This window comes from Arthrobacter flavus, from assembly GCF_039526005.1.
Classification (GTDB): domain Bacteria; phylum Actinomycetota; class Actinomycetes; order Actinomycetales; family Micrococcaceae; genus Arthrobacter_D; species Arthrobacter_D flavus.
On sequence record NZ_BAAAIJ010000032.1, the window covers coordinates 179533 to 269479 of the forward strand.

77 protein-coding genes are annotated in these 89947 nt (G+C 66.1%); 48 read left to right on the forward strand and 29 right to left on the reverse strand.

Features of this window, described 5'->3' with window-relative positions; all coding sequences use genetic code 11:
• Positions 1–5: 5 nt before the first annotated feature.
• The 3 genes from ABD059_RS08425 to ABD059_RS08435 form a co-directional block, all read right to left on the reverse strand.
• The gene (locus tag ABD059_RS08425) at positions 6–281 is read right to left on the reverse strand and encodes a hypothetical protein (protein WP_343878964.1); all 276 of its coding nucleotides are present in this window, start codon (positions 279–281) and stop codon (positions 6–8) included.
• Between the two features lie 148 nt (positions 282–429).
• On the reverse strand, positions 430–2166 hold the full coding sequence (locus ABD059_RS08430) for a phospho-sugar mutase (protein WP_343878966.1): 1737 nt from the start codon (positions 2164–2166) through the stop codon (positions 430–432).
• Between the two features lie 26 nt (positions 2167–2192).
• Complete coding sequence (locus tag ABD059_RS08435; protein ID WP_343879208.1) at positions 2193–2996, reverse strand: purine-nucleoside phosphorylase; 804 nt, start codon at positions 2994–2996, stop codon at positions 2193–2195.
• Between the two features lie 127 nt (positions 2997–3123).
• Here ABD059_RS08435 and ABD059_RS08440 point away from each other — a divergent pair, with 127 nt between their 5' ends.
• The 4 genes from ABD059_RS08440 to ABD059_RS08455 all read left to right on the forward strand — a co-directional run bounded on the left by ABD059_RS08440 (position 3124) and on the right by ABD059_RS08455 (position 8074).
• Entirely contained in the window at positions 3124–4524 is a 1401-nt protein-coding gene (locus ABD059_RS08440) for an NAD(P)H-quinone dehydrogenase (RefSeq protein WP_343878968.1), read from the forward strand.
• Between the two features lie 178 nt (positions 4525–4702).
• Complete coding sequence (locus tag ABD059_RS08445) at positions 4703–6115, forward strand: MFS transporter (protein WP_343878970.1); 1413 nt, start codon at positions 4703–4705, stop codon at positions 6113–6115.
• A 127-nt stretch (positions 6116–6242) separates the two neighbouring features.
• Entirely contained in the window at positions 6243–7493 is a 1251-nt protein-coding gene (locus tag ABD059_RS08450; RefSeq protein ID WP_343878972.1) for a serine/threonine-protein kinase, read from the forward strand.
• Entirely contained in the window at positions 7490–8074 is a 585-nt protein-coding gene (locus ABD059_RS08455) for a hypothetical protein (RefSeq protein ID WP_343878974.1), read from the forward strand. The genes ABD059_RS08450 and ABD059_RS08455 overlap by 4 nt, the downstream gene beginning before the upstream one ends.
• A gap of 15 nt (positions 8075–8089) precedes the next feature.
• Here the strand turns inward: ABD059_RS08455 and ABD059_RS08460 are convergent, their stop codons facing one another.
• The 3 genes from ABD059_RS08460 to ABD059_RS08470 form a co-directional block, all read right to left on the reverse strand.
• The gene (locus ABD059_RS08460; protein WP_343878976.1) at positions 8090–9886 is read right to left on the reverse strand and encodes an acetyl/propionyl/methylcrotonyl-CoA carboxylase subunit alpha; all 1797 of its coding nucleotides are present in this window, start codon (positions 9884–9886) and stop codon (positions 8090–8092) included.
• 136 nt (positions 9887–10022) lie between these two features.
• A complete protein-coding gene (locus ABD059_RS08465; protein WP_343878978.1) occupies positions 10023–10649 on the reverse strand; it encodes a Maf family protein in 627 nt (208 codons plus the stop codon).
• Positions 10650–10701: 52 nt separating this feature from the next.
• Complete coding sequence (locus ABD059_RS08470) at positions 10702–12420, reverse strand: DUF885 domain-containing protein (protein WP_343878980.1); 1719 nt, start codon at positions 12418–12420, stop codon at positions 10702–10704.
• Positions 12421–12574: 154 nt separating this feature from the next.
• On the opposite strand from ABD059_RS08470, the gene ABD059_RS08475 reads away from it, so the two are divergent.
• Positions 12575–13834 (forward strand): serpin family protein, encoded by a 1260-nt coding sequence (locus tag ABD059_RS08475; RefSeq protein ID WP_343878983.1) that lies wholly within the window; start codon positions 12575–12577, stop codon positions 13832–13834.
• Between the two features lie 17 nt (positions 13835–13851).
• On the opposite strand, the gene ABD059_RS08480 is transcribed toward ABD059_RS08475, so the two are convergent.
• From ABD059_RS08480 to ABD059_RS08490, 3 genes are all read right to left on the reverse strand, one after another.
• Entirely contained in the window at positions 13852–15942 is a 2091-nt protein-coding gene (locus tag ABD059_RS08480; RefSeq protein WP_343878985.1) for an acyltransferase family protein, read from the reverse strand.
• 107 nt (positions 15943–16049) lie between these two features.
• Entirely contained in the window at positions 16050–16298 is a 249-nt protein-coding gene (locus tag ABD059_RS08485) for an acyl-CoA carboxylase subunit epsilon (RefSeq protein ID WP_343878987.1), read from the reverse strand.
• Positions 16295–17914, reverse strand: a complete 1620-nt coding sequence (locus ABD059_RS08490; RefSeq protein WP_343878989.1) for an acyl-CoA carboxylase subunit beta — start codon at positions 17912–17914, stop codon at positions 16295–16297. Before ABD059_RS08490 ends, ABD059_RS08485 begins: the two co-directional genes overlap by 4 nt.
• Positions 17915–18124: 210 nt before the next feature.
• On the opposite strand from ABD059_RS08490, the gene ABD059_RS08495 reads away from it, so the two are divergent.
• On the forward strand, positions 18125–18985 hold the full coding sequence (locus tag ABD059_RS08495; RefSeq protein WP_343878991.1) for an SDR family oxidoreductase: 861 nt from the start codon (positions 18125–18127) through the stop codon (positions 18983–18985).
• Here the strand turns inward: ABD059_RS08495 and ABD059_RS08500 are convergent.
• Positions 18982–19914 (reverse strand): DUF559 domain-containing protein, encoded by a 933-nt coding sequence (locus ABD059_RS08500; protein WP_343878993.1) that lies wholly within the window; start codon positions 19912–19914, stop codon positions 18982–18984. The two genes, ABD059_RS08495 and ABD059_RS08500, sit on opposite strands and share 4 nt — an antisense overlap.
• Before the next feature lie 292 nt (positions 19915–20206).
• On the opposite strand from ABD059_RS08500, the gene ABD059_RS08505 reads away from it, so the two are divergent.
• From ABD059_RS08505 to ABD059_RS08560, 12 genes are all read left to right on the forward strand, one after another.
• Positions 20207–21088, forward strand: coding sequence for a biotin--[acetyl-CoA-carboxylase] ligase (locus tag ABD059_RS08505; RefSeq protein WP_343878995.1), 882 nt, complete (start codon positions 20207–20209; stop codon positions 21086–21088).
• A gap of 19 nt (positions 21089–21107) precedes the next feature.
• Positions 21108–21668 (forward strand): PH domain-containing protein, encoded by a 561-nt coding sequence (locus ABD059_RS08510; RefSeq protein ID WP_343878997.1) that lies wholly within the window; start codon positions 21108–21110, stop codon positions 21666–21668.
• Positions 21669–21703: 35 nt separating this feature from the next.
• A complete protein-coding gene (locus ABD059_RS08515) occupies positions 21704–22885 on the forward strand; it encodes an adenylate/guanylate cyclase domain-containing protein (protein WP_377959632.1) in 1182 nt (393 codons plus the stop codon).
• A 176-nt stretch (positions 22886–23061) separates the two neighbouring features.
• A complete protein-coding gene (locus ABD059_RS08520; RefSeq protein WP_343878999.1) occupies positions 23062–29211 on the forward strand; it encodes an Ig-like domain-containing protein in 6150 nt (2049 codons plus the stop codon).
• Positions 29212–29272: 61 nt separating this feature from the next.
• A complete protein-coding gene (locus tag ABD059_RS08525; protein ID WP_343879001.1) occupies positions 29273–30244 on the forward strand; it encodes an AAA family ATPase in 972 nt (323 codons plus the stop codon).
• A 15-nt stretch (positions 30245–30259) separates the two neighbouring features.
• Complete coding sequence (locus tag ABD059_RS08530; RefSeq protein WP_343879003.1) at positions 30260–31552, forward strand: DUF58 domain-containing protein; 1293 nt, start codon at positions 30260–30262, stop codon at positions 31550–31552.
• Complete coding sequence (locus ABD059_RS08535; protein WP_343879005.1) at positions 31549–33948, forward strand: transglutaminase TgpA family protein; 2400 nt, start codon at positions 31549–31551, stop codon at positions 33946–33948. The genes ABD059_RS08530 and ABD059_RS08535 overlap by 4 nt, the downstream gene beginning before the upstream one ends.
• A 45-nt stretch (positions 33949–33993) precedes the next feature.
• Positions 33994–34884 carry a PP2C family protein-serine/threonine phosphatase gene (locus ABD059_RS08540; protein ID WP_343879007.1) on the forward strand — a complete coding sequence of 297 codons (891 nt, stop codon included), beginning with the start codon at positions 33994–33996 and terminating at the stop codon, positions 34882–34884.
• Positions 34885–34886: 2 nt separating this feature from the next.
• A complete protein-coding gene (locus tag ABD059_RS08545) occupies positions 34887–36278 on the forward strand; it encodes an FHA domain-containing protein (RefSeq protein ID WP_343879009.1) in 1392 nt (463 codons plus the stop codon).
• Positions 36275–37831: a serine/threonine-protein kinase gene (locus ABD059_RS08550; protein WP_343879011.1), complete on the forward strand. Its 1557-nt coding sequence runs from the start codon at positions 36275–36277 to the stop codon at positions 37829–37831. Before ABD059_RS08545 ends, ABD059_RS08550 begins: the two co-directional genes overlap by 4 nt.
• Positions 37832–37900: 69 nt before the next feature.
• Positions 37901–38605 (forward strand): hypothetical protein, encoded by a 705-nt coding sequence (locus ABD059_RS08555; protein ID WP_343879013.1) that lies wholly within the window; start codon positions 37901–37903, stop codon positions 38603–38605.
• Between the two features lie 43 nt (positions 38606–38648).
• Positions 38649–39728 carry an RDD family protein gene (locus tag ABD059_RS08560; RefSeq protein ID WP_343879015.1) on the forward strand — a complete coding sequence of 360 codons (1080 nt, stop codon included), beginning with the start codon at positions 38649–38651 and terminating at the stop codon, positions 39726–39728.
• A 51-nt stretch (positions 39729–39779) separates the two neighbouring features.
• Here ABD059_RS08560 and ABD059_RS08565 read toward each other — a convergent pair whose 3' ends face one another.
• Complete coding sequence (locus ABD059_RS08565; protein WP_343879017.1) at positions 39780–40613, reverse strand: LysE family translocator; 834 nt, start codon at positions 40611–40613, stop codon at positions 39780–39782.
• A gap of 48 nt (positions 40614–40661) precedes the next feature.
• Here ABD059_RS08565 and ABD059_RS08570 point away from each other — a divergent pair, with 48 nt between their 5' ends.
• Complete coding sequence (locus tag ABD059_RS08570; protein ID WP_343879019.1) at positions 40662–41567, forward strand: LysR family transcriptional regulator; 906 nt, start codon at positions 40662–40664, stop codon at positions 41565–41567.
• A 63-nt stretch (positions 41568–41630) separates the two neighbouring features.
• Complete coding sequence (locus tag ABD059_RS08575; protein ID WP_343879021.1) at positions 41631–43172, forward strand: AAA family ATPase; 1542 nt, start codon at positions 41631–41633, stop codon at positions 43170–43172.
• Here the strand turns inward: ABD059_RS08575 and eccCa are convergent.
• Genes eccCa through ABD059_RS08595 form a run of 4 tightly spaced genes read right to left on the reverse strand, consistent with a single transcriptional unit; the run spans position 43169 to position 49887 of the window.
• Positions 43169–47218 carry a type VII secretion protein EccCa gene (gene eccCa / locus ABD059_RS08580; protein WP_343879023.1) on the reverse strand — a complete coding sequence of 1350 codons (4050 nt, stop codon included), beginning with the start codon at positions 47216–47218 and terminating at the stop codon, positions 43169–43171. The genes ABD059_RS08575 and eccCa overlap by 4 nt on opposite strands.
• Positions 47215–48219 (reverse strand): CpaE/TadZ family protein, encoded by a 1005-nt coding sequence (locus ABD059_RS08585; RefSeq protein WP_343879025.1) that lies wholly within the window; start codon positions 48217–48219, stop codon positions 47215–47217. Before ABD059_RS08585 ends, eccCa begins: the two co-directional genes overlap by 4 nt.
• 43 nt (positions 48220–48262) lie before the next feature.
• Positions 48263–49591, reverse strand: a complete 1329-nt coding sequence (gene eccD, locus ABD059_RS08590) for a type VII secretion integral membrane protein EccD (protein ID WP_343879027.1) — start codon at positions 49589–49591, stop codon at positions 48263–48265.
• A gap of 5 nt (positions 49592–49596) precedes the next feature.
• Positions 49597–49887 (reverse strand): hypothetical protein, encoded by a 291-nt coding sequence (locus ABD059_RS08595; RefSeq protein WP_343879028.1) that lies wholly within the window; start codon positions 49885–49887, stop codon positions 49597–49599.
• 218 nt (positions 49888–50105) lie between these two features.
• Between ABD059_RS08595 and ABD059_RS08600 the strand changes: the two genes are divergently transcribed.
• From ABD059_RS08600 to ABD059_RS08630, 7 genes are all read left to right on the forward strand, one after another.
• The gene (locus ABD059_RS08600; protein WP_343879030.1) at positions 50106–50438 is read left to right on the forward strand and encodes a hypothetical protein; all 333 of its coding nucleotides are present in this window, start codon (positions 50106–50108) and stop codon (positions 50436–50438) included.
• A 59-nt stretch (positions 50439–50497) separates the two neighbouring features.
• A complete protein-coding gene (locus tag ABD059_RS08605; RefSeq protein ID WP_343879032.1) occupies positions 50498–50803 on the forward strand; it encodes a pore-forming ESAT-6 family protein in 306 nt (101 codons plus the stop codon).
• A gap of 74 nt (positions 50804–50877) precedes the next feature.
• Positions 50878–51390, forward strand: coding sequence for a hypothetical protein (locus ABD059_RS08610; RefSeq protein WP_343879034.1), 513 nt, complete (start codon positions 50878–50880; stop codon positions 51388–51390).
• 66 nt (positions 51391–51456) lie between these two features.
• Positions 51457–52344, forward strand: a complete 888-nt coding sequence (locus tag ABD059_RS08615) for a hypothetical protein (protein ID WP_343879036.1) — start codon at positions 51457–51459, stop codon at positions 52342–52344.
• Positions 52345–52387: 43 nt separating this feature from the next.
• The gene (ligA, locus tag ABD059_RS08620) at positions 52388–54568 is read left to right on the forward strand and encodes an NAD-dependent DNA ligase LigA (RefSeq protein WP_343879038.1); all 2181 of its coding nucleotides are present in this window, start codon (positions 52388–52390) and stop codon (positions 54566–54568) included.
• Positions 54565–55416: an inositol monophosphatase family protein gene (locus ABD059_RS08625; RefSeq protein ID WP_343879040.1), complete on the forward strand. Its 852-nt coding sequence runs from the start codon at positions 54565–54567 to the stop codon at positions 55414–55416. Before ligA ends, ABD059_RS08625 begins: the two co-directional genes overlap by 4 nt.
• Positions 55413–55865 (forward strand): DUF2087 domain-containing protein, encoded by a 453-nt coding sequence (locus ABD059_RS08630; RefSeq protein WP_343879042.1) that lies wholly within the window; start codon positions 55413–55415, stop codon positions 55863–55865. The genes ABD059_RS08625 and ABD059_RS08630 overlap by 4 nt, the downstream gene beginning before the upstream one ends.
• A 21-nt stretch (positions 55866–55886) precedes the next feature.
• Here the strand turns inward: ABD059_RS08630 and ABD059_RS08635 are convergent, their stop codons facing one another.
• From ABD059_RS08635 to ABD059_RS08645, 3 genes are all read right to left on the reverse strand, one after another.
• Positions 55887–56723, reverse strand: a complete 837-nt coding sequence (locus ABD059_RS08635; protein WP_343879044.1) for a formate/nitrite transporter family protein — start codon at positions 56721–56723, stop codon at positions 55887–55889.
• A gap of 104 nt (positions 56724–56827) precedes the next feature.
• Positions 56828–57220, reverse strand: a complete 393-nt coding sequence (locus tag ABD059_RS08640; protein ID WP_343879046.1) for a VOC family protein — start codon at positions 57218–57220, stop codon at positions 56828–56830.
• Positions 57189–57512 (reverse strand): ArsR/SmtB family transcription factor, encoded by a 324-nt coding sequence (locus ABD059_RS08645; protein WP_343879048.1) that lies wholly within the window; start codon positions 57510–57512, stop codon positions 57189–57191. Before ABD059_RS08645 ends, ABD059_RS08640 begins: the two co-directional genes overlap by 32 nt.
• Before the next feature lie 67 nt (positions 57513–57579).
• Here ABD059_RS08645 and ABD059_RS08650 point away from each other — a divergent pair, with 67 nt between their 5' ends.
• Positions 57580–58257 (forward strand): ABC transporter ATP-binding protein, encoded by a 678-nt coding sequence (locus ABD059_RS08650; RefSeq protein WP_377959640.1) that lies wholly within the window; start codon positions 57580–57582, stop codon positions 58255–58257.
• Complete coding sequence (locus ABD059_RS08655) at positions 58244–59815, forward strand: DUF6297 family protein (RefSeq protein WP_343879052.1); 1572 nt, start codon at positions 58244–58246, stop codon at positions 59813–59815. Before ABD059_RS08650 ends, ABD059_RS08655 begins: the two co-directional genes overlap by 14 nt.
• 10 nt (positions 59816–59825) lie before the next feature.
• Here ABD059_RS08655 and ABD059_RS08660 read toward each other — a convergent pair whose 3' ends face one another.
• Positions 59826–60050: a hypothetical protein gene (locus tag ABD059_RS08660; protein WP_343879054.1), complete on the reverse strand. Its 225-nt coding sequence runs from the start codon at positions 60048–60050 to the stop codon at positions 59826–59828.
• A gap of 135 nt (positions 60051–60185) precedes the next feature.
• On the opposite strand from ABD059_RS08660, the gene ABD059_RS08665 reads away from it, so the two are divergent.
• On the forward strand, positions 60186–60890 hold the full coding sequence (locus ABD059_RS08665) for a GNAT family N-acetyltransferase (protein ID WP_343879056.1): 705 nt from the start codon (positions 60186–60188) through the stop codon (positions 60888–60890).
• Positions 60891–60957: 67 nt separating this feature from the next.
• Entirely contained in the window at positions 60958–61473 is a 516-nt protein-coding gene (locus ABD059_RS08670; protein ID WP_343879058.1) for a GNAT family N-acetyltransferase, read from the forward strand.
• A 61-nt stretch (positions 61474–61534) separates the two neighbouring features.
• Here the strand turns inward: ABD059_RS08670 and ABD059_RS08675 are convergent, their stop codons facing one another.
• The 6 genes from ABD059_RS08675 to ABD059_RS08700 form a co-directional block, all read right to left on the reverse strand.
• Complete coding sequence (locus tag ABD059_RS08675) at positions 61535–62512, reverse strand: zinc-binding dehydrogenase (protein WP_343879061.1); 978 nt, start codon at positions 62510–62512, stop codon at positions 61535–61537.
• Positions 62513–62613: 101 nt separating this feature from the next.
• On the reverse strand, positions 62614–63249 hold the full coding sequence (locus tag ABD059_RS08680; RefSeq protein ID WP_343879063.1) for a hypothetical protein: 636 nt from the start codon (positions 63247–63249) through the stop codon (positions 62614–62616).
• Positions 63246–65141 carry an alpha/beta hydrolase family protein gene (locus ABD059_RS08685; RefSeq protein ID WP_343879065.1) on the reverse strand — a complete coding sequence of 632 codons (1896 nt, stop codon included), beginning with the start codon at positions 65139–65141 and terminating at the stop codon, positions 63246–63248. Before ABD059_RS08685 ends, ABD059_RS08680 begins: the two co-directional genes overlap by 4 nt.
• Positions 65141–65557, reverse strand: coding sequence for a hypothetical protein (locus ABD059_RS08690; RefSeq protein ID WP_343879067.1), 417 nt, complete (start codon positions 65555–65557; stop codon positions 65141–65143). Before ABD059_RS08690 ends, ABD059_RS08685 begins: the two co-directional genes overlap by 1 nt.
• A 102-nt stretch (positions 65558–65659) precedes the next feature.
• A complete protein-coding gene (locus ABD059_RS08695; RefSeq protein ID WP_343879069.1) occupies positions 65660–66004 on the reverse strand; it encodes a transcriptional regulator in 345 nt (114 codons plus the stop codon).
• Positions 65994–66455, reverse strand: a complete 462-nt coding sequence (locus ABD059_RS08700; protein WP_343879071.1) for a hypothetical protein — start codon at positions 66453–66455, stop codon at positions 65994–65996. Before ABD059_RS08700 ends, ABD059_RS08695 begins: the two co-directional genes overlap by 11 nt.
• A 297-nt stretch (positions 66456–66752) precedes the next feature.
• Here ABD059_RS08700 and ABD059_RS08705 point away from each other — a divergent pair, with 297 nt between their 5' ends.
• From ABD059_RS08705 to ABD059_RS08755, 11 genes are all read left to right on the forward strand, one after another.
• Complete coding sequence (locus tag ABD059_RS08705) at positions 66753–68369, forward strand: HNH endonuclease (RefSeq protein WP_343879073.1); 1617 nt, start codon at positions 66753–66755, stop codon at positions 68367–68369.
• Positions 68370–68381: 12 nt separating this feature from the next.
• Positions 68382–68969, forward strand: coding sequence for a DUF1349 domain-containing protein (locus ABD059_RS08710; RefSeq protein ID WP_343879075.1), 588 nt, complete (start codon positions 68382–68384; stop codon positions 68967–68969).
• Between the two features lie 80 nt (positions 68970–69049).
• Entirely contained in the window at positions 69050–69346 is a 297-nt protein-coding gene (gene gatC, locus ABD059_RS08715) for an Asp-tRNA(Asn)/Glu-tRNA(Gln) amidotransferase subunit GatC (protein WP_171586331.1), read from the forward strand.
• 3 nt (positions 69347–69349) lie between these two features.
• Positions 69350–70921, forward strand: a complete 1572-nt coding sequence (gene gatA / locus ABD059_RS08720) for an Asp-tRNA(Asn)/Glu-tRNA(Gln) amidotransferase subunit GatA (protein ID WP_343879077.1) — start codon at positions 69350–69352, stop codon at positions 70919–70921.
• Positions 70922–70926: 5 nt separating this feature from the next.
• Complete coding sequence (gatB, locus tag ABD059_RS08725; RefSeq protein ID WP_343879079.1) at positions 70927–72435, forward strand: Asp-tRNA(Asn)/Glu-tRNA(Gln) amidotransferase subunit GatB; 1509 nt, start codon at positions 70927–70929, stop codon at positions 72433–72435.
• A gap of 123 nt (positions 72436–72558) precedes the next feature.
• Positions 72559–73314 (forward strand): hypothetical protein, encoded by a 756-nt coding sequence (locus ABD059_RS08730; protein ID WP_343879081.1) that lies wholly within the window; start codon positions 72559–72561, stop codon positions 73312–73314.
• Between the two features lie 132 nt (positions 73315–73446).
• A complete protein-coding gene (gene tdh, locus ABD059_RS08735) occupies positions 73447–74490 on the forward strand; it encodes an L-threonine 3-dehydrogenase (protein WP_343879083.1) in 1044 nt (347 codons plus the stop codon).
• 8 nt (positions 74491–74498) lie between these two features.
• A complete protein-coding gene (locus tag ABD059_RS08740; protein ID WP_343879085.1) occupies positions 74499–75701 on the forward strand; it encodes a glycine C-acetyltransferase in 1203 nt (400 codons plus the stop codon).
• Positions 75702–75736: 35 nt separating this feature from the next.
• A complete protein-coding gene (locus ABD059_RS08745; RefSeq protein ID WP_343879087.1) occupies positions 75737–76810 on the forward strand; it encodes an NAD(P)/FAD-dependent oxidoreductase in 1074 nt (357 codons plus the stop codon).
• Positions 76811–76897: 87 nt separating this feature from the next.
• Positions 76898–77380: a cation:proton antiporter regulatory subunit gene (locus ABD059_RS08750; RefSeq protein WP_343879089.1), complete on the forward strand. Its 483-nt coding sequence runs from the start codon at positions 76898–76900 to the stop codon at positions 77378–77380.
• Positions 77340–78575: a cation:proton antiporter gene (locus ABD059_RS08755; protein WP_343879091.1), complete on the forward strand. Its 1236-nt coding sequence runs from the start codon at positions 77340–77342 to the stop codon at positions 78573–78575. The genes ABD059_RS08750 and ABD059_RS08755 overlap by 41 nt, the downstream gene beginning before the upstream one ends.
• Here the strand turns inward: ABD059_RS08755 and ABD059_RS08760 are convergent.
• Both ABD059_RS08760 and hutH read right to left on the reverse strand, forming a co-directional pair.
• Positions 78572–79396, reverse strand: coding sequence for a siderophore-interacting protein (locus ABD059_RS08760; protein WP_343879093.1), 825 nt, complete (start codon positions 79394–79396; stop codon positions 78572–78574). The genes ABD059_RS08755 and ABD059_RS08760 overlap by 4 nt on opposite strands.
• 127 nt (positions 79397–79523) lie before the next feature.
• Entirely contained in the window at positions 79524–81101 is a 1578-nt protein-coding gene (hutH, locus tag ABD059_RS08765; RefSeq protein ID WP_343879095.1) for a histidine ammonia-lyase, read from the reverse strand.
• Between the two features lie 110 nt (positions 81102–81211).
• On the opposite strand from hutH, the gene ABD059_RS08770 reads away from it, so the two are divergent.
• The 6 genes from ABD059_RS08770 (at position 81212) to ABD059_RS08795 (ending at position 87951) form a co-directional block, all read left to right on the forward strand.
• The gene (locus ABD059_RS08770; RefSeq protein ID WP_343879097.1) at positions 81212–81907 is read left to right on the forward strand and encodes an IclR family transcriptional regulator; all 696 of its coding nucleotides are present in this window, start codon (positions 81212–81214) and stop codon (positions 81905–81907) included.
• Positions 81904–83598: a urocanate hydratase gene (gene hutU / locus ABD059_RS08775; RefSeq protein WP_343879099.1), complete on the forward strand. Its 1695-nt coding sequence runs from the start codon at positions 81904–81906 to the stop codon at positions 83596–83598. Before ABD059_RS08770 ends, hutU begins: the two co-directional genes overlap by 4 nt.
• A 74-nt stretch (positions 83599–83672) precedes the next feature.
• On the forward strand, positions 83673–84899 hold the full coding sequence (locus ABD059_RS08780; RefSeq protein WP_343879101.1) for an allantoate amidohydrolase: 1227 nt from the start codon (positions 83673–83675) through the stop codon (positions 84897–84899).
• Entirely contained in the window at positions 84896–86260 is a 1365-nt protein-coding gene (locus ABD059_RS08785; protein WP_343879103.1) for a formimidoylglutamate deiminase, read from the forward strand. Before ABD059_RS08780 ends, ABD059_RS08785 begins: the two co-directional genes overlap by 4 nt.
• Positions 86257–87462 carry an amidohydrolase family protein gene (locus ABD059_RS08790; protein ID WP_343879105.1) on the forward strand — a complete coding sequence of 402 codons (1206 nt, stop codon included), beginning with the start codon at positions 86257–86259 and terminating at the stop codon, positions 87460–87462. The genes ABD059_RS08785 and ABD059_RS08790 overlap by 4 nt, the downstream gene beginning before the upstream one ends.
• A gap of 117 nt (positions 87463–87579) precedes the next feature.
• Entirely contained in the window at positions 87580–87951 is a 372-nt protein-coding gene (locus tag ABD059_RS08795) for a glyoxalase superfamily protein (protein WP_343879212.1), read from the forward strand.
• 65 nt (positions 87952–88016) lie between these two features.
• On the opposite strand, the gene ABD059_RS08800 is transcribed toward ABD059_RS08795, so the two are convergent.
• Together ABD059_RS08800 and ABD059_RS08805 are read right to left on the reverse strand one after the other, a co-directional pair.
• The gene (locus ABD059_RS08800; RefSeq protein ID WP_343879107.1) at positions 88017–88931 is read right to left on the reverse strand and encodes a carbohydrate ABC transporter permease; all 915 of its coding nucleotides are present in this window, start codon (positions 88929–88931) and stop codon (positions 88017–88019) included.
• 2 nt (positions 88932–88933) lie between these two features.
• Positions 88934–89869: a carbohydrate ABC transporter permease gene (locus ABD059_RS08805; protein WP_343879109.1), complete on the reverse strand. Its 936-nt coding sequence runs from the start codon at positions 89867–89869 to the stop codon at positions 88934–88936.
• Positions 89870–89947 lie beyond the last annotated feature (78 nt).

An 89947-nucleotide genomic window follows, 5' to 3' on the forward strand; every position in this document is an offset into this window, starting at 1 on the left:
GCCTGCTAGGCCTTGCGGTCGCCTTTGGCGAGGGCGGGGCCGGTATCGGAGCGTCCGAGGATCGACTGGGGGATCCAGAAGGCCAGGAAGAACAGCGTCAGGCAGACGGCGAAGGCCCACACATTGCTTTCATCGAAGAAGGCCAGGGAACCGACGGCGCCGAGGAACAACACCATCATGACGGCGAACGTCACGAGGTTGTTGACCAGGTGGCCCTCACCGGAGTGGGTGGGCTGCTTGCGCGGAGCGGTCCGCTCGGAGGAAGTAGTGGTGTGTGACATGGAGTCTCCTCGAGATTGTGCAAAACGATACTGACTCAACCATAACTGGATTCAGCGCTCAGGGCGGCAGTGGCACCCGGTCAGGGACCCGATCGTGACCGTTCACCACGGTGCAGAGCAACCAGTCGCACGAGGGTGTTCCCGAAGGTCAGAGCCCCAGGGACTCCTCCACATCGCGCAGGACGGCGTCCAGCCGGGCGCGGGCGGTCACCTTCGCCTCGTCGAGCTCGGCGGCCGACTCCACCGGTTCGATGACCTCCAGGTAGCACTTCAGCTTCGGCTCGGTGCCGCTGGGCCGGATGATCACCCGGGTGTCGTCCCGGGTCAGGTACAGCAGCCCATCGGTCGGTGGAAGCCCGGCGTGGCCGGTGAGGAGGTCCTGCACGACGTCGACTGCCGAGTCCGCGAAGGCCTGCGGGGGGTTCTCCCGCAACCGGTTCATCATGGCGTCCAACAGGCCAAGGCTGCCGACCCGGACCGAGAGCTGGTCGCTGGCGTGCAGCCCATGCAGCAGCGCCAGGTCATCGAGCAGGTCAAACAGGGTGCGCCCCTCGGCCTTGGTGGCCGCGGCCAGCTCGGCCAGGAGCAGCGCCGCGGAAATTCCGTCCTTGTCCCGGACCAGGTCGGGTGCCACGCAGTAGCCCAGTGCCTCCTCGTAGCCGTAGGCGAGCGACGGGACCCGGGAAATCCACTTGAATCCGGTCAGGGTTTCGGTGTGGGGGATCCCGGCGGTTGCGGCGACGCGGGAGAGTAGTCGCGAGGACACAATCGAGTTGGCGAAGACGGTCCCCGCCGGGTGCGGGCCGGCGCCTTGCGCGCGGCGCACGGCAAGGTGTTGCCCCAGCAGGGCCCCCGTCTCATCGCCGCGAAGCATCCGCCACTCACCGGTCGCCGGATCTTTGGCTGCCACCGCAACCCGATCGGCGTCCGGGTCGTTGGCGAGCACCAGATCGGCGTCGTGAGCTATCGCGGCAGCGACGGCCAGATCCAGCGCGCCGGGCTCCTCCGGGTTGGGGAAGTCAACGGTGGGGAAGTCCGGGTCCGGGTCTGCCTGCTCGGCGACCACGTGGACGGTCCCGAAACCGGCGGCGGCCAGCACGTCCTGTGCGGTGGTGCCGCCTACCCCGTGCAGCGGGGTGAGCACGATCGACAGGTCCCGGTCCGGGAAACGTTCCCGGTCCGCCAATGCAACCACCGATGTGACATAGTCCTTCGCAATGCTTTCCGGCAGGACATTCCAGCCCCCGGCCGCCAGTGGGATGCCGTCGAGCTGGCCAACCGCTGCGATGCGGGCGGCGATCTCGGTGTCCTGCGGGGCCACGATCTGCGCCCCGCGACCGGCGTCATCGACGGCGCGGCCTCCCAGGTACACCTTGTACCCGTTGTCCTGGGGCGGGTTATGGCTTGCCGTCACCATCACCCCCACCTCACACTCGAGGGCGCGGACCGCATAAGCGAGGACCGGCGTCGGCAGTTCGGTGGGCATCAGGAAGGTCTGGATGCCCGCGGCGGTGAAGATGGCGGCTGTCTCCTCGGCGAAGATCCGCGAGTTGTGGCGGGCATCGAAGCCGACGACGGCGCGCGGCACATATGCTCCCTCGGCGCTGCCGGTCACATGGGCGGCCAGACCAGCGGCGGCGCGGCGAACCACCACCCGGTTCATCCGGTTCGGTCCGGCGCCCAGGGCGGCCCGGAGGCCCGCAGTGCCGAAGAGCAGCGGCCCGCTGAAACGGTCCTGCAGGTCCTGGGTCGCGGCGGTACGGGTGTCGTCGTCGGCCGCCTGCGCGAGCAACGCCTCCAGCTCCGCGGCGGTGTGCGGATCCGGATCCTCAGCCGCCCAGGTGCGTGCGGCTGCGAGAAGTGATTCGTGGTCGGCGTGCGTCATAGCGTGTTCTTACCTTCGGTCAACTTCTAGAGCCGGCTGATGATGTCAGCCAGCAGGCGTGAGATGCGGGGTCCGGCGGCCGTCCCGGATTCGATCACTTCGGCATGGCTCAGCGGTGTGGCGCTGATGCCCGCGGCCAGGTTGGTGACCAGGGAAATCCCGAACACCTCCATGCCGGCATGCCGGGCGGCGATGGCCTCCAGTGCCGTCGACATGCCCACCAGGTCGGCGCCGATCGTCCTGGCATACCGCACCTCGGCGGGCGTCTCATAATGCGGTCCGGTGAACTGTGCGTAGACGCCCTCGTCGAGCGACGGGTCAACGTCGCGGGCGATCGTCCGGATCCGTGACGAATACAAGTCGGTCAGGTCGACGAAGGTGGCGCCTTCAAGGGGGGAGGTGGCGGTGAGGTTGAGGTGATCGCTGATCAGAACGGGCGTCCCCGGGGTCCACTTCTCCTGCAACCCGCCGCACCCGTTGGTCAGCACCATGATCTTCGCTCCGGCAGCGGCGGCGGTGCGCACCCCGTGCACAACGGCCCGAACACCCTTGCCCTCGTAATAGTGGGTCCGGGAACCGACCACCAGGGCGCGCTTGCCCGACGTCGTCAGGACTGACCGTACGGTTCCCACGTGGCCCTCGACGGCGGGGGCAGAGAAGCCGGGGATGTCCGAGGCCTCGAGGGTGTGGGTGGTCTCGCCGATCAGGTTGGCAGATTCACCCCACCCCGAGCCCAGCACCAGGGCAATATCGTGGCTGGCGACGCCCGTCTGCGCGGCGATGTACTCGGCGGCGGCGCGGGCCAGGTCGAAAGGGTCGGTCGGCGTCATTGACGTGGGGTTCTCGATCACTGATCAAACTTACCCTCAGTTCCCCGCCCGCGGCCACCGCCTGAGGCGTGCGCGGACCGCCTTAACCGTTTGAGAGCGCGGCAGGGATAGGACAGAATGGTCAGTTGTGACCAGCCAACTAGATTTCAGTGCCCTTCGAATTGCCATCCTGGGCGGCGGGCCCGGCGGATACGAGGCGGCGATGGTCGCCGCCTCTCTTGGTGCCAGCGTCACGATCGTCGAACGACACGGGCTCGGTGGTGCAGCAGTACTGACCGACGTCGTGCCGTCCAAGACACTCATCGCTACAGCAGACATCATGGCCCGGGTGGCCTCAGCGCATGAACTGGGGGTGCGCTTCGAGAACACCGAGGCGGCGTACGCGGATCTCGGCCAGGTCAACGCGCGGCTCCTGAAACTTGCGGCCGAACAGTCCGCCGATATCACCCGAGCACTCGAGCGGGTAGGGGTGAAGATCCTCATCGGCGACGGAAAGCTACTGGACAACCACCGGCTTGAGGTCACCTCCGGCGGTGAGACCACAGTGGTCGAAGCCGACGCCATCCTCCTGTCCGTCGGAGCGCATCCCCGTGAACTGCCCACAGCTCAGCCGGACGGCGAACGTATCTTCAACTGGACCCAGGTCTACACCCTCACCGAGGTGCCTGAGCATCTCATTGTGGTTGGCTCGGGGGTCACGGGAGCCGAGTTTGCCTCAGCCTACGACGGCCTGGGATCGAAGGTCACCCTGATCTCCAGCCGGGACCGGGTGCTCCCCGGCGAGGACGCCGACGCCGCCGAGGTGCTCGAGAACGTGTTCACCAACCGCGGCATGACGGTGCTGTCGGAATGCCGGGCCCAGGGCGTGCAGCGGGTAGGCGACGGGGTGGTCGTCACGCTCTCCGACGGTCGGACCGTCGAGGGCAGCCACTGCCTCATCGCCGTGGGGTCAATCCCCAATACCGCGGGGATCGGGCTGGAGGACGCAGGGGTCCAGCTCAACGAGTCGGGCCACATCAAGGTCGACGGAGTCTCGCGCACCTCGGCCCCGAACGTGTACGCGGCGGGGGACTGCACGGGTGTGCTGGCGCTCGCGTCGGTGGCGGCGATGCAGGGCCGGATCGCGATGGCCCACCTGATGGGGGACAGCGTCACCCCGCTGAAGCTCAAGCAGGTTGCGTCCAACATTTTCACGGCCCCCGAGATTGCCACCGTGGGGGTCTCCGAGGCCGACGTCGAATCCGGCCGCTACCAGGGCGACGTCGTCAAGCTTTCGCTCCACACCAATGCCCGCGCGAAGATGATGAACGTGACCGACGGGTTTGTGAAGATCATCTCCCGCAAGGGGTCCGGAACGGTGATTGGCGGCGTCGTCGTCGGTCCGCGCGCCTCCGAGCTGATTTTCCCGCTGGCACTGGCAGTGACCAAGAAGTTGCACGTGGACGATGTGGCCAACACGTTCACCGTCTACCCGTCGCTGACCGGCTCCATCTCCGAGGCGGCACGGCGGCTGCACGTCCGGCTCTAGAACAAAAAGTCCCCGCACCCTGCCCTGGCAGTCAGCGGTACTGTAGCCTGTCTCTCACTTGCACTGTCCACATATTGGACAAATTTATCCACCTGTTGGACCTTACTGGTCTGATAGATGCATTCGCCCAACCTGTTCGAGGCGCCTGCGCGCGCCCGAGTGAGAGAAAGCCGCAGACATGTCAACAACCCCGTCCGTCGTGGACGCCGGTGTAGCACAGCCGAAAAATCCCAAGGGCCGCGTCATCTTCGCGAGCCTGATCGGCACCACCATCGAGTTCTATGACTTCTACATTTACGCCACGGCATCAGTGCTGGTCTTCCCGGCGCTCTTCTTCCCGGACGCCACCCCGGCGAACGCGATCCTGAGCTCCTTCGCCGTCTTCGGCGTCGCCTTCGTGGCCCGGCCACTCGGGTCGATCATCTTCGGTCACTACGGCGACCGGATCGGGCGGAAGGGGACGCTGGTCGCGTCCCTCCTCACCATGGGCATTGCCACGTTCCTGATTGGTGTGCTGCCGACCGCACAGGTGGATGGCTGGATCATCCTCGCACCCGCGCTGCTGGTCCTGCTGCGTTTCTTCCAGGGCCTCGCCCTCGGCGGAGAATGGAGCGGCGCCGCGCTGCTCGCCACCGAGAATGCGCCGAAGAACAAGCGCGCCGTCTACGGCACCTTCCCACAGCTGGGTGCACCGATTGGTTTCATCCTCGCGAACCTGTTGTTCGTCTACCTCAACGCCACCCTCAGCAATGAGGAGTTCCTGGCCTGGGGCTGGCGGGTACCGTTCCTGCTCAGCGCGGTCCTGGTCATCGTTGGACTGTATGTCCGCCTCAAGCTCATCGAAAGCCACTCCTTCCAGCAGGTCAAGGACAAGGGCAAGGTCGTGAAACTGCCCCTCGCCAGCGTCTTCAAGCACCAGTGGCGGGCCCTGCTGCTGGGCACGTTCATCATGTTCGCCACCTATGTGCTGTTCTACCTGATGACCGCCTTCACCCTGACGTTCGGCACCACCCCGGCTTCGGTCGAGGACGCACGTGCGGCCGCCGAAGCCGCAGGTCGCGGGTTCGACGACGCCGCCGCTGAGGCCTTCGTTCCGGGACTGGGGATTGCGCGGGGAGACTTCCTGATCATGCTCATCGTCGGTGTGGTGTTCTTCGGTATCTTCACCCTGGTGTCCGGCCCACTTGCCGAGAAGTTCGGTCGCCGGAAGATGCTGATGGCCACCACCATCGGGATCGCGTTGTTTGGCTTCACCTGGGTTCCCCTGTTCGGTGCCGGTACCACCGGTGCGATGGCGCTGCTCATCATCGGGTTCATCCTGATGGGCCTCACCTTCGGGCCGATGGCAGCCATCCTGCCGGAGCTGTTCCCGGCAAACGTCAGGTACACCGGCTCCGCCGTTGCGTACAACATGTCGAGCGTCATCGGTGCTGCACCGGCGTCGTTCGTTGCTATCGCCCTCTGGCAGCTCGCCGACGGCAGCACACTGCTGGTCGGTCTGTATCTGAGCGCGGCAGCAGTGGCGACGTTCATTGCGTTGTGGCTCAGCCGGGAAACCCGCGACCACGATTACGACAACAACGTCGCCTGACCCTTTCAGTCCCCTTCACGACGGCGCGGTACCCACGGGTGCCGCGCCGTCGTCGTCGGATCCTCCTGACGGATGGCAGGAGGCTCCCCCGTAGAATCGGACCGGAAATCAATCCAGCGGAGGCAGCATGAGTACCCAATCACTGGCTGACGGACGCTACCTCCTCGGTAGCGTGGTCGGTACCGGCGGGATGGCCGAGGTTTATCGAGCGCGGGACACGCGGCTCGGCAGGGACGTGGCGGTGAAGCTGTTCCGGTCGGGCGCGGCCGACGGCGTGTCCCGCGGGTCGGACGAGGCGCGGCTCTTGGCGGGTCTCCACCATCCTGGGCTGGTGCGCGTGCTCGACATGGACTCCTCGGGCACCTCGTCCGGGCCCACCTATCTGGTGATGGAACTCGTCGAGGGTCCGGATTTGGGTGCGCTGCTTGCGGACGGTCCGCTATCGCCCGAGGCGGTGCGGCTGGCAGGGTGGGACGTGGCGAGAACGCTGGCGTACATCCACCAGCAGGGCATCCTGCACCGCGATATCAAACCCTCCAACATCCTGACCCGGACCACCGAACCGGACAGCGGAGTCTTCGGCTACCTGCTCACCGACTTTGGCATTGCTCGCTTCTATGATGCCGCGCGGCAGACGGCCACCGGACAGACCATCGGCACGGCCGCCTACCTGAGCCCCGAACAAGCCCGCGGCGCAGCCATTGGCACGCCTACCGACATCTACTCCCTCGGACTGGTCCTGCTGGAATCACTGACCGGTGCGCGCGCCTTTCCGGGGACCAGTCTTGAAACAGCTGTGGCACGGCTAAACCGGCCACCCGAGATCCCCGACACCCTGGGACCGAAATGGCAGTCGCTGCTGTCCCGGATGACCGCCGACCGCCCCGACGACCGGCCCACCGCCGGCGCCGTCGCCGCCGAATTCGCGCAGTGGCAGACCCCCGAGCCACACACCGAGGTGCTGCCAACCGGTGGACCGGCCCCAGCCCGCTTCCAGCTCAGCCTGCCCGATGAGCCCGGACACCAGCCCGCGCGGACCACCGTCATGGCGGCCGCTCCTGCAGCGACCGAAATGCAGCAGCAGGCAGATGCGTCCCCGGGCGCCTACCCGCCGGCATCGGTATCCCGGCCCGCAACCCCTGCTGGTGCCCCGCCTGGCGCCTCGTCTGCGTCACGACCCGCTGGTGGGACCCGTCGACCCGCGCGACGGCGCCACTGGCTAATCGGCGTGTTCGCTGCTGTCGCCGTGCTTGCCCTTGGCGTGGCATCGGCGGTGGGACTGAACCTGGGTGGGCAGGACACCGTCGAAGAGCTACCAGCGGTGCCCGGCACCACCGGTGAATTGCTCAAGGAACTCTACGAAAGGGTGCAACCATGAATCGCCGACGATATCAGCTGGCAGCAGGCGCTTCCCTCGGCGTCGCCCTGCTTCTGGCTGGCTGCGGGGCTCCCGAGCTTGAGCCGGAAACGGCCGCAGTCCTCCAGGCCTCTGTTCGTGATATTGCGACGGCCGCCGCCGCCGGAGACCAGGCCGGTGCCACCCAGCTGGCCCTTGATCTCAGTCAGGCGGTCGCCGTGGCCCAGGGGCAGGGTACCGTCACCTCGGATCGCGCGGCGCACATCTCGGAGACCATCGACGAGTTGCTGATCGCGATCGCAGCCGAGGTGGGGCAAACGGATCCCGCAGCCCCCACAGCACCTGCAGTGCCCGTTCCGGAGCCCACCACAAACACGCCGGTACCTCTCCCGGAAACCCCTGCTGAAACGCCCGCCCCGCCGGTAAGTCCGCCATCGGGTGACGACGAGGAAGGCGGCGGAGACAACGCGGAGAACGAGGACGACAAAGCCCAGCGTGACGCCGAAAAGGAGCTAGAAAAGCAGCAGCGCGAGCAGGAGAAGTTGGAGGAGGAGGCCGAACGCGAGCAGGAACAGCGCGAAGACGCCGAGGGCGACGCCTAGCGAGGCGTGCTGCGGCTAGTCGGAGATCGCCGCGATGACCGCTCCGGCGGCCACCGTGTCGCCGGGGGAGGCCCTCAGCCCGGAGAGGGTGCCGGACCGGTGGGCGGTCAAGGGTTGTTCCATCTTCATGGCCTCGAGCACCACAATCAGGTCACCCTCGGCGACGAGGTCCCCGTCGGACACAGCTACCTTCACGATGGTGCCCTGCATGGGTGAGGTGAGGTCGTCGCCGTCGGCCGCCGACGCCGACCCGCCGCGGGCACGCAGCGCCTTCTTGGGCTTTCCTGCGGGGGACTGCCGGCCGGTCCCGCCCAGCCCTGCGGGCAGGACGACCTCCAGGCGTTTACCAGCCACCTCGACGGTGATCCGCTGGCGGGGGGCGTCGTCCTCGGGTCCTGCATCGGCTGATTCCCCAGCGGACCAGGGCGCGATGGTGTTAATGAACTCGGTTTCGATCCAGCGGGTGTGAACCGTGAACGGCCCCTCAGCGGGGGCGAAGGCGGGGTCGGCGACGACGGCGGCGTGGAACGGGAGCACCGTCGGCATGCCGGTGACCCGCATTTCGGACAGGGCGCGCCGTGCACGCTGCAGGGCCTGCGTGCGGGTGGCACCGGTGACAATGAGTTTCGCCAGCATGGAATCGAAGTTGCCGCCGATCACCTCACCGGCCTCGACGCCCGAATCCACCCGGATGCCGGGCCCGGTGGGCAGGGTGAAGGACTGGACCGTCCCGGGGGCGGGCATGAAGTTCCTGCCCGCGTCCTCGCCGTTGATGCGGAACTCGAAGGAATGGCCGCGGACCTCGGGATCGCCGTAGCCGAGGGCTTCGCCGCGGGCGAGACGGAACTGTTCCCGGACCAGGTCGATACCGGTGACTTCCTCGGAGACGGGGTGCTCCACCTGCAGCCGGGTGTTGACCTCAAGAAACGAGATGGTGCCGTCCTGGCCCACCAGGAACTCGCACGTCCCCGCACCCTGGTAGCCGGCTTCGCGCAGAATCGCTTTGGACGCCTCGTAGAGCCGGCGGTTCTGGTCTGCGCTCAGGAACGGCGCGGGTGCTTCTTCGACCAGCTTCTGGTTGCGGCGCTGCAGCGAGCAGTCGCGGGTGGAGACGACGACGACGTTCCCGTGGGCGTCGGCGAGGCACTGGGTTTCGACATGCCGGGGTGCATCGAGGAACCGTTCGACAAAGCATTCGCCCCGGCCGAAGGCTGCGGTGGCTTCGCGGACCGCTGAATCGTAGGCCTCGGGAATATCCGCAGCGTCACGGACCACCTTGATGCCGCGGCCGCCGCCGCCGAACGCGGCCTTGATGGCGAGAGGCAGACCAAACTCGCTGGCGAAATCCTGGACCTCACGGACAGACTCAACGGGGTCCTTGGTGCCCGGTACCAGGGGTGCCCCGACCTTCTCGGCGATGTGCCGGGCCTTGACCTTGTCGCCGAGCTGGGAAATGGAATAGGGAGAGGGCCCAATCCAGGTGAGACCAGCGTCGATCACTTTGTGGGCGAAGTCTGCGTTCTCGGACAGGAAACCGTAGCCGGGGTGGATGGCATCGGCACCGCTGCGGTGGGCGGCTTCGAGGATCCGGTCCATCACCAGATAGGACTCGGCGGCGGTGCTGCCGCCCAGGCCATACGCTTCATCGGCTAGGCGGACGTGCAGTGCATCCCGGTCGGGGTCAGCATAAACGGCAACCGAGGTCAGGCCCTCATCACGGGCTGCGCGGATGATGCGCACGGCAATCTCGCCGCGGTTGGCGATCAGGACCTTGGAAACGGGGCTTGCTGCAGCGGAAAAGGACTCGCTCATGGTGTGGTCTGGCTCCTTCGTATCTGTTCGGAGCCTAGCGCCAAATTGTCGTCTCTGCCCATAATCCATGCGGATAGCGCGTGTGGCGGGTGGTTTCTTTGTAGGGATGCTACAAAGGGTCCCCGGGGTTGCCCGGTTAAACCCAGAAGTCCATCACGGTCAGGTTCGCCGACGCCAGCAGCCCCCGCAGGGTTGACACGCTGAGCCCGATCACCGCGTGCGGATCGCCGTCGACCCGGGTGATGAACGCTCCGCCCAGCCCGTCGATCGTGAAGGACCCGGCCACCTGCAGGGGTTCACCGGTAGCCACGTAGGCGTCGATTTCGTCGTCGGTCAGTTGCGCAAAATGCACCGAGGCAGAGGCGACGGCGCCCACGGTGGCACCCGATCCACCGTCGGACGCGTCACGGGTGTCCACGAGCCAGTGCCCGGTGTGCAGGACACCGAAGGATCCGCTCATCCGCCGGATGCGGGTGCGGGCAATCTCTGGTTCCCACGGCTTGCCGTGCGCTTCGCCGTCGAACTCGAAGATCGAGTCGCAGCCAAGCACCAGCGCACCCTCGGAACCGTCGACCGACGCGACGGCCTCGGCCTTGGCCCGGGCCAGGAGCAGTGAGGTGTCGAACGCATCAAGTGGACCGTATTGCGCGGCGACGGCGTCCTCGTCCACAGCGGAGACCAGCACCGAGTGGCTGATGCCGGCGTCGGACAGGACTTTGGTGCGGGCGGGGGACGCTGACGCGAGAATCAGGTGGGAGGTCATAGTTCAGCCTAGACACTTCCACGCGCGGTCCCCAACCGCGCTCGGGCACCGCCTAGCCGACCAAAGCCCGGCGCAGCGTATCCAACCCGACCGAGCCCAGGTTCAGGGAACGGGTGTGGAAGCTGCGCAGGTCAAACGCTGCGCCCTCGCGGTCCTTGACCTCGTCGCGGATCTGCTCCCACAGCCGCTGCCCGATCTTGTAGGACGGAGCCTGCCCGGGCCAGCCCAGGTACCGGTTGAACTCGAAGTCCAGGGAACCCTCGCTGATGGCGATGTTTCGTTTGAGGAACTCGTACCCCTTGTCCGGGGTCCAGGTGCCGGTGCCCCAGCGCTCGGGAACCTCAAGTTCCAGGTGGACACCGATGTCGAACACCACGCGTGCGGCCCGCATCCGCTGGGCATCGAGCATGCCCAGCCGTTCGCCGGGATGGTTGAGGTACCCCAGCTCCTGCATCAGCCGCTCGGCGTACAGCGCCCAGCCCTCCCCATGCCCGGAGACCCACACGGCATTGCGTCGCCAGTTGTTGAGGATGCCGCGCTGCATGGTCGCCGTGGCGATCTGCAGGTGGTGGCCCGGAACGCCCTCGTGGTAGACGGTGGTGGTTTCCTTCCAGGTGGTGAAGGAGTCCTCACCCTCGGGGACCGACCACCACATGCGGCCAGGTCGGACGAAGTCGTCGCTGGGTCCCGTGTAGTAGATGACCCCCTCATGGGTGGGAGCGATCTTGCACTCAAGGGTGCGCATGATGGCGGGAATGTCGAAGTGGACCCCCGCGAGCTCGGCGACCGCCTTGTCCGAGAGCTGCTGCATCCACGACTGCAGGGCATCAGCACCCTGCAACTGCAGTTCGGGGGACTCGTCGAGGAGCTTCATCGCCTCTTCGATGGACGCCCCCGGCTTGATTTCGTGGGCGACCGCTTCCTGCTCGGCGATCACCCGGTCCAGCTCCTCGACCCCCCACTGGTACGTCTCCTCGAGGTCGACGACGGCGCCCAGGAACCGGCGCGACATCAGGGCATAGTGCTCCCGCCCCACCGCATCCTTCGATGGGGCGACCGGCAGCAGTTCCTCCCGCAGGAAAGCGCCCAGCCGCAGGTACGCGGCTCGAGCCGCCGCCGACCCCGCCACCAGGTCCTGACGCAACTGCGCCGGCAGGTCGCCGCCGTCAACGGACGCGTTCGAGACGAAGTGGTCAAAGAAGCCGCCATCCTCGGCGTACTTGGTGGTCTGGTCGATCACGATCCTGATCTGGCGTTCTGCCGCGACGAGGCCGCGATCCTTGCCGGCCCGCAGCGAGACGATGTACCCGGCCAGGGCATCGGGGATGTTGTGCAGTCGGCCGGCGATGTGGGCCCACTGGTCGGCGGTGTCCGTGGGCATCAGGTCGAAGATCATCCTGATTTCCTGGGCCGGCGAGGCGAGGTTGTTCAGGTCGGCCAGGTTCATTCCGGTGCCGTGGATTTCAAGTTCCAGCCCGAGGCGCTCCCGCATGGCATCCAGGGTGACCCGGTCGACGTCGTCGGCCGGTTCCAGATCGGTCAGCCGGCTAAGCGTCTCCGTGGTGGCCTCGGCCAAGGCCTCCAGGCCGGCAGGGGAGTAATCGCGGTACTCGGTTTCGTGGCCGGGGAAGCCAAGCTCGGTAGCGAAGCCCGGATCAAGCTGCAGCAGGGTCTCGGTGTAGGCGTCAGCGACGGCGTCGATGGCGGTCTTCGCCCGGGTGGGAAGCTGCGCGGACGGGTGACTGGCTGTGGCGGGAGTCTCATTATTCACAGCACGAGCCTAACCGGTTTACCGGCGTAGGTGGTTGCTTGGAGCAATTTAATAGGACTGTAACCGGATTGTGTTCTGACCCACGGGGTCGGGAATCGGTGGGGGAACTACCGTGGAGAGAGCCACCCGTACGTGACCCGAGAAGGCGGACACCATGGCCGGACCCCGCAGGATCGTAGCTACCGCGTGCATTGCGGTCGCCGCGCTGACCCTGGGCGCCTGCGGTTCGTCCAGCCCCGAACTGGTCGTTGCCGACAACGTCACCCGCGCCGTCGTGCAGGTGGATGAGCACCCGGAAGCGGCCGCTAGCCTGCGTAATGCGTCGTTCCGGTTGGGAGCCGCCATGCTCGCCGCGAACCCCAACGACAACAGTGTCACCAGCCCCGTCAGCGCCCTCTACGCGCTGTCAATGCTGCGCGCGGGCGCCGCGACGACGACGGCCGCCGAGATGGACGAGGTGCTCGGCTTCCCGGCCGCACACCGGGACGAGGCAATGAATGCGCTGCTCGGGTTATGGGAACAGTACGACGGCGATCCAGGGTCGGTCGACGAGGATAATCCGCCCTCAGCGCCGCTCCTGCATCTCGCCAACGGGATATTCATCGATGAGGGCCAACCGGTTGGTGCAGAGTTCCTGCAGACGTTGGCGGTGCAGTACGGGTCGGGTGTCTACCAGGTGGACTATTCGGACAGGTCCACCGCCGAGGCGATCAACTCCTGGATCAACGAGAACACCGGCGGCCGGATCGAGGAGGCGCCGGTCGACTACGATCCCGACACCAGGCTCAGCCTGCTCAACACCGTGTATCTGGCGGCGGCGTGGCAGACGCCCTTCGACCCGGCGGACACGGCGTCGGGGTCCTTCACCCTCGCCGATGGTGGGGTGATCGAGACCGACATGATGCGTCAGGTGGCCCTCGCCAACTATGCATCCGGTGACGGGTGGACGGCCTTGGACTTGCCCTACAACGACGGGTTCTACCTGCGGCTGGTCCTGCCCGATGAGGGGGAGTCTCCAGTGCTGAACGCCAACCAGCTGGCCGATGTCCGGGTGGGGATGGAGAGCGGTGCGCAGGCCGAGGTTGCGCTGGTCCTCCCGAAATGGGATCACACCTACCGCCAGGATCTGCTGGTACTGCTCCGTGGGATGGGGCTTACTGAAACCCTGGGCACCGCCCCCGACTTCGGGCCGATCAGCCCGGGACTTTTCGTCTCGGGCGCGGCGCAGGAAGCCAACATCACCGTCGCTGAGAAAGGCACCATCGCTGCGGCGGTCACCCAGATTGACATGGCCGAATCGGGGTTGGCGATGCCCGACATCGAACTCGTCCTCGACCGGCCGTTCCAGTACCAGATCATCCACGGGGAGACGGGTATGCCTCTGTTCCTGGGGACGGTGATGGATCCGCGCTGATCCTGCCCGCGCCCGCGTTACGGGGCGGTGCCTGGTGAACCGGAGGCGCCGAGTGAAAAGAATAGCCTCCGCTCGAACTCGGGGACCATGGTCTCGATGTACGTTTCACTCAGGTGATTGTCATCCATGTAGACGAGGACATTGCCGATGACCGGCGGACAGGTTCCGTCGGGGCAGATCAGGTCGGTCATGTCGATCGAATGCAGCGACGGGTACCGTGCCGCCAGCTCAGCGACGGGGTTCACCGGCGCCAATTTGGTGGAAACCTCGAAAGTGCAGGAGGGATCCTCCTGGCCCGAACCTTCGACACATTCCGGCATATTGACCGGGAACCGCGGGTTGTCACGGATCGCGATCAGTTCTGCGCCGTCGGCCATGATCTGCTGTGCTGCCTCCTCATAGCCGGGGATCAGACGATCATCTTCGCGGGTGTGGTGGGACGAGGAGGACACGGTGAACACCAGGTCCGGATCCTGCTCAGCCAGGTAGGCCAGGACGTCGGCGTTCCACTGGTCGCAATTCTCGACGGGCTCCTGCCCAACGGGTGCGCCGAACGGACACTGGCCCTTGCGGAGCACGACGAGGTCCCAGTTGTTGCGTTTCGCCACCGGTTCGATCGCCGCCACCCACTGTTGCGGATGGGAGGCGCCCACCACCACGGCCAACTTCGCCGGGTTCTCCACCGTCGTCTGGTTGCAGCCGCTCTGCAGCACCCCGTACGACGAGGCATCGAACTCGCCGGCGCAGGCCTCGTCGAGGGTGACCCATTCGCTGTTCAGCGCGGTCATCATCGGCATCAGAGGGGCATCGGCGTCACCGAAGGGAACGAATCCTTCGCGCAGCGACGCGGCGCCGGGATTGTTGGCGTTATCGGCCGCGGCAGACGCCGCAGTGTGGATCTGCAGCTGCCAGACTCCGAGCGGCAGCCCGACGAAGAGGGCGCAGACGGCGATGACGACGGCGGACCGCCGGCGCTTGCGCGCGGCCCACTTCAGCTGCCGGATCGGCCGGTCAACGAAGCGGGTGGTGACCACGGCCCATAGCACTGACACGGCGATGATGGCCAGGCCGGAGAACAAGCCCGCGGACTCACGACCCTGATGAATCAGGAAGATCACCAGCAGCGGCCAGTGGATCAGGTACAGGGCGTAGGACGCGTCGCCCAGCTTCACCAGGGGGTTCCACCCGAGGAATCGGTCCACCCCGAACCGGTGATCCGTTGAACCGGCCACAATCACCGCGGCCGCCGCGAGCGTGGGCCAGAGGGCGATATAGCCGGGGAACTGCTGTTCCACCTGGAGGACGAATCCGACGGCGAGCATCGCCACGATTCCCGCCCAGCCGAGGACCACCCGGCTCAGCAGCGGCAGCCGGACGTAGGGCAGCGCCAGTGCAATCAGGGACCCAAGAGCGAATTCCCACAACCGGGTGCGGGTGTCGAAGTAGGCAAAGGCCTGGTTCGTTGCGGTCTGCCACACGGAAAAGGCGAGCGACCCGGTGAACACCAGCCCAAAGAGTCCCACCAGGATGCGCCGCGGGCTGACCCGGAACCGGGTGGAGAGCACCGCGGCGACCGCGAAAAGGAGAGGCCACAGGATGAAGACCTGACCCTGGATGGACAGCGACCAGAAGTGCTGGAAGGGGCTCGCGGTGCTGTGATCGGTTGCGTAATAATCGACGGAGTTCACTGCGAGCAGCCAGTTTTGGAAGTAGAGGAGCGACGCCCAGGCCTGGTCGAGGATGTCAGTCCACCGGCCCCGCGGGACGAAGATCAGCACGGCGCCGAGTGTGACAACGATAGTCAGCGCGGCCATCGGCACGAGCCGTCGGAAAAGGTTCACCCAGTAACGCAGCAGATCGAGCGGGGTGCCTGTCTCGAGCTTGCGGGTGAACGAGAGAGTGAGGAGGAAGGCTGAGATGAGCAGGAAGACGTCGACGCCGCCGGAGACCCGCCCCAGCCAGACGTGATAGACCACCACCATGAGCACGGCGAGTGCCCGCAGTCCCTGCACCTCATGCCGATAACCCGGTCGTTGAGGTGAGGCTGGCGTTCCGGAGCGCGTGTCGATGCGCTGCTCCGGCACCGTGGAATGATGCCTGCCGGTCATGGTCGTTTCCTCTCAGCCGACAGACTTACCGATCAAGTCTAATCTCTGTCGGCCGGGTGAGCGGCCGGGTGAGTCGGCCAGGGGAGCGGCCGGGGGTGTCGGTGGGGTTAGCGGACGCTGCGCCGCCACGAGCCGGGGCCGGGCCGGGGCGCCAGCCGCAGATGGTCCCGGCGGGCCCAGGAGCGGTGCGGGCTCGCGGCGTCGGGCTCCGTCGAATTCTCGGAGAGGGCGACGACGACGGCGGTCAGCGCCGCCAGCTCCTCGGCCGTGGGCGTGCCACGGATCACTTCCAGCGCCGGCTCGGTGGGAGCGCCGGTGTCGTCATCCCGGCGGGTCTGGTCGGGGGTGAGTGTCACAGCGGGATGTTCCCGTGCTTTTTGGCGGGGTTGGAGGCCCGTTTGTCGCGCAAGGCCCGCAGCCCGCGGACAATCTGCTGCCGGGTGTCCGACGGTGCAATCACCGCGTCAACGTATCCCAGCTGTGCCGCCTGATACGGGTTCAGGAGCTCTTCCTCGTACTGGGTGATGACTTCGGCGCGGGCGGCCTCCACATCGCCGCCGGCGTCGGCCACTGCCTTCAGATGAGCGCGGTACAGGATATTGACGGCACCCTGGGCCCCCATGACGCCGATCTGCGCCGTCGGCCAGGCCAGGTTGAGGTCAGCACCCAGCTTCTTGGAACCCATCACGATGTAGGCGCCGCCGTAGGCCTTCCGGGTGATGACGGTGAGCTTGGGGACGGTTGCCTCCGCGTAGGCGTAGAGCAGTTTCGCACCCCGGCGGATGATCCCGTTGAACTCCTGGTCCTTGCCCGGGAGGAAGCCCGGGACGTCCACGAGGGTGAGGATCGGGATGTTGAAGGCATCGCAGTTCCGCACAAAACGGGCGGCCTTCTCCGACGCAGCAATGTCCAGGGTGCCGGCGAACTGCAGCGGCTGGTTGGCGACAATGCCGATCGTGTGGCCCTCCACCCGGGCGTAGCCGATCATCACATTGGGCGCGTAGAGGGACTGCATCTCGAGGAAGTGGCCGTCGTCGACAATCGTCGAGATCACCGTCCGCATGTCATAGGGCTGGTTCGCCGAATCCGGGATCAGGGTATCGAGTGCTCCATCCTCGACGGTGAGCTCCAGCTGTTCGACGAATTCGGTCACCGGTGCCTCAGCCAGATTGTTGGAGGGCAGGAAGTCGAGCAGTTCACGGACGAAGTCGATGGCGTCGCGTTCATCGGCGGCGAGGTACGCGGAGGTTCCGGTGGTGGAGTTGTGCTGCCGGGCGCCGCCGAGGGTCTCCATGTCCACGTCCTCGCCGGTGACGGTCTTGATCACGTCCGGGCCGGTAATGAACATGTGGGAGGTCTTGTCCACCATGACCACGTAGTCGGTGAGGGCGGGAGAGTAGGCTGCACCACCGGCGCAGGGTCCCATAATGAGAGAAATCTGGGGGATGACCCCGGAGGCGTGCACGTTATTCCTGAAGATGTCGGCGAACATGGCCAGCGAGGAAACACCCTCCTGGATCCGCGCACCCCCGCCGTCGTTGATCCCGACCACCGGACAGCCGTTCCGGAGCGCGAATTCCTGCACCTTGACGATCTTCTCGCCATTGACCTGGCTCAGCGATCCGCCGTAGACGGAGAAGTCCTGGCTGTAGACGGCGATCTGGCGGCCATCGACTGTTGCGTAGCCGGATACGACGCCGTCGCCCAAGGGTTTTTTCGCTTCCATGCCGAACGCTGTCGAGCGGTGGACCGCCAACGCATCAAACTCGACGAACGACCCGGGGTCGACCAGCAGGTCGATGCGCTCGCGGGCCGTATTCTTGCCGCGGGCATGCTGTTTAGCCACCGACTCCGGACCGGACGGCTGCTGGGCGAGGCCCTCGCGGCGGCGGAAATCAGCAAGCTTCCCTGCGGTGGTGGTGAGGTCGATAGTCTGATCCTGCGCGACCGCAGGTACTGAGCCAGGCTGCATTGAGTCTCCGGGTTGGCGATGAACGGGCCACCGCCGGGTTAAGTAGGTTCCCCACAAAGCGCCCGGCGTTTCCCCCAGTCTAGTGAGGGAAACGGTCACCACCGCTGTAGGACTCCTACAATTTCCACTGCATAGAATTAGCCCAGCCGCGCATGTTACCCGCTAGTAACAATTAGGTTCCGGGCACCCCTGCACCACTATTCTTACGTTATGACCGCCAGCAACGATGCCCCACGTCAATCCAGCCCGGCAACCCTCGCGGGTCGCACTCTCCTCATGTCCGGCGGTAGCCGTGGCATCGGGCTTGCGATCGCCCTGCGCGCCGCCCGCGACGGAGCCAACATCGCCCTCATGGCCAAAACCGGCGAGCCGCACCCCAAGCTTGACGGCACGGTATTCACCGCTGCCCAGCAGATCCGTGACGCCGGTGGCAACGCCCTGCCGATTGTCGGCGATGTGCGGAACGACGACGACGTCGCTGCGGCGGTTGCCGCTGCCACCAGCGAGTTCGGCGGGATCGACGTCGTCGTCAACAATGCGTCGGCCATTGATCTTTCGCCGACCCGCGACGTCAGCATGAAGCGCTATGACCTGATGGCCGACATCAACGTCAGGGGCACCTTCCTGTTGAGCAAGCTGTCCCTGGATGCCCTGCTGGCCTCAAGCAACCCACACATCCTGACCCTGTCGCCGCCACTGAACCTGGAGCCGCGCTGGGCCGGGATCCACCTGGCCTACACGATGGCCAAGTATGGGATGAGTCTGACGACGCTCGGGCTGGCCGAAGAGTTCAAGGCCGAAGGAATAGCTGTCAACTCCCTCTGGCCGCAGACCCTGATCGACACCGCAGCAATCCGCAACCTCCCCGGCGGTGAGCAGATCGTCCATGGCGCCCGAAGCGCTGCGATTGTCGCCGATGCGGCCCATGCCATCCTGGTGCGCCCCTCCCGTTCCTGCACCGGCAACTTCTTCACCGACGAAGGGGTGCTGCGTGAAGAAGGCGTCACCGACTTCACCGGCTACAGCCTGGGAGCGGCCGAGGATCAGCTGGTCCCCGACATCTTCCTCTAGCCGGACCAGCCCTGGCGCCGTAGCGCGCTGGCGGTCTTCGCCGTGACCCAGGCGCTGCCCTGCCGGAGGTCCAACTTATTGAGCCTGACCTGCGCCCAGCCGAGTTCGGCGGCCCACGCATCACGGCGGGCGTCGGCTGACTGCTGTTCCGGGGTGAGGTGGTGAGCCCCGTCGTATTCGATGCAGGTCCGGTATTTTTCGTTCGCCAGATCGGTCCAGAAGGCGATCCCTCCGGTTGGATCGAAGACCGGCCAATCGACGTCGAACCGGGGAAGTCCCGCGTCCTCCACCATCAACCTGACCAGGGTTTCTGGCGGTGAATCGACGCCGACGCGTAGCCTGCTGAAAGCGTCGCGAGCAGCCCTGATTCCCTGCAGGCCGCGGCGATGGTCCAGGAAGTGGCCCAGATCGGCTAGCGGGATGATGGCCCGCTTGACCTCTCCGAAGGACCGCTGGTGTGAGCACACAAGGTAATCCCCGGCGCAGATGAGATCCTCGAGTTTCAGTAGGCCAGCGAGGTCAACCCAGGTGCGTGCCGGCGAGGTGAGCGCCACACCATGGTGATCAACGACGTCACCCGGTTGAAGCGCCAGCCGGTGGCCAATTACACCGCGCCGACGCGGAGCGGGAGAGCCTGCTGTGCGAGACAGGTGCAACACGGATTCGGGGTTGCACCACTGGGGCAGCGGCATCCCGTGGATGATCGCAGCGGTCGTGTGGCTGAGGAACGAGCCCGGCGCGAGCTCGGTGTAGGGGCGACACCGATCGAGCATGCCCTGGGTGGACCGGCGGGGAACTCGAATGCCCCTGCTCGGAAGACTCAGGTCGCTGGCCCGCGTCCGGCTGCGTGGAACGCCGATGGCTTCGGCCGCCTTAGTGGTGAAGGACCGCCCGTCGAGGGGGTCGGGCAGCGCAAACCGCTTGGTCATAGCTCCATTGGACCGCAAATGGCTGCACCGTGTGGTGATTATCCACAGGCGGGCACCGCGTGCGCAGCTGTGGCGGGTGCGGAGGTTCGACGTGCTTGGCTCCGTCACCGTGTGCGCAGCTGTGGCGGGTGCGGAGAGCAATCCGGGTCGTCGTCGGCATCGATTGTGCACGTGTGGTGAGTTCAAACGGCCTGCACCCACCACACGTGAACAACCGATTGGGTGCACCCGCCACAGCTGCGCACAGGGCCACCACCAGCCCGGTCAACGCGACGCTGGGTAAGATCAATCCATGACTTCCCGCTACTCCAGCCTCGAACGCCCCGGATTGGATGAAGCGGCGCTCCGGGACGCCCTCTATGCACCGAAGGGCTCTTACGGACGGCTCGACGTGGTGGCCGAGACCGGATCCACCAACACCGACCTGGCTGACCACGCCAGGAATCATGCCGCCGACTGGCCGGACCTCAGCGTCCTCACCGCCGAACAGCAAAGCGCCGGACGCGGACGGCTGGACCGGGCCTGGATTGCGCCTGAACGGTCCTCGCTGATCGTGAGCATCCTGCTTCGCCCGCATAACCCCGCCGGCAGGCCCCTGCCCACGCAGAGCTACTCGTGGCTCTCCCTCCTGGCCGCCCTCGCCCTCGCGGAGAGCATCGAGGAGCGCACCGAGATCAGGCCCCAGCTCAAGTGGCCCAACGACGTGCTCGTCGACGGGCGGAAGCTCGCCGGCGTCCTGGCCCAACTGGTTCCCGGCGCGGACGGGGGGCCCGCAGCCGTCATTGTCGGAGTGGGTGCGAACGTGTCCCTGACCGACCAGGAACTACCGGTTCCCACTGCAACCAGTCTGCTGCTGGAATACGCCAAAACCACCGACCGGAATGTGCTGCTGCGTGCGTTCCTGCGCCGGTTCGCCGAGCTTTATGCCGCGTTCCGGGCCGTCGACGGCGACGCCCGCCGGGAATGGCCGGACGGGACCTCCCTCGCCCAGCGGGTCAGTGATCGGATGGTGACGCTCGGCCAGGACGTGAGGGTGGAACTCCCCGGGGGCGTTGAACTCCTCGGCCGGGCGTTGGGCCTCGACGAGCACGGCGCGCTGCTAGTCCGCGACTACGACGACGAGCGGCACACCGTCACGGCCGGCGACGTTGTGCACCTCCGGTCGGTCTCCTGACATGGGAGGTTGAGCGCTTGTGCGCCTGAAGCTCGCGCCGGGGGAGCATGTCATTGTGCGCACCCGGCCCCACCCGAGGCCGCTCCTGATGCCGTTCATCGGCTCACTGGTGGTGCTGGCGGGATCGGGATTCGCGCTTGGTCTGCTGAGCCGCGGCTCTCTCCCGCCCGGGGTGATTGAATGGGTGCCACTCGGAGTGATTCTGGTGCTGGCGGCGGCGGTTTTGATCCTGCTGCGGATCTTTGTCCGCCCGCTGATGCGGTGGTGGAGCACGCGCTACATCCTGACCAGCCGGCGACTCATCAGGCGTCGCGGACTATCCACCCGGAGCGAGCAGGAGATTGCGCTCGCCAGCATCTACCAACTGGACACCAGCCAGACCCTGCTCCAGCGTTCGACGGGTAGCGGAAACCTCACCGTGGACCTGGGCCGCGACCGGACGGTGGTCCACCCGGACCTACCTCAAGTGCACACCTTCAAGCAGTTCATGGTCGAGGCGATCGGGGACCTTCCACTGACCGTCATGTTTGATGGTGTAGACATGGAAGCTGACCCGGTGCATGACCTTGAGGGGTACTGACACCAGATGACCGATGACGGACGGGAGAAGAGCTAGTGACTGCTGAGGACCAGTCCGATCTGAGCCAGGACGAGCCGGCGACAGATGCTGCTCCTGCCCAGGCAGGAGAGGACACCCAGACAGGAGAGGACACACCGTCCCCGGTGACGCCAGGGGAGGTCCCGGTCCCGCAGTACGACCTGTCCCGCGAGGCGATCCGGAACCTGGAAAGAGAACTGTTGGGGGCCGAGCGAACCCTCCGACGCCGCGACGTCGCGGCCGGGGCGGGCGTGTCCCTGCTGTCGGCGCGCAAGCTGTGGCGGGCCATGGGGTTCCCGAACATTTCCGATGAGGACGTGGCCTTCACCGAGAAGGATCAGGACGCGCTGGTCACGATCATTGAACTCGTCCGCAGCGACAAGGTCTCCGAGAACGCGGCAATCTCCATCACGCGCGCCATTGGCCAGATGACCGACCGGATGGTGGTGTGGCAGATCGAAGCTCTGGTTGAGGAGATGGCGGCGCAGCGGGAAATCCCTGACGCGGCGGCCCGGAAGGCCCTCGTCGCCGAGCTTCCCGACCTCATCGAGCCCCTGGAAAAAACACTGGTCTACGCGTGGCGACGCCAACTGAACGCGGCAGTGCAACGGCTAGCGTTGCGCGCCGAATCCGGGCTGCAGGCCAGTGCCGAAGGCAGACTGGGTGACGAGGACGATGCTCCGCTGCCCCTGGCCCGCGCCGTCGGCTTCGCTGACCTCGTGTCGTACACCAGCCTGTCCCGCCAGATGAACGAGCGAACCCTGGCCCACCTGGTGCAGCGCTTCGAGAATGTGTGCGCTGAAATCATCTCGGTGGGAGGCGGCAGGCTGGTCAAGACCATCGGCGACGAAGTGCTCTACATCGCCGAGTCGCCGGAAGCCGGTGCTGAAATATCCCTGGCGCTGGCCAAAGCCTTCACCGAGGACCATCTGTTGCCCTCCGCACGTGTCTCCCTGGTGTGGGGGAGGATCCTGTCCCGACTGGGCGACATTTATGGGCCGACAGTGAACCTGGCCTCTCGCCTGACCTCCCTGGCCGAACCTGGGACCGTCCTGATCGACGCCTCCACCGCCGCGACGCTGCGCGATAACGAGCACTTCGTCCTGATCCCGCAGAAGGCGCGGACCATCAGAGGGTTTGGCGAAGTGCACCCGGTGACCCTCGCCCGCGGCACCGGTACCGGGCTGATCCTCGATTAGGAGGGTCGAATCGGCCGGACACCCAACGGATGGCGATGGGGAGGAGTGCCCATGGTCATCGGTTTGAAACTTCACCGGTTCATGCGACACTCATGAAAGGTCGAAGGGTGGACCAGCGGACGTTTGGCCGTTGAGACCCCTCATGCAGGTCTCTGGGGACAAACACAGTGAAGTTTATGGGCCGCCCTTTGGGGCTCCACGCGAAGCACAAACGAATAGCCTCAATCTCCACGGCAGCGGTCGTCAGCGCCGCTGTTGTCAGCGGTGCGCTCCTCTACCCCGGAAATGCCACAGCCGACGTCGATCTCAACGACGGCGGCGTGTGGGTCACCAACAACAACCTCGGCATGGTCGGCCACCTCAATTATCCCTCCAGCCTGCTCGACGGCGGCTACGCGGCGAACAGCGACGGCTTCGACGTCGAACAAAACGCTGGCATGGTGTTCAACGTCAACTCGGACCAGTCGAAGGTCAGCGCGGTCGACGTCGCCAACGTGGTCCGCGGCACGGAGGTGCAGCTGCCCGGTTCCGCCGACATCGCCCTGGGAGGCGACACCGTCGCGATCACGGACAACGCTGCCGGTGCCGTCTGGATCAGTTCCGCCCAGGGCCTGGGCGGCTTCAACGACCAGGAGACCGAACCGGTCCTGGTCGATTCTCCCGGCGCCGTCGCTGCCGTGTCAGACGGCAACCAGGTGGTGGTGGCGAGCCTCGAGGACGGCACCATTTCCTCCTACGCGGCCGTGGCCGACCCCGCGTTCACCGCACCTGAGATCACCGAGGCCGAGGCGCTGCGGGACTTCGGGGACGCGCAGATCGCAGCGATCGGAGAGCAGCCGGTGGTCTTCGATGACGTGTCGGGGCAGCTGGTCCTCCCGGGCGGACGGACCATCACCCTGACCGGCACGCAGGATGCGCTCCTGCAACAAAGCGGACCCGAGAGCGACTTCGTCGCCATTGCCACCCCCACCGCATTGATCCAGCAACCGCTCGACGGCGGCGACGCCGCGGTCACCGACATCGAGAACACCGGGCGCCCGGTCGCCCCCGTGCAGCTGAACGGCTGCGTTCACGCGGCCTGGTCCGGTGCCAATACCTATGTGAGGGACTGCACCAACGACGGCGACGACCTCCGCGAGGAGGTGCCCGGAGTCGGTGCGAGCTCCGAACTGGTGTTCCGGGTCAACCGGGACGTGGTGGTCCTGAACGACGTCAACGCCGGCGACGTCTGGCTGGTCATGCAGAACATGCAGTTGGTGGACAACTGGGGCGACGTCGTCCCGCCGAAAGACGAATCAGACGAGGACGACGAGGAATCCGCCAGCGAGAATCCGGTCAACACCCTCCCGGACCGCAGTGGGGAAAACCGCCCACCCGTGGCCGCCGACGACAGTTTTGGCGCGCGGGCCGGGCGCACCACCATCCTGAATGTCCTGGACAACGACACCGACCCCGACGGCGACCTCCTGACCGCATCCCTGAGCGGCCCGCAGCCCGACGGCGGGACCGTGCAGAGTATCTACGACGGTGCGGGCATGCAGATTGTTGTCCCCGCTGACGCCCCGGCAGGCAACCGGACGTTCAACTACGACATCAGCGATGGCCGCGGGGGAGTGGACAGCGCCACCGTCACCGTCGACATCCGCAGCTCCGACTCCAACCTGCCACCCGAACCGAAACGGTCAACGACCATCCTGGTCGAAGAGGGCCGCAGCATCAGCCAGAACATTCTCAACAACTGGATGGACCCCGACGGGGATGACCTGTTCCTGGTCAGCGCCGAGCCCACCCCGGACGGTGACCAGGTGCGGGCCCGCTCCGATGGCCTGCTTACCTTCCGCGATGTCGGCAAGGGTCAGGGCGTCAAGGAGGTCACGGTGGTCGTCTCCGACGGCCGCGAAGAGGTGGAGGGCATTGTCGAGTTCGACGTTCGCGCCAACGGCATCCTCGCCCCGGTCGCGAACTTCGACCACTTCACCGCGACAGTGGGCCAGGAGGTACAACTGTCCCCGCTGCAAAACGACCTTGACCCAGCCGGAGGGCAGCTCAGCCTGGCGAAGGCCGAAACCGCCGGTGACGCCCAACTGACCGCCAACTACGAGACCGGCACCATCGCGTTCACCCCCGACGCCGCCGAAACCTACTACCTCGAATACCTCGTGACCAACGGCCCGCAGAGCGCCAGCGGACTGATCCGCGTGGACGCGAAGGTGGCGGGGACCGAAGGGGAGCCGGTGGCAGTGCGCGACGTCGCATTGCTCCCCGCGAACGGGGACGTCCTGGTGGATGTCCTGGCCAACGACACGGACCCCACCGGCGGGGTCCTGGTGGTGCAGTCGGTCACCGTACCGGACGGGTCGCCGCTGGAGGTCGCGGTCATCGACCACAACCTGCTGCGCATCCACGATGTGCGGAGCCTGAACCAGGACACCACCATCTCCTACACGGTCTCCAATGGTGCCGCGTCGGCCACCGGAGAGGTCAGCGTCCTGTCGGTCGCCCGGCCCGAGGCGCTACTCCCGCCCCAGGCGAACCCCGACACCGCGACAGTGCGTGCCGGTGACATCGTGAACATCCCGGTCCTTGAGAACGACACCCACCCGAACGGCGATGAGCTGACCCTCCTGCCCGTCCTGCCGCAGGTGGTTGACCCCGCGGACGGCCGCCTCTTCGTCTCAGAGAACACGCTGCGCTTCGTCGCCGGTGACACCGCCAAGACGGTCTACGCCATCTACGAGGTCACCGACAGCACCGGGCAGGTCGATTCGGCAGAGGTGCGCATCAACATCCGGCCGCTTGACGCCGAAGAAAACACCCAGCCCGTCCCCAAGAACGTCAACGCCCGCGCGATCGCCGGGTCCACGATCCGGATTCCGATTCCCCTGGACGGGATCGACGCCGACGGAGACTCCGTCTTCCTCTCCGGCATCGACAGCGCGCCGGCCTTGGGCGCTGCGGTTCCTGGCGCCAACTACATCGACTACACGGCGTCAGCGACCGGTGCCGGCACCGACACGTTCACCTACCTGGTGCGGGACCGCCTCGGCTTGGAGAACACCGCCACCGTGCAGGTGGGAGTGGCGCCAGCCGCCGAAGCGAACCAGAAACCCATCGCCGTGAACGATGGTGCTGTGCTGCGCCCCGGCCGGGCGATCGCCGTCGACGCGCTCCGCAACGACTCCGACCCGGACGGCGACCCGCTCGCCTTGAATCCCGACGGTGTCAGTTCCACCCCCGACGACATGGGTGCCGAGGTGGTCGACGGCCGGGTGCTGTTCACCGCCCCCGAAACCGATGGCACGTTCAGCGTGCGCTACACAGTCCAGGACGACCGCGGCGGATCCGCGAACGGCAACATCAATGTCACCGTTGACCAGAACGCACCACTACTGTTACCCATCGCCCGCGACGATCGGGTGGAACCCGCCCAAACCCGTGGCCAAACCGCCGTCGATGTGCCGGTCCTGGATAACGACGAGGATCCCGACGGCGTCGTCGACGACCTGGAAGTCAGCATCGACCCCGGCTACACCACCGCTTCGGTCGCACCCGACGGGGTTGTCAGAATCGAACTGACGGACCAGACCCAGCTCATTCCCTACACGGTCGAAGACATCGACGGTGGCCTGGCGACCGCCGTCGTCTGGGTGCCGAGCATCAGCGAACAGCGCCCCACCCTGATCAGCGGCGCACCCATCGATGTGACGGCCGGACAGGAGCTCACCCTCGAACTGGCGGACCTGGTGGAGGTCCGCGAAGGCCGCACCCCACGGATCACCGTGGCCGACAGCGTCAGCGCCATCGGCACCTCCAACACCGGCGACTGGATGTCCGACGCCGACACCCTGCGCTACGCCGCCGACATCGACTACGCAGGGTTGGGCTCGATCACCTTCGAAGTGACCGATGGATCCGGTCCCGACGATCCGGAGGGCCTGACCTCCACCCTGACCGTCCTCACCAACGTGATTCCCGACGAGGACCGGAACTTCCCGCCCGGGTTCAGCACCGGCTCCCTCGAGGTGGCCCAGTCCGAACCGGCAGCGACGCTGGATCTTGCCGCGCTCGCTACCGACCCCAACCCCGAGGACATCGACGGGCTGCAGTTCGCCGTGGTCGGCGACGCGCCGGCCGGGTTCGATGTGGCGCTGGATGGCTCAGTGCTGAGCGTCGCCGCCCAGGACTCGGCAGCCGTGGGCACCACCGGGGAACTCGCGGTCAGCGTGACCGACGGTCGCAGCGACCCGGTCGCCAGCAGGGTCGATCTCACCGTCCTCGCGTCCAGCCGCCCGCTGCCGGTAGCCAACGACGACGTCGTCGCCCAGGCTGTGCAGGGGGAGCCGGTGTCGGTGCCGGTGCTGGAAAACGACGTCAACCCGTTCCCCGAGACCCCGCTGGAGATTATCGACGTCATCGCTGACGGAAACGGTTCGGCCACCCCGGAGGGCGGCGAGATTGTCGTCACCCCCAATGAGTCCTTCGTTGGGTCAATGATCGTTCGGTACACGGTCGGCGATGAAACCGGTGAACTGAACCGGTATGCCACAGCGCAGATCAGCCTGACGGTCGAGGGCCGCCCGGGGACCCCGTCCACCCCGGTGGTGGAGAGCACCCGCAACCAGTCGGTGGTGCTGTCCTGGGACCCGCCAGCCAGCAACGGCTCGGCGATCACCTCCTACACGGTGACCGGGAGCAACGGTTTCAGCCAGGAATGCACCAGCACCACCTGCACCCTGACCGGTCTCACCAACAACGTCGAGTACACCTTCCAGGTCACCGCGACCAACGACATCGGAGTCTCCGACCCGTCACCGGATTCCGCCACCGCCCGGCCGGACACCCAGCCTGAACAACCGTCGCCACCGAGCCTGACCTTCGGCGACGGCGAACTCACCGTCGGCTGGGCGCCGCCCGCCAACGAAGGGTCACCCATCGAGGGCTACGACCTGCAGATTTCCCCCGCGCCACCGAACGGCGCGGTGCAGCGCAGCTCAGCCGGTAGCCCCTTGATCTGGGACGGTCTGGAGAACGGTACTGCCTACACGGTGCGGGTGCAGGCGCGGAATGCCGCCCCCGAACCCTCCGACTGGAGCGACTATTCGGCCGCCGAAACCCCGGCGGGGCCTCCCGGCGTTCCGCAGGCACCCAGCACCACCCGGGTCGAGTCGGTGGGTTCCCAGAGCCAGCTCCGGGTCGACTGGAACGATGTCAACGCCAACGGCGCAGCGGTGACCCAGTACCAGGTGCAGGAGTTCCGGGCCGGCACGCTGGTGCGCACCCTGCCCGAGGTCAGCGGATCAGCCCAGACGATCACCGTGCCCAACTCCGAAGATGACTACAGCTACGCGGTCCGTGCCAACAACAAGGCCGGCTGGAGCGATTACGGAGCGCCGTCCAGCCCCCGCAGGGCCGTCGGCGCGCCACAGCCCCCGGCGGCACCGTCCGTCCAGGCCGTCCGCACCGACGGGGCCGGTCGCGCCGTGGCGATCACCTTCACCGAACTGAGCGCGGCGCAGCGCAACGGCGCCCGGGCCAGCGAGGTCTCCTATCAGGCGAGCTTCAACGGCGGCGCCTGGCGTTCGATCGCCCAGGGCGACGTCGTCGGCGGGTTCGGCAACGGCAGTGACGTGTCCGCCCGGATGCGCGCCGTCGTCGGCAGCGATGGCGCAAGCTACTCCAGCGAGCCGGGAGTGGCATCCCAGGTGGTCCAGCCCTACGGCAGCCCGGGCGCTGCCGGTGCGGGACGCCAAAATGGTGCCGCCGAGTCCAAGACCGCCCGGCTGTCGTGGAGCCCCCCGAACACCAACGCGCATGACGTCGCCCGCCTGGAGATCAGGATCAACAACGGCGGCTGGGAAAATGTGGCAGTGGCCAATGGCAGTCGCCAGGTGGGCAACGACTACAACCAGGATCACACCATTTCGGTGCGCTCCATCAACTCCCAGGGCACCGCGGGCCCGGTGGCATCGGCGACGGCGAGAACCGGGACGCCACCACCACCGCCACCGCCGCCGCCACCGCCACCACCCTCCGGGCCTCCGACCTGGCCCATCACCGCTGGTGGACCCGATCTGGACACCAGATCCTGCATGGACGCTGCCGGGAGCGGAACCAACTTCCTGGGCCCGGGCCGGTGCCGGGGTGATCACTGGCTGTATTCAGGGGAGACGATCCAGTCCAACTGCTACATCAACCGCACCAGCGGTCCGTGGTTCAGGCAGGAGTCGGGTCCCAACCGGTTGGCCAACAACGACGGTCTGCACCTGAAGGGCACCCACGCCCAGGGCCGCAACAACACCCCGCCGTCGGGGATGCCACCCTGCTAGCCCAGCCCGGCACGGATTCATCAGTAGGTTTTCAGTTACCGAGAGAAAAGACATTAACGCAATGGCGATGACCGCTGAACAAGCCACCTGGTTTGCTGGCACCTTCGACAAACTGGTGGACAACGTGGGGCAGGCCGTCCTCGGCAAGCCCCACGTGATCCGGCTGGTGCTGATGGCCATGCTCGCCGAAGGGCACGTGCTGTTGGAGGATGCACCCGGAACGGGCAAGACCATGCTGGCCCGGTCGCTGGCCGCGACGGTGCAGGGCACCAACTCCCGGATCCAGTTCACCCCCGATCTGCTGCCCTCAGACGTCACCGGTATCACCATCTACGACCAGAAGTCGCAGGAGTTCGAGTTCCACAAGGGGCCCATCTTCGCGAACATCGTCCTCGCCGACGAGATCAACCGGGCCTCACCCAAAACACAGTCCGCCCTGCTCGAGGTGATGGAGGAATCCCGGGTCACCGTTGACGGCGTCAGCTACACCAACCCGCGACCCTTCATGGTGATCGCCACCCAGAACCCGATCGAGCAGGCCGGAACCTACCGCCTGCCCGAGGCCCAGCTGGACCGGTTCCTGATCAAGACCATGATCGGTTACCCGGACCATGAGGCCACGGTCCGGCTTCTCGGGGGAGCATCCCTGAGGGACCGATCGTCGTCCCTGAACCCCATCATCACCACCCAGGCAGTGATGGACATGGCAGATCTCGCCTCCGAAACCCACGTCGAGGTAGCGGTCCTGGAATACATTTCACGGCTCACCGAGGCGACCCGCACCGCACCCGAATCACGGCTCGGCGTCAGCGTACGTGGTGCCCTGGCCATGGTGCGGTCCGCCAAGGTCTGGGCAGCGGCGCAGGGGCGTCACTATGTGCTGCCCGACGACGTCAAGGAACTTGCTCCCTACGTCTGGACCCACCGGTTCGTGATGGACCCGGAAGCCGAATTCGCCGGTGCCACCCCCGAAGCCATTCTGACCCGGGTGCTGGCCGATATTCCGGCGCCCCAGCAGCAGGTCAGCGTCTAGCACCGACAGTCCGCCATGCCAGTGAACTCCTCAGGCCACCACGCCTCACGCCGCGCTTCCCCCGCAGGCCTCGCCCGCGATGGTCTTTCCCGTGCCCGCGAGCAGTTGCAGCCATGGTGGGAGCGGATAAGGACGGCTTCGCGGCGCATCGCCGAACCGATCTCCGGTGTCGTCAGCCCCCTCGGCTGGGTGGTGCTCGCCGTCGTCGTGCTGTTGTGGGTGCTGGCCTCCACCTTCGGCTGGCAGGAAGCAGCGGTGGCGGCGCTGCTGGGAGCGTCCCTGCTACTCCTGGGCATCGGTTTCATCCTGGGAAAGTCCTCCTATGGGGTGGAACTGGACCTCGCCCGCACAAGGGTGGCCGTCGGTGACCGGGCCGTTGGTTCGGTGGCCGTTTCGAACACCTCAGCGAAGGCGTTGCTGCCGGCGGCGCTTGAACTGCCGGTCGGTTCCGCCACAGCCATCTTCCACCTGCCGCGGCTGACCCCGGGACAGGTGCATGAGGATCTGTTCAGCATCCCCACCCAGCGGCGGGACGTCATAGTGGTCGGGCCGGTACGGTCAGTCCGGGCCGATCCGCTGGGCCTGCTGCGCCGCCAGGTGCTCTGGACCGACCCGGTCGATCTCTACGTCCACCCCCGCACGGTACCTCTCGTCGGGTCCGCAGCAGGGTTCATTAGGGACCTTGAAGGGTTGCCGACCAAGGACCTCTCCAACGCTGACGTGTCGTTTCACGCACTGCGTGAGTATGTGCCGGGCGACGACCGGCGTCATATTCACTGGAAGACCACGGCGCGCACCGGGACCCTGATGGTGCGCCAGTTCGAGGAAACCCGGCGCTCCCATCTCGCCGTCGCGCTATCGATTAACACCGGAGAATTTGAGACGGTCGATGAATTCGAACTCGCTGTCTCCGTCGCCGGCTCGATCGGGCTGCAGGCGATCAGGGAACAACGCAACCTGAGCGTCCTCACCCAGGCCGGCCCGCTCCGCTCCGAGACCGGCCGCAACCTGCTCGACGATATGACCCGCGTCCAAGGCCGCTCCGGGCGGGACGGGGTCCTGGATCTGGCCCGCACGACGGCGGATACCGTCCCCAACGCCTCGGTGGTCTTTTTCATCGTCGGCCCCCACGTCACACCCTCCCAATTGCGCTCCTCCGCCGCCGCCATTCCGCTCGGTATCAGGTGCATTGCTGTCCGCTGTGTCCAGGAGGAGGACCAGGGGCGGGCGACCATTGGCGACCTCACCGTTCTCACCCTCAACGACCTGGATGACCTGGCCATGATCCTGCGAAAGGCTGCAGCATGAAGCGCCAGCAGACCCGGACAGCTACCGGGTGGCTGCGGGACAGCATCGACTGGGTCGCACTTACCGTCCTGCTGGTCCTTGGGGTCCTCGGTTTCGGACCGACCTTCGGCGGCGACCCGCGCTACCTGGCCGCCGGCGTCGGGGGAGTCCTCCTGGGTCTGGGTATCGCCTGGCTTGGTGCCCGGCGGGCGTTCGGTCCCTGGGCCGTCGCCGCCACTGTGCTCGCCGTCTACCTGCTGGCCGGGCACGCCCTCGCTGCACCGGTGGAGTCCGCGTTCGGTTTCCTGCCCACCCTCGAATCGCTGCGGATCCTGATCGTGGGGGTGGTGTTCTCCTGGAAGGACCTGCTCACCGTCGCGGACCCGGTGGGCGTGGCACGCGGCATGCTAGTGGTTCCCTTCCTGCTGTCGCTGGTTGCCTCAACCGTGGCCGGTTCCCTCGCCTGGCGGGTGCGGTCACCCTACTGGGTGTTGGTACCGGTGACGGGTCTGTTTATCCTCAGTATCGTCTTCGGGACGAACAACGCATCGCTGCCCGCCCTCCGCGGCTCACTGCTGGTAGCTGTCCTCGTCACCTGGCTCGCCTACCGGCGCGACGTTGCCCGGTCCCTGGAGACCAACAGCGTGTCAGCGAACCCCGTCGTAGCCGATGCAGCGGTTGCGCGTGCCGGCAGGCTCCGCCGGGTTGGCCTCGGAGCCGGCGTGGTAGCGGCGGCAACGGTCCTCACCGTGGTCCTCACACCGCTGACGGCCAACGTGGGCGGCGGCGACCGGCAGGTGCTCCGCGACGTGGTTGAACCCCCGGTGGACCTCTTTGATTACCCGAGCCCCCTGGCCAGTTTCAGAAAGTACGTCAAGGACAACGCCGAGGACACCCTCTTCACTGTCGAGGGGCTGCCCGAAAACCAGCGCGTCCGGCTGGCTGCCGTCGATGCGTACGACGGCGTCGTCTACAACGTCAACCCTCAGGCCGCCGGCAACTTCTCCCGGGTGGGCGACGCGAGCCGACTAGGCACGTCAGGGTCCGCCGCCGGGGAAGGCACCCCGGCGCAGCTGACCTTCACCATGGAGGGCTACCAGGGGGTGTGGCTTCCCTCGGGAGGGGCCCTCCAGGGAGTCAACCTACAGGGCCCCCGTGCGCAGGAACTCGGCCGCTCGCTCTATTACAGCGACGAGGCGCAGACGGCGTTGTCCACGATCGGCGTGCAGCGGGGGGACACCTACCAGGTGAACGTGCTGTTCCCTGAAGTGCCACCGGACACCCAGTTGGCCCAGTACGACTTCGCCGACCTGTCCCTGCCCCGGGTCCTGAACGATCCGCCGGTGGTGGCAGCCAAGGCCAGCGAGTATGTGGGCGCTGTATCCGAACCCATTGAACGCGCTCGGCGGCTGGAGCAGGTGCTCAGCTCTCAGGGCTTCTTCAGCAACGGCAAGGAAGACGAAGCGGTCTCCCTCCCAGGCCACGGCGCCGCCCGGATGCTCTCCCTCCTGGACTCCGAGGAAATGGTGGGCGACGACGAGCAATACGCGGTGGCGATGGCACTGATGGCCCGCAAACTCAACATTCCGGCGCGGGTGGTGATGGGCTTCTACCCGGACTGGGACGAGGTCGAGGACCCCTCGGCGCCGCTCGCCATCACGGGCGGCGATGTCCACGCCTGGGTGGAAATCGCCTTCGACAACAAGGGTTGGGTGGCCTTTGATCCCACCCCACCCGAAGACAACGAACCTGTACCCCCGCAACAGCAACCGCGATCTACGCCTAAACCCCAGGTCCTCCAGCCCCCACCGCCGCCCCAGGAACCTGCAGAGCTCCCACCCAACGCGGCACCGGAGCCACAGGATGCTGAGGACAAGAAGGAAGACGAGACGTCGCTGTGGGGATGGGTACTCACCGCTGTGGCCATCGCGCTTATTCCTCTGGCCATTCTGCTACTACCCCTGCTGGTCATCGCGTTGCTGAAGGCCCGCCGGCGTAAGAAGCGGGCCTGGGATGGCGCTCCCTCAGCACGGGTAGGAGGCGGGTGGAGCGAGATCCTGTCGGTGGCTACGGACCTCGGTGCGCGGATCAACCCCAAGTCCACCCGCCGGGAAACCGCGCGGGCACTGACCGGAGTGTTCCCAGCCAGTGCACGCTCCACGACAGCGCTCGCGGAGCGCGCCGACGCCGGGATCTTCAGCGCAGGGGAGCCGCCGGAGCAGGAGGTCAGGGACTATTGGGACGCGGTCACCTCCACAGTGGACGATCTGCAGGGTTCTGTAGGGTTCTGGAAGAGGCAGCGTGCCAGGTACTCTCTGCGATCCCTTCGGCAGGACCGGAAAAACGCCAGATTGCGGCGACGCAGCAGGACCACCGACACAGGCTCAGGGCGCGGTTCAGCTAGGGTAGCCAAGTAACTACGTGGCACATCTCATTGACGGCAGCTAGATGGTAGGACGGACATGACAACCGACAAGACACCGGCCCCGGGCCTCGACCTGACGGTGAGCTGCGGGTACGCGTCGGACGTCGGCCTGCGCCGGGAACACAACGAGGATTCGCTGACCGCTGCCGACCCGATCTTCGCGGTAGCTGACGGCATGGGCGGGCATGAGGCTGGCGAGGTGGCCAGCAGGATCTGCATCCGCACTCTGATGGATAGCCGGCTGGCGGGACACCCGCTACCCGAGATGGACCCCGAAGAGCTACAGGAGCTCCTGGTCACAGCCGATGAAAAGATCAGGGCGGAAACCGGTGGCCGCGCCGGCACCACCCTGAGCGGAGCTATCCTCGTCCAGGAGGACGGTGCCCCGTATTGGCTGGTTTTCAACGTCGGCGATTCCCGCACCTACCGCCTCAGCCAGGGCGGGCTGGAACAGATCACCATTGACCACTCAGAGGTCCAGGAACTCGTTGACTATGGTCGCATCACCCCCGAGGAAGCACTGACCCATCCGCGACGCCACGTGGTGACCCGCGCACTGGGCACCGGAAGCGACATCGACGCCGACTTCTGGCTGATTCCGGCCTCCGCCGGCGACCGGGTCCTGGTGTGTTCCGACGGGCTGATCAACGAGGTGGGCGATGAGCAGATCTTTGACCTCCTGACGACGCTCGCTCACCCGCAAGACGCAACTGAAGCCCTCGTCCAGGCTGCCCTCCGGGCCGGTGGCAGAGACAACATTTCAGTCATCGTGGTGGATCTCGCCGGGGGATCGCCACAGATCGTCACCCTCCCGCGTGCCACAGAGTCCGACAGCTCGGCGGCGCCCGACGACGGCGACACTTCCCCACGCCTTGCACGAACACCAGACGGAGCAACGCCGCCTCCGCCGGCTGAAGGAACCAGCTAACCGTGCTCGGGCTGACCTATACCCCCGGCCACTGGGTGTGCCTGGCCCGGTCCGGGATGATCGCGCTGCTGCCGCCGGGCTCCGCATCGGACCGCATCGACAGAGTATGGGCGGCACTGGGTGCCGGGGACGATCTGGCGCACCCGTTCAGGGAAGTCCGGGCCGGCTTCATGGACGATCTGGACTCGCTGCCAGCATTCGCGCTGATCTCCGTCACCCGGGGGGTTCACCTGATTCTCCGCGGGCCAGTCCACGTGCAGGTGTCGGGACCGGAAGGGGCGACCGTCTCCGGCGAGGGCCTGACCACGTGGTCCGAACGCCTGCTCCCAGAGGCCGATTCCTTCCACCTGACAACCTCAGACTCAGCCGGGTCCCCACCCGGAGAGCCCGCGGCACTGTCCCTCTGGCTGGAATCCGGGACCGTACTGGCCGACGAGATCTGGTCTGAGGGATTCCCGCCCGGCACGTCGTCGGCGGTCACACCCGACGCAACAGCGACCACCACGGCCGCGCCGGTCGCTGCTGATCCGGGGCAAGCCGGCAGTGAGGTCAGCAGCGACACAGTGGTCAGCAGCGACACGGTGGTGCCCGCCCCTGAACCGCTTGCCCCCGAGCCAGTCACCCGTGGTGTTCCGGCAGTGCCCCGGCCACCGCAGTCGACTGCTCAGCTTATTGATTCGGTGCCGTGGCTGCGCGCCCGTAACGACGCCGCCGCTGTCTCCAGCGTCGCGCCCGATGCAGGCCCCGACGCAGGCCCCGACGCAGGCCCCGGCGCTGGCACCGTGCCGGCCGCCGAAGAGACCATCGCCCATCCGGAGGCGGGCACTGAACCTCAACCTGATCCCGAGGACGGCGACACCGTCATGCGAAGCGATCTCCCGGCACGGTCGAAGCCTGGCGCCGGCGCCGCGGCCCGTGAGGAACGCCCCATGACCGGGCCGGTGGTCCTGGCACGCAGCTGTCCGACGGGCCACGCCAACCCGCCCACCCACTCGACCTGCGCACTCTGTGGTGCCGCGCTGGAGGGCGAACCCGCCTCGACCCGCCGGCCCACCCTCGGGACAGTCCGGGTGTCGAACGGCCAGCTGATTCAGCTGGACCGCAACATCGTGGTGGGCCGCCAGCCCTCGGCGTCGAGGGTGCAGGGCGGCGGCATTCCCCGACTCGTTCCCATCCGCAGCACCAGCGGCGACATTTCCCGCTCGCACGTGGAGGTCCGGTTGGAAGGGTGGCATGTGATGCTGTGTGATCTGAACTCCACCAACGGCACGGTCCTGATCCGTGAGGGTCAGCTGTCCCGGCGGCTTGGGCGTGGGGAAACCGCAATCCTGCTCGACGGTGACGTCGCTGACCTCGGCGACGGCGTCACCCTGACCTTCGAGGGTCTGGTGTGAGCCGGCGGCCCACGGCCCCGCCGCCCACGATCGAGGGTTACCGCTACCTGAAGCACCTGGGCACCGGCGGGTTCGCCAACGTCTACCTCTACGAACAGGACCGGCCGCGCCGCAGGGTGGCGATCAAGGTGCTGATGTCGGATCTGTTGACCGAAACCGCGAAGCGCAGCTTCGAGGCTGAAGCCAACCTGATGGCGCAGCTCTCCTCGCACCCCTATATCGTCACCATTTACGAAGCCAATATCACCGCCGACAACCACTTCTACCTGGCGATGGAATACTGCTCCCGACCCAGTCTCGACGAACGGTACAAGGCCGGGCGTCTGGGGCTGGAAGAGGCGCTGTCGCTGGGTATACAGGTGGCATCGGCTGTCGAGACAGCGCACCGGTCGGGCATCGCCCACCGCGACATCAAACCGGCGAACATCCTCACCACCGACTACAACCGGCCCGCCCTGACGGACTTCGGCATCTCCGGCACCACCGACTCCTTGGAGGACGAGGATCAGGGCATGTCCATTCCCTGGTCCCCGCCGGAAGCGCTGCGCGGCGGCAGGACCGATGGCATCCCGATGGATATCTGGGCACTCGGAGCGACCGTCTACACCCTGCTGGCCGGTCGCTCACCCTTCGTTCTCCCCGCCGGAGGTAACTCCCAGCGTGAGCTGATTGACCGGATCGAATCCTCTCCGCTGAAGCCAACTGGCCGGGCCGACGTTCCAGCAGCGATGGAACAGGCCCTGGCGACGGCGATGGCCAAGTCTCCCGAGGCACGGTACGCGTCAGCCTACGAGTTTGCTCTGGCACTGCAGCGGGTTCAGTCGGAGTTGAATTTCGCCACTACCGAGTTCGAAGTGCTCGAAGAAACAGTGGTGCAGCCGGAAGTCGGCGAGGACAGCAATAGCACCCGGGTGCGCTCGGTGGTCTCCATCAGCCCCGAGGGGGTCTCGCCGCCGCGTCCCATCGATAGCGCCCGCGTTCCGAGCGCGGCGGGACCTACGGCTGCCCCCAGCTTCATGACGGAGGGTCGTGACGGGTCGACGCGTGGTGAGTGGACCGGCAAGACCTTCCTCCGCGGGGCTGATCCCGCCACCGTAGCCGAGCATCCCGCCGGGCCGTCGACGTCGACAAAGCGCCGGAATCGGCTGGTGACCGCGGTCGTCGTCGTCGCGGTCGCGGCCGTCGCAGCGGTGGGTGCCGGTGCCGTGCTCAACGGTGCGGCCGAACCGGAGCCGGAGGTACCCGCCTTCACGCAGCCACCGCCCGACGCCAGCGCCGGACTCGAAGCCAACGTACCCCCACCCGAGGGTCTCAGTGGGGTGCCGGAGGATTCCGAGGTGGTATTCACCTGGGTCAATCCCGATCAGCGGGAGGGCGACCTGTACATCTGGCGGACGGTGACCGCCACCGAGGAGGGCGATCCGGTGCGGACGCTGGAACCGCGGGCCGTAGTTCAGGCGGAGGGCGCCGGTGAGGTCTGCATCGAGGTGCAGGTGGTGCGGCTGAACGGTAAGGCCTCGGACCCTGCGGCGGCCTGCTCCCCGGAGCAGTAACCGACCGGTGCTGGTGCGCCGGGAGGGCTAGACTACGATCACAGCGCTGGGCTGGACGGAAGGGCACGAATGGGGTCTCTCGCCATTGATTTTTGCGGGGAATGGTACGAGCCGTTGGACGACGAAATCTTCCACATTGGCCGTGAGGGAGATCTGGCGGTCGATGATAATCCCTATCTGCACCGCAGGTTTCTGACCGTCTCCCTGGCGCAGGACATCTGGTGGCTGTCCAATGTGGGGACCAGAACCTCGGCGACCGTCGCCGACGTGTCCGGTGGCATGCAGGCCTGGGTTGCTCCCGGTTCGCGGATCCCCCTGGTCTTCAGGCAGACCCGCGTGGTGTTCACCGCGGGCCCCACCACCTACGAATTCGACGTACACCTGAAGACTCCGGCGTTCCGTCAGGAACCCATTGAGGAAGTGGTCGACGGGGAGACCACCATCGGCCCGGTCGTGTTCACCGAATCCCAGAAGGCGATCATCGTGGCGCTGGCCGAACCCATGCTGCGCCGGGACGGCACCGGGTACAGCTCGTTGCCCTCCTCTGCCGACGCCGCCAAGCGCCTCGGCTGGTCGCTGACCCGGTTCAACCGCAAACTGGATAACGTGTGCGACAAGCTCGACCGCGTGGGTGTCGCCGGGTTGCGCGGCGCCGGTGGAAACCTCGCCACCAATCGCAGAACCCGTTTGGTGGAACACGCCGTGACCTCCCAGCTGGTGACCGCCGCTGACCTGTCACTGCTGGATCGAATGGCTGCCATCGATGCCTCCTAGCCGGACACTCACCTCCCAGCACGCCAGACAGGACCCTTACGCCATGCCCGTACCTTCTCCCTTGGTCAATGCCAGCGCGGGCCAGCGCCTCGGCGCGAAGCTCATCGACTGGATTCCGGCCCTCGCCGTGGCCGTTGCCGGCGTGGTGGTGGTGCCGGGGGTTCTCGCCGACGACGCCGCGTGGCCGGTCGGTCTGCTGATCGCTGCCGGGGTTGCCGCTGTGTACCTGATGGGAATCCTGGTCTGGGAGGGGATGACCGGGAAAACCCCGGGCAACCTGCTGCTGGGCCTGCGCACCACCGGGCGTGACGGGCTGGCTCCCGGTGTGGGCGCCAGCCTGCTGCGCGGGGTGGTGCTTGCCGCGTCCTGGCTGGTGCCGGTGATCGGCCCGGTGCTGATGCTCAGCTCGAACCGGTGGGACCGGGACGACCAGCGCCGCGGCTGGCATGACAAGGCCGCCGGGACGCTGGTGGTCGACGTCGGCGCCGGCCGCGACCCGCTGGTCACCGGTGGGCTGTTTGGTGCGCGCGCGGATCCAGAGGCAGCGGAACCAGCGGGGCCGGGCTCACCGGCCGCACCAATCGACGCAGCACCATCGGCCGGGCCAATCGACGCAGTACCGTCGTTCGGGGGAGCCGCCCGGTCCGCCGTCGAGCACGCAGGGCCCGCTGCTCCCGCCGGGCAAGCCGCGCCCGTGGCTCACGCTGCACCAGTCGTGCCCCCGGCCGACCAGCCGGTCCACCCCGACGCCGAGCTTGAGATGACCCGGATCGCACGGAACCAGCCCGCTGCGGCTGGCGTCCAATTGGTGTTCGACGACGGCGCGGTGGTCAGGGTGCCGGGCAGTGCGCTCCTCGGACGAAACCCCTCGCGGCTGGACGGCGAAACAGTGGACCAGCTGATTGATTTCGCTGACCTGAGCCGGTCGGTCTCGAAAACCCACCTGCATCTGCGGGTGGATGGTGGAGGTGTGTGGGTGACCGACCGCAACTCAACCAATGGCAGCGCCGCAGCCACGCCGGACGGGCTGGAAGAGGATCTGACGCCGGAACAGCCGGTTCTGGTGCCGGTCGGAAGCACCGTGCGCTTCGGCGATCGGCATTTCATCATCCGCACGGCCTAGTCGCTTCAGCCTGCGGACAGCTGACGGGCGTCGGCCTGGCCTACATACCGCCTAGACCAGGGCACTGAGTGCGGGAAGGATGGTCAGGAGCCCCAACCCCACGAAAACGAGACCCGAGATGCGTTCGATCCATAGGGTGGTCGTCGGGCGGTTCAGCCAGACTCCTGCGGTGTGGGCGCCCAAGGCCACGACCATCAGGTAACCGCCGATCACCGCGGATACCGTTCCGCCGACGACGGCGATCACGTACAGTGCGCCAGCATCGGTGGGGGTGAACTGGGGGATGAGGGCCAGGAAGAACAGCCCCGTTTTCGGGTTGGTCAGGCAGCACAACACTCCGGCGCTGAACGCCGACCATCCGGCGGTGTGACCGTGTGGTGATGGATTGCCGGGCCCGGAGTCTCCCGCCGAGAAATCAACCGGGTCCGGCCCGGTTCCAGCACCGAGAGGCACAGCAGCTGACACTGTCTCCTTGATTGTCTCCTTGACTGTCTCCTTCACCGCAGTGCGAGGGTGAGCGGTGAGTGAACGGTAGCCCAGATAGAAGAGGTAGAGCCCGCCCACAACACGCAATGCGTTGAAGGCCATGGGAGAGTCCTGAAAAAACGTGGCCACGCCCGCGGCGACCAGGGCGGCCCACCCGAACACTCCCACCGCCGAGCCGAGGGCCGAGAAGAAACCAGCACGACGACGACGCAGCGCATACTTCAAGGTCAGCAGCGTGTCAGGGCCGGGCGTCAACGCGAGGACGATCGCCACGCCCAGGAGGGCCAGATAGTTCGAAGTGGTCACAGGTGAGTCTTTCGGAGTGAGGAAACCGGGAGGGGCGGACGGGAAGACGTCGGCCTCTGGAATCCAGAGTGCCATCACAGCGGTCAATGGCACCAGCAGATATTTCCAGCTAATCGGTAGGTAATGCCATACGATGGATGGATGTTTGATCCACACAAGCTGGTCATTCTCCGGGCCGTCATCTCTGCTGGAACAGTTCACGGTGCCGCCGCGGGATTGCATCTCACGCCCGCCACAGTCAGCCAACATCTTCGTGAGCTTGGCCGGCACACAGGGTTGATCCTTTTTGAAAAACAAGGCCGGGGGATTGCGGCCACCCCTGCGGCCCTGCAGCTGGCCAAGGAAAGTAGCGAGGCCCTGGCCAGCCTGGAGCGCCTCGATCGCACCGTGGCAGATCTCAGGGCTGGCCGGACCGAGCAGCTGACGTTCACCTGCTTTGCCTCGGTGGCCCAGGCGTGGCTGCCCGCTGTCGTCGGGGTATTGCGGGATGAATTTCCGGCCACAGTGGTCGAAATCAATATCAGTGAGCTCCGACCGAACGGCACGCGTCGACAGCCAGACATCGACATTCGCAACGAGACTCTCGATTCCGATCCAGTGAGCCTCGACGGTTACCAGCGGCACGTACTCGCCGAGGAGAAGCTCCACCTGGTGCTGCCCGTGAATCATCCTTTGTGTGCCCAGGAGGTGGTGGACATGATTCAGTTGCGGGATGAGCCGTGGATTGATCACGACATCAACGACGGCCCCACCGGGCAGATCATCGCTCGGGCATGCACGACTGCAGGATTCACCCCGAGATATGTGGCCCGCCTCGATGATCATCATGCAGCACTCAGCCTGACCGCCGCTGGGTTGGGCGTGACCGTGCTCCCTCGCATTGCCCTCACCAGGATGCCCGGCACCCTCACCACGCGGCCCCTCGCGGGCCCCGAGGTCGAGCGCCGTATTGTCGCCTTCACCCGGGCGCATCCTGTCCGGGCCCGGATCATTCATACTGCGCTCACGGCCCTGCGCGAGATCGCGAGCAAGACCGAAGCACAGTGACGTCCGAGCAGGGCCGGCGGGGCACCAGCGGGTAGCCCTTGACGCAACTGTTAGCCTCCACTCATGGGGGAAAACACAACACAGTTCATGCAAGATTTCGGCAAACTGGTCCGGCTGGTGCAGGAAGCGCAGCCGAGCTCACCTCGCGGTCGGGAACTCGTCGACACGCTGACGGCGCATCTCGGCGTCGAACCGTCGGCCCTTCCCGTTGTCGTGGAGGAGGTCTCAGCTCACCGTTTCGTTGACGCCGACATAGTGCTCGCCTCCCTGACGGGTCCTGACGGGCGTCTCGTGGGCATTGGCGGCGGAGATCAGCGGCATCACATGACGTTGAGCGACATGCTGCAGCACTCCGCGATGTACCCGAACTTTCCGCTGGCCCAGCCCGACTACACGAACCTCCCGATCGGCCCGGACAAACAACGACAGACTATTGCGCTGGGTCTCCATCTCTTCCACTACCGGGGCATCGCCGTCGCGCTGTTGCAGCGCAAAGCCGAACCGCAGTACGGCCGCCCCGAGGCAGCCCTGGAGGTCTTGTGCACTGACGCCGCAACGACCAGGGGGTTCCTCGCCGAATTCAGACGCCGGCTGCAGAACGAGAGCATTCTCAAGGGGCAGGTCCTGTCCTTCACCACGCAGGACTTCGGGCCAAGCAGCGCTGGGGTCACCTTCCACCGGCGACCACACCTGACCCAGGACGACGTCATCCTTCCGGCGGGCCTCCTCGCCCGGGTCAGCGAACACGCCCTCGGCATTGCTGCGCACAAGGAAGCGCTGATTGCGGCGGGCCAACATCTCAAACGAGGCATCCTGCTCTACGGTCCACCCGGCACCGGCAAAACGCACACTGTCAGGTATCTGCTGGGCGCCAGTGACGGCACCACCGCCATCCTCCTCTCGGGTGGCACGCTCGCTCACGTGAGTGAGGCGGCACGGATGGCACGGGCGCTGCAACCCTCGATCGTCGTCCTTGAGGACTGCGACCTGATCGCCGAGGACCGAAGCTTCGGTCACGGTCCCCAGCCCCTCCTGTTTGAAGTTCTCGACGCCATGGACGGGCTCGACGACGACGCCGACGTGACGTTCGTGCTGACCACCAACCGGGTGGATATGCTCGAACGTGCACTCGCTCAGCGGCCCGGCCGTGTCGACCTCGCCGTCGAAATCCCCCTCCCGGATGAACGCGAACGAGCAGCCTTGCTCAGGCTCTACGCGCCCGGGAACACCTTCGGCGTCGAAGCCCTAAAGTCTGCTGCCGAAGGTACCGGAGGAACCACGGCGTCCTTCACCAAGGAGCTGGTGCGGAGGGCGGTGCTTACTGCTGCGTCGGAGGGCGATCCCGTCGGTGATGGACATCTACTTCGGGCAGTGAAGGAGCTGATGTCGGACGGTGCCGCCCTGACGCGAAGCCTGCTGGGGAGCGGAGAGGATTCGCCCGGCGCCGAGCCTGTATCGGGGGAGGCACAGGGGTCCTTCGGGTATGTCCCGCTAGGCTCGCACTATTCCGGTAGTTACACCCCCGCCTACGGGTCGGCGGCGGCCATGGCGTTCGACGGGCCGCTGCCGGATCCCGCCGACAGCGGCAGTGACAGTGACCGCTAGCCTCGCGCCTCGACCGCCACGGGTTCAGTGCTGGGTTCGTTCCAGAACAGCTGGAGGGTCTGCACTGGCCGCCCGGGTTGCACCAGTTGCGCGCGGCCGGGTGGCATCGGGCGTGCGCGCACCCCGTTGATCAGGGCGCCCTCCGCCCGGTCGCCGGACATGATCAGCGCGGCGCTGCCGGAGTCCCGCAGCGCGGTGAAGAAGCTTTCGTACATGCCGCGACTGGCACCACGGACCCGGCGCGAGAGGACCGCGTGCAGGCCGATTTCCGGGGCCAGCGGCAGGTACGGCGCCAGGCGGCTCAGCGGCGAGGAGCCGCCGGCGGTCAGGATGTCGTAGTCGTCGATCACCAGGACCACCCGGGGGAAGGCTGCGGCCTCAGCAGGTGTCGCGTTCACCCGCTTGTCCAGCTCCGTCGCGACGGCCGCAGCGAGCTGTTCGGCCAGCGCCGCGCTGGTCGCATAGCCACCGAGGTACGAATCGGGCACCTGGTCGGCAAGAGTCCGCCGTGGATCGAAGACGGCCAGTACGACGTCGTCGGGGGAGTGCTGCTCCACCGTCCGTCGGATCACCGAACGCATCACGTTGGTTTTTCCGGCAGCGTCGTCGCCGAGGATCAGCAGGTGCCGTTCGCGGCGGTGCAGGTCGAGCAGCTCGGCGCCCAGATCGGTTTCGCGCAGCCCCAGCGGGATGATTGCCGGGTCCACCGGCGTGCTGACGGTTGACGCATCCACCACCGAGGGCAGGACCCGGACCTGCATGGCCCGCTCATCGGTCGACGCTGCGACGGCGGCCACGAGGTCCCGCATCCCCTGGATCGCCGTGTCCTCATCGGCGACACTGTCGATGCGGGGGAGGGCAAAGTGGCCCTGCAGTTTCCGGTCCATCAGGGCCCGGCCGGGGCGTTCCGCGCTGAGGGCCTCGGCAATCTTGCGGCCGTGGGCCGATTCGCCCGGATCCGCCAGCCGCAGCTCCACCCGGTTTCCAAAGAAGCTCTGCTGGGAGATCCGGATCTCGTTCATCCGCGACGATGTCACGACCGTGTGGATGCCGTACCCGCCGCCCCGGGCGATCAGCGAGTGGAGCGCCTTCTCCACGTCCTCAAACTCGTCGCTGAGCTGCCCGTATCCGTCGAGCAGCAGGACAATGTCGGCGCTGGTGAGTTCGGGGATCTTTCCCTGCGCGCACAACCGGCGCAGCGTCGGCAGCGAATCCACCTGGTACTTCTCGAAGAGTTGCTCACGCTGGGTGAGCATGGCGTGGATCTCATCGATTGTCCGGCGCACCACCTCACGGTTGGTGCGGATCGCGACGCCGCCCACATGCGGTAGGCCCTCAAGCGGCAGCAACCCGCTCCCCAGCAGGTCGACGGCGTAGATACCGACCTCGGCGGGACTGTGGGTCAGAGCCAGGCTGGCCGCAATGGTCCGCAGCGCGGTGCTCTTGCCGGTCTGCGGCCCGCCCACGATCGCGAGGTTCCCACCGTTAATGCCCAGATCAAGCATCCAGACGCCCTGCCACTGTTTGGCTGGATCGTCGAGCAACCCCACCGGGAATCTCATGTTCCCCGTAGCGGCCGAGCCGCCGGTCGGCCGGGAATTGGTCAGCCGGATGCCCTGGCTGGTGGTGCTCACCCCGCCGGCCGCCGTGTCCAGGGCGATGCCGCGCGGGAGCGGCGGCAACCAGATCGGGTCTACGGCGCGCGGAAACTTCGCCAGGGTCTCCATCAGGGTGGAGAGCACGGTGGGCCCGGTGGTCCGCTTGGACCCGGCGGTGGACTGGGCGGCCTGGACAGGCGACGACTCGGTCTCGTCAGCCTGGAGACTGGCTGCGTAACGGGGGACTGCCAGCACCTGGGTATCGTCGGCAGCGTCGTCGTCGGCCTCGTCTTCCTCAAGAGCGTCGAGCGGCCCCGATACATATCCGGCCTTGAACCGGGTGTACGTGGTGGTGTCCACCTTCAGGTAGCCGAACCCGGGCACCGGGGGCAGGTGGAAGGCGTCGGCGGTTTCCAGGACGGTGCGGCTTTCGGCCTCCGAGAGGGTCCGCAGTCCAATCCGGTAGGAAAGGTAGGTGTCCAGGCCGCGGAGCTTGCCGCCCTCAATCCGCTGGCTGGAAAGCAGCAGGTGCACGCCGATCGACCGCCCGATCCGCCCGATGGACAGGAACAGCTCGATGAAGTCGGGCCGCGCCGTGAGAAGCTCACCGAACTCATCGATGATGAGCACCAGGTGGGGAAGCGGCGGCAGGTCCTCGCCCCGCGCCTGCCGCTCCTTGCGGTGGAGCTGGTAGTCGGTGATGTTGGCCAGGCTCCCGGCAGCCTTGAGGACTTCCTGGCGGCGTTGGATCTCGCCAGCGAGGCTGGCGTAAACCCGTTCGATCAGGCTGACGTCGTCGGAGAGGTTGGTGATCACACCGGTAACCTGCGGCGCGTTGGCGAACGGGGCGAACGTGGCGCCGCCCTTGTAATCGACCAGCACCATCGCGAGCACCTCCGGCGAGTGGGTGGCTAGAAGCCCCACCACCAGGCTGCGTAGCATCTCGCTCTTGCCCGAGCCGGTGGCGCCCACACACAACCCGTGCGGGCCGTGCCCGAATTGGGCGGACTCCTTCAGATCGAGCAGGGCAGGCCGTCCCCGGTCGTCCGGCCCGAGGGGAACCCTCAGGAAATCCACCTCGCTGCGGGGCTTCCAGAGGCGCACGATGTCAGCCTCGTCGAGGTTGGGGGACAGCCCCAGCATGTCAAGGAACCCGACTGAGCTTTCGGAGCTGTCGTGTTCCAGCGAATCCGCTGATAGCCGCAGGGGTGCCAGCGCCCGGGCGAGCGCTTCGGCGGTGGCAACGGGCAGCTCGTCGAGGACCCCGCGTTCAATGGTGGGCGCCCCGGCATCGCCGCGATAGTTCTCCAGGACGAAACCTCCGGCGACGGCGGCGTCCTCGCTGATCCGGATGGTCACCTCGCCGGGTTCCTGCAGCCGGTCCGCTACCAGGAACAGGGTGGTAATACCCAGCTGGCCGGCGGCCGCATGCTGATCCGGAATGTGGAGTTCGGTCGGTAGCTCTCCGTAGGAGTCGGCGATAACCAACAGTCGGGGCAGGGCGGTCCCGACACCGCCCCTGAGGAAATTCTTGCGGGATTCAGCGGCCAGGCTGGACCGGCCGTGCAGGTCCTCGCTGAGCAGGTCGGAGAGCTCGTCAACAGTGCGGGCAATGCGTCGCACCGGTCCGGTGCGGTGGGTCTTCCGCTGGTCTGCAAGGTGGGGCAGCCAGGTGGCCCATTCCCAGTCGTCGCGTCGAAGAGGAGGGGAGGCGAGGGCGAGGTGTAAATCCTCAGGGGAGTGGAAGGCTGCCGCTTCCAGCAGCAGGAGCCGGCTCACCTGGTGCACAAATTCCCGGGACCCCACCACGCTGACGTTTCCGGCGCAGTCCAGGGGCACGGTCAGGGGAAGCTCGGGGCTGGTTTCGTACCGGCGTCGGAGGATTTCCAGTTCGGCGGTCATGAAGGTGTCGTTACGCTGCAACGCGGAACCGGGGTTCTGAACGGCGATCTCGCGGTTCTGCCGGGGACCGGTTCCCACCCGAACGGTCAGGAAATCCCCGTTGTGGCGCCGGCGCTCCCACAGGCGTTGCGGGTTACGGATAATGTCGAACAGGGCCTCAGGGGGAGGGCTGCTCACCCGGGCAGCGCGGACCGCGTCCTGTTCGTCGGACCGCAGTTGTTTCCGGGACCGCTCAAGGTATTCTAAGTAGTTCTCGCGCTGATCCCTGCGCTGCCGTCCCTGTTTACCGCGCTGACTCACCATCATCACCACAGAGGCCACCACGGTGACGATCATCATCAGCGCGCCGACGGCGGCGAGCGAAGATCCTCGGAACAGCATCATCACTGTCATCGAGACACCCGCGCCGAGCAGCGGGATCAGGGACATCATGTTCATCCCGCCGCTCCCCGTTTCGACGGGGGGCGGAGCGTCGAGGGTGTACACCTCGGCGCCCCGGGCCGGTGGTGTCACCCGGGCGGGACGGTGCACAATCTTCAGGCTCAAGGCTTTGCCTTGCCGGTTGCGGCCAGCAGGATGCGTGAGGCAACGGTGGTGGACGTCAGGAGTGAGGCCCGCGAGAGCAGGCCCAGATCCAGCTCAACCCCTCCGGCGAGATGCCGGTCGTACGGCAGCGCGACGGCGACTGTCCCGTGGTGGCTGAGCCGCTCGGCCTCCTCGACGGCGTCCACCGGGTTCCGGGCATCGGTCTGCAGCACGAGAGTCAGCAGTGGGATCGCGGCATCCGAGCCGGCACCGTTCCACTGCTCGGCATACCGCCGGGCGTCCTCAAGCCCGGCAACAGTCGCCGGGGTCACAAAAATGGCGGCGTGGGATTGTTGGATGGCCCAGCTGGTGGAGGGCAACTCCATGCCGGTCCCGCAGTCAAGGATGGTGATCGGGCAGAAACGCGAGACGGCCCGGGCGGCCCGGGCGGCGTCGTCGTCGGCACCGGCGCCGGGAGGGCTGGCAGTCGCGGCACCGCCGGCCACCAGGAGGTTACTCTCGGCGGCCCCGAGCCGCGCCGCCAGGTCGGCAAGACTGGACGGTGTCTGGCCGTTGAGGCTGTGCGCGAGGTCGGCGAGGGAGGGGGCACCGGTGAACCCGAGCCGGAGCCCCAGGGTGCCAGCGCCGACACTGTTGTCTACCGCGGTCACGGTATCCGCGCGCAGTGACGCATAGGTGCGAGCCAGGAGCGCGGCAACCGTAGTCTTGCCGGCGCCGCCACGGGAGCCGACGACGGCGATCCGCCGGCCGGTGGTTACGGGGCTTTGCGCCCCGGACGCAGCCTCGGCCAGGATCCGGGGGTACTCATCGGCGCGAAACAGCTGCCCGATGCGGCTCAGGGTGAGTTGCACACGGGTCTCCGCGGGGCGGGTCCGCAGCACCCTGCGCAGCCGTTGCGGGGACGACTCAAAACCCGTGGAAGTTTCCGAACCTCCTGCACCGGACGCCGCGGGGACAGGAGCCGATCGGCGGCTGGGCTGCCGGGTGGGGCTGACGGTCATGCGGTCGGTCCTTCCAGATGCGACGGAGGCAGGGTGGGCCGGGTCATGAGAAGCTCTCCAACAGTTGGGCGAAGATGCCGAACAGGCCCGCCGCGAGGGGAATCGTCGCGAGGATCGCGAGACTTTCCGCCCGGTTTGCGAGTTGCCGGAATCGTGCGGCGGTGTGATCTGCGGGTGTGAAGGTGAGGACAATCAGGGCGACGGCTGCCACTGCGAGGGCTGCGAGCCCGACCAGCCAGGGGGATTCTGGAAGGAACCGGAGCGATCCGACGGCCAGGGCGGCCAGGCCGACCAGCGACGCCAGATAAAGGGCAATCCGTTCCAGGGCCAGGGGGAAGGACCGCGCGCGCAGAAAGGTGGCCAGGGTCAGGGCAAGCAACAGAGGCAACGTCCACACCTGCGTCTGGGTATCGGTCCCCAGCCAGGCCAGCGCCAGCGCGATGGAGGCGGCGGTAAACACCGTGGCGAGGCTCAGGCTGCGGTGCGCCGCATTGACCGCTGAGAGGGCTGCGGTGCGACGAAGGGTGCCGCCCTTGGCCCGCTGGTCATCGAGTGTTGACAGCCCGGAGGCGGAGAGGGCAAGTGCGGGGAGCAACCCCAGGAGGAGGACACTGGCGATGCCTGCCAGCGCCGCGGCGGGGGCGGGATCGTCCCCCACGAGGGCTGCTGCACCCCAGATTCCCGTGGCGGCACCGAGGGTCGCGGCGCCGGCGAACAGTGCCCGCGGGCGCGCGGAGACGGCGCCGAGGCCGAGTAGGTTGGCGATAGAGAGCGCAGCCACCAGCAGGCCGGTGATCGCGAGTCCGCTGCCATATTCGAGGATTCCGGCCAGGCCCAGTACCCATCCCGCCACCAGCAGTGCCGGTCCCAGGGCGGATTTGCGGGGTGGTCGGCCGAGGGCGGCACCCAACCCGGTCAGTAGCAGGCCGCCGCTGATCAGGATCCACCAGGCGCTTCCCGGGGCGAAGCTGCCCAGCAGAATCGCTACACCAGCCCAGAGGCCCAGGGCCGCGAACGCTCCGGCTGTGATGTCCCGGAACCGGATGGTCCACCGCCCGGTGACCTCCTCGGTTTGGTCCACCACCAGATCGGTAACGTCATAGACGACGGCGGCCGGTGGCACATCGGATTCGCTGCACAGCAGGAGAGCCGTGCCGTCAGTAACAGCCGACTGGCTGAGGGAGGCTGCTGCGTCGAGTGCGGTGCCGTCGGGAGTGACCAGTTGTTTGACTGCCACATCGCGCTGCGGGGCGTCCTCGAGTAACTCCAGCACCTGCGGCATGAGCGCGCCGACCGGTTGGTGGGAGGGGAGCAGCAGGTCGATGTGCCGTTGCGCGCCCACCAGCGTCACACGGGTAAAGGCGTGGGACATCGGTGTCAGACTCCTGTTCGGGATTGGTGTGGATACAAGGCTTCACCGATTGATGTAGCCGACCGGTTTTGTTCTTCCCGCTGTTGACGTTGGTCTGCCAGCAGGTTGCTGACAAAGGAGTAACCCACACAGATTGCGGCGATCAGCGCCGTCATGGCCACGCTGAACAGGAACAGCTTGACGCTATCGAGCCAGCGGCGTTCCTCGGGGTTCACTCCGTAGAGCAGTGCTGTGGTGAGCCGGTTCCGGCGCACTGTCACTGACTCAATCAGCTGGTTGTCATACTCTTTCGCCACCGCGGACCTACACCCCTTCAGGACCAATTACCGTTCATATCCTTACACCTTTCTGATCCGGTCGGGGACCAGGGGCCTGGTCAGGCGCAACGATGGGGACTTCTGCCCATGGTCTGGCCTTGACGGTCCGGGTGGGCAAGGCTTCTATTGGTACAGCAGGGTTTCGGAATTATCCGCAGACTAATCTTTAGGCGCTTTGGTGCGCTAGGGGGAGCAGCATGAAATTTGACATGGGTTCACAGACGCTTTCGACGTTGACGCAGCAGACCGGTCACTCCAACGAGGACCTTGGGCAGCTGGTGCGCAACCTTATTGATGCCGTTGCTCCGTTGGAGGGCAAATTCAACGGCCAGGGCAGGGTGCGCTTCGATGAGTTCAAGCACCGCACCGATGAGGTAGCCAACGAACTGAACAGTTCCCTGTCAGTCATCCTGCAGGGCCAGGGTGAAATGGATGTTGCTTTCCACACCGGGGACCAGGAGTCAGCCGACAACGCTTCCCAACAGCAGGGATCCGCTGCCTTCGATTCGGCACGTTTCGGTTCACGCTAAGAATCCTCTCCGCCCTCCCAACAGTTTTTGCCGGTGTTCCCGGCGCAGAAAGGTTTGTCATGTCTCAGGACCGTCTTAGTTACGACACCGATGTTTCGAGTTCCGTCCAGGCTGAAATCCAGTCCATTGTGGGCCGGCTCGAATCCCTGATCGGGGAGCGCGAGAAGGCAGTAAGCTCCGCGATGTCCGATTTTCAGGCCGATGGTGTCTCCGAGGACTATCAGGCAGTTGAAACGCGCTTCAAGAACGCTGCCAACGAAACCCGCAACATCATCGCCCTGGTGAAGCAGACGCTGAACCTCAACGACGAGACCGCCACTGGCGCTGGATCGCGTGCTCGGGGTGCCGTCCAGAACATCGGATAGGGCGCGGCTTCGTGTCCCACGGCATTTCCCCCAGTGCGGTGAAATGTTGTCGGGCGCACCGCGAATGTGCCGAGATGTGGGAGATCAACAGGTCGGGCACGGAGGTCCTCGAGAGCTATACCGTGTGCCCGGATGGGACCCTTGTGTCGGGCCACTACATCCGGTGGAACAAGCACTTCTATGAGGGCTACTCGATCGGCAGCGATTTGTGGATCCGTCATCGGGTCGAGGGCAGCTTGTCCGCGGAGTGGATCCCACTTCCGGGGTCTTTCCACGAAGCGTCCGGCAGAAGGACGTTTCGCCGAAGGGTCCCGAGCAGTGAAGTGGAGCGGTACGTCCGGATCCATGCCTCCGGGACCTGGAGGGGCCAACAGTTTGGCATCGAACAGTACATCGACAATGGGACGGTGGCCGTCAGGGGCGGGTTCTCCCCGGAGATGATCCAGTTAATGGAGACCGGGGCCGCTGCCCAGCTTGAACTATCCGAATCTGGCCGGGCCGGCGTTACCGGGTTCCTACCCTGGTCCGAGATGTCCAACTTCAGCACGGAAATGACTGATTTGGCCCTGCCCAGTCCTAGTGGCTAGCCAGAGGACGGGCCCGTGATAGACATGGGTCGTAGACCGGATTCTCCTCAACAATAAGGATTTGCAGTGATCTTTCAGAAGGCCCTCAGCCCCGCACACGTTGCGCAGTTGGTGGAAGGCAACAAGGACACCGTCTCAGGATTCGTGCTCAACGCGGCCGACGCCGTCGGCCTTCCCCTCGGGCGGCTGTTCCAGGCACACGGGGTGGGGTTCGCCGGGTCACCGTGGGATCCCAACGCCGAACACTTCGATGTTCTCCGCTTCAATGAGCCACTCGGGATCTATTGTCACGCGCCGGTCGTTCCCGAGTTTATTGACCGGCCTCCGGTGACTGGCAACGGCTTCGCGCTGTTTGACGGTGGGTATGTGCCTCACTACTTTCTCGACGAAGTGAGGATACCCGCGGGGGCCGAACTGTTTCGGATCACTCCCGATGGCAAGGGCCGGTTCCTGGCGGTCTACCGCGACGTGGCCAACGGCTGGGCGCTGGCCACGGAAACGGGAATCAAGACCCCGGTGCAAAGCCATCCTTCCCACCTGATGGGGTGGGTGGCTGTCTGGCGGGGCATCAGGTACAGCGCCGACCTGGCGAAGGACCAGAAGGCCGTGATCCTCGCAGCAACCAGCGAGCCCCCGGCAGACCAGGAAGGATTCACCCGGACCGATCGCGGTTGCTGGAGCCGGGAGGTTCCCTTGGCAGAACTGGACGAATTCTATGAACTGAACGCCACCTGCCGGTGGAACGGTCAGCCGTTCAGGATCACCGCGACTGCCTACGACGGCGACACACAGCTATTCCGGCTCTTCTACACTGGCCACAACGCCGACACAGCTGAATCACTGAGGCTGAACAAGGCCGACGCCGGGGTGTATTGGACGGTGGTCCCCAAGTCCGAGGTGACCGACATCAAACTGGTCCAGAACATCCTCAAAGACCTCCGGGTCGGCTCCTAGCCGCCAACGCGCATCCGGCGGGGTACTGAGGCAAGATAGGACTGTGGCCAGAACAACTGACAAATCAGGCATAGAGCTTCCCGCGGACCAGACACCGGTCGATTCCCTGCGGGAGGAATACAATTCCCTGGCGGAGGAGGTGCGCCAGCACCGGTTCGCCTACTACAACGAGAACGCGCCGACGATTTCCGACGCGGAGTTCGATGAGCTGTTCCGTCGGTTGGAGAAGATCGAGGCACTGCATCCAGAGCTGATCGCCAACGACTCGCCCACCCAGGAAGTCGGCGGAGACGCCTCTTCAGCGTTCGCCGCCGTCAATCACCTGCAGCGGATGTATAGCCTGGAGGACGTCTTTTCCCTGGCTGAGCTGGACGTCTGGGTGAGCCGTGCTGCCGCCAGCGTTGAATCGGTCAGCCCGGGCAGCACCATCACATGGCTGACTGAGCTGAAGATCGACGGGCTCGCCGTCAACCTGCTGTACCGGAACGGTGAACTGGTGCGCGCCGCGACCCGCGGCGACGGCGCCACCGGTGAGGACATCACCCACAATGTGCTGACCATCAAGTCCATCCCCAGGGTCCTCGCCGGGACGGGCCACCCCGCCGAGATGGAGGTCCGCGGTGAGGTGTTCTTCCCGTCCGCTGCCTTCGCCCAGCTCAACGAGCGGATGGTCGCCGCAGGAAAGGCGCCGTTTGCCAACCCCCGCAACGCTGCGGCCGGTTCCCTGCGCCAGAAGGACCCGGCCCTGACGGCCGAGCGACCACTGGACATGTACGTGCACGGAATTGGGGTGCGCGAGGGCCTCGCAGCCCAGTCCCAGTCCGAGACCTACGGGCTGCTGAAGGAGTGGGGCCTTCCCACCTCGCCCTATTTCAAGGTGCTCGACGACGCCCCGGCCGTGGTGGAGTTTATTGAGCATTACGGCACGCACCGGCACGACCTGTTCCACGAGATCGACGGAATTGTGGTCAAGGTGGATGACTTTGCCCTCCAGCGGGCGCTGGGCCACACCTCGCGCGTGCCCCGCTGGTCGGTGGCCTTCAAGTACCCACCGGAAGAGGTCAATACCCGACTGCTCGATATCCGGGTGAACGTGGGCCGCACCGGCCGGGTCACCCCGTTCGGAATGATGGAGCCCGTCAAGGTGGCCGGCTCCACAGTCGAAATGGCGACCCTGCACAACCAGGACGTGGTCAAGGCCAAGGGGGTCCTGATCGGCGACATGGTGGTGCTCCGCAAGGCCGGCGACGTGATCCCGGAAATCGTGGGCCCCGTCGTCGCGCTCCGTGACGGCACCGAACGCGAGTTCGTCATGCCCACCGAATGCCCATCCTGCGGCACCCCGCTCGCCCCGGCGAAGGAGGGAGACGTCGACATCCGCTGCCCCAACGCCCGGTCCTGCCCCTCGCAGCTGAGGGAACGCGTGTTCCATTTGGCCGGACGCGGCGGGTTCGACATTGAGGCACTAGGTTGGGAGGCAGCAATCGCCCTGACCCAGCCCGCCGAACCGGAACAGCCGCCGCTGACGTCCGAGGCTCAACTGTTTGACCTCACCCCCGAGGCGCTCGCCGATGTGCGGATTCTGCGGGACAAGCGGGTCAAGGGGGAGGTGGTGGGCAAGGAACTGGTGCCCTACTTCTACACCAAGGGCACCGCCAAGAAACCGTCCGAACCCAGCGCCAACACGCGCCGGCTGTTCACCGAACTGGAGAAGGCGAAGCAACAGCCACTGTGGCGGGTGCTGGTCGCCCTCTCCGTCCGGCATGTCGGGCCCACCGCCTCGCGTGCGCTGGCCACAGCGTTCGGCTCAATGGAGCGGATCCGGGCCGCCTCGGAAGAGGAGTTGGCGAACGTCGACGGCGTCGGCCCCACCATCGCCGCAGCGCTCACCGAATGGTTTGCCGAGGACTGGCACCGGGAGATCGTTGATGCGTGGGCTGCCGCCGGGGTGCGGATGGAGGACGACGTCGACACCTCCATGCCGCGCACCCTGGAGGGAGTGACGGTCGTCGTCACCGGCTCGCTGGAACGCTACAGCCGGGATGAAGCGAAAGAGGCGATCATCCAACGGGGTGGGAAGGCGTCTGGATCGGTCTCGAAGAACACCCACTTCGTCGTGGCAGGGGAGAACGCCGGCACCAAACTTGATAAGGCCGAAGCGCTCGGGCTGACCGTGCTGGATGAGGACGGCTTCACCCGGTTACTTGAGGAGGGCCCGGAGTGAACGGGTCCGCGCTGGAACTGCTGCACCTGGCGAAGCAGGCTGCCTCCGCGGGAGCGGATGTGTTGGCGCGGCGCAGCATCGAATCCCTCGGGGCGCAGAACAAGAGTTCGGACAGCGACTGGGTGACGTCGTTCGACCTGGCTGCCGAACGGGCGGTACGTGATGTGATCTCCCGCTCCCGCCCCCACGATGTGATCACCGGCGAGGAGCTGGGAACCACTGTGCCTGACCGGGCATCTGGCGCCGGGCGGGTGCGGTGGTCGATCGACCCCCTGGACGGCACCACCAACTTCATCCGCAACATTGTCTACTACTGCACCTCAGTGGCGGCGATGGACGCCGACGGCCTGTGGCTTGCCGGTGTGGTGCACGCCCCGGCGTTGGATCGGGTGTACTGGGCGGCCCGGGGACAAGGTGCCTGGCTGCGGGACCACGGCAGGGTAACGCGCCTCGACGGGCCCGACGTCGGGCGAAAGGGTGCCTTGCTGGGTACCGGTTTCAGTTACGACGCCGTTGTCCGGACCCAGCAGCTAGGAGAGTTGAGCGGATTGCTGGACGGCTTCGGTGACGTCCGGCGGCTGGGCTCGGCGGCGCTTGACCTGTGCATGGTCGCCGACGGCACCCTCGACGGGTACGCCGAACGTGGCCTGAACGAACACGACTGGGCTGCCGGTGCGCTGATTGCGGAGGAGGCGGGCGCCACCGTGCTCCGCCCTCACCTCAGCTCGGCGCTCGCCGGGGGACCGGACGAGGCCGAGCGGCTTGGTGCCGTGACCATTGCCGGGACGCCCACCTTTGTGGAGCGCGCGGCGAGGTTGGCCACTGGCGCAACGGGGGCCGCTGAATGACAGCGAGCTGGCAAAAGGTCTTTTCAACCCTGTCCGCACCCCGGTTGCGCGAAATCTATGCAGCAGCGGTGCTGGGGCAGCCGGCGGGTGCGACGGCCAAGGAGCTGGACAAACTGGCGGCCGCCGGGTTGCTGGGAGTCGACGGTGCAGTCAATGCCGACCTATTCCAGGCGGTCCTGAGCGCTGCCGCGGGGGATAAGCCCCAGGGAGTAGACCGCTTCTTCGCCAACGGGCACCTCGACGGGCTGCCCCGCAATCCCGGCGAGAGGCGGGCGGTTCTCGAGCACCTGACCGCACGGCTCATTCCCGCGGACCAAGAGCTCTCCGAACACGAAGTGAACCTGGTGCTTTCCACGGTCACCCGGGATATCCCCACCCTCCGTCGTGCCCTGGTGGACTATGGCCACCTGGACCGGCGTCCGGACGGCACCGGGTACCGACGCGCCTGAGCGCGACGGGGGTCGCCGTCGTCAGCGATTGTGCGGAGCGTCCGGATCCGCCGGAGCCTCCTCCCGCCGCTTCTCGATCAGTTCCTTGGTGCGGACCAGGCGGAGCAGCGTCACGAGGAGGAGCCCGCCGAGCATGTTGAACGCCAGGGTATAACCAAACCAGCCGAGCCACTGCAGGTAACTGATGTCGGCGCCGGAATGGATCGCGGCGAAGATCAGCAGGGAATCCAGGATGGAGTGGAACAGCTGCAGGCCTGCCAACAGGAATCCGCCGATCACCGTTGCCACGATCTTGGCGACGTCGTTCGATGTGCCCTGCTGCATCCGGCTCATCAGGGTGATGGTGCTGCCGCCCAGCACGGCCAGCGCGACCACTTGCAGGGAGAACGGCGCATCAATGAAATGGTGGGCGCTCTCGGCGACCGTCTCATTCCACTCCGGGAACGCCTGCATAACTATCCAGACGAAGGCCCAGCCGCTGACCAGGTTGGCCACGAGGGTTCCACCCCACAGCTTGGCCAACTGCGTCACGCTGCCCTCCTTCGCGACGACGGCCGCGACCGGCATCAGGAAGTTCTCGGTGAACAGCTCGCTGTGCGCCAGAAACAGGGCGACGAGGCCCACACTGAATGCAAGGCCAGCGAGCAGGTGATCGCCCGTCTGATGCAGCACCGCCAGGTAGGCCATGATGCCCAACCCGATTTCGAACCCCCCGAACACCCCGGTGACAAGGATGTTGCGGAAGGTGCGGTGCAGCCGCTCGGCACCCTCCTCAATGGTGTTGTCGAAGGACTCCTTCAGCTCATCCTCGACCGGGGCGTCAGTGTCCCCTAGTTCCCGCCTGCGTGCTTCGCTCATGACGCCTCTCCCGGTGTTAGGTGTGGGAGTGCTCTCCCGGATCAGCGCTATCGGCTAGGGGAATCGTAGCAACCGGGGGAGCTGGATCCACCGGATCGTTCTGGTCAGGACTGCTTCATTTCGACGAGTTGGATCAGGTTGCCGCAGGTGTCGTCGAAAACGGCCATGATGGCCATACCGATGTCGGTGGGTGGCTGGGTAAAGACCACTCCCTTTTCGGTGAGCCGGGCATACTCGGACCCGAGGTCCTCCACAGCGAACTGTGCCAGGGGTATGCCGTCCTCCACCAGCGCATCTCGGTATGGCTTCACCGCGGGGTGGCTGGACGGTTCCAGGAGGAGTTCGGGGCTGTCGGGGGACTCGGGCGACCGGACGGTCAGCCAGAAATCGTCACCCAACGGGATGTCGTGGCCCTTGATGAAGCCAAGCACGTCGGTGTAGAAGGCCAACGCCGCTCGCTGGTCGTCAACGAACAGGCTGGTCAGTGCGATTTTCATTCGGTCCTCTTCTCTCGGTCGTCTTCTCTGTAGGCCATCGATCGGTAATGTCCGCGAGTGGTGCGGGATTGAAATAGTGGAACTTGGAGCGTCCCCGACGCTCGGTCGCAATGAGTCCGGCCGATTCAAGGACACCCAGGTGTTGGGAAATGGCTTGGCGGGTCAAGCTGAGGTCATGGCGCATGGCCAGGATCGAGCAGATCTCGAACAGTGTCTGACCGTCGCGCAACGCCAGCTCATCGAGAATAGTGCGCCTCGTTTCGTCATCGAGAGCTCGGAATACATCAACCATGAACCCCAGTATAGGCAAGTATGCGCTTGCCTATCAAGACCCCGATTACGATAGGTAAATGGCTGAAATGGGGGCAGTACTTCAGGCGACGGGACTTCTCGTTGGCTATTTCCGGGCGCCGGTGTGCGGTGAGGTGTCGGTGACGGTCCACCCGGGGGAGGTTCTCGGCGTCGTCGGCGTCAATGGCGCGGGCAAATCAACTGTCGTCCGGACGCTTGCCGGCCGGCAGCCAGCGCTCGCTGGGGACGTGCTGGTGCAGGGTCTGCCAGCGGTCCCCGATGCTGTGATGTTCCGACGCCAGGTTTCAGCCGTGTTCGACGACGACCTGTTCTTTCCGGCCCTCACGGTCCGTGAACACCTGCTGCTCGTCGCACGGGGCCATTCTCTTGATGCCCCGGATCAACGGGTCACCGCCGAACTGGAGTTCTTCGGGCTACGGGACCGGGCGGACGTGGTCCCGGAAGCCTTGTCCTCCGGGCAGCGGAGGCGGCTCCTGCTGGCGGCCGGGCTGATTCGCCCGTCCTCCCTCCTGATCCTCGATGAACCCGAACAGCGACTCGACCCGGTGATGCGCGATGCTCTCGCGCAGCGGATCAGCGACCACGCGGAGGCCGGAGCCGCAGTGGTGCTGGTGACCCACGATCCGCGACTGTTGGTGCAGACCGCCTCGACTTGCCTGGTGATTGACGACGTCGTCGAGCAGCTCGACCCTGACCAGGGAGCTGCGATCATTGCCGGCTCCTGAAGCGCTTCGGCTGCGACCCGCTGCTGGCGAGGACAGGGACGGGACCCTCGCCGCCGCCCGAGCCGTCGTCGCCTTCACCCGCACGTCGTCCCGCCGGTACAACCGCGCCCGGACGTCCGTCGGCGGCCTGTTCATCGACATCTACTCGAACACCCTGGCCCTGGCCTGCGTGCTCGCGATCGCTGGCTCATTTGTGTTCGCTCTGCGCGACGAGATTGCCCGACGGGATCCTGCGCAGGGTGGCCTCGCCGGCCAGCAGTGGCAGATTCTGCCGGCTGATGTGCTGTGGATCCTGTTGACCTACCTCGCGTTGAACGGGCTGCTGACCCTGACGAGGAGGCTGGGACCGGCCGCGGTGAGTTCCAGTGAGGGATCCTGGTGGGTACCGCTGCCGGTCGACCGGCGGCCGATGGTTCTGCCGGGGCTCAGCAGACTTAGTGCGGGCGTGGGGTTGGGCAGTGCTGTTGGGTACCTCCCCTTCAGCCTGCTTACCGCGCTGGACCGGACGCCTGCGGGGCATGTCCTCGCCGCGGGAACGTTCGGACTGGTCGCAGTGATCGTGGTCGGCGGCGCAACTCTGTTGCAGCTGCGGGCGGGGTCCGGCCGGCGGGATCCTCTCTGGCCAGCGCTGGTGCTGCTGCCCCTAGCGGTGTTGCCGTCGCTAGGGCCTGCTGTCTGGCCACTGCTGGTGGCGCTGGCCCTCGCGATCGGGGTACTGGCCTACTCGCTGCCGAGAGTTGGCGCGGTCGCAGGGTCCGAACTGGTGCGCGGTGGAGGCGTGTCCGGCCACGCCGGTGCTTCAGTGTTCCTGTTGGACGTCAACGAGCTTGGCCGGGCGCTGGCAGCCCGCCCACGCCGCACCGCCTCGACGCGGGGGGCGAAGCTGTACGCCCGCCCCACGTTGGGGCCTCGGTCGGCGATGGTGCGTGCCGATATCGTCGCGTTCCTCCGGCTGCAGCAAGGGGTGGCGGTGCCGCTGGTGTGGCTGGGCGCCTGTCTCGCTCTGGTGCTCGCTGATGCGGCGTTACCCGCCGTCGTGCAACTGTTGGTCATCGTGGTGGCCGGGTGCGTCACCGGTGCCGGCATGGGGGTTGTCGCGCGGCGGACGGCGCTGGTCCCGGAGCTGGACCTGCTGCTTCCCGTCTCCACCTCGGTAGTGATGCTCAGCCGGACCCTGATGCCAGCGGTCGCGATGAGTGTCTGGATGGCGGCTCTGACAGGTGCACTGAGCGTTGTCGGCGTCGGTGGACCCGGCCTGATTCTGCTGGGTGCGGTGGCGGGCCTCGGAATGGGGGCCGGATCCGTCAGGGCCGCCACCCGACCTGCGACTGACTGGACGGCCCCAGCTGCCGAAACGCCCTTCGGTCCCGTTCCACGGACCCAGATTGCAGCACTGTTCCGGGGTATCGATGTGACCGTCCTGGCGATGGTGCCGGTGCTGTTGGCCCTGTATATCGGGGCCGTCTATCCGTGGCTGGTCGGGGTGCAGGTAGTGATCAGTGCGGCGGTACTGCTGATGCAAATGGCCGCGAAGCCAGCCTCCCAGGCGGGCGGCTGAGCCCGTGTAGTCACTCCGGGCGAGCCTTGAAACCCAACACGGACCGGTTGCGACCGCTGGCCTTGCTGTCCCACGGCCCACGCGTCGCGATCGCGACGAAAAGCACCCCGGCCGCAATAGCGAACCACAACAGGCCCCGGGAGGGGTCCATGATCATTCCGATCACACCCGTGAAGATGAGCATCGAGCCTACGGCGAAAAGGACACGGGTGGTTTTCCAGCCAAACGTCAACATCAATCAAACGTACGTCGTCTGGTGGCTTGTGGCTAGGCAGGCGCGTGGTGGCCCCGTGGTCGCGTAGCATCGGAAAATGGCAAGGACAGCCCCACGATTCAGACAAGGCCACTACGGTCCCTTGCAGGAGGTCCTGTGTTTTCTCCGAGCGTGACCCAGTACTGGCTTCCGGCGGACCCGGTCCCGGGTGGAGCAGGGAGCGTCCAGGTGGTCATCGACCCGTCAATGGCTGCGGACCGGTCGGTGGCGGTGCTGCACCTCGTGGAGGGCCCCAGCCTGCTCACCCTGACTCCCGGACGGGCCCGGCACCTCGGCCTTTCCTCCGGCCAGGCGGTCCGCGTCGGGGATCTGGCTCCGAGGCTCGCGGCCGCCGGTATCAGGCTCAACGGTCCAGACTCTCTGTTCTACCTGCCAGCCACCGATCACGAAGCGGTCCGGCGCGAACCCAGTCCAGAAGGCACACGGCAGCTCACCCCGGACGACCACGAGGCCTTTGCCCTCTTCACGGGTCAGGCACCCGCCGCGGAACTGGACGAAGCGTTCGTCGAACTCGATCACTGGCTCGCGTTCGGTACCTTCCGCGGGGGCCTGCTGGTCGCCGCCGCGAGCATGTATCCCTGGCGCGAAACCAGGCTGGCTGACCTTGGAGTCATCACCCTGCCCGCCGAGCGCGGCCGCGGGTATGCCAGGCGCACAGTGCGCGCTATCAGCTCGATGGCCCTCCAGCTGGGCTACGAACCGCAGTACCGCTGCCAGCGGGACAACACGGCGTCGGCTGCGCTGGCGGAATCTGCAGGATTCGTCCGCTTCGGCGAATGGGACGTTGTGGAGAAGGACTAGGACGTGTTGCAGAATTGGAAGGCGGCATTCCGGCGTCGTATCCGTCCGCCTTCCCAATGAGGATTAGATGACCCCCACAGCACCAACCGACCTTGTGATCCGCCCCGTCACCGCAGCGGATTACGACGACGTCCGTCGAATCACCTGCGCCGCCTACCTTGAGGCCGGGTACTTCGAGGCTCCCGATCATCCCTACCTGCGGGTGCTGGCCGACGTCGAGCACCGTGCCGAGCACGCCGAAATCTGGGTGGCCGAGCGCGACGGGGTTGTGGTTGCCTCGGTCGCCATCACGTTCGAAGGTCAGCGGTATACCGACATTGCGGTCGCCGGTGAGCTGGAGTTCCGGATGCTGGCGGTGGACCCCACGGTTCAGCGGGGCGGGGTGGGGCGTCTGATGGTCGAGGCGATCATTGAACATGCCCGTTCGCTGGACGGGATCACGGCGGTCAGCCTGACCAGCGGCTCCGACATGACCCGCGCCCATGCGCTGTACCATTCGCTGGGTTTCGAGCGCCAACCAGAGCGTGACTGGTGGGTGCGCGACGAGGAGATCCTGCTCTGGGTGTTCAGATTGTCCCTCTAGAACCACTGCGCCTGTGCAGGTGTCCCCAGAAAGTGGGGACACCTGCACAGGCGGGTTGCGCCTACGGCCGGATCATGACCTTGCCCTTGCGGCCCGCGACGAAGTTGGCCCGGGACGCGTCGTGTACCTGCTCCAGCGAGTAGACGGCTTCGACGGGGAAAGAGAGGGTGCCGTCGTTGACCCGGAGGAGCAGTTCGCTGAACAGCTCGCCGCGACGGCCAGCCGGTAGCTCGCGCATCACGGTGCTGCCCCAGAAGCCCTTCACCGTCAGGTTCTTGAAGATGATCGAACCGGAACTCAGGGTCATCGTGGTTCCACCCATCGCACCGAACACCACGAGGGTGCCATTCTCGCTGAGCTGTGAGAGCACCTCATTGCTGGCGTCGCCGCCCACCGAATCCACGCCGGCAACGACCTTCGCGCCACCAGTGATCTCTGCGACCCGGTCTTCCCAGCCTTCGGACTCGGTGGAAACGATTCGCTCGATACCCTGGGCAGCGAGTTCGTCAACGCCTGCGTCACGGCGGACCAGCCCGACCACGTTGATGCCGCGGGTGGGAGCCAGTTGGGCGATCAGGCGGCCGACGGCACCATTTGCGGCGTTCTGGATGATCCAGTCACCCTCGGTGAGGTTGAGCCAGTCGAGCAGGGCGATGGCGGAGAACGGCATCGAAACCAGCTGGGACGCTACCTCGTCGGTGGCAGCTTCATCGACGGGGATCAGGCCCTGTGCCTGGGCGATGAAGTATTCGGCCCAGACGCCAAACGTGCCGCCGGTGGCGACGCGCTGTCCCACCGAAAGGTGCTCGACGTCGTCGCCGAGCGCGTCGACGACCCCTACTGCCTCGGAGCCCGCCTGGGCAGGCAGTTCTGGTTTGAAGCCGTAGGTGCCGCGAACGGTCCAGAGGTCGTGGTTGTGGATGGGGGACAGGAGAGTGCGCACCCGTACCTGCCCGGGACCGGGTTCAGGGGTGGTGACCTCATCGACCTGGAGGACGTCCCAGGGTTCCCCGAAAGTGTGCTGACGAATCGCTCGCATAACTATCTCTCTTTCGTATCGTTAGTCGGAAAGCACAACCGTCAGGGCTGTTCTGGTATTCCTGACCCGCAGCGACCTGGCGCTGCCGAAACGATGACGTCTCAGGCGCCGTCGGGGTAATACTGGCTGCTGTTGCCATACTCTGGGTCGAGTGGCGAGCGGAGCATCTGGTGATCGGCGGGGTGCTCCACACAGTCGGTCGCTGCAAGGAGCACCACCGTGTCGGGAACCAGCTCGGCCCTTTCGTGGCGGGCCGTAACGTTTAGCCCGTCCTTCTGGAAATAGAGCTCCCGCACAGTTCCCACCTGATCGTCAGACAGGGCTTCGTCAGGATCGAGGTCCCACCCCTCAGCTGTCAGGAGAGCCTTCACAGCGTCCAGCGCGGCGTTTGCTGTCTCGGGATCAGCCGGTGGTCCTGCGAGTTGCCCGGTCCACCGGGTCTTGGTCTGCGGTTGTTCGTCTTCCGGGCGGAGGCAGGAATCTTCCCGTAGCTGGTTGAGCTGCAATTCAACAAATGCTCCGGCTTCGGTCTGCAGGACGGGCATCAGTTCCTCAAGGCGGGTCTGCACGGCCGTGAAATCCTCTGGAGAAAGTGTCTCTGTCATGGTGGCTTCCGATTCTTGGGGGTTAGAAGGAGCTGACGCAGCGCACCCGGCGCTGGCGATCACTGCCACCAGGGCGATAGTGAGGAGGCCGTGCCTCCAATGGCTCGGCCAGGCCTGACGTCTGTCAGTCATTTTTCGAGCTCCTCGACTGTAATAGTTTTCAGCTTGCTGCCGGTGTAGTCGTCAGGGCTGGTCTCAAGGGGGGAATAGGCCACAGCTCCGTAGCGTCCATAAATATAGTCATCCTCGACATGCAGGCTGACTTTCGTGCCGTTGATTACCCCCGAAATATTCTGAGCGCTGGTGGATGCCGGGGTGAAGTAATCTTCGTGGCCGCCCATCACGGAATCGGGATTTCTCGGATCCAGGAAGCCGGTTTCGAGGCGTGTTACGCCCATCTGGTTGGGGCTCCCACCCTTCCACCACGAGCTGCCGTGGGACCCGCCACCAAAGAATTGCGCGGCCGAGATGGGGTCGGTGCGGGTTTGAACCCAGTAACGGTTGGCATCGGGGTTGGCAGTGTCTTCTGGGCTTCCCACCTCGTGACCCGGCCCTGCGGGGGCGACGTACACAATGTTGGTCGAGTCGAGCCCCTCCCGCTCCCCGGTACCCAGTAAGGATCCGCCAGCGCTGTAGCCCACGTAGGTGGTGCGAGCATCGGAGGGAATTTCCAGATCCACCGCATAGTCGAATGCGGCTAATCGCGGGGCGCCCGTCTCGTTGAAGTGCGGGGAGGCGTTATCCATAACCAATTTCTGTGGCAGGTCGGTGCCCTGCCAGTAGAAGCCCACTTTCTGGTCCGACGGTTCACCGTTGATCGCGGCGACCCTGTCGGTGTAGCTCTCGAGTCCACCAAGAGTTGCGCCTGTACCCGGAACCACGGTTGACATGACTGTCGTGTCGGGGGAGGGAGCGCCGGTCATCGAGACAACCTGTCCGTTGCCCGCCATACTCACCATGACCACCTGAACGTGATTGTCCACCGCGTACTCAAGGCCTTTCAGCTGCGATTTCAGCCGGTCCTGTTCGGCGCTCCATTCAACATGAGCATGCACGTACTCATACGCCCCGTCATCATCCGACGGGAAATCCGCCATCATCGGTTCCTTGAGGGCGGCAAGTTCCTCTTCCGCCGTGTGGCGGTACCCGGGAACCGTGATGTTGTTCGCCTTGGCCCGCTGTGCAAAGGGTACGCCGTTCAAACTCCCGAACACTGCGGGGAAGAGTAACAATAGCCGTTCCTGATCCTCCTCGGACAGGCCGGTCCACGCCGCGCGTATGCCGGCAATGCCTTGTTCGGACAGATCCGCGTCACCGCCCATCGCCGCCTGCATGATGGCTTCGGGAGTCCCGATGCCGAACGGTCCCATCATCGTCCTGTTCGCCAGGAGGGCAGCGGCTTCGGGGTTGGCGGCTGCCCACGCCGCCAGCTCGGACTCGTTCAGGCCGGTCAGCGAGGTGAGCAGCAGGGCGGGATTCAGAGGACCGAACTGTTCGTTCAACGACGTGGTCCAGCTGGCCCATTCGACTGTGGGCAGTAGGGTTCCGCCGGGTGCGGCTCCCATCGGTAATCCAGCGCCGTCGCCGTACCCAATGCCCGCCAGTGCTGCTGCAGTCGTTTCCTGTAGCTCGGTCCATTCACGGGTCAGGACCGTGGCCTGGTTGGCCGGTGAATTTTCCGATTCATCCAGCGAGTCCGGGTCTGTTTCCTGCTGTCTGAAGATCAAGCGCTGCAGTTCCTGCTTTCGGGCCGCCAGGGCACGTCCTGACGTGACGAAGTCGCTGATGATGGTGCTCGCGTCCTGCAGTGATCGCTGCCAGTTTTCGGTGGGTTCCTTCAGATCATCCAGTGCTGTGTACACCTGCTCCTGGGTGGTGGGCTCCACATAGTAGTCACGAAAGCGCAGCCAGGCCGTGGCGGCGTCAGCCAGGTAGTCCGCGCTCACCTGGGCGCGCAGGGCCATGTCCGATGCGGCATCCTCCAGCTCGTCCCAGACGACAGCAATGTCGGGCAACTGCGGCATTACCATGGCTGTTGCACAGCCTGGCGACCGCTGACCGGTGAAGGCGGCCTGTACGCTGCCGAGAGCTGGGACAACGCTGCAGCTGCTTCGGAATCCATGGTGGCGTCAGCTTCGGTGAAGGCTTGCGACGCGGTCGAGACCGCGTCGGCCTTGCGAAAGACGAGCGATGCAACGCGTTCACCGACATCGTCCCGACCACTCCAGAACGTGCTGAATGCCGCGGCGACCACATCGGCCGAGCCGAAGAGTCCGGCCACTCGGTCCCCGCCAACGCGGGCGTCCTTGGCCGCAGCGGCAAGCGACTGGCCATCCGCAGCAACGTCGATCAGAGTCGCGTGGATGCCAGACGGCTGAACATCGAAGGTGCCGCTTCCTGAACCTATCGACGGTGACAGTGCTTCTTGCTGAAATTTCATTTTCATTCCCCCGGGCAACGGTTCCACCACTGAGTATTGCACGGACTATTGCCCTGTCCGATGGGCAGAACAGCCCATCGGACAGGCAGCAGTCCGGCCCAGCTACGCCTGTCCGCCAGAGTCGATGACCCCTGCGGCGATCGCGCGGAGTGCAGCCAGGTGGGAATCGAAAGCTCTCTTGCCTTCCTGGGTCAAGGAGAGCCAGCTGATCCGTCGAGCATCCGACCGACCGACCGACGACGATTTGGTCATCGAAACAAAACCGCCGTCGGTCAGGAGCTTCAGGTGCTTCGACAGGGCGGCGTCACCGACGTCGAGAGCATCGCGGATGGCGGCGAAGTCCGCACTCTTCACATTCCGAAGGAGGCCACAGATCCGGAATCGAAGGGGCGCATGGATCAGTTCGTTGAAGACTCCCTGATCTGTTTCAGCGGGATTAGCTGGCATGACGAATCCGTCGCAGGGCGCTGCGCAGGAAGAAGTGGGTACCGAGTGTTCCGGCGCCGAAGGCGGCCGCCGCAGGGGCCAGCACCCACCAGTAGAGGTCGAAGGAAACAAGCCCCAGCGAAACGCTCAGCAGTGTCAGGCAGGTAATCAGGGTCGCGGCATAGATCAGCCAGGCCGTCCCGCCGATGTGGGACAGTTTGACCCCCGTCGCCCGGTGGTAAAGGTAAACCACGATGATCGCGACGATGATGAGCAGAGTGGAATTGCCCGACCGGTTGTCTCCTGCAGCGGGTGATGCGACACAGATCGCCGCCACTGCGCCAAAGATCGGGGGTACCCAGCGCGGTGTGGTCATCCGCTCAATCAGGGCCGAGCGGTCCTGCTCCACGTCGGCCAGCAACGCCGCGGCAGACTCTGATGGATCAGGCGATAACCGAATGTTGTTTTCCATGATGGAAAGTGTAGTTAGTTTCCACGAGAGAAAGCAACTTCTCTTCCGGGTCACCCGGCGAGGCCTGCATGTCGAGGAATGGTGGGGCTGATTCCGGAGGGGAGTCCTGCTTGGCTTGAGGGTTTTACCTCGGGGATTGAAGCGCTATTTTGCCATGACGCGGGCAGCCCAGTTGGTCGATTTGACCGATGACGGGGTGAAAGCAGCCTGATAGGAAATCGAATGTTTGTTCGAGAGATTTATCCACATAGCTTGTAAAGCCCCAGAAATGTCAGTGCGGTTTGGGACAATAGAGGTATGGAAGGCAGCACAGCTCCATCGCCGAAGCGGAAGGGAATCCCCTCCCGGGCGGACGCTCCGCGCGGCTCTACTGGTGCTGGTTCCGGCGGTCGCGTTGGTCGTTCCCGTTCCACCCGAGCCTTGGCCGATGCCCTCAATTCCCTTCACCCGGCCGCGGATGCGGCGGGCTTGATCGACCAGCTGCGGGAGTTGGAAGATCTGAAGTCGGCGATCGCTGGAATGCAAGCCCAAATCGCGGTTGCGGTTGATGTGGCCGAACGTCAGGCTCAAGCCGATGCCGGGGTGCCGGCCGCGGAGCGGGGAAAAAGCGTCGGGGCGCAGGTCGCGTTGGCTCGCCGTGAGTCTCCGGCCCGCGGCAGCCGCCTCCTCGGCCTCGCGCGTGCCCTCGTCACGGAAATGCCCCACACGTTGGCGGCCCTGCATCAGGGTCGGTTGAATGAGTGGCGGGCCACCCTGCTGGTGAAGGAAACCGCCTGCCTCACCAGTGCTGACCGGACTGCCGTTGATGAGGAACTCCACCCGGACACCGGGACCTTCGACGGGTGTGGGGATAGGGCGATTGTCGCGGCGGTGAAAGCCGCCGGATACCGCCGGGATCCCAGGTCAGTGGTGAACCGTGCCGCACGGGCTGTCACGGACCGGTGCGTGAGCATCCGACCCGCACCGGACACCATGGCCTACCTCACCGCCCTGCTCCCCGTGAAAGAAGCCGTCGCCACCTACGCTGTGTTGACTCGTCACGCTGACACGGTCCGGGGTGCTGGTGACCCGAGGTCTCGGGGTCAGGTGATGGCCGATACCCTCGTTGAACGTGTCACTGGTGTCCCCGGCGGTATCAGCCGGGTCGAGTTGCAGCTCATCATGACCGACCGTGCCCTTTTCCAGGGCGACAGTGAACCGGCCAGGATCCCCGGCTACGGCATCGTCCCCTCCAGCTGGGCACGCAACCTCCTCAGCACAGAAACACCGACCAACCCACGAACACCACCAGGGCAGCATCCCGCCACAACCGACCCGGGTGCTAAGCCACCAATCGGCCCGGCAGATTCGACCGAGGCAGGGCCAGCCGGCGGCACTGTCACTGGCCCGAAGGATCCAGCCGGGCACTTGGCTACCAACCCCGCACACCGTGCTTTCGATGTGTGGTTGCGCCGCCTCTACACCGCCCCATCGACCGGGGAGCTGGTCGCGATGGATTCCACCGCCCGGTTCTTCACGAAAGCCCAACGCCGGTTCATCACCGCCCGCGACGACACCTGCCGTACGCCGTACTGTGATGCCCCGATCCGCCACTTCGACCACATCATCCCCTGGCACCGCGGCGGACCTACCACCATCACCAACGGGGCAGGACTCTGCGAGGCGTGCAACCACACCAAAGAACAACCCGGTTGGAGAGCCCAAACCACCCCCGGATCCCCACCACGAACACGTCGCCGGCACACCTTCAGCATCACCACCCCCACCGGCCACACCTACCACTCCACCGCACCGCCCCTACCCGGCACAGCAGCCACAATCGAGCGGGCACAGATCCCAGCCCAAAACCGGCCCAGCCGCCGTCGGGAACGAAGTCTCGGTAGGGGCACCTTGCCCCAAGAACAGTGCACCTGAAAGATTGAGGACATGAGAACCGCTGAGTGGTCCGAGGGGCACTGGACAACCGAGCCCGAGAGGGTGCGCACCTCCGACGAGGGACTGTTAGTGACCGCAAAGGAAGGCAGCGACGCCTGGCGGATCACATCGTACGGTTTCATCCATGACACCGAACACGCACTGCTCCGACCGATCAGTGTGGGCGAAGCAGTTGAAGTGGCCTTCCGGGCAGACCTCCCTGAACAGTTCGATCAGGCAGGTGTCTTCCTCAAAACCGATGACACGAACTGGATCAAGGCCGGCGTCGAATGCAGTGACGGTGAGCCGGGTGTGGGTGCAGTAGTTACCCGTGGAGAATCCGATTGGTCACTATCACCGGTTCCAGAATGGGCCGGGCGGATCGTGACGGTGCGCGCGAGCCTGGCCCCCGGAGCAATCACGATCCGGGCCAGGGTCGACGAGGAACCCTGGCGGCTCGTCCGTGTGGCCCCGCTCGCAACCGATGCGATCCTCCAGGCGGGACCGTTCTGTTGTGCCCCAACCCGGGCTGGACTGGTGGTCCACTTCCTCAGCTGGCGCACGACAGACGCAGACACGGCGCTTCACGCAGAGGGATAGTAGGCGCCCATCGAATCGGCCACGGCCCACGCCGCACGTAGACTGGAACCAAACACCACTTCACTGACCATGGGAGATTTATGGCTGAGATCAACCGTGAGGACGTCGCGCATCTGGCGCGCCTTGCCCACATCGATATGAGTGCCGAAGAGCTGGACCGGATGACCGGTGAGTTGGCAGTAATTGTTGACTCGATCAAGCGGGTCAGCGAGGTGGCCGGCGACGACATCCCCACCACCAGCCACCCCATTCCGTTGAGCAACGTGTACCGCGAAGATGTGGTCGGCGAGACCCTCACCAACGAGGAAGCCCTCTCCGGCGCACCCGACAACGCTGACGGACGCTTCAAGGTCCCAGCCATCCTGGACGGGGAATAACCCATGACTGAACTGATTCGCCTCAGCGCCGCAGCGTTGGCCCAGAAACTTGCTTCCAAGGAAATCTCGGCCGTTGAAACCACCCAGGCCCACCTCGACCGCATCGCCCAGGTCGACGGCGGCGACGACGGTGTTCACGCCTTCCTGCACGTCAACACCGATGAGGCACTCGCGGTTGCGGCCGGCGTCGACAAGGCCCGCGCCAACTCCGAGGACCTCCACCCGCTGGCCGGCGTCCCGATCGCCGTCAAGGACCTGATCGTCACGAAGGGCCAGCCGACCACCGCCGGCTCCAAGATCCTCGAGGGCTGGCACAGCCCCTATGACGCGACAGTGATCCGGCGGCTCCGCGCCGCCGGAATGCCGATCCTGGGCAAGACGAACCTCGACGAGTTCGCGATGGGCTCCTCCACCGAGCACTCCGCTTACGGTCCCACCCGCAACCCGTGGGACCTGGACCGGATCCCCGGCGGATCGGGCGGCGGCTCGGCTGCCGCCGTCGCCGCCTTCGAAGCTCCCCTCGCACTCGGTACCGACACCGGCGGCTCCATCCGCCAGCCCGGTGCTGTCACCGGCACCGTCGGCGTGAAGCCCACCTACGGCGGAGTCTCCCGATACGGCGCCATTGCGATGGCGTCGTCGCTGGATCAGATCGGTCCCGTCTCGCGGACCGTCCTGGACTCCGCGCTGCTCCACGAGGTCATCGGCGGCCACGACCCCAATGACTCCACGTCCCTCACCGACCCCCTCGGCGCACTGGTTGAGGCCGCCCGTCTGGGTAACGTCGAAGGGATGCGCATCGGCGTCATCAAGGAACTGCAGGGCGAGGGCTACCAGGCCGGCGTCCTGACCCGGTTCCAGGAATCGCTGGAACTGCTGCGCGGTGCAGGCGCCGAAATCGTTGAGGTTTCCTGCCCCAATTTTGACTACGCACTGGGCGCCTACTACCTGATCATGCCCTCCGAGGCATCCTCGAACCTGGCCAAGTACGACGGCGTCCGGTTCGGCCTGCGGGTAGTGCCCGACGGCGCGCCGACCATCGAGCGGGTCATGGGGGCCACGCGTGCCGCAGGGTTCGGCGACGAAGTGAAACGCCGCATCATCCTGGGCACCTACGCACTGAGCGCTGGCTACTACGACGCCTACTACGGTTCAGCGCAGAAGGTCCGCACCCTGATCCAGCGGGACTTCGAAGCAGCCTTCAAGCAGGCCGACGTCCTGATTTCCCCGACAGCGCCCACCACTGCGTTCAAGCTGGGGGAGAAGCTCAACGACCCGCTGGCCATGTATCTGAACGACGTCGCGACCATTCCCGCCAACATGGCGGGCGTGCCGGGGCTGTCCCTGCCCGGTGGGCTCGCCGACGAGGATGGACTGCCCGTCGGCATCCAGTTGCTAGCTCCGGCCCGCGAGGATGCCCGGCTGTACCGGGTGGGAGCCGTGCTCGAATCACTGCTCGAAGCCAGCTGGGGTGGCCCCCTGCTGGATCGCGCACCTGCCCTGAGGCCTGACGCCTTGCGGCCCGGCGGCGCAGCCGACCGCGTGGAGACTAGCACTGCAGGAGGAACCAACTAATGGTGATGGCAACTGAAGACATTCTGACCTTCGAGGAAGCACTCGAGAAGTATGATCCGGTCCTGGGCTTTGAGGTCCACGTGGAGCTGAACACCCAGACCAAGATGTTCTCCTCGGCTCCCAACGCGTTTGGCGACACCCCCAACACCAACGTCACCCCGGTGGACCTTGGTCTGCCGGGCGTCCTGCCGGTGGTGAACCGGGTGGCCGTTGAGTCGTCCATCAAGATCGGGCTGGCGCTGGGCTGCAAGATCGCCGAAAAGTGCTACTTCGCCCGGAAGAACTATTTCTACCCGGACACCCCGAAAAACTTCCAGACCTCCCAGTTCGAGGACCCGATCGCCTATGACGGATCCATCGACATTGAGCTGGCCGACGGGACAGTATTCACCGTTGAGATTGAGCGCGCCCACATGGAGGAAGACGCCGGAAAGCTGACCCACATGGGTGGCTCCACGGGCCGGATCCACGGGGCCGAGTTCTCCCTCGTGGACTACAACCGCGCCGGTGTGCCCCTGGTCGAAATCGTCACGAAGCCGATCGTCGGCGCCGGCGCCCGCGCCCCGGAGCTCGCGAAAGCCTACGTCGCGGCGATCCGCGAGATCGTCAAGAACCTGGGCGTATCCGACGCGAAGATGGAACGCGGCAACGTCCGCTGTGACGCGAACGTCTCCCTCAAGCCCAAGGGGCAGGAGAAGTTCGGTACCCGCACCGAGACGAAGAACGTGAACTCGCTGCGCGCCGTCGAGCACGCGGTCCGGTACGAGATCCAGCGCCACGCTGCGGTGCTCGATTCGGGCACCCCGATCACCCAGGAAACCCGTCACTGGCACGAGGACACGCGGTCGACGACGTCGGGCCGTCCCAAGTCAGACGCCGACGACTACCGCTACTTCCCGGAACCCGATCTGGTGCCCATCGTCACCACCGAGGAGTGGATCGAGCGTCTCCGCGCAGAACTGCCCGAGCCGCCGGCCGAACGCCGCAAGCGGCTGCAGCATGACTGGGGCTACTCCGACGCCGAATTCCGTGACGTCGTCAACGCCGGCGTGATGTCCTCCATCGAGGACACCATCGCCGCCGGGGTCAAGCCCGCAGTCGCCCGCAAGTGGTGGATGGGCGAGATCTCCCGCCGCGCCAAGGTGGCCGACGTCGAGCCGTCCGAGCTGGGTGTCACCCCCGAACTGATCGTCGAGTTGAACTCGCTGATCGAGTCCGGCAAGATCAACGACAAGCTCTCCCGGGAGGTGCTCGACGGCGTCCTCGCCGGTGAGGGCACTCCCACCGAAGTGGTCGAGGCCCGCGGGCTGGCAGTCGTCTCCGATGATGGCCCGCTGCTTGAGGCCATCGACGCGGCACTGGCAGCCCAGCCCGATGTCGCAGACAAGATCCGCGGCGGCAAGGTGCAGGCCGTCGGAGCGATCGTGGGCGGCGTCATGAAGGCCACCCGCGGCCAGGCCGACGCCGGTCGGGTGCGGGAACTGATCCTGCAGCGCCTCGGCGTCGAGGGCTAACGGCCCTTACCCTCCTTGAGGTGAGCAACCTGGACAATTTGGGGCAACATTTCCCTCTCGAATGTCCAGGTTGCTCACCGTTTCCCATTGAAAGGACCCTCGTGGTGAACAGGTTGGCCGACGGTGAGCACTGACATGCCGCGCTGGACCCATCTCTCCCGCGTCCAGACCGAGGGCGACAACCACATCATGGAGGACGCCTGCGGGTACCGGGGCAACGCCGCCTGGATGATCGATGGCGCCACCTCCCTCCTGGAGGAAATCGACCTTCCCGGCGCATCCAACCCGTCCTGGTACGCGCAGGTCCTCAACCTTGCGCTGGCCGAACACGCCGGTCCCGCGGATCCCCGGGAGGTTCTGGCCGCGGCGCTGAAAACCGTTGACGCGCTCGGGCAGCGGCTGGTAGGCCCCCGGTCCCACCATTTTCCCAGCGCTGCGGTCTCCCTGGTGACCGCCGCCGACGACGGCGTCCAGGTGCTCAGCCTCGCCGACTGCCACGTCGTGGCCCGCCGGTACGACGGGAGTTGGCTGCACGTCGGAGTCCCGATCAGCGAACCCACCGGACCACGCATCGACCATCTGCAGGCACGGCGGGACCGCAATACCGAGCATGGCGTCTGGGTGGCCCGGCGGGAGCCCGAAGCGGCCAAGCGAGCCACCCTGGCGACAGTGGGGAAAGCGCACACCGTGGCGCTGGCTTCGGACGGTGCCTGGCGAGCCGTCGACCTGGGCCTGGTCGCGGGCCCCGAGGCTTTCCTCGATGCGGTCAGCACCCCTGACGGGGCACAGGAGCTCATGCTGACCCTGCGCATCACCCAGCAGGAGATTGGCGAACCAGCAGACGACGCATCGGTGATGTGCCTGGCGCTGCAGGACTAGCAGGCCGCGACCTGACTCTGCCGAGACCCGGCTGATACGCTGACGATGGTGCCACAGCACCGTACAGGATGAACTGCACGCGCCGGGGCGTACCACGCTGACCCACCGCGTGCGGGTGGAAGGAACCCCTCAGTGAAGGCGCTTTATAAGTCCGGGCCGCATCCCGGTTTCGAATTGGTTGACCGGCCCGAACCGACGCCGGGCCTCGGCGAAGTCAAGATCCGCGTGATCACCGCCGGGATCTGCGGCACCGACCTTCACATCGAGTCCTGGGACCAGTGGGCTGCCAGTACCATCACCGCACCCCTGATTCCGGGGCACGAGTTTTACGGTGAGGTGGTTGAACTCGGCAGCGGCGTGCGGGACGTCGCGGTGGGGGACAGGGTCTCTGGTGAGGGCCATATTGTCTGCGGAACGTGCCGCAACTGCCGCGCCGGTCGCCGTCAAATGTGTATCAGGACCGCGAGCGTTGGTGTGCAGCGTGATGGTGCCTTTGCCGAGTTTGTGGTGATACCGGAACCGAATGTCTGGGTGCATCCGGCTGGGGTCACTCCCGAGTTGGGCGCCATTTTCGATCCCTTCGGCAACGCGGTCCACACTGCCCTGAGTTTCCCCCTGGTCGGCGAGGACGTGTTGATCACGGGTGCCGGACCGATCGGGTTGATGGCGGCCGCGGTGGCCCGCCATGCCGGCGCCCGCTACATTGCGGTCACTGACGTGTTCCAGCCGCGCCTGGATCTGGCCCTCGCTGTGGGGGCTGACCTGGCCGTGAACGTGGCCACCACCCGGATCGACGATGCGCAGCGCCAGCTTGGCATGAGGGAGGGGTTTGACGTCGGGATGGAGATGTCGGGCCATCCCACGGCCCTGCCGGAGATGATCGACAATATGAACCATGGTGGCCGGATCGCCATGCTCGGGCTGCCGTCAGCCGATATCACCATCGACTGGGCGAAGGTGGTGACCCATATGCTCACCCTGAAGGGCATTTACGGTCGCGAGATGTTCGAAACCTGGTATGCCATGAGTGCCATGCTGCAGTCCAACCCCGTTCTGCAGCAGGCGATTTCAAGCGTGGTCACCGATGTCCTGCCCGCGTCGCAGTGGGAGCAGGGTTTTAACACAGCACGCAACGGGGCCAGCGGCAAAGTGGTCCTGGACTGGACCGGATTCTAAGGAGCACCATGTACACGAGCATTCAGGATCAGCTGACCGAGGAGCTGGACGGTATCCGCAGCGCGGGTCTGTTCAAGAATGAGCGGCGGATTTCCTCCCCGCAGTCCAACCATATTGAGGCGGCTACCCTCGACGGCGCCCCCCAGCGGGTACTGAACTTCTGCGCCAACAACTACCTGGGATTGGCTGATCACCCCGACATCATCGCCGCCGCGAAGCAGGCTCTCGACGACCGCGGGTTTGGGATGGCTTCGGTCCGGTTCATCTGTGGCACCCAGGACCTCCATCTGGAGCTCGAGGCGCGGGTGTCGAAGTTCCTTGGCACCGAGGACACCATTTTGTTCTCCTCGTGCTTCGACGCCAACGGTGGGGTCTTCGAGTCCCTGCTCACGGCCGAAGACGCGGTCATTTCTGATGCGCTGAACCATGCGTCGATCATCGATGGGATCCGACTGTCCAAGGCCCAGCGGTTCCGCTACGCCAACCGTGACATGGCCGATCTGGAAGCGAAGCTCAAGGAAGCAGCAGGAGCCCGCCGCACCCTGATCGTCACCGACGGGGTGTTCTCGATGGACGGGTACCTGGCTCCGCTGGAAGCCATCTGCGACCTCGCCGAGCAGTACGGCGCGATGGTCATGGTGGATGATTCACACGCCGTCGGCTTCATGGGCACAACCGGCGCTGGGACTCCCGAACACGCCGGAGTGTCCAGCCGGGTGGACATCTACACGGGCACCTTCGGGAAGGCACTGGGCGGGGCGTCCGGCGGCTACGTCGCAGCACACGCCGAGATCGTTGCCCTCCTTCGCCAGCGAGCCCGGCCGTACCTGTTCTCGAACTCCCTGGCACCGTCAATTGTCGCCGCCACCCTGACCGCCCTCGATCTGGTCCAGAACAGTGCCGACCTGCGGGCGCAACTCGAGGAAAACTCCGCTCTCTTCCGGCGCCGGATGACCGAGGAAGGGTTCGACCTGCTCGACGGCGAGCACGCGATTATCCCGGTGATGTTCGGCGACGCTGCGCTGGCTGCCAAGGCCGCCGACGCCATGCTGGCGCGCGGCGTGTTTGTTACGGCGTTCAGTTTCCCCGTGGTGCCGCGCGGCGCCGCCCGGATCCGGGTGCAGCTGTCCGCTGCCCACAGCGTCGAGGACATCGAGGCGTGTGTGCAGGCCTTCATCGGCGCGCGCGACGACGTCGCGGCAGCCACCTAGCCGGCGCGCCCCGGGCCGCCGGGTAGGCTGCAGGCATGGCACTCAACGCTGATGTTCTGATTGTGGGCGGCGGCATCGCCGGGCTGTCCCTGGCCTCCCGGCTGGCCGGGCACTGCACGGTGGTTCTGGTGGAGGCCGAACAGGAACTCGCCTACCACGCCTCCTCCCGATCGGCCCGGCAGCTCATCCCCAGCTACGGTCCTCCCGAAGTGCAGCAGCTCACCGATCGCACCCTCGAGCTGCTGCGCACCGCCGAAGTCGACCACCACCTCCGACTCCTGACGCCACGCAGCTTCATGCTGATCGGATCCGAGCAGGACGTCGCCGAACGCTCCAGTGGCGCCATGACGGCGATCAGCCACCAGGAGGCGCTGTCCCTTTGTCGGCAGCTCCGGCCGGAAGCATTCGCCGCCGCAGGCATCGACACCACCTCGGTGGGGCTCGATTCCGCTGCCCTGATCGCCCATCACCGGCAGGCAACGCTCACCGCCGGTGCCACCATCCTCACCGGCGCCAAGGTCCACTCGGCCCAACAGTTGAAGAACGGGTGGAATGTGGGGGCCGGCGCGCACGCCATTCATTCAACAGTTCTCGTGAACGCTGCCGGGGCGTGGGCCGATGAGGTTGCGGTGATCTCCGGAGCGGAAACCCAAGGGCTCCGGCCCTACCGGCGGACCGCCGCCGTCGTGGGGATGAGCGGTGAACTGGCACCGGGCACACCGATGGTCGCTGCCGCCGACGACAGCTTCTACTTCCGGCGTGAAGGGGCAGGGGCACTGATTTCGCCCTGCGAATCGGTGCCGAGCGTCCCCGAAGACGCCCAACCAGTCGCCGCGGACCTGGAGGTGTTGCTGCAGCGGATCACTGAGGCGACCACCCTGGGAATCACCTCAATCGACCGCGCCTGGACCGGGCTGCGCACCTCGACCAAAGCCGGGTTGCCGGTGGTCGGATTTGATCCTGAAGCCGCGGGCTTCTTCTGGCTGGCTGGCCAGGGCGGCTACGGTTTCCAGACGTCGTCGGGGATCGCCGAACTGGCGGCTGCACTGATCCTGGGCGAGGAGAGCACGATCCCGTCGCTGGCAGACCCGCTGCGCCCGACTCGCTGAGAACTGGGCACACTCACATCCTGGGCGCCGCCGTTTCCCCGCGAGGACGAGGTAAACGCCGGAGCCTGGCAGGTCTAGAATTGCGCTATGAAGGTCGATAAGACGCCACTGCCAGGCATCGGCGTGCGCAAGGAGATCGTGACGTCCTCAGGGCGCCGTATCGGAACTGTCACCCAGCGTGATGGTGAGACTGCCCTGATCATTTCCAGGCAGGACGATCCTGACGCCTGCCTGGTATCCATTCCCCTCACCACCGACGAAGCCGCAACTCTCGGGAGCCTGCTCGGCGCCCACCAGCTGGTAGCCCAGCTGACCGAGGAGCACCGGGAGCTTCCCGGTGTGAACACCCGCCAGTTCCTGATCACCAGCGGGTCGCCGTTTGACGGCTACCGGCTCGGCGAAACCAGGATGAGAACCCGCACCGGGGCCTCAGTGGTCGCTGCCCTGCGCGAGGGCAAGGTCGAACCCTCGCCAACCCCCGACTTCACCCTGCACTCCGGAGACCTCCTTGTTGCCGTCGGGACTGCCGATGGCCTGGACGCTGCCGCCGCAATCCTCAGCGGCGGCTGAGCCCGGTTTGGAGGCCAGCAGTGCGCTGACACTGATCGAACTGGGGGCGGTGTTCTTCTGCCTCGGAGTCCTCGGGCGTCTTGCCGGTCGGATTGGTCTCTCACCCATTCCGCTCTACCTCCTGGGCGGGCTGTTCTTCGGCAACGGTGGATTGATCGAGTTGGAAGGACTCGACGGATTCAGTGAAATCGCCAGTGAGATTGGCGTGATCCTGCTGCTGCTCATGCTGGGCCTCGAATATACGGCCAAAGAGCTGGTGACAGGGCTTCGGCAGTCCTGGCTCTCCGGTGTCCTGGACATCGTCCTGAATTTCACGCCCGGAGCCGTCGTCGCTCTGCTGCTGGGCTGGGGCCCGGTGGGGGCGATGGTGATGGGCGGGGTGACCTACATTTCGTCGTCCGGCATTGTAGCGAAGGTCCTCACCGACCTGGGCCGGCTGGGTAACCGGGAAACCCCGGTAATCCTGTCACTGCTCGTGTTTGAAGACCTGGCGATGGCCGTGTATCTACCCATTCTGACCACTGTCCTGGCCGGCGCGAGTTTTGCCGGCGGCATGCAGGCGGTGGGAATCTCCCTCGTCGTCGTGACTGTGGTGCTCATCATTGCCCTGCGGTTCGGCAACGTGGTCTCAGCGGTGGTGGACAGCAAGGATCGTGAAGTTTTCCTCCTGACCGTGCTCGGTGCGGCGCTGCTGGTGGCCGGCGTTGCGGCGGCGATGCAGGTGTCCGCCGCAGTCGGCGCCTTCTTGCTCGGCATCGCGATTTCGGGTGCAACAGCCACCAACGCCACCCGTCTGCTCGAACCCCTGCGGGACCTTTTTGCCGCCATCTTCTTCGTCGTGTTCGGTCTGAACACCGACCCTGCGACGATTCCCCCGGTGCTCGGTGTCGCGGTGCTGCTGGCCTTCATCACCGCCCTGACGAAGATCGGGACCGGGTGGTGGGCCGCACGGCGGCAGGGGGTAGGTCGGCTGGGTCGTGCGCGGGCCGGTGTCGCACTGATTGCCCGCGGTGAGTTCTCAATTGTGATCGCCGGACTGGCGGTCGCGTCGGGCGCAGTGACCGGCGAGCTGGCCGCCCTGGCCACCGCCTATGTGCTGCTGACCGCGATTCTCGGTCCGGTTGCGGCCCGCCTGGTCGAACCGGCGATGGGCTTGCTGCAGCGTAAACCCCGCCCCGAGCCGATTCCCGCCTAGTCCAGGATCTTGCCGACCGGTTCCCGCTTTTCCGCCTGGAACCGGTCCTCAGTTCGTCCGAGCGCCCAATAGCCTGACAGCGACACCTGGCTGCGGCTTAGCCCGTGCTCCACGAAGAAGACGTCGCGGAGCTGCTTCATAGCCTCCCGCTCCCCGTGCGCAAAGACCTGCACCCGGCCGCTGCGCCACTGCGCCTGCCGCACAGCCGCTGCCAGCAGGGTGCCCGCGGTGGTCCCGCGGCGGTACAGCCAGACAAGGTCAACCCCCGGGGGTGCGGTGAGGTCCTGGCGGTCGGCGTCGTCCCCCACCTCGATGAAGGCCAGCCCGACGGCGTCGGCCGGGAGCGTCTCAAGTGCCGCGGCCACCGCCGGCAGGGCGCTCTCATCGGCAGCGAAGAGGTGCCAGTCGGCGGTGGAGTCGGGGGCGTACCCGCCGCCGGGCCCGGTCACCACCAGGGTGTCTCCCGGCTGCGCTTTGGCCGCCCACGGTCCGGCACGTCCCTCGTCGCCATGCACCACAAAGTCGATGGCCAGACGCTGTGCGGCGTAATCCACCCAGCGCAGAGTGTAGGTCCGGGTGACGGGAAGGTCGGCGGGGTCGAGTGTCTCCCGGAGCGCCTGGTGATCGTACGGGGGCACCAGCCCGAGTTCGGGCCGGGCGAAATGGATTTTCACGTACCTGTCGGTGAACTCATTGCTCCCGAAGGCGGCGAATCCCTCGCCCCCTGCCACCACCCGCACCATGGCCGGGGTCAACCACTCGGTGCTCTGGACAGTCAGAACAGTCTGCGGCTTGGGTTTGCGCACCGGGGCAACGCTCATGGGGTCGAACTCCTTTAGCTGGTGTGGCCAGGCCACGCTCGCGGCCGCGTCTAGACGGTGCGGGCGTGCCAATCAACACTATCCCCGGGGTGCCTGAGGAAAAAGCTCGGGGCGTTGCTGGCAGCTCCTACTCGAGGCCATCGCCCAGGGCATGCTCCACGGCGGTGAGCAAGGACCCGTTGTCCACCAGGACACGGACCGCCTCGATCTCCGGTGCCAGATAGCGGTCGGTGCCGGGTCCTTCGACTACCTGACGGACTGCCGTGCGCACCGCGTGCGGCCCGACGGCACTGCGCGAGGTGGCCAGACCGCCGTCGCGCATGTCCAGGGCACGCGCCGAGGTGAGAATCTCGATGGCCAGCACCCGGGTCAACCCGTCCAGTGCGCGGCGGAGTTTGAGGCCAGCTGACCAGCCCATCGACACGTGGTCCTCCTGCATCGCCGAGGAGGGGATCGAATCCACTGAGGCGGGGTTCGCGAGCCGCTTCAGTTCGGACACAATTCCGGCCTGTGTGTACTGGGCAATCATGTGGCCTGAGTCGACGCCCGGATCATGCGCAAGGAACGGGTTCAGTCCGTGGTTGCGGGCCTTGTCCAGGAAACGGTCGGTGCGGCGTTCGCTCATGGAGGCCACATCGGCGACGGCGATGGCCAGGAAATCGAGTGCGTAACCTACGGGTGCGCCATGGAAATTGCCGTTGGACTCCACCCGACCGTCAACGGTGACCACCGGGTTGTCGATGGCCGATCCGAGCTCGATGGCGGCCACCGATTCGACGTAGGCAAGCGTTGACCGCGCCGCGCCGTGGACCTGCGGGGCGCAGCGCAGCGAATAGGCGTCCTGCACCCGGGTGCTGCGGTGTTCGCTGAGTTCGCTGGCCGAATGCTGCTGGATCAACGGCGACCCCGACAGGAGCCGGCGGATATTCGCGGCCGAAGTGATCTGGCCCGGGTGGGGGCGGAGCGCATGGATATCAGCGGCAAACACGCCGTCCGTTCCGAGGAGCCCCTCAACGCTCATGGCCGCGGCGAGATCGGCGGTTTGCAGAAGCCGGCGGAGGTCCGCCGAGGCCATGATCAGCATGCCGAGCATCCCGTCGGTGCCGTTGATCAGGGCGAGCCCTTCCTTTTCGCGCAGCTCCACCGGGGTGATCCCGGCGGCGGCCAACGCCTGCGCGGCGGGCCGCAGGGCGCCGTCGTCGTCGCGCACGTCCCCCTCACCCATCAGCGCGAGCGCGATGTGCGACAGCGGGGCCAGATCTCCGGAGCAGCCCAGCGAGCCATATTCGCCGATGACCGGGGTGATGCCCGCGTTGAGGAGCGCGGCGTAGGTCTGCGCAACGAGCGGGCGGACCCCGGTGCGTCCGGTGGCCATGGTGGAGAGCCGGCCGAGCATCAGCCCGCGAACTACCTCCCGGTCCACCTCGGCACCCGAGGACGCGGCGTGACTGCGGATCAGGCTCCGCTGCAGCTGGGTGCGCTGGGCCACCGGAATGTGGGTGGTGGCCAGGGCACCGAAGCCGGTGGACACGCCGTAGTGGGGCATCGGGTCGTTGACGAGGTCCTCGATCACCTGCCGTGAGGCTTCCATCGCGGTGATCGACTCCTGGAGGATGTCGACCCTCGCGCCATGACGTGCCACGGCGACGACGTCCTCCGGCCGTAGTGCGCCGACGCCCACGTTGACGGTCTGGGTACTGCCCACCTGGGACCCGCTTTCCTAAGAGTCTTGCCAATGAATGAAAAGAGCGTTTCAATAAGTGAAATGCATTACGACCAGCAATGCAAGACTCTCCGTTGAAAAGGAGGCACCAGATGGCCGACGCATCCACCCGCACCGTTGAACGAGCGTTACTCCTCCTCGGCGCCGTGTGTGACCGAGGTGTGGTCAGCCTGGCCGACGCCGCCCGGGACGCCACGCTTTCAGCCTCCACAGCACTCCGGCTGCTGCGCACCCTCGAATCCACCGGATTCGTCCGGAAGGACGACGACGGCTACCGACCCGGGATGCGCATCGTCCAGCTCGGCGCCCAGGCGCTCAGCCACGAGTCCCTGGTCTCCCTGGCGGGGGCAGCCCTGGACCGGTTGGTCGGCGGGACGGGGGAGTCCGCCTACCTGAACGTCCCCGCCGACGACGGCCATGGCATCTACATTGCCGTGCGCGAGGGAACCCACTCGGTCCGACACAGCAGCTGGGTGGGTCGTCGCATTCCCCTGACCGGCACCGCCGCCGGCAGTGTGCTGGCCGGCGAGGCGCCGTCCTGCGGCTACGTCGTGGTCCGCAACGGTATCGAACCCGACGTCACCGCTGTCGCCGCCCCAGTGATGATCGGTGACCGGATCGCCGCCTCGCTCAGTGTGGTGGTTCCCAGTTACCGCATCAGCGAGCAGCAGGCCGAGACCCTCGGCCAACTGGTTGCTGCAGAAGCCCGCAGCATCCTGAACACTTCCACCTCCGCTCCCGGCGGCACGCATCCGGGAGACACCGACATCCAGGGAGAATCCGCATGAGTCAGTCGTTCACTCAACACGACCCCACCCGTTCCATCCGCGCGGCGCGGGGCACCACGCTCACCGCCAAGAGCTGGCAGACCGAGGCGCCCCTGCGCATGCTCATGAACAACCTCGACCCCGAAGTCGCCGAACGCCCCGAGGACCTGGTGGTCTACGGCGGTACCGGCCGTGCCGCGCGCAGCTGGGAAGCCTACGACGCGATCGTCAGGTCTTTGGAGGACCTCGAAGACGACGAGACCCTGCTGGTGCAGTCGGGGAAACCCGTCGGCATCTTCCGCACCAACACGTGGGCGCCGCGCGTCCTGCTGGCCAACTCCAACCTGGTGGGGGACTGGGCCACCTGGCCCGAGTTCCGCAAGCTCGAGGCCGAGGGCCTGATGATGTACGGGCAGATGACCGCCGGCTCCTGGATCTACATTGGCACCCAGGGCATCCTGCAGGGCACCTACGAGACGTTCGCGGCGATCGCCCGCAAACTGTTCAAGTCCCCGACCGCCACGCTCGCCGGGACGCTGACCCTGACCGCCGGGTGCGGTGGCATGGGTGGTGCCCAGCCGCTCGCCGTCACCCTGAACGGTGGTGCCGTGCTGATTGTCGACGTCGACCGGTCCCGGCTGGAGCGCCGCTCCGCGAAACGCTGCCTCGACGTCGTCGCCACCGACCTTGAGGACGGCCTGCGCCAGGTGCTGGCGGCCAAGGCGGAGAAACGCGCCCTGTCGGTCGGCGTCGTCGGCAATGCTGCTGAAGTCTTCCCCGAGCTGCTGCGCCGCCATTTGGCCGGGGAGCTCACCATCGACATTGTCACCGACCAGACGTCGGCGCACGATCCGCTGAGCTACCTGCCGGAGGGCATGTCAACCGACGAGTGGGACCGGGAGGCGAAGGGTGATCCCGACGGGTTCACCAAAAAGGCGCAGACCTCGATGGCCCACCATGTTGAGGCGATGGTCGGCTTCCAGGACGCGGGCGCCGAGGTCTTCGACTACGGCAACTCCATCCGCGACGAGGCCCGCCAGGGCGGTTATGCACGAGCCTTCGCCTTTCCCGGTTTTGTCCCCGCCTACATCCGCCCGCTGTTCTGCGAAGGTATGGGTCCGTTCCGCTGGGTGGCACTCTCCGGCGACCCGGCCGACATAGCCGTCACCGACGCGGCGCTGAAGGAGCTGTTCCCCGAGAACGCCCACCTGCACCGCTGGCTCGACGCCGCCGGCGACCTGGTCGAGTTTGAGGGCCTCCCGGCGCGGATCTGCTGGCTCGGCTACGGGGACCGGGCCAAGGCCGGGTTGCTGTTCAACCAGCTCGTCGCCGACGGCAAGGTGTCAGCGCCCATCGTCATCGGCCGCGACCACCTCGACTCCGGATCGGTCGCCTCACCGTATCGGGAGACCGAGGCCATGGCCGACGGGTCCGACGCCGTCGCGGACTGGCCACTGCTCAACGCGCTCCTGAACACGTCTTCGGGGGCCACCTGGGTGTCCATCCATCACGGTGGAGGGGTGGGCATTGGCCGGTCCATCCACGCTGGCCAGGTATCCGTGGCCGACGGGACACCGCTCGCCGCCGAGAAACTGGAACGGCTGCTCACCAACGATCCCGGGATGGGCGTGATCCGCCACGTCGACGCCGGGTACGACAGGGCGTCCGAGGTTGCGGCAGAGCGCGGAGTCCGCATCCCCATGGCAGACTGACTCATCTGGCGCTTGGCGGCCTCCGGCCCCCTGCTCGATCCTGTTGGCATGGAGATTAGATGGTGGAGAAATCGATGAATACCGTTGGTGAGATGCTTGAGTCGATTTCCGGCGTCGGACTCGACTCCCATCGGGGTGGGTATTCCCGGCCGGTGTTCTCCTCAGCCGAGCTCGAGTTGCGCGACTGGTTCACCGCCGAGGCATCGCGGCGCGGGCTCGAGGTCAGCACCGACCGCAACGGCATTATGTGGGGCTGGTGGGATGCTGCGTCGGGGGACCGCGCCGGCGCCCTGGTCACCGGCAGCCACCTCGACTCGGTGCCCGGCGGCGGGGCATTCGACGGGCCACTCGGCGTTGCCGCAGCGCTCGCCGCCGTCGACGTCCTGAAGGAACGCGGCGTCGAGCCGCGCCGCTCGCTCGCTGTCACCGTTTTTCCCGAGGAGGAAGGCTCCCGGTTCGGGGTGGCCTGCCTCGGATCGCGGCTCCTCACCGGCGCCATCAACGCCGATAAGGTGCGGAACCTCAAAGACCCCGTCGGCAACACCTTCGCCGACGTCAGCCGGAAGCACGGACTGGATCCGGCACGCCTCGGCCGCGACGAGGAGGCGCTCCGGACCATCGGCGACTTCGTCGAACTCCACGTTGAACAGGGCCGGGCGCTGATCGACCTGGACGCGCCGGTCGGTGTCGGCTCCTCCATCCTCGGGCACGGACGGTGGCGGCTGAGCGTCGAAGGCCAGGGCAACCACGCCGGCACCACCCTGATGGCAGACCGCGCCGACCCGATGGTCGTCGCCGCACAGATCATCCTGGCCATCCGCCGGATCGCCGCAGCACAGGATGACGCCCGCGCCACCGTCGGCCGGCTGCAGCCCGTCCCGGGCGGCACCAACGTGATTGCTTCCCGCGTGGACCTGTGGCTCGACGTCCGCCACCCCGACGACGCCGTCACCGCAGCCCTCGTGGAGTCGATCCACGGACAGGCCCAGAAGGCAGCGGCATTCGAAGGCTGTGCAGTGACCCTCACCGAGGAATCCTTCAGCAGCACCGTCCACTTCGATGCACCCCTGCAACGCCAACTGCAGAACTCGCTGCGCCGGTCGAACGCCGGGAACCAAGTACCCGCCCTGCCCACCGGGGCCGGGCACGACGCCGGGGTGCTGGCCGGCTACGTCCCCTCAGCCATGGTCTACATCCGTAACCCGACCGGCATCAGCCACTCGCCGGAAGAGTACGTTGAACGCGACGACGCCGACCTTGCAGCCACAGCGCTCGCCGACGTGCTGGAAGACCTGCTGTGAGGACGTTCTGGTGTGAACAGGCCTGGGTTGCCGGGCAGGGCATCCAGCCCCGCGTCCGCATCGAGGCCGACGACGCCGGCACCATCACCGGCGTGACCTGGAACGTTGACGCCGCACCTGACGACAGCAGGGACCTCACCGGGGTGGTGTTCCCGGCCGCCGCGAACGCCCACTCGCACGCGTTCCACCGGGTGCTCCGGGGACGCACCCACGACGGCGGCGGCGACTTCTGGGTCTGGCGCGAGGAGATGTACCGCGCGGCCGGAACGCTGACCCCCGCCAGCTACGAGCGGCTCGCCACCGCGGTGTTCGCCGAGATGGTGGTCACCGGCTGGACCAGCGTCGCCGAATTCCACTACGTACACCACCAGCCCGGTGGTGAACCCTACGAGTCCACCGGGGAAGGCCCGCATGCCATGGAGTTGGCCCTGTGCCGCGCCGCCGTCGCAGCCGGGATCCGGCTGACACTGCTGGACACCTGCTACCTCGCCGGGGGCATCGGGAAGCCGCTGAACCCTGATCAGGAACGCTTCGGCGACGCCGACGCCGGTGCCTGGCTTCACCGGTTCGCTGACCTCCGCCGGAGCGTCGCCGCACACTTTGACCCGGCCTTCGTCACGGTCGGTGCTGCCCTGCACTCGGTCCGTGCTGTCCCCGAGGACGCCCTCCGGACAATCGCTGCGGGCCTCCCCGCCGACCTCCCCCTGCACATCCACCTGTCGGAACAGCCGGCAGAAAACGCCGACTGCGAAAAGCACTACGGCACCACACCCACCGGATTGCTCCACCGGCATGGGTTGCTTTCCGAACGGCTGAGCGTCGTCCACGCCACCCACCTCACCGATGACGACATCGCACTGCTGGGAGGCGCCGGGACCACGGCTGTCCTCTGCCCCACCACAGAGGCGGACCTGGCCGATGGGATCGGCCCCGCCCGGGCCTTGCGGGACGCCGGGGCCCGGATTGCGCTCGGCACCGACCAGCACGCGGTGATCGACCCCTGGCTGGAAATGCGGGCCCTCGAACACGGGGAACGGCTCGGCTCGGGCCAGCGCGGCAGGTTCAGCCCCGCAGACCTGCTCGACGCAGCCACCACCGGCGCCGCCCACTCGATGGCCACCCCCGCAGCCGCCATCGAGGTCGGGCGGCCCTGCGACCTGGTCAGCGTGAATCCGGCGTCGCTGCGCACCGCCGGATCCGATCCCGCCCAGCTCCCGCTCACTGCCACCGCCGCCGATGTGACCGCCATCGTCGTCGCCGGTCGTGTGGTTACCCGGGACGGGCAGCACGTCGACCTTGGCGATCCGGCCGCCCTGCTGGCCACCGCACTGCAGGCCAGCACCCTGGAGGGACACCCATGAGTACCCTGATCACCAACATCGGTGAACTGATGACGCAAGACCACGAGCATGCGGTTCTGAAAAATGCGGCAGTGGTGTTCGAAGGGGAGCGGATCAGCTGGATCGGCGCGGCAGCCGATGCGCCAGCCGCCGACGAAAGGATCGACGCGGGCGGCCGCGCCGGGCTTCCGGGCTGGGTAGACAGTCACACCCACCTGGTCTTTGCGGGAGACCGGACCGCCGAATTCGAGGCGCGGATGGCGGGCGAGGACTACGCCGCCGGCGGCATCGCGGTCACCACCGACGCCACCCGGGCCGCCACGGATTATGACCTCACCCGGCTTCTCCTCGGCCGGGTGGCCGAAGCGAACGCCGGCGGCACCACCTACCTGGAGACCAAGACCGGGTACGGGCTCGACGTCGACCACGAAGCCCGCAGCGCCCGCATCGCCGCCGGCGTCGTCGACGAGGTGACCTATCTGGGTGCACACCTCGTCCCGGCCGGGCTCGATCCGGAGGACTACGTCCGCCTGGTCTGCGGGCCAATGCTCGACGCCGTGCGCCCCTATGTCAGCTGGGCCGACGTGTTCTGTGAACGTGGTGCCTTCACCGCCGAGCAGTCCCGCGAGATCCTCGCCGCCTGCCGGGATGCGGGGTTGGGGCTTCGGGTGCACGGGAACCAGCTGGGCCCCGGTGCCGGGGTGCAGCTCGCCGTCGAGTTCGGCGCCGCCAGCGTGGACCATGTGAACCATCTGACCGGGGCGGACCTCGACGCGCTCGCCAGCACCTGGTCCGGGTACGACGACGGCTCCGGGCCCCGCGGGACGGTGGCCACCTGTCTGCCGGCCTGCGACCTATCCACCCGCCAGCCATTGGCCCGTGGCCGTGAGTTGCTGGACGCCGGCGTTCAGATAGCCTTGGCATCCAACTGCAATCCGGGCACCTCGTACACCACCTCGATGGCCTACTGCGTGACCACGGCCGTCCTGCAGATGCGGCTGAGTGTTCACGAAGCCGTCCGGGCGGCTACCGCCGGCGGAGCACTGGCGCTGCGCCGGGAGACAGGGGTCGACGCCGACGGTGCCCGCGCGGTCGGGTCGCTCGCCGTCGGGCACCGGGCCGACGTCCAGCTGCTGAACGCGCCGTCCGTCACCCATCTCGCTTATCGGCCGGGAGTACCGCTGACGCACGCCGTCTGGAAGCAGGGCAGCAGGATCGTCTGAGCATGGCAGATCATTACTCATCGTCTAGGACAGCAGCTGACCGCAAAGGGTCCTAGGCTGGGGCCAGAATCCGCCGCCGGGCGGGATCTGCGCGAAGGAGCGAGAGGACCGGAAATGATGAACTGGAAGATTGAAGTTGTCCCGATTCCCGTCACGGATGTGGACCGGGCCAAGGCCTTTTACGTGGACCAGGTCGGCTTTAACGCTGACCACGACCAGCAGGTCGATGAGACCCTCCGTTTCGTGCAGCTGACTCCGCCGGGTTCGGCCTGCTCGATCGTGATGGGAACGGGTCTGGTCGACATGCCGCCCGGATCTCAGAAGGGGGTGATGATCGTGGTTCCCAACGCTGATGAAGCGCTCCAGCACCTCACCGATCAGGGTGTCCAGGCCCGCGGCGTCGAAGAGCTGGAGTGGGGACGGTTCGTGTATTTCGCGGATCCAGACGGCAACGAGTGGACCCTGCAGGAGCTCCCCAGCTATTCCTGAACCCGTGACCCCGCCCGTGACCCCGCCCGTGACCCCGCCCGGCCCCGGACGGATCACGGACCGGGTTACTTCACGGCACCCGCGGTGAGGCCACCGATCAGGCGCTTCTCGATCAGAGCGAACAAAATGATCACCGGGATGATCGCGACAATTGAAATCCCAAACACGTACTGCCACGAGGTGGCATATTGCCCAATGAACTTGGTCAGCGCGACTGATAGCGGCTGATTCTCCGCGGTCGACATGATCACCAGGGAAGCAGCGAACTCGTTCCAGGAGGACACAAAGGTGAAGATGACGGCGGTGACGATGCCCGGCCAGACCAGGGGAAGGTTGACCCGGAACATCACGGTCAGCTTCCCGGCGCCATCCAGTTGGGCCGCTTCGTCGATTTCTTTGGGAATCGCCGCGAAGAAGCTGTGCATGATCCACAGCGCGAACGAGAGGTTGAACGCCGCGTTGATCAGAATCATGGCCAGCCAGGTGTCGTTGATCCCCAGCAGCAACATTTCACGAAACAGACCGGCGGTCAGTACAGCTGGTTGCAGCATCTGGGTGACGATGACCAGGAACAGGAACACCGTCTTTCCGGGGAACCGGAACCTGGCTGTGTAGTACGCCGCGGGGGTGGCCACCAGAAGGACGAGGAGGGTCGCAAACACCGCAATGATGATCGTGGAGATCAGATTGTAGGGCAACGGCGTTTCAGGGGTGTCCCACATCGTTGCATAGTTGCTCCACTGCAGGCCCTCGGTGGGGAAGTAGGCGGGGGGCACTGAGAGGATCTCTGACCGGGTCTTCAGCGAGCCCACCAGCATGATGCCGTAGGGCAGCAGGAACACGAGTGCGACGACGGCGCCAATCGCCATCCGAAGGCCCATCCTGCGGCCGGAGACCTGGTCGGCGCCGTAACGCTTCTGCCGTGCTTTCACCGGGGGCAGCGCTGAGCGTTCCGACTCGTTGAGCGTGGTTGTCGACATGCCTAGACCTCCTTCATCGGCTTGACGATTTTCACGTACGCCGCAACGATCACGATCACGATGGCGAAGTTGACCACGCTGAGCGCACTGGCAATGTCCACTCGCCGATCAAACTGCAGCACCTTGAAGATGTAGGTCATGAGGGTATCCGCCTGGTACCCGGGGATCGATCCGGTGATAATCCTGAGGATCGGGAGGTTGTTGAACACATTGATGATGTTGATCAGGACCGCGACGGCGAGAGCCCCACGAAGCTGCGGCAGCACAATGCTGAAGTAGGTGCGAACAGGCCCGGCACCGTCCATCTTGGCCGCCTCCAGGGCGTCCTCAGGCACCGACTGCAAGCCAGCGAGCAGGGTGTAGGCGGTAAAGGGGATGGACACGAACACCGCCACGATGATGGCCACTCCGAGGGCCGGAAGAACATTTTTGGTGAACCCATAGGGCGAGTCCAGAATGCCGATGTCCACCAGGAAGGTGTTCATGATGCCGTAGTTGCTGTCCAGGCCGTAGTAGAACACGGTGGTGGTCATCACCACACTGGCAGCCCAGGGGACCACCACCGCCATCCTGACAAAGGTGCGGCCAGGAAAGGGCTTGTTCAGGAACTGGGCCAGGATGAGCGAGAGGAGCACTGTCAACGACACCACCACCACTACCCAGACCACAGTATTGAGCAGTACACGGGGCAGATTGGGGTCCGAGAACACCTCGGCGAAGTTGGCGAACCCGGCTGAGCCTTGATCGATTCCGCTCTGGCTGATTTCCCGGGTGGAGTTGTAGATCATGAACCCGGCCGGAAAGATCACGATCGCGAAGATCAGGAGGAGGACGGGTCCGATCCAGGGGAGGGCGGCGGGCAGGCCGTCGGAATCTTGGTTGCGGCGCTTGCGTCCAGGGGATGTGGGCGGACCTGCCAGCACGGGCTGTGCGCTCATCGTCAATAGCTCATCTCTCTACCACCAATGGTTGGGTGCCAGCGCCGGTGCGGTCCGTGATGGACCGCACCGGCGCCG

What these genes read in the sequence shown, in the direction of transcription:
- ABD059_RS08425 (WP_343878964.1), bottom strand. Translation starts at nt 281, where the DNA reads ATGTCACACACCACTACTTCCTCCGAGCGGACCGCTCCGCGCAAGCAG.
- ABD059_RS08430 (WP_343878966.1), bottom strand. Translation starts at nt 2,166, where the DNA reads ATGACGCACGCCGACCACGAATCACTTCTCGCAGCCGCACGCACCTGG.
- ABD059_RS08435 (WP_343879208.1), bottom strand. Translation starts at nt 2,996, where the DNA reads ATGACGCCGACCGACCCTTTCGACCTGGCCCGCGCCGCCGCCGAGTAC.
- ABD059_RS08445 (WP_343878970.1), top strand. Translation starts at nt 4,703, where the DNA reads ATGTCAACAACCCCGTCCGTCGTGGACGCCGGTGTAGCACAGCCGAAA.
- ABD059_RS08450 (WP_343878972.1), top strand. Translation starts at nt 6,243, where the DNA reads ATGAGTACCCAATCACTGGCTGACGGACGCTACCTCCTCGGTAGCGTG.
- ABD059_RS08455 (WP_343878974.1), top strand. Translation starts at nt 7,490, where the DNA reads ATGAATCGCCGACGATATCAGCTGGCAGCAGGCGCTTCCCTCGGCGTC.
- ABD059_RS08460 (WP_343878976.1), bottom strand. Translation starts at nt 9,886, where the DNA reads ATGAGCGAGTCCTTTTCCGCTGCAGCAAGCCCCGTTTCCAAGGTCCTG.
- ABD059_RS08465 (WP_343878978.1), bottom strand. Translation starts at nt 10,649, where the DNA reads ATGACCTCCCACCTGATTCTCGCGTCAGCGTCCCCCGCCCGCACCAAA.
- ABD059_RS08475 (WP_343878983.1), top strand. Translation starts at nt 12,575, where the DNA reads ATGGCCGGACCCCGCAGGATCGTAGCTACCGCGTGCATTGCGGTCGCC.
- ABD059_RS08480 (WP_343878985.1), bottom strand. Translation starts at nt 15,942, where the DNA reads ATGACCGGCAGGCATCATTCCACGGTGCCGGAGCAGCGCATCGACACG.
- ABD059_RS08490 (WP_343878989.1), bottom strand. Translation starts at nt 17,914, where the DNA reads ATGCAGCCTGGCTCAGTACCTGCGGTCGCGCAGGATCAGACTATCGAC.
- ABD059_RS08495 (WP_343878991.1), top strand. Translation starts at nt 18,125, where the DNA reads ATGACCGCCAGCAACGATGCCCCACGTCAATCCAGCCCGGCAACCCTC.
- ABD059_RS08500 (WP_343878993.1), bottom strand. Translation starts at nt 19,914, where the DNA reads ATGACCAAGCGGTTTGCGCTGCCCGACCCCCTCGACGGGCGGTCCTTC.
- ABD059_RS08505 (WP_343878995.1), top strand. Translation starts at nt 20,207, where the DNA reads ATGACTTCCCGCTACTCCAGCCTCGAACGCCCCGGATTGGATGAAGCG.
- ABD059_RS08520 (WP_343878999.1), top strand. Translation starts at nt 23,062, where the DNA reads ATGGGCCGCCCTTTGGGGCTCCACGCGAAGCACAAACGAATAGCCTCA.
- ABD059_RS08525 (WP_343879001.1), top strand. Translation starts at nt 29,273, where the DNA reads ATGGCGATGACCGCTGAACAAGCCACCTGGTTTGCTGGCACCTTCGAC.
- ABD059_RS08530 (WP_343879003.1), top strand. Translation starts at nt 30,260, where the DNA reads ATGCCAGTGAACTCCTCAGGCCACCACGCCTCACGCCGCGCTTCCCCC.
- ABD059_RS08535 (WP_343879005.1), top strand. Translation starts at nt 31,549, where the DNA reads ATGAAGCGCCAGCAGACCCGGACAGCTACCGGGTGGCTGCGGGACAGC.
- ABD059_RS08540 (WP_343879007.1), top strand. Translation starts at nt 33,994, where the DNA reads ATGACAACCGACAAGACACCGGCCCCGGGCCTCGACCTGACGGTGAGC.
- ABD059_RS08555 (WP_343879013.1), top strand. Translation starts at nt 37,901, where the DNA reads ATGGGGTCTCTCGCCATTGATTTTTGCGGGGAATGGTACGAGCCGTTG.
- ABD059_RS08560 (WP_343879015.1), top strand. Translation starts at nt 38,649, where the DNA reads ATGCCCGTACCTTCTCCCTTGGTCAATGCCAGCGCGGGCCAGCGCCTC.
- ABD059_RS08570 (WP_343879019.1), top strand. Translation starts at nt 40,662, where the DNA reads ATGTTTGATCCACACAAGCTGGTCATTCTCCGGGCCGTCATCTCTGCT.
- ABD059_RS08575 (WP_343879021.1), top strand. Translation starts at nt 41,631, where the DNA reads ATGGGGGAAAACACAACACAGTTCATGCAAGATTTCGGCAAACTGGTC.
- ABD059_RS08585 (WP_343879025.1), bottom strand. Translation starts at nt 48,219, where the DNA reads ATGACCGTCAGCCCCACCCGGCAGCCCAGCCGCCGATCGGCTCCTGTC.
- eccD (WP_343879027.1), bottom strand. Translation starts at nt 49,591, where the DNA reads ATGTCCCACGCCTTTACCCGTGTGACGCTGGTGGGCGCGCAACGGCAC.
- ABD059_RS08600 (WP_343879030.1), top strand. Translation starts at nt 50,106, where the DNA reads ATGAAATTTGACATGGGTTCACAGACGCTTTCGACGTTGACGCAGCAG.
- ABD059_RS08605 (WP_343879032.1), top strand. Translation starts at nt 50,498, where the DNA reads ATGTCTCAGGACCGTCTTAGTTACGACACCGATGTTTCGAGTTCCGTC.
- ABD059_RS08610 (WP_343879034.1), top strand. Translation starts at nt 50,878, where the DNA reads ATGTGGGAGATCAACAGGTCGGGCACGGAGGTCCTCGAGAGCTATACC.
- ABD059_RS08630 (WP_343879042.1), top strand. Translation starts at nt 55,413, where the DNA reads ATGACAGCGAGCTGGCAAAAGGTCTTTTCAACCCTGTCCGCACCCCGG.
- ABD059_RS08635 (WP_343879044.1), bottom strand. Translation starts at nt 56,723, where the DNA reads ATGAGCGAAGCACGCAGGCGGGAACTAGGGGACACTGACGCCCCGGTC.
- ABD059_RS08640 (WP_343879046.1), bottom strand. Translation starts at nt 57,220, where the DNA reads ATGAAAATCGCACTGACCAGCCTGTTCGTTGACGACCAGCGAGCGGCG.
- ABD059_RS08645 (WP_343879048.1), bottom strand. Translation starts at nt 57,512, where the DNA reads ATGGTTGATGTATTCCGAGCTCTCGATGACGAAACGAGGCGCACTATT.
- ABD059_RS08650 (WP_377959640.1), top strand. Translation starts at nt 57,580, where the DNA reads ATGGGGGCAGTACTTCAGGCGACGGGACTTCTCGTTGGCTATTTCCGG.
- ABD059_RS08660 (WP_343879054.1), bottom strand. Translation starts at nt 60,050, where the DNA reads ATGTTGACGTTTGGCTGGAAAACCACCCGTGTCCTTTTCGCCGTAGGC.
- ABD059_RS08670 (WP_343879058.1), top strand. Translation starts at nt 60,958, where the DNA reads ATGACCCCCACAGCACCAACCGACCTTGTGATCCGCCCCGTCACCGCA.
- ABD059_RS08675 (WP_343879061.1), bottom strand. Translation starts at nt 62,512, where the DNA reads ATGCGAGCGATTCGTCAGCACACTTTCGGGGAACCCTGGGACGTCCTC.
- ABD059_RS08680 (WP_343879063.1), bottom strand. Translation starts at nt 63,249, where the DNA reads ATGACTGACAGACGTCAGGCCTGGCCGAGCCATTGGAGGCACGGCCTC.
- ABD059_RS08685 (WP_343879065.1), bottom strand. Translation starts at nt 65,141, where the DNA reads ATGCCGCAGTTGCCCGACATTGCTGTCGTCTGGGACGAGCTGGAGGAT.
- ABD059_RS08690 (WP_343879067.1), bottom strand. Translation starts at nt 65,557, where the DNA reads ATGAAATTTCAGCAAGAAGCACTGTCACCGTCGATAGGTTCAGGAAGC.
- ABD059_RS08695 (WP_343879069.1), bottom strand. Translation starts at nt 66,004, where the DNA reads ATGCCAGCTAATCCCGCTGAAACAGATCAGGGAGTCTTCAACGAACTG.
- ABD059_RS08700 (WP_343879071.1), bottom strand. Translation starts at nt 66,455, where the DNA reads ATGGAAAACAACATTCGGTTATCGCCTGATCCATCAGAGTCTGCCGCG.
- ABD059_RS08705 (WP_343879073.1), top strand. Translation starts at nt 66,753, where the DNA reads ATGGAAGGCAGCACAGCTCCATCGCCGAAGCGGAAGGGAATCCCCTCC.
- ABD059_RS08710 (WP_343879075.1), top strand. Translation starts at nt 68,382, where the DNA reads ATGAGAACCGCTGAGTGGTCCGAGGGGCACTGGACAACCGAGCCCGAG.
- gatC (WP_171586331.1), top strand. Translation starts at nt 69,050, where the DNA reads ATGGCTGAGATCAACCGTGAGGACGTCGCGCATCTGGCGCGCCTTGCC.
- gatA (WP_343879077.1), top strand. Translation starts at nt 69,350, where the DNA reads ATGACTGAACTGATTCGCCTCAGCGCCGCAGCGTTGGCCCAGAAACTT.
- gatB (WP_343879079.1), top strand. Translation starts at nt 70,927, where the DNA reads ATGGCAACTGAAGACATTCTGACCTTCGAGGAAGCACTCGAGAAGTAT.
- ABD059_RS08740 (WP_343879085.1), top strand. Translation starts at nt 74,499, where the DNA reads ATGTACACGAGCATTCAGGATCAGCTGACCGAGGAGCTGGACGGTATC.
- ABD059_RS08745 (WP_343879087.1), top strand. Translation starts at nt 75,737, where the DNA reads ATGGCACTCAACGCTGATGTTCTGATTGTGGGCGGCGGCATCGCCGGG.
- ABD059_RS08750 (WP_343879089.1), top strand. Translation starts at nt 76,898, where the DNA reads ATGAAGGTCGATAAGACGCCACTGCCAGGCATCGGCGTGCGCAAGGAG.
- ABD059_RS08755 (WP_343879091.1), top strand. Translation starts at nt 77,340, where the DNA reads ATGGCCTGGACGCTGCCGCCGCAATCCTCAGCGGCGGCTGAGCCCGGT.
- ABD059_RS08760 (WP_343879093.1), bottom strand. Translation starts at nt 79,396, where the DNA reads ATGAGCGTTGCCCCGGTGCGCAAACCCAAGCCGCAGACTGTTCTGACT.
- ABD059_RS08770 (WP_343879097.1), top strand. Translation starts at nt 81,212, where the DNA reads ATGGCCGACGCATCCACCCGCACCGTTGAACGAGCGTTACTCCTCCTC.
- hutU (WP_343879099.1), top strand. Translation starts at nt 81,904, where the DNA reads ATGAGTCAGTCGTTCACTCAACACGACCCCACCCGTTCCATCCGCGCG.
- ABD059_RS08780 (WP_343879101.1), top strand. Translation starts at nt 83,673, where the DNA reads ATGAATACCGTTGGTGAGATGCTTGAGTCGATTTCCGGCGTCGGACTC.
- ABD059_RS08790 (WP_343879105.1), top strand. Translation starts at nt 86,257, where the DNA reads ATGAGTACCCTGATCACCAACATCGGTGAACTGATGACGCAAGACCAC.
- ABD059_RS08795 (WP_343879212.1), top strand. Translation starts at nt 87,580, where the DNA reads ATGAACTGGAAGATTGAAGTTGTCCCGATTCCCGTCACGGATGTGGAC.
- ABD059_RS08800 (WP_343879107.1), bottom strand. Translation starts at nt 88,931, where the DNA reads ATGTCGACAACCACGCTCAACGAGTCGGAACGCTCAGCGCTGCCCCCG.
- ABD059_RS08805 (WP_343879109.1), bottom strand. Translation starts at nt 89,869, where the DNA reads ATGAGCGCACAGCCCGTGCTGGCAGGTCCGCCCACATCCCCTGGACGC.